Source organism: Methylobacterium sp. ME121, from assembly GCF_000974725.1.
Taxonomy (GTDB): domain Bacteria; phylum Pseudomonadota; class Alphaproteobacteria; order Rhizobiales; family Beijerinckiaceae; genus Methylobacterium; species Methylobacterium radiotolerans.
Genome location: NZ_BBUX01000001.1, coordinates 110,481 through 223,897 on the forward strand (window position 1 = coordinate 110,481; position 113,417 = coordinate 223,897).

The 113,417-nt window shown below is 70.5% G+C and carries 100 protein-coding genes and 5 pseudogenes (1 of these 105 only partly in view); 49 read left to right on the top strand and 56 right to left on the bottom strand.

What is annotated here, in order from left to right; translation table 11 throughout:
- The 4 genes in view from ME121_RS00555 to ME121_RS00570 are tightly spaced (at most 8 nt apart) and all read left to right on the top strand, a layout consistent with a single transcriptional unit that may run on beyond the window.
- A protein-coding gene (locus ME121_RS00555; protein WP_059408274.1) for an ABC transporter substrate-binding protein crosses the window boundary here: on the top strand, positions 1-258 show its final stretch. The gene continues 516 nt to the left of window position 1, outside the view; 258 of the gene's 774 nt are visible here — the last part of the coding sequence; the start codon falls outside the window, past its left edge; it ends in the stop codon at positions 256-258.
- 5 nt (positions 259-263) lie between these two features.
- On the top strand, positions 264-917 hold the full coding sequence (locus tag ME121_RS00560) for an amino acid ABC transporter permease (protein ID WP_059408275.1): 654 nt from the start codon (positions 264-266) through the stop codon (positions 915-917).
- Positions 914-1,645, top strand: a complete 732-nt coding sequence (locus ME121_RS00565; protein WP_059407904.1) for an amino acid ABC transporter ATP-binding protein — start codon at positions 914-916, stop codon at positions 1,643-1,645. Before ME121_RS00560 ends, ME121_RS00565 begins: the two co-directional genes overlap by 4 nt.
- An 8-nt stretch (positions 1,646-1,653) precedes the next feature.
- Positions 1,654-2,943 carry an NAD(P)/FAD-dependent oxidoreductase gene (locus ME121_RS00570; RefSeq protein ID WP_059407905.1) on the top strand — a complete coding sequence of 430 codons (1,290 nt, stop codon included), beginning with the start codon at positions 1,654-1,656 and terminating at the stop codon, positions 2,941-2,943.
- 110 nt (positions 2,944-3,053) lie between these two features.
- Here the strand turns inward: ME121_RS00570 and ME121_RS00575 are convergent, their stop codons facing one another.
- Both ME121_RS00575 and ME121_RS32995 read right to left on the bottom strand, forming a co-directional pair.
- Positions 3,054-3,374 (bottom strand): hypothetical protein, encoded by a 321-nt coding sequence (locus tag ME121_RS00575; RefSeq protein WP_012317377.1) that lies wholly within the window; start codon positions 3,372-3,374, stop codon positions 3,054-3,056.
- 137 nt (positions 3,375-3,511) lie between these two features.
- Complete coding sequence (locus ME121_RS32995) at positions 3,512-3,688, bottom strand: hypothetical protein (RefSeq protein ID WP_012317376.1); 177 nt, start codon at positions 3,686-3,688, stop codon at positions 3,512-3,514.
- Between the two features lie 382 nt (positions 3,689-4,070).
- On the opposite strand from ME121_RS32995, the gene ME121_RS00580 reads away from it, so the two are divergent.
- Positions 4,071-6,053 carry an acyl CoA:acetate/3-ketoacid CoA transferase gene (locus ME121_RS00580; protein WP_024827629.1) on the top strand — a complete coding sequence of 661 codons (1,983 nt, stop codon included), beginning with the start codon at positions 4,071-4,073 and terminating at the stop codon, positions 6,051-6,053.
- 77 nt (positions 6,054-6,130) lie between these two features.
- On the opposite strand, the gene ME121_RS00585 is transcribed toward ME121_RS00580, so the two are convergent.
- Positions 6,131-7,543 carry a methyltransferase domain-containing protein gene (locus tag ME121_RS00585; protein WP_024827630.1) on the bottom strand — a complete coding sequence of 471 codons (1,413 nt, stop codon included), beginning with the start codon at positions 7,541-7,543 and terminating at the stop codon, positions 6,131-6,133.
- 110 nt (positions 7,544-7,653) lie between these two features.
- Here ME121_RS00585 and ME121_RS00590 point away from each other — a divergent pair, with 110 nt between their 5' ends.
- From ME121_RS00590 to ME121_RS00600, 3 genes are all read left to right on the top strand, one after another.
- Positions 7,654-8,466: a glycosyltransferase family 2 protein gene (locus ME121_RS00590; protein WP_244632916.1), complete on the top strand. Its 813-nt coding sequence runs from the start codon at positions 7,654-7,656 to the stop codon at positions 8,464-8,466.
- Between the two features lie 138 nt (positions 8,467-8,604).
- Positions 8,605-9,471: a triphosphoribosyl-dephospho-CoA synthase MdcB gene (mdcB, locus tag ME121_RS00595; RefSeq protein ID WP_041372475.1), complete on the top strand. Its 867-nt coding sequence runs from the start codon at positions 8,605-8,607 to the stop codon at positions 9,469-9,471.
- Positions 9,472-9,566: 95 nt separating this feature from the next.
- Positions 9,567-10,301: a DUF3750 domain-containing protein gene (locus ME121_RS00600; protein ID WP_053620298.1), complete on the top strand. Its 735-nt coding sequence runs from the start codon at positions 9,567-9,569 to the stop codon at positions 10,299-10,301.
- 93 nt (positions 10,302-10,394) lie between these two features.
- Here the strand turns inward: ME121_RS00600 and mqo are convergent, their stop codons facing one another.
- From mqo to ME121_RS00620, 4 genes are all read right to left on the bottom strand, one after another.
- Positions 10,395-12,125: a malate dehydrogenase (quinone) gene (mqo, locus tag ME121_RS00605; protein WP_059407908.1), complete on the bottom strand. Its 1,731-nt coding sequence runs from the start codon at positions 12,123-12,125 to the stop codon at positions 10,395-10,397.
- Positions 12,126-12,663: 538 nt separating this feature from the next.
- The gene (locus tag ME121_RS00610; RefSeq protein WP_081437737.1) at positions 12,664-13,212 is read right to left on the bottom strand and encodes a lipocalin-like domain-containing protein; all 549 of its coding nucleotides are present in this window, start codon (positions 13,210-13,212) and stop codon (positions 12,664-12,666) included.
- A gap of 144 nt (positions 13,213-13,356) precedes the next feature.
- The gene (locus ME121_RS00615) at positions 13,357-14,478 is read right to left on the bottom strand and encodes a DUF2778 domain-containing protein (RefSeq protein WP_059407911.1); all 1,122 of its coding nucleotides are present in this window, start codon (positions 14,476-14,478) and stop codon (positions 13,357-13,359) included.
- A gap of 229 nt (positions 14,479-14,707) precedes the next feature.
- On the bottom strand, positions 14,708-15,502 hold the full coding sequence (locus ME121_RS00620; RefSeq protein WP_012317367.1) for a lytic murein transglycosylase: 795 nt from the start codon (positions 15,500-15,502) through the stop codon (positions 14,708-14,710).
- Positions 15,503-16,180: 678 nt separating this feature from the next.
- Between ME121_RS00620 and ME121_RS00625 the strand changes: the two genes are divergently transcribed.
- Both ME121_RS00625 and ME121_RS00630 read left to right on the top strand, forming a co-directional pair.
- Positions 16,181-16,867 carry a class I SAM-dependent methyltransferase gene (locus tag ME121_RS00625; RefSeq protein ID WP_043073067.1) on the top strand — a complete coding sequence of 229 codons (687 nt, stop codon included), beginning with the start codon at positions 16,181-16,183 and terminating at the stop codon, positions 16,865-16,867.
- 53 nt (positions 16,868-16,920) lie between these two features.
- Entirely contained in the window at positions 16,921-17,532 is a 612-nt protein-coding gene (locus tag ME121_RS00630) for a membrane protein (RefSeq protein WP_024827637.1), read from the top strand.
- 42 nt (positions 17,533-17,574) lie between these two features.
- Here ME121_RS00630 and ME121_RS00635 read toward each other — a convergent pair whose 3' ends face one another.
- Positions 17,575-19,266 carry an aminotransferase class III-fold pyridoxal phosphate-dependent enzyme gene (locus ME121_RS00635; protein WP_059407912.1) on the bottom strand — a complete coding sequence of 564 codons (1,692 nt, stop codon included), beginning with the start codon at positions 19,264-19,266 and terminating at the stop codon, positions 17,575-17,577.
- Positions 19,267-19,298: 32 nt separating this feature from the next.
- Between ME121_RS00635 and asd the strand changes: the two genes are divergently transcribed.
- Positions 19,299-20,210, top strand: coding sequence for an archaetidylserine decarboxylase (asd, locus tag ME121_RS00640; protein WP_029358463.1), 912 nt, complete (start codon positions 19,299-19,301; stop codon positions 20,208-20,210).
- A gap of 10 nt (positions 20,211-20,220) precedes the next feature.
- On the opposite strand, the gene ME121_RS00645 is transcribed toward asd, so the two are convergent.
- The 3 genes from ME121_RS00645 to ME121_RS00660 all read right to left on the bottom strand — a co-directional run bounded on the left by ME121_RS00645 (position 20,221) and on the right by ME121_RS00660 (position 23,772).
- The gene (locus tag ME121_RS00645; RefSeq protein WP_246753099.1) at positions 20,221-22,083 is read right to left on the bottom strand and encodes a methyl-accepting chemotaxis protein; all 1,863 of its coding nucleotides are present in this window, start codon (positions 22,081-22,083) and stop codon (positions 20,221-20,223) included.
- A 508-nt stretch (positions 22,084-22,591) separates the two neighbouring features.
- The gene (locus ME121_RS00655) at positions 22,592-22,894 is read right to left on the bottom strand and encodes a hypothetical protein (RefSeq protein ID WP_059407918.1); all 303 of its coding nucleotides are present in this window, start codon (positions 22,892-22,894) and stop codon (positions 22,592-22,594) included.
- 167 nt (positions 22,895-23,061) lie between these two features.
- Positions 23,062-23,772 (bottom strand): GntR family transcriptional regulator, encoded by a 711-nt coding sequence (locus tag ME121_RS00660; RefSeq protein WP_012317360.1) that lies wholly within the window; start codon positions 23,770-23,772, stop codon positions 23,062-23,064.
- Between the two features lie 112 nt (positions 23,773-23,884).
- Here ME121_RS00660 and ME121_RS00665 point away from each other — a divergent pair, with 112 nt between their 5' ends.
- From ME121_RS00665 to ME121_RS00715, 11 genes and pseudogenes are all read left to right on the top strand, one after another.
- Complete coding sequence (locus ME121_RS00665) at positions 23,885-24,943, top strand: zinc-dependent alcohol dehydrogenase (RefSeq protein ID WP_059407925.1); 1,059 nt, start codon at positions 23,885-23,887, stop codon at positions 24,941-24,943.
- Positions 24,940-25,956 carry an NAD(P)H-quinone oxidoreductase gene (locus ME121_RS00670; RefSeq protein WP_059407929.1) on the top strand — a complete coding sequence of 339 codons (1,017 nt, stop codon included), beginning with the start codon at positions 24,940-24,942 and terminating at the stop codon, positions 25,954-25,956. Before ME121_RS00665 ends, ME121_RS00670 begins: the two co-directional genes overlap by 4 nt.
- Complete coding sequence (locus ME121_RS00675; RefSeq protein WP_059407931.1) at positions 25,956-27,683, top strand: acetolactate synthase catalytic subunit; 1,728 nt, start codon at positions 25,956-25,958, stop codon at positions 27,681-27,683. The genes ME121_RS00670 and ME121_RS00675 overlap by 1 nt, the downstream gene beginning before the upstream one ends.
- Positions 27,684-27,822: 139 nt before the next feature.
- Positions 27,823-29,402 (top strand): annotated as a pseudogene (locus tag ME121_RS00680) (branched-chain amino acid ABC transporter ATP-binding protein/permease); the annotation flags it as partial.
- Positions 29,389-30,093 (top strand): ABC transporter ATP-binding protein, encoded by a 705-nt coding sequence (locus ME121_RS00685; protein WP_043073061.1) that lies wholly within the window; start codon positions 29,389-29,391, stop codon positions 30,091-30,093. The pseudogene ME121_RS00680 and the gene ME121_RS00685, both read left to right, overlap by 14 nt.
- Before the next feature lies 1 nt (position 30,094).
- Positions 30,095-30,901 carry a 3-oxoacyl-ACP reductase FabG gene (gene fabG, locus ME121_RS00690; protein WP_059407933.1) on the top strand — a complete coding sequence of 269 codons (807 nt, stop codon included), beginning with the start codon at positions 30,095-30,097 and terminating at the stop codon, positions 30,899-30,901.
- Between the two features lie 38 nt (positions 30,902-30,939).
- The gene (locus ME121_RS00695; RefSeq protein ID WP_059407934.1) at positions 30,940-31,749 is read left to right on the top strand and encodes a shikimate dehydrogenase family protein; all 810 of its coding nucleotides are present in this window, start codon (positions 30,940-30,942) and stop codon (positions 31,747-31,749) included.
- A 21-nt stretch (positions 31,750-31,770) separates the two neighbouring features.
- On the top strand, positions 31,771-33,405 hold the full coding sequence (locus tag ME121_RS00700; RefSeq protein WP_059407935.1) for a GMC family oxidoreductase: 1,635 nt from the start codon (positions 31,771-31,773) through the stop codon (positions 33,403-33,405).
- A gap of 163 nt (positions 33,406-33,568) precedes the next feature.
- On the top strand, positions 33,569-33,853 hold the full coding sequence (catC, locus tag ME121_RS00705; protein WP_029358481.1) for a muconolactone Delta-isomerase: 285 nt from the start codon (positions 33,569-33,571) through the stop codon (positions 33,851-33,853).
- A 13-nt stretch (positions 33,854-33,866) separates the two neighbouring features.
- Positions 33,867-34,163 carry a YciI family protein gene (locus tag ME121_RS00710; protein WP_029358483.1) on the top strand — a complete coding sequence of 99 codons (297 nt, stop codon included), beginning with the start codon at positions 33,867-33,869 and terminating at the stop codon, positions 34,161-34,163.
- A gap of 82 nt (positions 34,164-34,245) precedes the next feature.
- Positions 34,246-35,463 carry an ABC transporter substrate-binding protein gene (locus ME121_RS00715; RefSeq protein WP_059407937.1) on the top strand — a complete coding sequence of 406 codons (1,218 nt, stop codon included), beginning with the start codon at positions 34,246-34,248 and terminating at the stop codon, positions 35,461-35,463.
- 161 nt (positions 35,464-35,624) lie between these two features.
- Here ME121_RS00715 and ME121_RS00720 read toward each other — a convergent pair whose 3' ends face one another.
- From ME121_RS00720 to ME121_RS00750, 7 genes are all read right to left on the bottom strand, one after another.
- Positions 35,625-36,353 carry a response regulator transcription factor gene (locus ME121_RS00720; protein WP_059407939.1) on the bottom strand — a complete coding sequence of 243 codons (729 nt, stop codon included), beginning with the start codon at positions 36,351-36,353 and terminating at the stop codon, positions 35,625-35,627.
- A gap of 151 nt (positions 36,354-36,504) precedes the next feature.
- Positions 36,505-36,795 carry a hypothetical protein gene (locus tag ME121_RS00725; protein ID WP_059407941.1) on the bottom strand — a complete coding sequence of 97 codons (291 nt, stop codon included), beginning with the start codon at positions 36,793-36,795 and terminating at the stop codon, positions 36,505-36,507.
- Between the two features lie 116 nt (positions 36,796-36,911).
- Complete coding sequence (locus ME121_RS00730; RefSeq protein WP_059407946.1) at positions 36,912-38,798, bottom strand: CHASE2 domain-containing protein; 1,887 nt, start codon at positions 38,796-38,798, stop codon at positions 36,912-36,914.
- Positions 38,795-39,316 carry a FecR domain-containing protein gene (locus ME121_RS00735; RefSeq protein ID WP_059407947.1) on the bottom strand — a complete coding sequence of 174 codons (522 nt, stop codon included), beginning with the start codon at positions 39,314-39,316 and terminating at the stop codon, positions 38,795-38,797. Before ME121_RS00735 ends, ME121_RS00730 begins: the two co-directional genes overlap by 4 nt.
- 23 nt (positions 39,317-39,339) lie before the next feature.
- Positions 39,340-40,020, bottom strand: a complete 681-nt coding sequence (locus ME121_RS00740; RefSeq protein ID WP_058606473.1) for a Crp/Fnr family transcriptional regulator — start codon at positions 40,018-40,020, stop codon at positions 39,340-39,342.
- Between the two features lie 130 nt (positions 40,021-40,150).
- On the bottom strand, positions 40,151-41,767 hold the full coding sequence (locus ME121_RS00745; RefSeq protein ID WP_059408276.1) for a GMC family oxidoreductase N-terminal domain-containing protein: 1,617 nt from the start codon (positions 41,765-41,767) through the stop codon (positions 40,151-40,153).
- 187 nt (positions 41,768-41,954) lie between these two features.
- Positions 41,955-42,434, bottom strand: a complete 480-nt coding sequence (locus ME121_RS00750; protein ID WP_012317344.1) for a cupin domain-containing protein — start codon at positions 42,432-42,434, stop codon at positions 41,955-41,957.
- A 265-nt stretch (positions 42,435-42,699) separates the two neighbouring features.
- Between ME121_RS00750 and ME121_RS00755 the strand changes: the two genes are divergently transcribed.
- From ME121_RS00755 to ME121_RS33000, 3 genes are all read left to right on the top strand, one after another.
- On the top strand, positions 42,700-44,130 hold the full coding sequence (locus ME121_RS00755; protein ID WP_059407949.1) for a HAMP domain-containing sensor histidine kinase: 1,431 nt from the start codon (positions 42,700-42,702) through the stop codon (positions 44,128-44,130).
- A complete protein-coding gene (locus ME121_RS00760; RefSeq protein WP_012317342.1) occupies positions 44,127-44,792 on the top strand; it encodes a response regulator in 666 nt (221 codons plus the stop codon). The genes ME121_RS00755 and ME121_RS00760 overlap by 4 nt, the downstream gene beginning before the upstream one ends.
- Positions 44,793-46,480: 1,688 nt before the next feature.
- A complete protein-coding gene (locus ME121_RS33000) occupies positions 46,481-46,792 on the top strand; it encodes a hypothetical protein (RefSeq protein WP_143739254.1) in 312 nt (103 codons plus the stop codon).
- Between the two features lie 129 nt (positions 46,793-46,921).
- Here the strand turns inward: ME121_RS33000 and ME121_RS00765 are convergent, their stop codons facing one another.
- Positions 46,922-47,194, bottom strand: a complete 273-nt coding sequence (locus ME121_RS00765) for a DUF6894 family protein (RefSeq protein WP_059407951.1) — start codon at positions 47,192-47,194, stop codon at positions 46,922-46,924.
- 217 nt (positions 47,195-47,411) lie between these two features.
- On the opposite strand from ME121_RS00765, the gene ME121_RS00770 reads away from it, so the two are divergent.
- From ME121_RS00770 to ME121_RS00790, 5 genes are all read left to right on the top strand, one after another.
- A complete protein-coding gene (locus ME121_RS00770) occupies positions 47,412-48,203 on the top strand; it encodes a Crp/Fnr family transcriptional regulator (RefSeq protein ID WP_059407953.1) in 792 nt (263 codons plus the stop codon).
- A gap of 40 nt (positions 48,204-48,243) precedes the next feature.
- Positions 48,244-50,481, top strand: coding sequence for a PAS domain S-box protein (locus ME121_RS00775; RefSeq protein WP_059407955.1), 2,238 nt, complete (start codon positions 48,244-48,246; stop codon positions 50,479-50,481).
- Positions 50,482-50,555: 74 nt separating this feature from the next.
- Positions 50,556-50,933, top strand: a complete 378-nt coding sequence (locus tag ME121_RS00780; protein ID WP_059407958.1) for a response regulator — start codon at positions 50,556-50,558, stop codon at positions 50,931-50,933.
- Between the two features lie 144 nt (positions 50,934-51,077).
- Entirely contained in the window at positions 51,078-51,623 is a 546-nt protein-coding gene (locus ME121_RS00785) for a YciE/YciF ferroxidase family protein (protein WP_059407960.1), read from the top strand.
- 220 nt (positions 51,624-51,843) lie between these two features.
- The gene (locus ME121_RS00790; protein ID WP_491892812.1) at positions 51,844-52,065 is read left to right on the top strand and encodes a hypothetical protein; all 222 of its coding nucleotides are present in this window, start codon (positions 51,844-51,846) and stop codon (positions 52,063-52,065) included.
- Between the two features lie 223 nt (positions 52,066-52,288).
- On the opposite strand, the gene ME121_RS00795 is transcribed toward ME121_RS00790, so the two are convergent.
- The 3 genes from ME121_RS00795 to ME121_RS00805 form a co-directional block, all read right to left on the bottom strand.
- A complete protein-coding gene (locus tag ME121_RS00795; RefSeq protein ID WP_245337787.1) occupies positions 52,289-53,056 on the bottom strand; it encodes an alpha/beta hydrolase in 768 nt (255 codons plus the stop codon).
- Between the two features lie 360 nt (positions 53,057-53,416).
- A complete protein-coding gene (locus ME121_RS00800; protein WP_059407964.1) occupies positions 53,417-53,833 on the bottom strand; it encodes a hypothetical protein in 417 nt (138 codons plus the stop codon).
- Positions 53,830-54,309, bottom strand: a complete 480-nt coding sequence (locus tag ME121_RS00805) for a hypothetical protein (RefSeq protein ID WP_491892813.1) — start codon at positions 54,307-54,309, stop codon at positions 53,830-53,832. Before ME121_RS00805 ends, ME121_RS00800 begins: the two co-directional genes overlap by 4 nt.
- Positions 54,310-54,498: 189 nt before the next feature.
- Here ME121_RS00805 and ME121_RS00810 point away from each other — a divergent pair, with 189 nt between their 5' ends.
- Entirely contained in the window at positions 54,499-54,903 is a 405-nt protein-coding gene (locus ME121_RS00810) for a CsbD family protein (RefSeq protein ID WP_059408278.1), read from the top strand.
- A 283-nt stretch (positions 54,904-55,186) separates the two neighbouring features.
- On the opposite strand, the gene ME121_RS33005 is transcribed toward ME121_RS00810, so the two are convergent.
- Positions 55,187-55,336, bottom strand: a complete 150-nt coding sequence (locus ME121_RS33005) for a hypothetical protein (protein WP_179239955.1) — start codon at positions 55,334-55,336, stop codon at positions 55,187-55,189.
- A 20-nt stretch (positions 55,337-55,356) separates the two neighbouring features.
- Positions 55,357-55,602: a hypothetical protein gene (locus ME121_RS00815; RefSeq protein ID WP_059407968.1), complete on the bottom strand. Its 246-nt coding sequence runs from the start codon at positions 55,600-55,602 to the stop codon at positions 55,357-55,359.
- 231 nt (positions 55,603-55,833) lie between these two features.
- On the opposite strand from ME121_RS00815, the gene ME121_RS00820 reads away from it, so the two are divergent.
- Together ME121_RS00820 and ME121_RS00825 are read left to right on the top strand one after the other, a co-directional pair.
- The gene (locus ME121_RS00820) at positions 55,834-57,366 is read left to right on the top strand and encodes a sensor domain-containing diguanylate cyclase (protein WP_059407971.1); all 1,533 of its coding nucleotides are present in this window, start codon (positions 55,834-55,836) and stop codon (positions 57,364-57,366) included.
- Positions 57,367-57,552: 186 nt separating this feature from the next.
- The gene (locus ME121_RS00825) at positions 57,553-58,002 is read left to right on the top strand and encodes a low affinity iron permease family protein (RefSeq protein WP_059407973.1); all 450 of its coding nucleotides are present in this window, start codon (positions 57,553-57,555) and stop codon (positions 58,000-58,002) included.
- A 153-nt stretch (positions 58,003-58,155) separates the two neighbouring features.
- On the opposite strand, the gene ME121_RS00830 is transcribed toward ME121_RS00825, so the two are convergent.
- A complete protein-coding gene (locus ME121_RS00830) occupies positions 58,156-58,995 on the bottom strand; it encodes a PAS domain-containing protein (protein ID WP_408902549.1) in 840 nt (279 codons plus the stop codon).
- A gap of 248 nt (positions 58,996-59,243) precedes the next feature.
- Between ME121_RS00830 and ME121_RS00835 the strand changes: the two genes are divergently transcribed.
- From ME121_RS00835 to ME121_RS00850, 4 genes are all read left to right on the top strand, one after another.
- On the top strand, positions 59,244-59,711 hold the full coding sequence (locus tag ME121_RS00835; protein ID WP_059407975.1) for a DUF3597 domain-containing protein: 468 nt from the start codon (positions 59,244-59,246) through the stop codon (positions 59,709-59,711).
- 484 nt (positions 59,712-60,195) lie between these two features.
- Positions 60,196-62,031 carry a cation:proton antiporter gene (locus tag ME121_RS00840; RefSeq protein WP_059407977.1) on the top strand — a complete coding sequence of 612 codons (1,836 nt, stop codon included), beginning with the start codon at positions 60,196-60,198 and terminating at the stop codon, positions 62,029-62,031.
- A gap of 152 nt (positions 62,032-62,183) precedes the next feature.
- Entirely contained in the window at positions 62,184-64,409 is a 2,226-nt protein-coding gene (locus ME121_RS00845; RefSeq protein WP_059407979.1) for a CHASE3 domain-containing protein, read from the top strand.
- Positions 64,410-64,470: 61 nt separating this feature from the next.
- A complete protein-coding gene (locus tag ME121_RS00850; protein ID WP_059407981.1) occupies positions 64,471-64,680 on the top strand; it encodes a hypothetical protein in 210 nt (69 codons plus the stop codon).
- A 32-nt stretch (positions 64,681-64,712) separates the two neighbouring features.
- On the opposite strand, the pseudogene ME121_RS33010 reads toward ME121_RS00850, so the two are convergent.
- From ME121_RS33010 to ME121_RS00870, 5 genes and pseudogenes are all read right to left on the bottom strand, one after another.
- A pseudogene (locus tag ME121_RS33010) lies at positions 64,713-65,020 on the bottom strand (response regulator).
- A gap of 166 nt (positions 65,021-65,186) precedes the next feature.
- On the bottom strand, positions 65,187-67,685 hold the full coding sequence (locus ME121_RS00860) for a GAF domain-containing protein (RefSeq protein WP_089231186.1): 2,499 nt from the start codon (positions 67,683-67,685) through the stop codon (positions 65,187-65,189).
- Positions 67,686-67,888: 203 nt separating this feature from the next.
- Positions 67,889-71,602: a PAS domain S-box protein gene (locus ME121_RS00865; protein ID WP_491892814.1), complete on the bottom strand. Its 3,714-nt coding sequence runs from the start codon at positions 71,600-71,602 to the stop codon at positions 67,889-67,891.
- 55 nt (positions 71,603-71,657) lie between these two features.
- Positions 71,658-71,843 (bottom strand): annotated as a pseudogene (locus ME121_RS33015) (PAS domain S-box protein); the annotation flags it as partial.
- Between the two features lie 169 nt (positions 71,844-72,012).
- Positions 72,013-73,185 (bottom strand): YihY/virulence factor BrkB family protein, encoded by a 1,173-nt coding sequence (locus ME121_RS00870; protein ID WP_059407987.1) that lies wholly within the window; start codon positions 73,183-73,185, stop codon positions 72,013-72,015.
- Positions 73,186-73,558: 373 nt separating this feature from the next.
- Here ME121_RS00870 and ME121_RS00875 point away from each other — a divergent pair, with 373 nt between their 5' ends.
- From ME121_RS00875 to ME121_RS00890, 5 genes and pseudogenes are all read left to right on the top strand, one after another.
- Positions 73,559-74,323, top strand: coding sequence for a histidine phosphatase family protein (locus tag ME121_RS00875; protein WP_059407989.1), 765 nt, complete (start codon positions 73,559-73,561; stop codon positions 74,321-74,323).
- On the top strand, positions 74,320-75,204 hold the full coding sequence (locus tag ME121_RS00880; protein ID WP_059407991.1) for an NAD(P)H-hydrate dehydratase: 885 nt from the start codon (positions 74,320-74,322) through the stop codon (positions 75,202-75,204). The genes ME121_RS00875 and ME121_RS00880 overlap by 4 nt, the downstream gene beginning before the upstream one ends.
- Before the next feature lie 125 nt (positions 75,205-75,329).
- Positions 75,330-77,645 (top strand): PAS domain-containing sensor histidine kinase, encoded by a 2,316-nt coding sequence (locus tag ME121_RS33020; RefSeq protein ID WP_179239956.1) that lies wholly within the window; start codon positions 75,330-75,332, stop codon positions 77,643-77,645.
- A 255-nt stretch (positions 77,646-77,900) separates the two neighbouring features.
- Positions 77,901-78,143 (top strand): annotated as a pseudogene (locus ME121_RS33025) (acyl-CoA dehydrogenase family protein); the annotation flags it as partial.
- A 185-nt stretch (positions 78,144-78,328) separates the two neighbouring features.
- Positions 78,329-78,907 (top strand): class I SAM-dependent DNA methyltransferase, encoded by a 579-nt coding sequence (locus tag ME121_RS00890; protein WP_059407992.1) that lies wholly within the window; start codon positions 78,329-78,331, stop codon positions 78,905-78,907.
- A 49-nt stretch (positions 78,908-78,956) separates the two neighbouring features.
- Here the strand turns inward: ME121_RS00890 and ME121_RS00895 are convergent, their stop codons facing one another.
- Both ME121_RS00895 and ME121_RS33030 read right to left on the bottom strand, forming a co-directional pair.
- On the bottom strand, positions 78,957-79,271 hold the full coding sequence (locus tag ME121_RS00895; RefSeq protein WP_059407994.1) for a hypothetical protein: 315 nt from the start codon (positions 79,269-79,271) through the stop codon (positions 78,957-78,959).
- Between the two features lie 16 nt (positions 79,272-79,287).
- A pseudogene (locus ME121_RS33030) lies at positions 79,288-79,503 on the bottom strand (PAS domain-containing protein); the annotation flags it as partial.
- A 140-nt stretch (positions 79,504-79,643) separates the two neighbouring features.
- Between ME121_RS33030 and ME121_RS00900 the strand changes: the two are divergent.
- Entirely contained in the window at positions 79,644-79,886 is a 243-nt protein-coding gene (locus ME121_RS00900) for a hypothetical protein (RefSeq protein WP_143739255.1), read from the top strand.
- A gap of 112 nt (positions 79,887-79,998) precedes the next feature.
- Positions 79,999-80,283 carry a hypothetical protein gene (locus ME121_RS33035; RefSeq protein WP_089231216.1) on the top strand — a complete coding sequence of 95 codons (285 nt, stop codon included), beginning with the start codon at positions 79,999-80,001 and terminating at the stop codon, positions 80,281-80,283.
- A gap of 354 nt (positions 80,284-80,637) precedes the next feature.
- On the opposite strand, the gene ME121_RS00905 is transcribed toward ME121_RS33035, so the two are convergent.
- The 3 genes from ME121_RS00905 to ME121_RS00915 all read right to left on the bottom strand — a co-directional run bounded on the left by ME121_RS00905 (position 80,638) and on the right by ME121_RS00915 (position 84,223).
- Positions 80,638-81,507: a hypothetical protein gene (locus ME121_RS00905; protein WP_059407997.1), complete on the bottom strand. Its 870-nt coding sequence runs from the start codon at positions 81,505-81,507 to the stop codon at positions 80,638-80,640.
- Positions 81,508-82,406: 899 nt separating this feature from the next.
- A complete protein-coding gene (locus tag ME121_RS00910; protein WP_059408000.1) occupies positions 82,407-83,075 on the bottom strand; it encodes a uracil-DNA glycosylase in 669 nt (222 codons plus the stop codon).
- On the bottom strand, positions 83,072-84,223 hold the full coding sequence (locus tag ME121_RS00915) for a nucleoside triphosphate pyrophosphohydrolase family protein (RefSeq protein ID WP_059408002.1): 1,152 nt from the start codon (positions 84,221-84,223) through the stop codon (positions 83,072-83,074). Before ME121_RS00915 ends, ME121_RS00910 begins: the two co-directional genes overlap by 4 nt.
- A gap of 206 nt (positions 84,224-84,429) precedes the next feature.
- On the opposite strand from ME121_RS00915, the gene ME121_RS00920 reads away from it, so the two are divergent.
- Together ME121_RS00920 and ME121_RS00925 are read left to right on the top strand one after the other, a co-directional pair.
- Entirely contained in the window at positions 84,430-84,957 is a 528-nt protein-coding gene (locus ME121_RS00920) for a hypothetical protein (protein WP_059408003.1), read from the top strand.
- Between the two features lie 7 nt (positions 84,958-84,964).
- A complete protein-coding gene (locus tag ME121_RS00925) occupies positions 84,965-85,558 on the top strand; it encodes an Nmad2 family putative nucleotide modification protein (protein WP_059408004.1) in 594 nt (197 codons plus the stop codon).
- 618 nt (positions 85,559-86,176) lie between these two features.
- Here the strand turns inward: ME121_RS00925 and ME121_RS00930 are convergent.
- From ME121_RS00930 to ME121_RS00940, 3 genes are all read right to left on the bottom strand, one after another.
- Positions 86,177-89,470 carry an efflux RND transporter permease subunit gene (locus tag ME121_RS00930; protein ID WP_059408006.1) on the bottom strand — a complete coding sequence of 1,098 codons (3,294 nt, stop codon included), beginning with the start codon at positions 89,468-89,470 and terminating at the stop codon, positions 86,177-86,179.
- 3 nt (positions 89,471-89,473) lie between these two features.
- A complete protein-coding gene (locus tag ME121_RS00935) occupies positions 89,474-90,703 on the bottom strand; it encodes an efflux RND transporter periplasmic adaptor subunit (protein WP_059408279.1) in 1,230 nt (409 codons plus the stop codon).
- Positions 90,704-90,773: 70 nt separating this feature from the next.
- On the bottom strand, positions 90,774-91,085 hold the full coding sequence (locus tag ME121_RS00940) for a hypothetical protein (protein WP_059408008.1): 312 nt from the start codon (positions 91,083-91,085) through the stop codon (positions 90,774-90,776).
- Positions 91,086-91,192: 107 nt separating this feature from the next.
- Here ME121_RS00940 and ME121_RS00945 point away from each other — a divergent pair, with 107 nt between their 5' ends.
- Together ME121_RS00945 and ME121_RS00950 are read left to right on the top strand one after the other, a co-directional pair.
- Positions 91,193-91,465: a metal-sensing transcriptional repressor gene (locus ME121_RS00945; RefSeq protein ID WP_059408010.1), complete on the top strand. Its 273-nt coding sequence runs from the start codon at positions 91,193-91,195 to the stop codon at positions 91,463-91,465.
- 7 nt (positions 91,466-91,472) lie between these two features.
- On the top strand, positions 91,473-92,807 hold the full coding sequence (locus tag ME121_RS00950; RefSeq protein ID WP_059408012.1) for an MFS transporter: 1,335 nt from the start codon (positions 91,473-91,475) through the stop codon (positions 92,805-92,807).
- Positions 92,808-93,105: 298 nt separating this feature from the next.
- Here the strand turns inward: ME121_RS00950 and ME121_RS00955 are convergent, their stop codons facing one another.
- Complete coding sequence (locus tag ME121_RS00955; RefSeq protein ID WP_059408014.1) at positions 93,106-94,230, bottom strand: nickel/cobalt efflux transporter; 1,125 nt, start codon at positions 94,228-94,230, stop codon at positions 93,106-93,108.
- 13 nt (positions 94,231-94,243) lie between these two features.
- A complete protein-coding gene (locus tag ME121_RS00960) occupies positions 94,244-94,522 on the bottom strand; it encodes a metal/formaldehyde-sensitive transcriptional repressor (RefSeq protein WP_050735140.1) in 279 nt (92 codons plus the stop codon).
- Positions 94,523-94,609: 87 nt separating this feature from the next.
- Between ME121_RS00960 and ME121_RS33040 the strand changes: the two genes are divergently transcribed.
- Positions 94,610-94,825: a DUF1289 domain-containing protein gene (locus tag ME121_RS33040; protein ID WP_089231195.1), complete on the top strand. Its 216-nt coding sequence runs from the start codon at positions 94,610-94,612 to the stop codon at positions 94,823-94,825.
- Between the two features lie 486 nt (positions 94,826-95,311).
- Here the strand turns inward: ME121_RS33040 and ME121_RS00965 are convergent, their stop codons facing one another.
- The 16 genes from ME121_RS00965 to ME121_RS01035 form a co-directional block, all read right to left on the bottom strand.
- Positions 95,312-95,509, bottom strand: coding sequence for a hypothetical protein (locus ME121_RS00965; RefSeq protein WP_059408017.1), 198 nt, complete (start codon positions 95,507-95,509; stop codon positions 95,312-95,314).
- A 96-nt stretch (positions 95,510-95,605) separates the two neighbouring features.
- Positions 95,606-97,465 (bottom strand): TniQ family protein, encoded by a 1,860-nt coding sequence (locus ME121_RS00970; protein WP_059408019.1) that lies wholly within the window; start codon positions 97,463-97,465, stop codon positions 95,606-95,608.
- Between the two features lie 10 nt (positions 97,466-97,475).
- A complete protein-coding gene (locus tag ME121_RS00975; protein ID WP_007565597.1) occupies positions 97,476-98,603 on the bottom strand; it encodes an ATP-binding protein in 1,128 nt (375 codons plus the stop codon).
- A gap of 10 nt (positions 98,604-98,613) precedes the next feature.
- The gene (locus ME121_RS00980; protein ID WP_059408022.1) at positions 98,614-100,875 is read right to left on the bottom strand and encodes a TnsB C-terminal domain-containing protein; all 2,262 of its coding nucleotides are present in this window, start codon (positions 100,873-100,875) and stop codon (positions 98,614-98,616) included.
- Positions 100,857-101,078, bottom strand: a complete 222-nt coding sequence (locus tag ME121_RS00985) for a hypothetical protein (RefSeq protein ID WP_059408024.1) — start codon at positions 101,076-101,078, stop codon at positions 100,857-100,859. The genes ME121_RS00980 and ME121_RS00985 overlap by 19 nt, the downstream gene beginning before the upstream one ends.
- Entirely contained in the window at positions 101,075-101,770 is a 696-nt protein-coding gene (locus tag ME121_RS00990; protein ID WP_059408027.1) for a TnsA endonuclease N-terminal domain-containing protein, read from the bottom strand. The genes ME121_RS00985 and ME121_RS00990 overlap by 4 nt, the downstream gene beginning before the upstream one ends.
- Positions 101,770-102,969: a hypothetical protein gene (locus ME121_RS00995; protein WP_059408030.1), complete on the bottom strand. Its 1,200-nt coding sequence runs from the start codon at positions 102,967-102,969 to the stop codon at positions 101,770-101,772. Before ME121_RS00995 ends, ME121_RS00990 begins: the two co-directional genes overlap by 1 nt.
- A 92-nt stretch (positions 102,970-103,061) precedes the next feature.
- Positions 103,062-103,232 (bottom strand): hypothetical protein, encoded by a 171-nt coding sequence (locus ME121_RS33045; protein WP_179239957.1) that lies wholly within the window; start codon positions 103,230-103,232, stop codon positions 103,062-103,064.
- 464 nt (positions 103,233-103,696) lie between these two features.
- A complete protein-coding gene (locus ME121_RS01000; RefSeq protein WP_059408032.1) occupies positions 103,697-104,206 on the bottom strand; it encodes a hypothetical protein in 510 nt (169 codons plus the stop codon).
- Positions 104,207-104,739: 533 nt separating this feature from the next.
- The gene (locus ME121_RS01005; protein WP_245337788.1) at positions 104,740-106,041 is read right to left on the bottom strand and encodes a hypothetical protein; all 1,302 of its coding nucleotides are present in this window, start codon (positions 106,039-106,041) and stop codon (positions 104,740-104,742) included.
- 608 nt (positions 106,042-106,649) lie between these two features.
- Positions 106,650-107,570, bottom strand: a complete 921-nt coding sequence (locus ME121_RS01010; protein WP_059408034.1) for a 3'-5' exonuclease — start codon at positions 107,568-107,570, stop codon at positions 106,650-106,652.
- A gap of 23 nt (positions 107,571-107,593) precedes the next feature.
- Positions 107,594-108,574: a metallophosphoesterase family protein gene (locus ME121_RS01015; protein WP_059408036.1), complete on the bottom strand. Its 981-nt coding sequence runs from the start codon at positions 108,572-108,574 to the stop codon at positions 107,594-107,596.
- Positions 108,571-110,514, bottom strand: coding sequence for an AAA family ATPase (locus ME121_RS01020; RefSeq protein WP_059408039.1), 1,944 nt, complete (start codon positions 110,512-110,514; stop codon positions 108,571-108,573). The genes ME121_RS01015 and ME121_RS01020 overlap by 4 nt, the downstream gene beginning before the upstream one ends.
- An 83-nt stretch (positions 110,515-110,597) precedes the next feature.
- Positions 110,598-111,383: a metallophosphoesterase gene (locus ME121_RS01025; RefSeq protein WP_059408041.1), complete on the bottom strand. Its 786-nt coding sequence runs from the start codon at positions 111,381-111,383 to the stop codon at positions 110,598-110,600.
- A 51-nt stretch (positions 111,384-111,434) separates the two neighbouring features.
- Positions 111,435-111,866 carry a hypothetical protein gene (locus ME121_RS01030; protein ID WP_059408042.1) on the bottom strand — a complete coding sequence of 144 codons (432 nt, stop codon included), beginning with the start codon at positions 111,864-111,866 and terminating at the stop codon, positions 111,435-111,437.
- A gap of 89 nt (positions 111,867-111,955) precedes the next feature.
- A complete protein-coding gene (locus ME121_RS01035) occupies positions 111,956-112,984 on the bottom strand; it encodes a hypothetical protein (RefSeq protein ID WP_059408044.1) in 1,029 nt (342 codons plus the stop codon).
- Positions 112,985-113,417 lie beyond the last annotated feature (433 nt).

The following is a 113,417-nucleotide window of genomic DNA, read 5'->3' on the forward strand; positions in this document are numbered from 1 at the left end:
AATTCCGGGCGGCTGAAGGCCGGCTTCGCCGACGCGCCGATCCTGGCCTACTACGTGAAGCAGGGGCTGTTCCCCGGCGTCCGCCTGGTCGAGACCTTCAAGCCGACCGTGGTCGCCTCGGTGGGCCTCAGCGTCCGCAAGACCGACACCGAACTCTTGGCCAAGATCGACGCGGCGCTCGCCAAGCTGAAAGCCGATGGGACGCTCCAGGCGATCCTCACCAAGTGGGGCCTGCCGCCGTCGGCCGACCGGTCCTGACTTTCATGCGCGAGTTCCTCGCCGACGCCCAGGACTACCTGCCGATCCTGCTTCAGGGCGTGCAGCTCACCATCCTGATCACCCTTGCGTCCCTGGTGGTCTCGACCCTCCTCGGGCTGGTCTGGGCGGTGATGCGGGTCTCCGGCATCGCGGTCCTTTCGGGCTTCAGCGCGGTGATGATCAACATCCTGCGCGGCATCCCGATCATCGTGCAGTTGTTCTACATCTACTTCGTGATGCCCGATTTCGGCCTGTCGCTCACCGCCGTCCAGGCGGCGATCATCGGGCTCGGCATCGCCTACTCGGCCTATCAGGCCGAGAACTTCCGCGCCGGCATCGAGGCGGTGGATCGCGGCCAGGTCGAGGCGGCGCTGTCGATCGGCATGGGCTGGGGCATGACCATGCGGCGGGTGATCCTGCCGCAGGCGATCCGGATCGCGCTGCCGCCCTACGGCAACATCATGATCATGATGCTCAAGGACTCGTCGCAGGCCTCGACCATCACGGTCGCCGAGCTGGCGCTCCAGGGAAAGCTGATCGCCTCGTCGACCTTCAAGAACACCAGCGTCTACACGCTGGTGGCGCTGATGTACCTCGCGCTGAGCCTTCCGCTGATCCTGATGGTCCGCCACTTCGAGGCGAAGGGGCGGCACCGATGATCGTGCTGGAGGACGTCCGGAAGCATTACGGCGCGCTGGAGGTGATCAAGGGCGTCTCGGCCGAGGTCACGAAGGGCGAGGTCGTCTGCGTCATCGGGCCCTCGGGATCCGGCAAGTCGACCCTCCTGCGCTGCATCAACGGGCTCGAGGCCTACGACGGCGGCGAGATCCGCGTCGACGGGCAACGGGTGGACCGGGACAAGCGCGGCATCAAGGCGATCCGCACGCGGGTCTCCATGGTCTTCCAGCGCTTCAACCTGTTCGCCAACCGGACGGCGCTCGAGAACGTCGTCGAGGGGCCGATCCACGTGAAGGGTGAGCCTCGGGGCGAGGCCGAGGAGCGGGCGCGCGCCCTGCTCGCCCGGGTCGGGCTCTCGGGCAAGGAGCACGCCCGGCCGAACGAGCTCTCCGGCGGGCAGCAGCAGCGCGTGGCGATCGCCCGGGCGCTCGCCATGCGGCCGGAGGCGATCCTGTTCGACGAGCCGACGTCGGCCCTCGATCCCGAGCTGGTCGGCGACGTGCTGAAGGTCATGCGCGCCCTGGCCGACGAGGGCATGACGATGATCGTGGTCACCCACGAGATCGGCTTCGCCCGCGAGGTCGCCGACCGCGTCCTGTTCCTCGACGGCGGTCGCCTCGTCGAGCAGGGGCCGGCCGCCGAAGTCCTCAACCGGCCGCAGAACCCGCGCACCCGGGACTTCCTGCAGCGCGTGCTGCACCCGCTTTAGGACAAGCCGTGGCCGAACCGTTCCCGCTCGCACCCTCGCTCTGGGCCACCACGGCGGCGCCCGCTCCGGACACGCCGCCCCTCGCCAGATCAGGCTTGGCCGAGGTGGTGATCGTCGGCGGCGGCTTCTGCGGCCTGTCGACGGCCCTGCACCTCGCCGAGCGCGGCATCCGACCCGTCGTGCTCGAGGCGCAGGAGGTCGGCTACGGCGGGTCTGGTCGCAACGGTGGCCAGGTCATCCCCGGCCTCAAATACGATCCCGCCGACCTCGTCGCGCGGTTCGGTCGGGAGCGCGGCGAGCGGCTCGCGCGCTTCGCCGGCGGGACCGCCGACGTCGTGTTCGACCTCATCGCCCGGCACGGGATGGACGTGCCGCACTCCCGCGCCGGCTGGATCCAGGGCGCCCACACCGAGGCCGGGCTCGCCGAGGTCGCCAAGCGGGCGGCCCAGTGGGCGGATCTCGGTGCGCCCACCCGCGTCCTCGACAGGGCCGAGACCGAGCAGCTGCTGGGGACCGACCGCTATCTCGGCGGCTGGCTCGACGGCCGCGGCGGGGCGATCCAGCCCCTGAGCTACGCCCGCGGCCTCGCCCGGGCTGCCCAGAAGGCCGGCGCCATAATCCACGGCGCGTCGCCTGTCACCGCCCTCGAACGGACCGGGTCGGGCTGGACGGTCACGACGGCCCAGGGCGAGCGGGTGACGACCGGCCGGGTCGTTCTGTGCACCAACGGCTACACGGGCGGGCTCTGGCCGAACCTCGCGCGGACGGTGATCGCGGCGAATTCGTTCCAGGTCGCGACGGTGCCGCTGACGGACAACCTGCGGCGCTCGATCCTGCCCGAAGGTCACGTCTCCTCGGACACGCGGAAGCTCCTGCTCTACTTCCGCCTCGACCATACCGGCCGCCTGCTGATGGGCGGACGCGGGCCGTTCCGGGAGCCGCGCAGCCCCGCCGACTGGGCGCATCTCGAGCGGATCGTGGCCAAGCTCTTCCCGCAGCTGGACGGGATCGCCTTCGACCATCGCTGGTGCGGCCGGGTCGCGATCACCCGGGACTACCTGCCCCATCTCCACGAGCCGGCGCCCGGGCTGCTCATCGATATCGGCTGCCAGGGTCGGGGCGTCGGCCTGCAGTCGGCGATGGGCCGGGCGATGGCCACCTACATCGCCACCGGGGATGCCGGCAGCCTGCCTTTGCCGCTCACGCCGATCGAGCCGCTTCCGCTTCACGGTCTCAACCGGCTGTACGTCTCGGCGATCATCGCATGGTACCGCCTGCGTGACGGGGGCATTCGCTGATCGGTCCGGCGCGCCGTCGAACGCGCCGTCACCGCGGGTGCCACAGCGCCGCACTGAGGCCCAGAGCGACGGCGCCAGGGCGAGGACCGCGCTCCGATGCGGGCCGGTGCCTACTGGAAGCGCCGCATCTCCGGTGCCAGCGAGCGCCCCGCGTCGAGCAGGGCGCGGACCTTGCGGGTGGCGTGCTGGAGAATGTCCGGCCGCGCGTCCTCGTAGGACGTCTCCTCGACGAAGCTCCGCAGCGCCTCCGTGATCCGGTCCTCGATCTCGTCCATGAGAGCCAGTCCCTCCGGACCTTCCCGCCGGAGATGCGCGTCCGCGAGCGTCAGGTAGGCCGCGCTCGCCAGCAGGAAAGCGATCCCGTTCGCTTCCTGCGCCGCCGCGGAACTCGCGTCGCCGCCGTCCATGCCGTCTGCGACGTCGTCGTCCATCGGCTCACATACTCCCCGTTCGTTGCCCACGCTGTGCCGCCCCCGCCGCGGCGCGCCAAGTAGAGAAAAAGGGTCGGTCCCCGTCACCATTCGGGCGACGTCGGGGGCCGATCCGACCTTCCGGTCCCGCTCCGGTCTCAACGGCCCGGATCGGCGCGGTCCTGGGCCGCGCGCCGCTCGCGCATCCGGTGAAGCGCCCGGCGCCAGGCATCCACCACCGCCTCGCGTGCGCGGGATTCGGTCTCGCGGTTGGACTCCGCCGGTCGGGCCTTGCCGTCGGGCTGCCTGCTGCGGGCTCTCGGATCTCGATTCATGATCGCCTCCTGTCGTGTCGGGACCGAGAGACACCGGATCGGGCGACGCCGCGGTGAGCCGGCACACGCGGACCGTGAAAACCGCGTGCGGCGGAGCACAGGCGGCCGACAGCCCCGAGGAGCGCGCAATTTTTCTGATCGTGGACCGAAGAGTTTTTCAGGAGCGCCGAACTCCATACTCGGAGTACTGTCACGAGGCCGGCATGTGCCCTCGTGCAGTGCCGCAAATATTGATGCGGTGCAATAACGATCGTATTCAAAACTCAGCCGACTCCCGGGGCCGAGACGTCCCGGCACCACGGGGGCGGCGCATGGCACAGTCGGAGGCGGCGGGCATCACGGCCGGCCGCTCCCGGAGGTGCCGGGGAGGATCACGGGCTCCATGAGGAAGAACAAGGTCATCTCGGCGGAAGAGGCGATCGCGCTGATCCGCGAGAACGACGTCGTGACCACCACGGGGTTTGTCCAGAGCTGCATCCCGGAGGCCCTGCACGCCGCCCTCGAGAAGCGGTTCGTCGAGACCGGATCGCCGCGCGGCCTCACCCTGATCATGACGGCGGGCGCCGGCGACAGCAAAGGGCTCGGCACCGGCCGCCTGCACCATGACGGCCTCCTCTCGCGGGTCATCGCGGCCAATTTCGGCCGCATGCCGAAGGTGGCCAAGGCCGCCCAGGACAACCTGATCCGCGGCTACAACCTGCCCCAGGGAGTGATCTCCCAGCTCTATCGGGCCTGCGCGGCGGGGCAGCCGGGCCTGTTCTCGAAGGTCGGCCTGAAGACCTATGTCGACCCGCGACACGGGGGCGCCAAGGTCAACGAGCTGACCACCGAGGATATTGTCAAACTCGTCGAGGTCGATGGCGAGGAGTGGCTGTTCTACACGGCGACCAAGATCGACGTCGCCTTCATCCGCGCCACCTCGGCCGACCCGTCGGGCAATCTCTCCTACGAGAAGGAGGCGCTGACCCTGGACTGCCTCGCCCAGGCCATGGCGGCCCGAAACAACGGCGGCATCGTCATCGCCCAGGTCGAGCGCATCGTCGACGACGGCTACCTCCTGCCGAAGGACGTGCGTGTCCCCGGCATTCTCGTCGACTGCGTTGTGGTGGCCGAGCCCGAGATGCACCGGATGAACTACGGCGTGATGCACGACGCCGCGCTGGCCGGCGAGATCCGGGTCCCGGTCACCGGCATCAAGCGGATGGCGCTCAACGAGCGCAAGATCATCGCGCGCCGCGCCGCCTTCGAGCTGCCGCCGAACGGCGTAGTCAATCTCGGCGTCGGCGCGCCCGAGGGGATCTCATCGGTCGCCAACGAGGAGAAGATCACCCCCTACATCACGCTCACCACCGAGGCGGGCGCGGTGGGCGGAGTGCTGGCCTCCGGTTCGAGCTTCGGCGCCGCCACCAACGCCGATTGCATCATCGACCAGAACCAGATGTTCGACTTCTACGACGGCGGCGGCCTCGACATGACCTGCCTGGGCATGGCCGAGTGCGATGCGGCCGGCAACGTCAACACCTCGCGGTTCGGCGGCAAGCTGAACGGCTGCGGCGGCTTCATCAACATCTCGCAGAACGCCCGCACCGTCGTGTTCGCCGGGACGTTCACGGCCGGCGGCCTGGAGATCGCGGTGAGCGACGGTCAGGTGCGCATCGTGCAGGAGGGCAAGGCCCGCAAGTTCGTGACCCAGGTCCAGCAGAACACGTTCTCCGGTCCCTACGCGGTCGAGCGCTCGCAGCCGGTCCTCTACGTGACCGAGCGCTGCGTCTTCCAGCTGACGCCGGAGGGGCTGGAACTGGTCGAGGTCGCGCCCGGGATCGATATCGAGCGCGACATCCTCGCCCACATGGACTTCGCCCCCGTGGTGCGCAATCCGGTGCCGATGGACCCGCGGATCTTCCGCGACGAGCCGATGGAGCTGATCTCGGACCTGCTCAACCTCGATCTCAAGTCCCGCGTCAGCTACGACGGCGAGCGCAACATCCTCTTCGTCAACCTGGAGGGCTGGTACTGCCGTGTGAAGGGCGACATGGACGAGCTGCGCATGACCATCGTCGAGGCCTGCCGGAAGGCGGGTCAGCGGGTCAACGCCGTGATCAACCACGACGGCTTCCGGCTCAACGAGAACTTGGTCGACGACTACGCCGGCATGGTCCAGTACCTGCAGGCGAACTACTACGCGACCACCACCCGGTACGCGACGAGCGCCTTCCTGCGCCTCAAGATGGAGGAAGCCCTGAACAAGCGCGGGGTCGCGCCGCACGTCTTCGAGCGCAAGGAGGAGGCGCAGGCGTTCGTGAGCAGCACCGCGGACAAGAAGGCCCGCAAGCGCATCTCCCCGGCGGTCGCGTCTGCGGCCTGACGACCGGCCGGTCTCACACACTCCGGGAGCGCGGGATGCCGGTCGCGCCTGCCGCGTGGCCGGTGCCGTAGTCGGATTCAGGCGATCGGCAAGCCGAGGACCCTCCGCGATTCCTCGGACAGCACCGCGTGGCGGGCGGATTCGGGTCCGTCATTCGGCGTCTGCGCGGCCGCCTGCGTGACCAGGTCCCGGAACCGCTTCTTGTCGAGGGCGCGGCCGCGCAGACTTCCGAGCACGGCGTCCAGCACCATGCGGACGGCCTTGGCACGCTGGCGCTCGCGATCGAGTTCGGCGGCGAGGAGCGGATCCCCGAACTGGGCCGCGCCGAGCGGCGCGACCAGCACGGCGCTGTCGATGACGGCGGGGTCCCGATCGTCCACCTCGACGGCGGTATCCGCGATTCCGTCGAGGATCTTGGTCGCCTCGGTCAGCAGGATCCTGTGCTGGACCGCTGCCGAGTGATTCCCCGGCACTTTCTGGCTGGCCGCGCCGATCAGGCGCTTGAACTTGGCCCGATCCAGCCCGAATCGACCGATGCTGGCGCGCAGCGCTGCCAGCACCGTGCGGAGCGCGTCGGTCCGGTAGGTCGCCTTGAGGAGCTGGTCCCGCAGGGTCCCCGCCGAGGCCATCTCGACGAAGGACGTCTCGGGCAGTTGCTGCACCTGCTCCGCCAGCTCGACGATCGCGCGCTGCATCAGCGCGGTGCGCTGCTCGCGGATCTCGTCCGGCGCCAGGCGCTGGCGTCCCTTGCGGAGCCACACGAAGAATTCCGTCGCGTCCATGTCGAGGGAATCCTCGACGCGCAGATCGATGTAGCCGAGCTGCGACAGCTCCAGGATCATCAGGTTGAAGCTCGCCGGCACGAATACCCACGCATGGGCGTCGGCGTAGTGCGGCAGCTGCGCGGCGCCGAGCCACTGCGCCTCGTCGGTCAGCGGGTTGGCCGGGATGGCCGGCCGCGTGTCCCGGCCCGACCAGGCGCCGACCGTGCCGTTGTCCTTCAGCGCCATGTTCAGGGCGTAGTCGATGTGGGTCCGGACCGTGTGACGGTTCCGCTTCTCCAAGAAGGCCGCGATCGCGTCCGCCGTCCCGGTCAGGGAGCGGTAGAAATCGAAGCATTTGCGCTTGTCGGGCACGGCCAGGATCACGACGCCGTCCGGCCGGAGCAGCGTCTCGGCGGCGCGCAGGAAGGTCACCACGTCGGTGGTGTGCTCGATGACGTGGCTGGCGATGAACGCGTCGAACGTCCCGTGCTGCTCCACCGGGACCGCGTCAGCGATCGAGCCCCCCGTCCAGACGAAATCGACCTCCTCGATCCGGTCGACGGTCTGGTCGTGATACTTCTCGATGAGCTCGGCGCGCGGCGCGTGATCGATGACGAACGTGTTCCAGCCGTCGCGCTTCGGCGCGAGCGGGCTGAAGCTCGGGCCAACCTCGACGATGCGGGCATCCTTGGTCAGCGACCTCAGGAGTTGCTGCGCACGATCCATTGCATCTAAGCTCCGAACAAACGCTTCGCGAATGCGCTGTGGAAGCGCGGTGAATGCCGCATTGGCGGGAAGGGATGCCGTTGCACAAGAGGCCGCTCGCCGCCGTGACCATGACCTACAATGAAACGACCATGCTTCCGCTCTGGCTGAAGCACTACGAGCGGCAGGTCGGGGCTGAAAACTGTTATATCCTCGACCACGGCTCCGACGACGGCTCGACAACCGGGCTGCGCGCGAACGTCATCCGATTGCCGCGACTGCCCCTGAACGAGTGGGAGCGCGCCCACACAGTCAGGGATTTCTGCGCATCTTTGTTCATCGGCTTCAAATATGTTCTCTATGCGGACAGCGACGAGCTGATCCTTCCAGATCCCGACGTGTCGCCGAACCTCTCAGACTATATCGCCGCGCGATCGCTGCCCCCAATCCTCGATCTGTTCGGAGCCGATGTCATGCACGTGCAGGACGAGGCTCCCATCAACGTCGCGGCGCCCATCTCTGGCCAGCGGGGATTCATCCGTCCGATATCGACCCTGTGCAAGTCCACCATCGTGTCGGAGCGGGTCGACTGGCATGTCGGCTTCCATTGCCTGATCCAGGATCACCGCCCCGATTTTCGCGACCTGTTCCTGTTCCATCTGGCGTATTTGGATCACGACATACTCTTCAGGCGCCAGCAGAAGCGGAATGCGGCCGCGCCGATCGGCATCCCGAATTCGCACCACGCCATCGACCCGACGGAGTTCCTGACCTTCGTGAAGGCGGATGTCGGCCGGATCCCGCGCCGTCGCGTTCAGATGCGGCCGGGTGAGGCCCATTTCGAGACGACGAAGCGGATCTTCGCCGACGCGATCGAGCGTAAGAGTGTGGTCCAGGCGCCCGACCTCTGGCAGCTGCCCGAACGCTTCGTCGGATCCTTCTGAGTCCGGACAGGCGACCATGCGCGGAGACCGTCGCGGGTGCGCGGGCGCCGCCATCCGGTATACGTCGGACCGCCCGACGCCGCTTCGGCTGCGCTGGCGAATCCGGGAGGAGGCCCGACCCTGCGCGACGAACAGAGCCTGACTGCGCCGGATGCCGACGCGTGCCGCGCCGACGCGCCCAGCGCCGGTCGCGTCGCGGATCTTGCGCACGCGGCGCTCATCGGCGAATTGGAGACATGGCCCAAGCCCGGCCTCGTGAGCCCGGTCGATTCCGGCAGCCACGACGACATGGATGCGGAGACTCTCCGCCGCAGCGCGGCGGCGATCCGGCCGTTCTTCGCGGAGCTGGTCGCGGCGGGTGCCCGCGCGGCGGAGATGGCGGATTTGCGGGCCATCGGTCTGAAAGCCGAGATCGCGATGATGCGGGCGACGGGCGGCGTCAACGCGCATCGGGGCGCGATCTTCTCGCTCGGCCTGATCTGCGCCGCGGCGGGAGCGAAAGGTGAAGGGCACGGTGTCGGGCGGGCCGGGGCCGAGGCCCTGGCCGAGGCGGTTGGGCATCTCTGGGGGCCGGCGATCAGCCGGGCACCGGTCTCGGCTGTCAGCCACGGCGGCCGCGCGGCGCGGCGCTTCGGCGTCGGCGGCGCCAGTGCCGAGGCCGCTTCGGGCTTCCCGACCATCCGGGCCGTCGGCCTTCCCGCCCTCCGCTTCGGCCGTTCCTGCGCCCCCGGCGATCCCGAGGCGGCGCGCGTGCACTGCTTCTTCGCGCTCCTGGCGGTCGTCGATGACACGAATCTCCTGCACCGCGGCGGCGCCGACGGCCTCGTCGGCGCGCGCGCGGCCGCCGCGACCTTTCTCGACGCCGGCGGCATCGCGGCTCCGGCTTGGCGCGAGCGCGCGGCGGCGATCCACCGCTCTTTCGTGGCCGCGCGCCTGAGTCCCGGCGGCTGCGCCGATCTCCTCGCCGCGACGCTGCTGCTGGACGCCCTGGCCTCCGCGCCCTGACGCGCGAGCAGCCCCGGGTCGCGTCGGTCGCAGTTTCGCGGGTGCGGTCGATACCTACATCCGGATCCTGTTCCCCCTCCCCCACCGGACCGCCCGTGACCCTGTTCAGGATCGCCCTCCTCGCGCTCGCCGCGCTCTTCCTCGTGCCGGTGGCGGTCTCAGCCCTGCTCTACGCGACGCGCGCGAGCGGCGACTGGCGTCTGGCGGATCGGTCCAGCGCCGGACTGCTGCCGCGCGCGGACGCGCATCCCGGCGCCGTGCTGCGCATCTTCTCGGCGCGGACCGTGAGCTGGCGCGGCATCGTGGCGACGCACAGCTGGATCGTCCTCAAGGAGGCCGGCGCCCGCGCCTACAGCCGGTTCGACTACACGGCCTGGGGGCAGCCGATCTGGGTCGACCGGTTCGTGCCGGACGGGCGCTGGTTCGGGAACCCGCCGACGACCGTGTTCGCGGCCGACGGGCCCGAGGCGGAGACGATGCTCCCGCGGATCCGGCAGGCCGTGGCCGAGTACCGCTACAGCCGGCCCGGCGACTACGTCGTCTGGCCTGGTCCGAATTCGAACACCTTCGTGGCCGCCGTCATGGCGGCGGTTCCGGAGATCCGCGCGAGCCTGCCGACGACCGCGATCGGCAAGGATTTCCCCTACGACGGGCGCTGGATCGGTCCGACGCCGTCCCGAACCGGCATTCGCCTCAATCTCGGCGGCTATGCCGGCCTGACGCTCGGCTGGGTCGAGGGCCTGGAGCTGAACCTGCTCGGCGCCGTCGCCGGGATCGACCTGCGGCGGCCCGGGATCAAGTTGCCGGCCCTGGGGCGGGTCGGCCTCTGAGCGCTCTCCAGGCAACCGCGAAGCCTGCAGAGCCGGAGTTGGGCCACCGCGTTGCCCGGGGCGCACGAACGGCAGCGCCCCGGGCCACGCCGCTCACGGAGCGAGGTCGTGGACCGGCTCCTTCACCGGCGTTGCGCTGCTGTTGAGCACGGTGCTCCCGGTCGTGACCGGCTTGAGCACGGCCCGGTCGATCTGCGGCGGGGTCGGGAGCCGGAGCTGCGCGCTCGTGTCGGCCCACGCGCGGGCGACACGGTCCGGATCGTCGTTGAGCTTCGTGCCGTAGCTGGGAACGATCTCACGGATCTTCGCCTGCCATTCCGGCGTGGCGACCTTCTGGGCGAACACCTTCTCCAAGACCTGGAGCATGATCGGCGCCGCCGTGGAGGCACCGGGCGAGGCCCCGAGGAGGGCCGCGATGCTGCCGTCCTTGGCGTTCACGATCTCGGTGCCGAGCTTCAGCACGCCGCCCTTGTTCGGGTCGCGCTTGATGATCTGCACGCGCTGCCCCGCCTGCCAGAGGCGCCACTCTTCTTTCCTCGCCTTCGGGAAGTACTCGCGCAGCGCCGCGATCCGGTCGTCGTCCGACAGCATCAGCTGCCCCGCGAGGTACTCGACCAGCGGGAACTCGTCGACGCCGACCTTCATCATCGGCCAGAGATTGCTGGTGGTGGTCGAGCTGAGGAGGTCGAAGTACGAGCCCTCCTTGAGGAACTTGGTCGAGAAGGTCGCGAAGGGCCCGAACAGGATCACGCGCTTGCCGCCGAGCACGCGGGTGTCGAGATGCGGCACGGACATCGGCGGGGAGCCCACCGACGCTTTGCCGTACGCCTTGGCGAGGTGGAGCGTGGCGACGTCGGGATTGTCGTTGATCAGGAACGAGCCGCCCACCGGGAAGCCGGCGTAATCGTCCCCTTCGGGGATGCCGGATTTCTGCAGCAGGTGCAGGGCGCCCCCGCCCGCGCCGATGAAGACGAACTTCGCGTCTAGCGTCCGGCGCGTCCGGTCCTTCAGGTTCTTCGCGCTCACCCGCCACGAGCCGTCGCCGTTCTTGGTGATGCTCTCGACCTCGGTCGAGAGCCGCAGGCTGAAGCTCGGCTGCTTCTGCAAATGGGCGACGTACTGCCGGGTCACTTCGCCCCACTCGCAGTCGGTGCCGAGCGGCGACCACGTCGCGGCGACCTTCTGCTTCGGGTCACGTCCCTCCATCATCAGGGGAACCCACTTGCGGAGCTGCTCCGGATCCTCCGAATATTCCATGCCGGCGAAGAGCGGGCTCGCCTTGAGGGCCTCCCAGCGCTTCTTCAGGTAGGCGATGTTGTCGTCACCCCAGACGAAGCTCATGTGGGGCGTGTAGTTGATGAAGGCGCGCGGGTCCGTCATCACGCCGGTCTTGACCTGGTGGGCCAGGAACTGCCGGGTCACCTGGAATGCCTCGTTGATCTCCACCGCCTTGGCGATCTCGATCTGCCCGTTCTTCTTCTCGGGCGTGTAATTCAGCTCCGCCAGGGCCGAGTGTCCGGTGCCGGCGTTGTTCCAGCCGTTCGAGCTCTCGAGGGCGACCTGATCGAGACGTTCGATCATCTGGATCGACCAGTTCGGCTCCAGCTCGTTCAGCCAGACGCCGAGCGTCGCGCTCATGATCCCGCCGCCGATCAGCAGCACGTCGACCTTGCTGTCCGCGCCATCGGCCAGGGCCAGCGGGCCCGGCAGGGCCGCCAGCGCCAGGCCGGTCGCGGCCGTGCCGAGGAGTTGCCGCCGGCTGAGGGGCAGCACGTTCGCCGCCCGGCGGTCGCGCTGGTGTTGGTTATCGTCGTCGCCACGCATGGGCAGATCCCGCTTTTGCGTACCGGACCGGCCGATTGGCCGCCCCGCGTACGGAAGACACTCGATGCGACGGGCGCGAATCCCGCCCGTCCGGCCTTCCGGATCGTTTCCCCGTTCCCGTCGCGGTACGCTCGTGGCCTCGCTCGACCCGACACGACGGTCCTGCGCTGGTCCGCATCGCTTCCATCGTCCCCGGCCCGCACGGATCGCGGGACGATGGGACGCGCTCGCGCGACGCAGGCCTTCCCTCCGCAATGGCGCGCGATCACGCCGGAGAACGGATCTCCGGTTCAAGACCTCGCTCGCGCGGTAGCGCGATTGCCGGGTGGGCGGGAAGATGCTGGCTGGCTTGGCTCAGCAGATTGATGGTGGCCTCATAGAGGACGAGGCTTCAGAGGACAATCACTGCCGGGGTTGCAATCACCGCCATCCTGTCAGTCCGCCGCGACGACCGGCGGCCACGGCGGCGACCCGCCGATAGACTTGCCCCGGCCGCTGGACCGCGTGTCAGCGTCTGGCGGCGCCGCCGGACGTGTCGCTACGGGATGTGCTTGAACCGGATGATGCTGCGCGACAGCCGGCCGTCATCCCAGTTGGGCATCACGCGCCAAGGGGTCGTGACGTCGGCGTAGTCGCCGTCGATGTGGATGGTGCGACGCTGCTCGGTGCCGACCCATTCGGGTGCCCAGGCCGTCTGCACGCTCGTGACCCACTGGTCGCCCTCGATCCGGTAACGTCCGATATAGGCGACGAGGGTCTTCATCAGCGCGGCCCGCTCGGCGTCGGTGGTCGCGGGCTTGCGCGCGCTGCCCTCGAGGTTGAAGGCGACCCAGCCGTCCTTGGTGAAGATGACGCGTCCGCGCGGCGTGCCGCCCATGGCGTCGATGAGCTTGCCGGTCTCCTTGTCCTCGACCTTGTAGGAGACGAGGTCCCAGGTGCCGACGATCCGGTCCGCCAAGTGCGCGCCCACCACTGCCGCTCCGACATGGTCCGGCGCGGACGCGCTCCAGGCCCGGTCGGCGGCCAGGAGGAGGGGAAGCCACAGGAAAGCGCGGACGGCCGCGGCGGCCGTTCGTTGTGCAGGCATGGTCTCGACCGAGTTTCGCGTGCCGCGGCGCCGGTACGCGCCGCCGCCGCGTTCTGCGGGCCGGCGCGGCCGGTTCCAAGCGCCGCGCGAGCAGTGCTGGTAGACCCTCAGCGCGCTTGCGGTGGTTGCCGCGGCGAGCCGTCCTCAGCCGCCGTTGCGGGCCATGCGGGTCGTCACCGTGCCAGCGGCGAGGCTCGGCAGCGGGTCCTGCGTGCCGCTGACGACCACCAGCCGCTGCACCTCGCCGCGCAGGAAGGCTTGCAGGAACCGGTCGTAGTCGCGGAACGACACGCAGCCGTTCGAGTCGCCGCGCGGGCCCAGCATGTAGGTGTGCGCCAGCAGGCCGACGCGGCCGTAGACGGCTTCGTTGCCGCCGACCGGCGTGAGGCGGATCGCCCGCACACCGTGGAACGGCCGCTCGCGCTCGGTGAGGTCGTAGGTACCCGGCGGCGTCGGCCCGCGCATCCGCACATTGACGAGGCGCGGATCGTCCAGACCCTCGCCGAGCCCGGAATGGGCCTCCAGGCGTTCGCCGTTCGGCAGGGTCACGGTCTTGGCGGCGATGTTGTAGACCGCGATGCCGGCCGTGGGGCCCGGATCGCGGGTCGGGGCCAGCGGCGGCGAGACGCGCTGCGCCGGCGGCGCGACGTCGGCCGGCTTGCTCTCCAGGGCCGTGTAGGCCAGGGCCGGTCCGCGCTCGATGCCGAACAGCTTCTCGAGGAACGAGCGCTCCTCGGGCTGCGGCGTGGGCTGCGCCGCCGGCGGCAACTCGCGGCGCGCCATGCGCCGCTCGGACCGTCGGGCGAATCCAGGGCCCAAGGGGGCGCGGAATTCGGGCGGACGCGGGATCGGCAGCGGGACGACCACCGCGCTGAGCGGCGTCTCGGCGGCCTGCGTCCCGAGCTGGGAGCCGGCCTCGGCGCCGATCTCGGGCTCGGCTTCGGGCGTCAGCGACGGCGGGGCGATCTGATTCCACGCCCAGCGCGACTGCGGAGCGCCGATGGTCTCGCGGCCGGCATCGGGCGAGCCTGCAGCCCCTAGTTCGGCGGTGGCGGTCTCGGCCCCGTCCTCCGCAGCCGTTCCGGGCACCGGCGCTTCCGTCCGGGGGCTCTCGATTCCGGTCACCGGGACCGGGGCGCGATGCAGGACGCTGCTCCCGAGGGCGGCCATCGTCACGAGGCCGGTGAGCACCGTCAGAGGCGCGAGCCAGGTGTTGCGCGCGTTCCGGGTCTTGGCGCCGTCCAGCGGCACGGATTCGACAGCCATCGCGGTTGCCCATGCTCCTCGTCGCGAGGCGGGGCGTGCCGGCTGCCGCTCTCCGGAAAGGCGGAGACGTCGCGGCGGGCGGTCCGGCCCCGCTCAGAGTGAGACAGCGGGGTCGGGCCGGCTTTTCTGGGGCGACGCGATGATCGATCTTGGCCCGATCGGGACCATTTTCGGGCGCGCCGCCGCAGTTCTCGTAGTTCGAACCGGTCTATCCGTGACCGGAATACTGCTAATCGTTGTCGATCTGGCGCCCGAGCAGAGCGATCGCCTTCTCGTAGACCGGTGCCGCGTTCCAGCCCTGGATGGCCGCGAAGTTCGGCTCGCCGGGCTGGTAGCCCGCGCCGGCCCGCCAGCCATGGGCCTTGAGGAAGTTGGCCGTGGACGACAGGGCCGCACCGACGTTGTTCAGGTCGCCGGTGCCGTAGGCCAACACGTTCTTCGGCAGGAACTGGGTATGGCCGACCTCGCCGTGGGCCGCGCCTCGGGTGTTCGGCGTCAGGAGACCGCGATCGATCAGGGTCAGCGCGGCGTAGAGCTGGTCGGTGAAGTATTCCGAACGGCGGCAATCGTAGGCGAGCGTCGCCACCGCGGAGAGCGTGTTGACGTTGCCGCGGACGGCGCCGAAGCCGGTCTCCATGCCCCAGATCGCCAGGAGCGGGCCCGGCGGCACGCCGTAGCGCTGCTCGATCGAGTCGAAGAGGGCCGCGTTCTGCTGCTTCAGAGCCCGGCCCCGCTTGACGATGGTCGGGCCGCCGCGCTTGGCGAGGAACTGGTCCAGCGACAGCTTGAAGCTGTGCTGGCCCCGGTCCGCCGAGATGGTGGCGGTCGAGTAGGTCGTGTTCTGCAGCGCCGCGAGGCTGGCCGCGCTGGCCCGGCCGCGCGCCTCCTCGGCGAATTGCCGCTTCCACGCATCGAAACCGGCCGCGGTGTTGCCGCACTGCGCGGCCTGCACCTGCCCGGCGCTGAGAGCGATCCCGGCGATGGCCGCGACCGCGATAGTCTGACGCCGCAAATTCTCGATCACGCGAAACACTCCTTCGGCGCGTCGTCGCGCCCTGTCCTGCTGGGGATACCGGGTCACATCTCGTCGATATCAGGGCGAGAAGATGTCGAAGGCGCGACCTTGGGTCTCCTCACCCTCAAATCATCGCGCATCTCGGCATCTGCGACGAGGCCGCAACGGCGAGGTGTTCGGAGCATCGTGAACGCCGCGTGAGCGGCGGGCCAACACGCGGCTGCGCGGACCGCCGCGCGCCAAGATCAGGTTGACCGCCGGAACGATTAAGTCCCATCTAACGCGGCCGTTTTGCGTCTCAGATCAGTATGTTGCCAGCAAAACGATTGCAGATATGCGGATCTGATGGATCTGTCACAAGCTTGTCAAACGCGCGACATAGCTTTGCCGGCGGAAAGACTTGGGCGGAGATGCGGCGTGGGGTCGTTGATGGTCCGGGCGGCGATGCATGAACCGAGATCCCGCCTCCCGCGCCTCCGCCCGTCCTGACCGGTCCGCGGCATCGCGCGGCGCCGCCCTGCGACCTTCCGAACCGGGCGAAGCGGGAGAGCGTCGCCGGCGCAGCGCTGAGCGGCACGACGGCCCGTGATGTGGACCGGGCCCGGGAACGCCAGCCCCAAATCCGCGACCGGCGGTCGGTCCAAGCCACCGCCGCGTCGACCCAGCCGATAACCGAACAGGACGCCCATGGCCCTCGGAATGCACGACACCGGTTCCACGCGCGCGGGCCCGCTCGGGCCCGATCTCGACCGCGACGGCGTCGCCAAGGCCTACGGTCGCTGGGCCCCGGTCTACGACCTGGTCTTCGGGCCCGTTTTCGCGCAGGGCCGCACGCTGGCGGCCGCCGCCGCCGAACGGATCGGCGGCCGGATCCTCGAAGTCGGCGTCGGCACGGGGCTGTCCCTGCCCGCCTACCGGCGCGCCCGCAGCATCGTCGGCATCGACATCTCGGCGCCCATGCTGGAGAAGGCGCGCCAGCGCGTGGCCCGGCTGCGCCTGCGCAACGTTGAGCGCCTCGCCGTCATGGATGCCGAGCAGCTCGACTTCCCGGACGCCGCCTTCGACGTGGTGGTGGCCCAGTACGTCGTCACCGCGGTCCCCAATCCCGAGGCGGCGCTGGACGAGTTCGCCCGGGTGCTGCGCCCCGGCGGCGAGATCGTGATCACCACACGGATCGGTGCCGAGGCCGGCCTCCGGCGCACGGTGGAGCGCGCCCTCGCCCCGGTGACCAGCCGCCTCGGTTGGCGGACCGAGTTCTCCTGGGAGCGCTACGCGGCCTGGGCCGCCGCAGCGCCGGTGGAGATCGTCGAGCGCCGCGCGCTCCCGCCGCTCGGCCACTTCTCCCTCGTCCGCCTGCGCAAGCGCGCCGCCTAGGCGCGCATCAGCTTCGACCAGCCCACCACAACCTTCGATCGGGGACGCACATCATGGCGAGCTTTCTCGAGGCGCTGCGCATCCAGCGCTGGGACGACCACCGCTACTACCACCACAACCGCGTCAATCAGAGCTTGCACGTGGTGAGCGCGATCAGCTTCCTGGTGGCCTACGCCCTGGCGTTCAAGGACCCGGCCACGGCGGCCTTGATCGGCTGGCTGGTGGCGATGACGTCCCGGCAGGCCGGCCATCTGTTCTTCGAGCCCAAGGGCTACGACCACGTCAACGACGCGACGCACGAGCACAAAGAGGAGATCAAGGTCGGCTACAACCTGCAGCGCAAGATCGTGCTGCTGGCGATCTGGGCGCTGTCCCCCCTCCCGCTCTACTTCGACCCGAGCCTGTTCGGCCTGATCGCGCCCCATCAGAGCACCGCGGACCTGATCCGCAACGTCGGCTGGATCTGGCTGTGGCTGGCGCTTGCCGGCCTGCTGTTCCGGATGGTCCAGCTCTTTCTGCAGCGCGACGTCCAGACCGGCCTTGTCTGGGTGACCAAGATCCTCACGGACCCGTTCCACGACATCAAGCTCTACCACAAGGCGCCGCTCGCCCTGCTGCACGGCGAACTCGTCGAGGAGCAGGAGCCGCACGAGCGCGGCGCCTGAGATTGGATCCCGGGTGCCGGTCCCGCGCGGCCGGCACCCCAATCAGGCTTGATCCGGCGCGCGCAGACCCAGGCGGTCTCCGAGCCTGCCCAGGCGGACCGCCGCGACCTCGCGCAGGATCGACCGGCGGATCGCTCTGTCGCTCGGCACTTCACCCTCCCACCAGCCATCCGCACGCATAGCCTGCGCCGCCGCCACGAAGCGCGTCGCCACGGCCTCGAAAGCCGCGTCGTCGTAGGCGAGGCTGAAGATCATGCGGCCGGTTCCGACCCACGACAGGGCCAGCCCCTCGGCGCGCAGGTAGAATTGCAGCATCCAGTTGTAGCGCGACGGCTTGGTGTACAGGACCGTCCAAACCGTCGACATGTTGGCGACCCGGACCGGCAGGTCGGCCCCCGCCAGGAGGGTGTTGAGGTGCCGCGCGCGCGCGTCCCAGGTCGCGTCGAGATCGGCGTAGAGCGCGGCCACCGCCGGGCTGTCCAGCCGGTCGAGGAACGCGCCCATCGCGCCCATGACGTAGGGATGGGCGTTGAAGGTGCCCCGCGCGAAGCAGATGTCGACGGGGCGGTCGTCCCTGTACCGCCGCATCAGGTCGGCGCGCCCGCAGAGGACGCCGACGGGCAGGCCGCCGCCGAGAGTCTTGCCGTAGGTGACCATGTCGGCGCGCAGGCCGAAATAGGCCTGCGCGCCGCCGCGGGCGAGGCGGAAGCCCATGAAGACCTCGTCGAGGATCAGCACGATGCCCCGGGCGCTGCACACCGACCGGAGTTCGTGGAGCCACTTGGTGTAGGCAGCGCGGTCGAAGGCCGCTCTGCGGCCGCTGTCGACCAGCGCGGAATCGGCCGGCGCCCCGGCGTTCGGGTGCATGGCCTGGAGCGGGTTGACCAGGACGCAGGCGACGTCGCTGCGGGTGGCGAGCACCCGCAGCGTCCGCTCGGACATGTCGGCCAGGGTGAGCGTGTCGCGGGTCGGGACCGGGTTGCCGATGCCCGGCTGCACATCGCCCCACCAGCCGTGATAGGCGCCGCACAGGCGCACGATCCGGCGGCGGCCGGTGTGGTAGCGGGCGAGCCGCACCGCCTGCATCACCGCCTCGGTGCCGGACATGTGGAACGAGACCTCGTCGAGGCCCGAGATCGCCCTCAGCCGCGCGACGTTGCCGGTGACGACCGGGTGGAGCGGCCCGAGCACGGGGCCCAGCGCCGAGACCCGCGCGGCACCCTCGTCCAGGCAGGCCCGGTAGAAGTCGACGCCGAACAGGTTCATGCCGTAGGAGCCGGCGAGGTCGTAGAAGACGTTGCCGTCGAGATCCGTAACCGTGACGCCCGACGCGGCGGCCGCGAAGGCGCCGGTGCCGAGATGCGCGCGCACGTGCCGGGCGTACTGGAACGGTACCCGGTAGAGCCCGGTGAACTGGAGGTCCGAGAGCCCGGCGCGGACCGACTCGGTCTCGGCCCGTGTCCTGGCGAAGCGCGCCCGGAACAGATCGGAGAGCCGCGCGAAGCCGGCCTCGCGGCGGCACGCCACTGCCTCGTCCGGATCGTCCGACCGGAAGAAGGCGCGGTCCGAATAGGAATAGTGCGGGATCAGTCGGGCGACGCGCCGGGCCATGCGGGCGTGGCCGGTGAGCGAGCGGTGCTTCGCCCGCGAGAGCTGCAGGCGTTCGGCCGCTCGTGGCAGCGCGAGAACCGCGGCGGCGGTGGTGGCGGACAGGGTGATGAGGAGCGCGGACATCGCCCCGCGCCCTACCGGAGACGGTTCACGGCATGATGACGGTTGCGGGATCCCGGCTGCGGACACTCCTGGCGCGGATCGGTGCGCAGGAGGATCTCAATTTTCTGCTGACGAACCGTCTGCCGCGCCGCCTGGCGACCCGCTTCATGGGCTGGTTCAGCCGGATCGAGCAGCCGCTGATCCGGGACCTCTCGATCGCGACGTGGCGGCTGTTCTGCGACGTCGATCTCCGCGACGCGCGGGAGACGCGCTTCCCCAGCCTTCACGCCGCCTTCGTGCGGGCCCTGCGCTCAGGCGCCCGGCCGATCGCGGCCGACCCGACTCTGCTGACGAGCCCCAGCGACGCGATCCTGGGGGCCCACGGCCGCATCGAGGCCGGCCGCCTGTACCAGATCAAGGGCCTGTCCTACCGACTCGCCGACCTGCTGGGCGGGGACACAGCGCTGGCGCGGGCCCACGAGGGGGGCTGCTACGCCACCCTGCGCCTGACGGCCGGGATGTACCATCGCTTCCACGCCCCGCACGACCTGCGCGTCGAGTCGGTGCGCCACATCTGGGGCGATACCTGGAACGTGAACCCGATTGCCCTGAAGCGCGTCGAGGCGCTGTTCTGCAGGAACGAGCGCGCCGTCCTGCGCCTGCGCCTCGCTCCGGGCGGGCACGCGGTGACGCTGGTGCCGGTGGCGGCCATCCTCGTTGCCGGTCTGCGCCTCGGCTTCCTGCCCGAGGGGCTCAATCTGCGCGAGACCGGGGGACGGCGCATTCCCACCGCGGCCCGGCTCGCGAAGGGCGCCGAGATGGGCTGGTTCGAGCACGGTTCCACCATCGTGGTGCTGGCGCCCGCCGGCTTCGAGCTCTGCCCGGGGCTCGCCGTCGGATCGATCCTCCGGGTCGGCGCGCCCCTGATGCGCCTGCCGCAGCCTCCCGGATCGCCCGGCGGCTGAGCGCGCCGCCTCAGGCTGCCTGAACCGCCGCGAGGAATCCCGCGACCGCGGCGTTCAGGGTCTCCGATTGCCGCGACAGGGCGGTGGCCGCGTCCAGCGCCGCGGCCGCGGTCCGGCCGGTCTCGCCGGCGGCCTGCGTGATGGTTCCGATCGTGACCGTGACCGCCCGCGTGCCGTCGGCGGCTTGGCTGACGTTCCGCACGATCTCCTGCGTCACCGCCTCCTGCTCTTCCATCGAGGCCGCCACGCTCGTCGCGATGGTCCGAAGGTCCAGGACGGACGCGGTGATCGCCTGGATGACGTCGACGGCGCGGTGCGTCTCCTTCTGGATCGTCGCGACCTGATCGGAGATCGTCTCGGTCGCCCGGACGGTCTGGGCCGCCAGCTCCTTCACCTCGGTGGCGACGACCGCGAAGCCGCGACCCGCGTCTCCGGCGCGGGCCGCCTCGATGGTGGCATTGAGCGCGAGCAGGTTCGTCTGCGCGGCGATCCCGGCGATCAGGCTGATCACGGTGCCGATCCGCTCGGCGCCGTCGGCGAGGCTCATCACGAGGGTGTTGGTCTCCGTCGCCTCGGCCGCCGCGCGCTGGGCCATGTCCGAGGAGCGCGTGATCTGGCCGTTGATGACCCCGATCGACGTCGCCAGTTCTTCGCTGGCCGCCGCGACGGTCTGGACGTGGACCGAGGTCTGCTCGGCCGCCGACGAGACCTGGAGCAACTGCGTCGCGGTCTGTCCGGCGTTCCGGTCCATGGTCGCGGCGGCACTCTCCATGGCCCCGGCGCTGGTCGCTAACGCCGCGGTCAGGCCCTCCATCTGCTGGCGGAACGTCCGCGTGGCGCGGTCCATGGTCTCGGCGCGGCGCGCTTTCGCGGCCGCCTCGGTGGCGGCGGCCACATCCGCCGCGCGCTTCGCGACGAGCGCATCCTTGAAGACCTGGACAGCCTTGACCATCGCGCCGATCTCGTCGCCACGGTCCGCGCCGTCGATCCGCGCATCGAGGTCGCCCGCGGCGAGACGGGTCATCGTCGCCGTCGTCCGGCCGATCGGGCGGGTGACTTGGGTGAGGATCACGCGGACGCCGTACCCGACCGCTAGGGCGGCGCCGGCCAGTGTCGCCAAGAGCAGCATCCGCAGGCGCTGCGCCATCGCGTCCGCGCGTTCGAACTCGGCGCGGGCCTCGCGGACCTGCAGGTCGGACAGCTCGCCGATGGTCGCCGTTGTCGGGCTCATCGCCCGGAGGAGATCGATCCGGGACGCGGTCACAGCGTCAAGGTCCCCGTTCGTCAAGGCGCGGACGAGGTCGGCCACGATCGCCGCGTCGCGGTCGAATCGCGGCGTCAGCTTCGCGACGAGCTGTGTCTCCTCGGGCGTGAGATACGTGGTCAGGTAGGCGGCCCAGGCTTCCTTCGCCCGTGCCAGCTGGTGATCGAGGATCGTCACGGCTTCGGCCGCCTGTATCGCGTGGACCTCGAAATCTCGCGTCGCGGTCAGGATGGCATCGAAAGCGTCGCGCATCGTGCCGAACTGGCTGAGCGGCATGACTCTGTCGGCGTAGATCGATTCGAGACCCCTGAAATTATTATAGAGCGCGTAATTACTGAGCGCTGCTGATCCTATGAGGAGTGTACCCAGTACGGCGAGAAGTGCGAATAGCCTGCCCTTGATCGTGTTAATCATCGATGGCGACCGTATCGTTGTCGGAGCTCTGAGCGACGATGGCGGTCTAACACTCTGCCTGTGCAGTTCAAGATGTTTCTGGTGTCTTGGAATAGAAAATAAGTACCGTATCTGCGAATTTAGCTCCGGTATTATCTGAAGAACTACGTTTTTGTTGCAGTAGTGATCCGTGCAATAAATCGAACGTGCGTGCAATGCTAGTTCTGTTCCTCGGGTCGACGCTGGAGCCCGGGGGGGTCAGGTGATGCATCTCGTTCGATGCCGGGGGTGGCGCGAATGCCGCGCAGCCGCGCCGATCTGCGCTCGCGAACATCTGTTCAGGACGCTGTCCTGATGGACTTTTCTGGATCGCGTGATTGGAGCATGCCGGCCTCGACCGGCGCGCGGGAGCGCCGTCGGGATCAGCGCACGCGCGCGGCGTGCAGGATGCTGGGCCGGATCGAGGCGTCGATGGCTGCAGCTGGCGGTGAGCGCACGCGCGGCGGCTGGGAGCGCCGCGTAGTGCCCGAAGAGCCGCTGGCGTGGAGCGTCTTCAGCCGGACTGGGCGGTAGCCCGACCGCGAGCAGGTTCTTCAGCCAGGAGCATGCCGGCACCGCGTCGAGCCGCGGAGATCGCCCCGCCATCTACGGAGCGAAGTCCCGCTGTAGCCCGGCGTACAGTCCTTCGAGTGACGAGGCCGCGTTCGACGACGGGGCCAGCCGCTCAGCGCTGTACCGCCTCGATATCATCCTCGTAGATCGAATCCGGCTGGCAGGCGTGCCATTCCTTCTTCTCGTCCGCCTGTCCTTTGCGGCCCCAGCAATAGCCCGCCTGAGCCAAGCGCCCACTCAGCCGATCGCGCAGCCGACACTGCTCCCGGATGATGGCCGGATCCCCGGTGCCTTCACAGGCTCGCGCGGCGTTCGCCTCGGCCGTCAGCAACTCGGGGATGGTCGGAAGCTGCTGCTGGGCGCGCGCGCCCGTGGCAGCGAAGACCAGAGCGAGGACGGCGAGATCAGCGCGCATGGGGCGCAGGATAGTCGTGCGTCGGCATTCGGCAACTGCCGGACGCTCCGCGCTCCGGCGTTTTCTGGGTGGGGGCTCGCCGAGCCCAGGGCCGCCGCCTCGGCCGCGACGCCGATCCGACCGCACCCGGCAGCGATCGACTTCCTTGTCCGCCCCGCGATCGGTCATCACCCCTTGGCGGCCGCGCGGACATGCGCGAACAGACCGCTCCCGCCGCGCTCGATATCCTCGCGCACCGCATCACGGGCCGCGACCGGGTCGCGGTCGCGCAAGGCGTCGATGATGCGCCGATGAGGGTGCGGTTCCCAGTCGGGGACGCCGTCGTCGTAGAGGTGCGAGAGGATCGGGCCGCAGCGCACCCACAGGAGCTCGACGATCTCGTACAGGATCGGCATCTGCCCGATCTTGCACAGCGTCAGGTGAAACTCGGTGTTGAGGTTCACCGCGCGCGCGAAGTCGCGGCTCGCGTGGCATTGCGAGATCTGCGCGTGGATCGCCTCCAGCGCGTCGACCTCGGCCGAGTCTCTGGCAGCCCCAGCGGCGGCGGCACGTCCCTCGAGATCGGTGCGGATCGCGCGGATCTCCAGCAGCTGATCCAGGGTCAGCCGAGGCACGACGACGCTGCCGCGCGCGTCGAGCGCGAGGGCCTTCTCGGCGACGAGCCTGAGCAGGGCCTCGCGCATGGGCGTGGCGCTGATGCCGAACCGGGCCGACATCGGGCGGAGGCGCAGGCGCGTATCGGGTCGCAGCTGTCCGCGCATCAGCGCGAGGCGCAGCTCGCGGTAGGCCCGCTCGCTCAGGCTCTCCTTGACGATCGGACGAACCCAATCCGGCATGATTTCGCCGGTTTCCAGTTCGGACGCCGAAGCGCTTGACATATTCCTCCCCTTGGTCCGATGTTTGTTATAACAAATTACGAAGTGCGTCGACGGCACGCGTCGTTGGGCATGCCGCCGGGCCGAGAGGCTCGGCGGGAGACAGGGGACGGAAATGCTCGCGTTGCGCAAGGCGACGGCCGACTTCGGGGCTGACCTCGTCCACGTCGATGCGCCCACCGCTCCGGGGGCTGGCCGCGTGACCGTCACGGTCGCCGCGGCCGGCATCTGCGGCAGCGACATCCACGCCTACGAGTGGACCCCCGGCTACGGGTTCATGATCCCCTTCATGCCGGTCACCCTCGGCCACGAGTTCGCCGGGACGGTCCGCGCCGTGGGAGACGGCGTGACCGGGCTCGCCGTCGGCGACCGGGTCACCTGCTGGCCGACAGTGCCGTGCGGCGGCTGCGCGGCCTGCGCGGCCGAGCGGCCGCAGGATTGCCAGGGAAGGCGAGTCGTCGGCCTGCACGCGGACGGGGCCTTCGCCGAGCAGGTCGTCGTTCCGGCCGATAATTGCCGCCGCCTGCCCGAAGGGATGCCGCTGGCCGTCGCGACGCTGGCCGAGCCGCTGGCGGTCGCGGTCAACGCGGTGGACGTGGCGGAGGTCGGGACGGGCGACCGCGTGGCGGTGCTCGGCCCGGGCCCGATCGGCCTCTGCATCGCCTTCGTGGCGCAGCATCGGGGCGCGGACGTGCTGCTCGCCGGTCTCGACGACACCGCGCGCCTCGACCTCGCTCGCCGGATCGGCATCCGCGCGACGGCCGATCTCGCCGGCGTCGGCCTGGACGACGCCGTTCGGCGCACCTTCGACGGGGAGGCTGACCGGGTGATCGAGGCGACGGGATCCGCCCGATCGGTGGTCGACGGGATGGGCGTGCTGCGTTCCGGCGGCGTGATGGTGGTGGCCGGCATCCACTCCGGATCCCTCGACCTCGACCTGACGGGTTTCGTGCGCAGCAAGAAGCAGCTGCGCGCGGCCCACGACACGACGGCGCGCGCCTTCGACGCCGCGATCGCGCTCCTCGCGGACCATGCCGGGACGCTGGAGGCGCTGATCACGCACCGTCGTCCCCTCGCGGAAGCCTGGGCGGCGTTCGATCTGGCGCGGAGCCGGCAGGCCATGAAGGTGCTGCTTCTTCCCGAAGCGGCGGGGAGCCAGGGGGCCGAGCGATGAGCACCACGATGCGAGCCGTGATCGCCGCCGGGCAGGGCGGGCCCGAGGTCCTCCGGATCGCCGAGCGACCGCGCCCCGAGCCGGGCGAGGGGCAACTGCTCGTGCGGGTCGAGGCCGCGGGCATCAACCGGCCGGACGTGATGCAGCGCGAGGGCCGCTACCCGCCGCCGCCCGGCGCCTCCGACGTGCTGGGGCTCGAACTCGCCGGCATCGTGGAGGCGCTCGGACCCGGTGCCGGGCGCTTCCGACCCGGTGATCGGGTGATGGCGCTGGTCCATAGCGGCGCCTATGCCGAATGGGCCGTCGTCGACGAGGGGGTCGCGCTGAAGGTGCCGGACGGCCTGCCGGCGATCGAGGCGGGGGCGATACCCGAGACCTACTTCACCGTCTGGAGCAACGTGTTCGAGCGTGCCCGGCTAAGGGCGGGCGAGAGCCTGCTGATCCACGGCGGCGCCTCGGGGATCGGCACCACCGCGATCCTGCTGGCGAAGGCCTGGGGCGCCCGCGTGATCGTGACCGCGGGCTCGTCCGAGAAATGCGCGGCCTGCCTCAAACTCGGCGCGGACGCCGCGATCGACTATCGGCGGGAGGATTTCGTCGCCGCGGCCCGGGCCGCCACCGACGGGGGCGGGCCCGACGTGATCCTCGACATGGTCGGCGGCCCCTACATCAGCCGCAACCTCGAGGCCGTGGCGATCGACGGGCGCATCGCCCAGATCGCCTTCCAGCAGGGCTCGCGGGTGACGGAGATCGATCTCCAGCCGCTCCTGACGAAGCGGGTGACGCTGACGGGCTCGACGCTGCGGGCTCGCCCGGTCGCCCTGAAGGCCCGCCTGGCCGAGGCCCTCGCGGAGCACGTCCTGCCGCTGCTCGCGGCCGGGCGCGCGCGGCCGCCGATCGATTCCGTGTTCCCGTTCGACCGGGTGGCTGAAGCCCATGCCCGCATGGATGGGGGCCAGCATATCGGGAAGATCGTCCTGTCGATGGGTGACGCCGCGCGGGGGAGCCGCTGATGTCCGAGATGTCCGACCGCGCCAACATGACCGGCGCCCACGCCCTGGCCGCGGCGCTCCACCGGCACGGGGTCCGCGACGTGTTCGGCCAGAGCATCCCGTCGGCGCTGTTCCTGGCCGCCCCGCATCACGGCATCCGCCAGATCGGCTACCGCACCGAGAATGCCGGCGCCGCGATGGCCGACGCCTACGCGCGGATCTCGGGCCGGGTGGCGGTGGTCGCCGCCCAGAACGGTCCCGCCGCCACCCTGCTGGTGCCGGGCCTCGCGGAAGCGCTGAAGGCATCCGTACCGGTGTTGGCCATCGTCCAAGACGTTCACCGGCAATTCACGGACCGGAACGCCTTCCAGGAACTCGATCACCTCGCCCTGTTCGCGGGCGTCGCCAAGTGGGTCCGCCGGGTCGCGGTCGCCGAGCGCATCGACGACTACGTCGACATGGCCTTCGCGGCCGCGGCCTCCGGGCGGCCCGGTCCGGCGGTGCTGCTGGTGCCCCTGGACCTGCTCGACGAGCGGCCGGATTTCGAGGCCTCGGCACCGCGCCGAGCGGCCAGCCTCGGCACCTTCCCCCTCGACCGCACGGTCGCCGACCCGGCCGGGATCGCGGAGGCCGCGGACCTGATCGCCGGGGCGCGGCGCCCCCTCGTGATCGCGGGCGGCGGTGTCCATTCCTCCGGCGCCTATTCGGAACTCGGCGCGCTGCAGAGCCTCGGACTGCCGGTCGCCACCACGGTGATGGGCAAGGGCGCCGTCGCCGAGACCGACCCGCTCTCCGTCGGCGTCGTCGGCTACTTCATGGCGCCGCGGGCGCGCTCGTCCCACCTGCGCGCGCTCGTCACGGAGGCCGACGTCGTCCTCCTCGTGGGCAACCGCACCAATCAGAACGGCACCGACAGCTGGTCGCTCTACCCGGCAGGCGCCCGATTCATCCATCTCGACGTGGACGGGGGCGAGGTCGGCCGCAATTACGAGTCCCTCCGCCTCGTTGGCGATGCCAAGCTGACCCTCGCTTCCCTCGCCGAGGTCCTTCGGCAACGCGACCTGTCCGGTCTGAAAGGCCGCCGCGCGGCGCTCGCCGACACCATCGCCCGCGCCCGCGAGGCCCAGGCCGGCGACATGGCCCGCCTCGTCGACATGGAGGCCACCCCGATCCGACCCGAGCGGATCATGGCCGAGATCGACGCGGTGACGACGCCCGAGACCGTCGTCGTCGCCGACGCGAGCTACGCCTCGATCTGGATCGCCAACTTCCTCACGGCGCGGAGGGCCGGCCAGCGCTTCCTCACCCCGCGCGGCATCGCCGGACTCGGATGGGGCCTGCCCTTCGCCCTCGGCGCCAAGGTCGCTCGCCCGGACGCGCCCGTGATCTGCGTGACCGGCGACGGCGGCTTCGGCCACGTCTGGTCGGAGCTGGAGACGGCGCGGCGCATGCGGCTGCCGGTCATCGTCGTCGTCCTGAACAACCAGATCCTCGGCTACCAGAAGCACGCGGAGCTGAGCCTGTTCGGCGACTTCACCGACGTCTGCGACTTTGAGGCGGTGGACCATGCCGCGATCGCCCGCGCCTGCGGCTGCGCCGGGACCCGCGTCGAGCGCCCCGGAGATCTCGCGCCGGCGCTGCGCGACGCACTCGCGAACAACGCCGTCACGGTGATCGACGTGATCACCGACCAGCGCGCCTACCCGCCGATCACCAGCTTCGAGGGCAAGGACGCCCTCGCCTACTGACGCCGCCGACTGGCCCCAACGAGAAGGCGCACGAAGCGCCGGGCCGACGACTGACACGGGAGGAAACGATGAGAGTTCTGGCGCGTGCACTCGCCGCCGCCCTCGAGCTGGGCGCCGCGGCCCAGGCGACGGCCGAGACGCCTGGAACATCGTCGGCGGCTACGCCGGCCAGCTCTCCCTCGGCCAAGGCATCTTCTACGGCCTCGGCGCCTATTGCGGCATGCTGCTCGTCGGTGCCGGGATCAGCCCGTGGATCGGCATCGTGGCCGGCGCCGCACTCGCCGTGCTAGTGGCGCTGGCGATCAGCTTCCCGTGCTTCCGGCTGCACGGACCGTCCTTCTCGCTGGCGACGATCGCCTTCCTCGAAGTTTTCCGCGTGCTGGCCCTCCATCTCCGGGACCTGTCTGGGGGTGCCACGGGGCTGATGATCCCGCTGAAGTTCGGCTGGGCCTGGATGATGTTCCGCGATCGCTGGCCACCGCTGGCCATCGCCTTCGGGCTCCTGCTGCTGACACTCGCGGTCGCGTGGTGGATGCGGGCGCACCGGATCGGCTTCTACCTCGTCGCGACCCGCGAGCGGGAATCGGCCGCCCGCGCGGCGGGCGTGCGCACGGTGCGCGTGCGGCTCATCGCCGTGACCGTGTCGGGGGCGCTCACCGCCATGGTCGGCACCTTCCACGCCATGTACCTGACCTTCATCGAGCCGGCGGCGATGTTCTCGCTGACCCTGTCGATCCAGATTGCGATGTTCGCGCTGATCGGCGGCCTCGGCACGGTGTTCGGGCCGCTGCTCGGCGCGAAGGCCCTGGGGCTGCACGGCCTCGTCTACGGCCTTGTGCTGGTGCTCGTCGTCCTGTTCCTGCCCAACGGCCTGATGGGGCTCGTCACCCGCTTCGCGCGGTCCGGCGCCGGCGGTCGCGGCGTGAAGGCCGGTGCTGTTCCGGCCGCGCCGCGCGCCGCGGAACGGCCGCCGGTCGACGAGGCCGTCCTCCGGGTCGAGGGCCTTCAGAAGCGCTTCGGCGGCCTGCACGTCACCAACGACGTCGGCTTCACCCTCCGGGAGGGCGAGATCCTGAATCTGATCGGCCCGAACGGGGCCGGCAAGACCACCCTCTTCAACATGATCTCGGGCTTCCTCAAGCCCGACGCCGGAACGGTGAGCGTGCGCGCGCCGGACGGGACGTGGCAGCATCCGGGCCAACCGGCGGATTTCGCGACGCTCGGCGTCGGCCGCACCTTCCAGATCGTGCAGCCCTTCGCCGCCATGACGGTCGAGGAGAACATCATGGTCGGCGCCTTCCACGCCACCGCGACGTCCGCGAAGCGCGGGCGGTCGCGCGCGAGACCGCCGAGCGAATGGGGCTCGCGCCGTGGCTCGGAAGCGAGGCGCGCGGTCTCACCATCGGCGGCCTCAAGCGGCTCGAGGTCGCCCGCGTGATGGCGATGCGCCCGCGCGTGCTGCTCCTCGACGAGGTGATGGCCGGCATCAATCAGATCGACGTGCGCCGCGCCATCGATCTGATGCTGTCGATCCGCGATACCGGCGTCAGCATCTTCGCGATCGAGCACGTCATGCAGGCGGTGATGGCGCTCTCCGACCGGGTGATCGTCCTGTGTTCCGGGCAGATCATCGCCCAGGGAAGCCCGCAGGACGTGGTCCGCGACCCGGCCGTGATCGAGGCTTATCGCGGCAAGGAGTTCGCCCATGCTCACGCTTGAGCGCGTGGATGCCGGCTACGGCGCGACCAGCATCCTGCACGCCGCCTCGCTGGAGGTGCGCGCCGGCGAGGTGGTGACGATCGTCGGCGCCAACGGTGCCGGCAAGACGACGACGCTGCGGACCATCGCGGGCTTCGTGACGCCGACGCGCGGCCGGATCCTGTTCGAGGATGAGGACGTCACCCGGCTCTCAGGCCACGAGATGGTGGCGCGGGGCGTCACCCTGATCCCGGAGGGGCGCCAGCTCTTCCCCGAGATGACGGTGCGGGAGAACCTGCTGATGGGCGCCTACCGCCGCGCCGCGCGCGAGCGCCAGTCGGAGACGCTCGCGGACGTCCTGGACCTGTTCCCGCAGGTGCGCGAGCGCCTCGACCAGAACGCCGGCTCCCTGTCCGGGGGCGAGCAGCAGATGGTGGCCATCGCCCGCGGGATGATGGCGCGGCCCAAGCTCCTGATGTTCGACGAGCCCTCCCTCGGCCTCGCGCCGATCGTGGTGGCGCAGGTCTTCGCGGTGGTCGACCGGATCGCGAGGACCGGCGCCACCGTGCTGATCGTCGAGCAGAACGTGTTCCACACGCTGCAGGTCGCCGACCGGGGCTACGTGCTGGAGAACGGCGAGATCGTCCTCGCCGACGCGTCCGCGGCCCTGCTCGACAACGACCACGTCCGCCGCGCCTATCTGGGGATCTGAGATGACCGAGCGGCAGACCAATCCCGAGGCGATCGCGCGGCGCCCGAGCCACGCCGGCCGGCGCGTCCTCGTCACGGGGGCTGGCCGCGGGATCGGCCGGGCGATCGCGGAGGGATTCGGTTCGCGCGGAGCCCTGGTGGGCGTCGCCGACGTGAACTCGGACGACGTTGCCTCGACGGTCGCGGCCATCGAGGCGGCGGGTGGCCGCGCCCTGCCGCTGCAGCTCGACGTCGCCGACTATGCGGCAGTCGAGACGGCCGTGTCGGAGGCCGCCGCCGCGATGGGCGGCGCCTTCGATACGGTCATCAACAATGCCGGCATCTCGCTGAAGCACGACGGGGCGGCCCACCGGGTTTGGGAGATGGATCCGGCGGAGTGGAACCGCGTCGTCGCGGTCAACCTGACGGGGGCGTTCAACACCGTCCGCGCGCTGACGCCGGCGATGTGCGCGGCCGGGCGCGGCTGGATCGTCAACATGTCGTCGGTGGCGGGCAAGACTCACTCGCCGATCGTCGCCTGCCACTACGCGGCGTCGAAGGCCGGGCTGATCGGTCTCACCAAGCACCTCGCGGCGGAGCTCGGCCCGTTCGGCATCCGCGTCAACGCGATCGCGCCGGGTCGGATCGAGACCCCGATGGTCCGAGCGGTGGGCCGCGCCGTCAACGACGAGCAGGTTCGCCTGACCCCGATGGGCCGCCTCGGCGCCCCCGAGGAGGTCGCGGATCTCGCCCTCTATCTGACCTCCGCCGAGGCCAGCTTCGTCACCGGACAGACCGTCGATGTCGCCGGCGGCCTCTACATGACGTGAGCCGGAGCCGGTCAGGACAGATGGACGGGAGGACGGCCATGAACAGCGCGCTCACGGCGGCCGGGATCACGGGACGGACGCGGGTCTACGGGATCCTGGCGGATCCGATCTACCACGTGAAGGCGCCCGAGGTGATGGGGGCACTCTTCGCCCGTCACGGCGTGGACGGCGTCCTCGTCCCGCTGCACGTGACGGCGGACGGCCTGGCCGCGGTGGTGGACGGGCTCAGGCACCTGCGCAATTTCGGCGGCTTCATCGCCACGGTCCCGCACAAGACGGCGACGACCGGCCTGTGCGACGCGCTCACCCGCGAGGCCGAGCAGATCGGGGCCGTCAACTGCGTCCGACGGGATGCGGACGGGCGCATGATCGGCACGATGCTGGACGGGATCGGATTCGTCGAGGCGCTGCGCGTCTCCGGCCTGGAACCGCGCGGCCGAAATGTTGCCCTCGCGGGGGCCGGCGGCGCGGCGAGCGCCATCGCCTTCGCGCTTGCGGCGGTGGGCGTGGCGCGCCTGACCATCCTTAACCGCACCGCCGACCGCGCCGAGGCGCTGGCGGCGCGCCTGCGCGCCGCCTACCCTAGCCTCGCGATCGCCGCGGAGGGCACCCAGGCGGAGCACGACCTCCTCGTCAACGGCACGTCGCTCGGCATGCGCCCGCAGGACGCCGCCCCCTTCGATCTGACCGCCCTCCAAGCCGGCCAGTTCGTCGCCGAGGCGATCATGGATCCGGAGACCACGCCGCTCCTCGCCGCGGCGCTGGCGGCCGGCTGCCGCATTCAGAGGGGGCTACCGATGCTGGAGTGCCAGATCGCCCTCATGGCCCGCCACATGGGCGCCCTCTGAGGCTGGATCCGAGGACTGAGCATGGCGCGCACCGTGGGATCGACCGACATCGACGTCGTCGCGGCGGGCGTCTTCGACTACGTGATCGTGGGCGGCGGCACCGCGGGCTGCGTCCTGGCCAACCGGCTGACCGAGTCCGGGACACGCCGGGTGCTGCTCCTCGAGGCTGGGGGGCGGGCGCGCAGCCCCTGGGTCTCGATCCCGGCCGGGTTCAGCCGCCTGCTCCAGCACCCCTCCTACAACTGGCGCTTCCGGACCGAGCCCGAGGAGGCGACCGGCGGCCGGGTGATCGCGGTTCCGCGGGGCAAGGGCCTCGGCGGGTCGACCCTCATCAACGGCATGATCTACGTGCGCGGGCAGCCGCAGGACTACGACGCCTGGGCGAAGGCCGGCTGCCGCGGATGGGGCTTCGCGGACGTGCTGCCCTACTTCCGCAGGCTCGAGGATTACGACGGGGCGCCCGACCCCCTGCGGGCCCGCGGCGGACCGCTGCCGATCACGGAAGTCGCCGAGCGGCCGGCGATCGCCGAGGCCTTCATCGCCGCCGCGCGGGCGGCTGGGCATCCGCGCAACCCCGACTACAACGCGGCGAGTCAGGACGGCTTCGGCTACTACCAAGTGAACCAGCGTCGCGGGCGGCGGGTCAGCGCCGCCGACGCCTATCTGCGGCCGGCCCTCGCCTGTCCGAACCTCGCCGTCGTGACGGACGCGCACGTCCTGCGACTCACCTTCGACAGGGATCGGGCGAGCGGCGTCGCCGCTCTGGTCGGCGGCCGCGAGCGGCTGTTCCGCTGCCGCGGGGAGGTGATCCTCGCCGCAGGGGCGGCGCAGACCCCGCAGATCCTGGAACTGTCCGGCCTCGGCGACCCGTCGATCCTCGCCGGCCTCGGCGTGGCGGTGCGGCGCGCGCTCCCCGCCGTCGGCGCCAACTACATGGACCATTACTGCACGCGCATGAACTGGCGCGTGCGCCTGCCGGTGACGCTGAACGAGCAAACCCGCGGCCTGCGCCTCGGCGTCGCCGCGGCGCGCTACCTCGCGACGCGGCAGGGTATCCTGGCGCTGGGGACCGGCCTCGCCCACGGGTTCGTGCGCACCCGGCCGGGGCTCGACGGGCCCGACGTGCAGTACTTCTTCATGCACGCGAGCTACGCCAACGCCGCCGAGCGCAAGCTCGACCGCCTGCCCGGCATGACCATCGGCGTCACGCAGCTGCGACCGGAATCGCGCGGGACGATCCACGCGGCGTCGCCCGACCCGCTCGAGCCGCCCGCCATCCGCCCGAACTTCCTCGCCACCGAGGAGGATCGCCGGGCGATGGTCGAGGGCATGAAGATCGCGCGCACCGTCGTCGCGCAGGCGCCGATGGAGCGCTTTCGCGGGGCCGAGCTCAATCCGGGGCCGGACTGCCGGACCGACGCGGACTGGCTCGATTTCGCCCGCCGCGACGGCCAGACGATCTACCACATCTGCGGCACGTGCCGCATGGGCGGCGATCCGGGTTCCGTGACGGATCCTAACCTGCGCGTGCGCGGCGTGGCCGGCCTCCGGGTGGCGGACGCCTCGATCATGCCGCGGATCGTCTCCGGCAACACGCAGGCCGCGGTGTTCATGATCGCCGAGAAGGCCGCCGACCTGATTCGGGCCGATGCCTGATGCGGTCTGGCCATCGGGCGCCGCGGCGCGTACGGCAGGTTCGCGCCAACCTCGGCCGTACTGCGCCGGTCCCGGCCGTGTCTCGGCCTCGACCGGCACTGTACGGCGCACGAGGTCTCACCGCGGGCGTGCTCGCCAAGACCGGCGGCAAAGGATCGACGTCATGCTCTACATGGTCCACATGCAGGTCAACATTCCGGCGTCCCTGCCGAAATCGGAGGCGGATCGCCTGAAGGCCGAGGAGAAGGCCTACGCCCAGAAGCTCCAGCAAGATGGCAGATGGCGGCATCTCTGGCGCATCGCCGGGCAGTACGCCAATTACAGTGTCTTCGACGTTGCGGGAAACGACGAGCTCCACCAGATCCTGAGCTCGCTGCCGCTCTACCCGTACATGGCGATCAGCGTGACGCCGCTGGCGCAGCATCCCTCCGCCATCGCGACCAACTGACGGGACGATCGTCATGCCCTACATGATCGAGACCTTCGACAGGCCCGGGAGCCTGGACGTCCGCAGGGCGAACCGCGCGGAGCATCTTGTCTACCTCGACCGGATCAAGGCCCGGCTTCTGGCCTGCGGCGCGAAGCTGAACGACGATGGCAGCGACGCCGGCGGCGGCCTGTACGTCGTCGATGTCGAGACCCGCGCGGAGGCCGAGGCGCTCATCCAGGCAGACCCGTTCTACAGGATCGGTCTCTTCGAGCGCGTCGAGATCCGGCGCTGGCGCAAGGCCTACCTCGACGGCCGCAGCTATCTCTGAGATCGGCGGAGCGCGTTTCCGGAGAGAAGAAGCGCTGCGGCGCGGAGCGGCCGCACGAGAACCAAAGAGTGGGGAGGATACAATGATCCGTCGCAGCTGGGTCGCGGCCGCCGCGTTCGGCGCCGCTGCTTTGACCACCCTGCCCGCCTCCGCGCAATACGCGGATGGCGGAATCAAGATCGGCATCCTGACCGACATGTCCGGCGGCTACTCGGACCTGGCCGGCCGCGGCTCCGTGACGGCCGCGCAGCTCGCGGTTGAGGATTTCGGCCGCCCGATCAATGGTCGAAAGGTCGAGCTGATCTTCGCCGATCATCAGAACAAGGCCGACATCGCCTCGTCGATCGCGCGCCGGTGGTTCGATACCGAGGGTGTTGACGCGATCTTCGACACCAATTCCTCGGTCGCGGGGCTGGCGGTGCGCGAGGTCGCGCGCAGCAAGGGCAAGATCGACATCAACTCCGGCGCCGGCTCCATGGCGCTGACCAACGCCGCGTGCTCGCCGACCGGCGCCCACTGGTCCTGGGATACCCACTCGCTCGCGGCCGGCACCGCCGCGGCGCTGGCGGATGATACGAAGAACACGTGGTTCTTCATCACGGCCGACTACACCTTCGGCCACGACCTGGAGGCGCAGGTCACCCGCGTCGTGAAGGCCAAGGGCGGTACGGTACTCGGGTCGGTCAAGCACCCGTTCCCCAATCCGGATTTCTCGTCCTACCTGCTCCAGGCGCAGGCCTCGGGCGCGAAGATCATCGGCATGGCCAATGCGGGCGCCGACACGATCAACACCATCAAGCAGGCGAGCGAATTCGGGATCCTGCAGGGCGGCCAGAGGCTGGGCGGCCTCAACATCTTCCTGACCGACATCTACTCCGTCGGGTTGTCGGCAGCGCAGGGCATGATCCTGACGACGGGCTTCTACTGGGACATGGACGAGCAGACGCGCGCCTTCGCCCGGCGCTTCGGCGAGCGCATGGGCGGCCGGATGCCGACCATGGTCCAGGCCGGCGACTATTCGGCGGTGCTCCACTTCCTGAAGGCGGCCGAAGCCGCCGGCACGGATGACGGGCTGAAGGTGATGGCCGAGATGCGCGCGCTGCCCATCCAGGACTTCTTCGCCCGGAACGCCACGCTGCGGCCGGACGGCCGCCTCGTGCACGACATGTACCTCGCCCAGGTGAAATCCCCGGCGGAATCGACGGGGCCGTGGGACTTCTACAAGATCCTGAAGACGATCCCGGGCGACCAAGCGTTCCAGCCGCTCTCGGAGAGCACGTGCAAGCTCGTGAAGGGCTGACGCGCCTCCGGCGGCCTCCCGGACCGTGACGACGGTCGACGCCGATGATCGCGGCGCCGGCAGTGCCGGTCCCCTCGCTCCCACGGGAGAGCCGACAGGGCGCGGCTGTCTCGACCGGTGTGCCCGTTCCGTGAGAGCGGCGCATCGCGATCGGGACGACGCTAGTGGGACGTGCTCTCGACCGCGGCGGCGAAGACGTAGCCGACCCCGCGCTCGGTCAGGATTAGCTTCGGGTCGCTGGGCCTGCGCTCGATCTTCCGGCGCAACCGCAGGATCTGCACGTCGATGCAGCGATCGAACACGTCGTCGTGGACGCGCGTGACCTGCAGCAGGTACTCGCGGCTGAGCGGCCGCTGGGGCGCGTCGAGGAACGCCGCCAGGAGCGCGTACTCGCGCTTGCCCAGGACGACTTCGACGCCATCCGGATTGATCAGGCGTCGGCGCCGGCGATTGAGGACCCAGCCGTCGAAGCGCCGGTACGGCGCCTCCGCCGGGCGGGACACGGCCTGCGCCGCGACGCGGCGGAGGACGGCGCGGACGCGCGCCAAGAGTTCGCGCAGGCCGTAAGGCTTGACGATGTAGTCGTCCGCGCCGAGTTCGAGGCCGAGCACGCGATCGAACTCCTCGCAGCGGTGCGCCGTGGTCAGGATGACGGGAAGGTTGCTCCCCGCCCGCAGATCCCGCAGAAGGTCGAGCCCGTTCTCCGCGCCCGGGCGGAGGTTGAGCACGGCCAAATCGAACTGCGACGGATCCGCGAGCTGCGCGCGCGCCTCGGCCCGGGTCGTCACCGGAACCACGCCGACCCCGTGCTCGCCGAGGTAGCCGCATACGACGCGCTGCACGTCCGCGTCGTCGTCGACGAGCAGAACGCGTAGGCCATGGTGCTGCACGGGCGATGCTCCTCCGGGGTTTGGTCGTCGAATCTGCGGAGTAGCGCCCCGAGGCCGCCCGAGGCCGTACGGCCTCCCAGGGGCTGCCGGATGCGCGTGGTCTGCTTTCGCCGGCCGATCGATCTGTCCTGTCCTCCGACGACGGCGCGGCTCAGCGGCAGAGCCGCCCGAAGCGACGCCGGACGAGGTTGACGGTCAGGCGGCAGTCGCCGAGGTCGCTGTTCGCCGCGTAGCCGCCCGCCGGACTCCACCAGCCGCGGCCGCCGAAACGGTCTCGGAAGCCGTGGTGGAACCCGCCGTGGTGGAAGCCGTGATGGAAGCCGCCATGGTGACCGAAGCGTCCGCGTCCGAACCCGCGCGCTTCGGCAGGTCCGGGGACGGTCGCCGAGGCGGCGAGGGCGAGACCGGCCAGGATCGCGGTCTTAAACGAGGTGGTCGCCATGCTGAGTCTCCCGTTGCGATAGGGAGACGATGAACCGGCCAAGCAGGGTCGACTGTGATCCGGGTCACAGAGTCGGCGCGGGCCTGCGCGCTGGCGGCGGTCGCTCGGGGATGCGGCTAGGGCTCTGCCGCGCGCGGGTGGCTCAGCCAGACCTCGAGGGGCCGGCTGCGGCCGCGGATGGCCGCGGTCCGGCCCTCGAATGTCCCCGCCGACAGGTCGAGCCCGGCCGCAAGCGCCAGTTCGGCGCTGAGCGCCAGGCGGGCGTTGGCGTCCGCCGCGACCGCGAGCAGGCGGCTTGCGACGTTGACCGTGTCGCCCGTGGCGGTGACGTGCTGGTTGGTGTCGCTGCCGAGGCGCGAGAGGATCACCGGCCCGTAATGCGCGCCGATGCGCAGATCGAGGGCCGGCCCGGCCTCGGACAGGACCGGGCTGCGCGCGATCCAGGCGCGCGTGCGGGCGATGAGCTCCTCCGCGGCCTGGACGGCGTGCACGGCTTGCTCCGGGTCCGGATCGAGCGCGCCGAACAGGACCATGGCGCCGTCGCCCATGAAGTTCACGACGACGCCCCCGCGCAGCGTCACCGCCGCGTCCACGAGATCGTGGAACGTCTTGAGCATCGCCCGGGTGCGCACGGGGCCCAGTTGCTCGCTCCGGCGCGTGAAGCCGGTGAGATCGACGAACAGCACGGGAATGTCCCGCGCGACGGGCTCGGCGAGGTAGCCCGGGTCGCGGGCCAGCCGCTCGGCCAGAGCGGCGGGCTGCAGCCGCCGCAGCACCTCCTCGGAGCGCGCCACCCGGGCGCTCTGGCGGCGCTCGAGCGTCTGGCGGCCCACCGCGCAGGCGAGTGCCGGCACTCCTACCGCCGCGAGCGGCAGGGCGGCGCTGAACCAGATGCCGTGCGCGAAGGCTGCGGCGCCCGCGGTGAGCCAACCGGCCGTCGCGAGGAGTACCAGGATCAGGCCGGGTCCCGGCGGCAGCAGCGCGATGGCGAGCGCCGCCCCGACCGCCAGGAGGACGGCGGCCGCGGCGTCGCGCCGCCGCACGCCGGCATCGCGGACGAGGCCATCCCCCGTGGCGAGGTGGGCGATGCCAGTCGCGAGGAGCTCGACGCCGGGCATGACGGGATCGAACGCGGTGGCGAAGGTATCGCCGCCACCGAGCGCGGTGACGCCGATCACCACGATACCGTCCGAGAGCGCCGCGGCCGGCGCCGTGCCGTCGAGAAGGGCGCTCGCGCTCACGGTGGCGATCGCGCGCCGCGCACCGTAGGGGCGCAGCGGGAGATGGTAGCCCAGGTCCAGGGGCAGCGCGCGGCCACCGAGCTCGACCCGGCCCTTGCTGAGCACGGGGTCGCTCCGCGCCGCCAGGGCCGCAACCCGCAGCACGAAGGACGCGGCGACGCCGTCGGCGGTCCGCACCACCAGCGGGAGATGGCGGGGCACGCCGGACGCGTCCTCGGCGACGTTTACGACGCCCGACGCGACGTCCTCGCCGAGTTTCGGCGTCGGCCGATGGAGCGCGGTGGCGACCGGGATGCCGTCCTCGCTGACGTTCCCGTCGAAGACGGCCGCCGAGGCCAGGATCGCCGTCGTCTTCGCGAGGGCAGCGGCGAGCGCGTTGTCCGCGTCCGGCTGCCGTCCCGCGTCGAGGAAGAGCACGTCGACGGCGATCACGCGCGGGCGCGCCTCCGCCACCCGCTCGATGATCCGCGCCATCGTGGTGCGGGAGACCGGGAAGCCGCCCTCGCGCCGCACCGTCGCGTCGTCGATCGCCACGACCGTGAGGTCGGCCGGCGGCGTGCGCGGGCCCGCGAGCCGCAGGCGCAGGTCCGTGAGGGCGGATTCCAGACGGTCGAGGGGCGTCGCGCGACCGGCGATATGCAGCTGGCCGAGCCAGGCGCCCCAGGCGAGCGCGCCGAGCGAGGCGGCGAGCACGAGGGCGAGGCGCGCCCGGCGGAAGGCGCGGTCGTGCGTGGTATTCGCCGATCGACCGGCGTCGCTCAACGTCCGAACCGCTCGAGCAGGCTCCTGACGCGCTCCTGCGGCCAGCGCCGGACCTCCAGGGCGTCGCGACCGTCATCGACGTCGACCCCCTCGCCCGGCCCGAGCGTGACGGCGATCTGGGGGGCGTCGCGCCTGGCGACGTCGACCCGTCCCTGCGCCACGAAGACGGAGGTGCGCGCCCGGGTCACGTCGACGGCGTAGACCGTGCCCCGCACCGAGGCGACCGCGTGCGGCGTGAGGATCTGGAAGCCGTCCCGGCGGACGCGGCGGCTCGCCGGGATCGTCACGAAGACCGCGTTGCCGCCGATTTCCGCACCCTTGAGATGTCCGTCGTTGTCCGGATCCACAGGCCGCAGGCTGCCCGCGCGCTCGACTTCGAGCGTCAGGCCGTCGGCGCAGTGCAGGATCCGCAGGGGCGGATCGAAGCGCGTCGTCTCCGTGCAGCGCGTCTGCGCGGCGGCGCTCGACGCCGCGAGGGTGACGGCGGCGACGGCCGCCAAGCGCGCTGCGATGCTCATGCGATGAAGCCCTGTCGACCCGATCATGTCTGCGCCCGCGCCCCGAGCGCGACGAGGCGGTGCGAGGCCCGAACGGTGACGCGCGCGCGCCCGAGATCGATCAGGCCCGATCGCCGCCAGTCCTGCAGGACGCGGTTGACGCTCTCCCGGGCCGCGCCGACGAACGCCGCGAGTTCCTCCTGCGTCACCTGGATCTCGGCGCCGAAATCCTCCGACAGCATGATCAGGCGCCGGGCCAAGCGGATGTCGAGCGGGAGCAGCGTCGCCTCCTCCATGCGGGCGCTCATCCAGCGCAGGCGCTGGCACAGCAGATTGATGATCTGGACCGCCAGAGCGGGATCCCCGGCGAGGAGCTTGAGAAAGGCCCGCCCCTCCACGACGAAGAGGTCGGCCGGCTCGAGGGCCACGGCCTCGGCGGTCCGCGGATGGCCGTCGAGGAAGGCGATCTCGCCGAAGACGTCGCCCGGCCCGAGCAGGTTGAGGGTGACCGCGCGCCCGTCGTCGGAGCCGGCCCCGATGCGGATCTGCCCGCGCCGCACCGCGTAGAGGGCGTCGCCCGGATCGCCCTTCTGGAAGAGGATCTCGTGGCGCGCGAGGCTGCGCGTCGTGCACAGGCCGGCGATGGTCTCGATCGCTTCCGGACCAAGCTCAGCGAAGAACGCGTTGGCCTTCAGGAACCGAATGAGCGTGTGCGGCGTGCTCACGACTGCATCTCTCCGGCCGTCGAGCCGGAGCTTATGCGCGTTTCGGGGCGCGATTAGCAAGGCTTGCACCGCGGGAGCGGAGGATGATCATGGATAGAGCCCGCAAGCGGGCTCGTCGCAGCGACGATTGTTACAGGCCGTGCGCCCGCTTCAGGATCTCCGCGGCCCGTTCGCCGATCACCGCGCACGGCGCCTGCGTGTTGCCGGTGGTCACGCGGGGCAGGATCGAGGCGTCGGCGACCCGGAGTCCGTCGATGCCGTAGACCTTGAGCGCGCCGTCCACGACCGCCATCGCGTCGCGGCCCATCCTGGCGGTGCAGCTCTGGTGCCAGTAAGTGACGGCGGCATCGCGGATGTAATCCGCCATCGCCGCGCCCGACAGCGGGCCCGGCATCGACTCGGCGCGCACGTAGGGCCGGAACGCCCGCGCGTTGCCGAGGGCGCGGCAGAGGTCGACGCAGGCCGCGGCCGCGGTCACGTCGGCCGGGTGGGACAGGAAGTTTGCCTCGATGACCGGCGGCGTCGCCATATCGGCGCTCCGGAGCCGCAGGCGACCGCGGCTGGCGGGCTGCGCGAGGCCGGCGAACATGGTCCACCCATGGGCCGGCACGCCGCGCGCCGCGGTCTGCTCGCTCGGAACCGGGAACTCGACCTGGCAGAACAGCAGATCGGGTGCGTCGAGGTCGGGCCGGCTCGTCCAGTACAGGGTGGCCTCGCTGCCGCTGTTGCGCGGCGCGATCGGCGCGGCGTACTCCCAGGTGCAACCGAAGGATACGTGATCCTGAAGGTTCTGCCCGACGCCGGGCAGATGCTGCACCGACGGGATGCCGAGCGCTCCGAGTTCGTCACTGTCGCCGATCCCCGAGAGCATCAGGACCTTGGGCGTGTGGATCGCGCCCATCGACAGCACGACCTCGCCCCGCGCATCGACCGTCCTGACCGCGCCCGCGTGGACGAACTCGACCCCCGTCGCGCGGCGACCGTCGAAGGTGACGCGGCGGACGAGGGCGTCCGTGAGCACCGTCAGGTTCGGCCGGTCAAGCCAGGGATGGACGTAGGCGCGGTAGAGCGAGACGCGCCGGCCGCCGCGGACCAGCATGTCGGTCAGCGCCGCGCCGCCGGGCCCCTCCATCATGCGGCCGTTGGGGTTGTCGAAGGTCGGGATGCCCAACTCCCGCGCGGCGTCGAGCATGGCGTGGGCCACGGGGCTGGGATCGGGCGCCGGCTGCACCCAGACCGGACCGTCGCTTCCGCGATGCGCCGGGTCAGGGGCACCGCGCCAGTTCTCGATGCGTCGATAGATGGCGCGGACATTCTCGTAGCCCCAGGCCGCGTCGTCCGCTTCGGTCGCGAAGGCATCCCAGTCAGACCGGTGGCCGCGTGCCCACACCATCACGTTGACGCTGGAGCCGCCGCCCAGCCCCTTGCCCATCGCCATGGAGAGCGCGCGGCCGTTCAGGTGCGCGTTCGGCTCCGCGCGGAAGCCCCAGTCCCGCGGACCGCCCAGGTTGGTGGGCCAGAGCGCCGGATCGAGTACGGACTCGGCCTCGTCCGAGCCGCCCGCCTCCAGCAAGAGCACCTGCACTTCGGGGTTTTCCGCCAGTCGCCGCGCGACGACCGAACCCGAGGCGCCGGCGCCGCACACGACGAAGTCGTAGACCGGCTTCACGTCAGCGGTCAGCCGGGCCTGATTCTCCGCCGCGCGCCGCGCGAGATCATCCCGGACTCGGGCGTCAGAGGAGCTCATGATCTGGAGGGTCCCTGTCGGAGGCGGATTGGAATCGGCCCGGCACTCGGCCGGCGCCGGTGGCCCGAGCATCGGCCGCTCCCGAGCGTCGAGGCGGGCGCCCGTCCGGGGGCTGCGGCGGCAGCAGGGTTCGCAACGGCGATGGTGTGTGGCGCCTGTCACGTGAGGATGGCAGCGTCGCGGACGATCATCTGTCCGGGCGCGTCTTCCTCGGATCGTCCGAAGGATTGACGTAGTCGAGGCCGAAAGGCCCTGTTCCGGAGACTTGGATCACGGCCGGTTCGTGCGTCGTCCAGAGGGCGTGGGGCATACGGGCGGGCAGATGCAGGAAGGCGCCCTGCTGAAGCCGCTGGCCGCGGCTCGCGTCGATGGTCTCCCCCATGTCGTGGACGAGATTGCCAGATAGCAAGGTCACGCTCTCGTCGGTCGCGTGCGTGTGCGGCGCGATGACGTAATCCGGCGGGAACCGGAGTCTGAGCGTGAAGGGGCCGGGTCTGTCGGGATCGCCCGCGATGATGCTGATCTCGCTGCCCTTCGGCAGGGACGGCGGCGCGGCGCGCCACCGAACGGCGTCGTCACCGGTGACCATGATCATCTCGCCCGCGCGTGCGTGCGGCGCGAGGCCCGCGAGAAGGAAGACGAGACAGCAGCTTCGGCGCAGACGCATCGACGGTCTCCAGATCGGCGCGTGGGTGGAGCCGCCTGCAGGGCAGCCGGCGGGAGGGTGTGGTCCGGGATGAACCTGTTCGCTGACGCCGAGCTGGTGCCCGTTCCGGCGACGCTCTCGTCAGGTCGAGTTCTGTAGGCCGCGCGCCATCGGACCCGCTACGGCAGAACGCCCGCGTTGACCTGGGCAAATCGCACGACTTCAGCGCGGACCCTTCCAAGACGGTCGCAAGCTCGATAACCCTCGGCCTCTCGGGAGGACACGGGTGACGACCTTCAGCCTCAAGCACGTCCTGGCCGCCTGGGACGCGCGCGAGCTGGATCTCAAATGGGCTCTCGTCGGCCGGATCGCGCTGATCGCCATCCTCTGCGCCGCCGGAGCGGCCGCGTACGCCATGCACGACGTCGCGGCGAAGACCAGGCAGCGAAACGCCGAGACGGCCGGCGAAGTGCACAAGCAACTTCGCCTGCAGCTCCTGCGCATCGAGCGGGCCGCCGACATTCCCGTACGCTTTCCGGACTGGGAGATCGTCACCCGGTACGCCCTGCAACCCGGTCAGTGCGTGCAGCTGATCCCGGCGGAGACCGGCCCGACACGGTCGAGCTGCGTCGGCGTCGAGCCGCACGCGCTCGCGGCACCCGACTGGTTCGCGACGCTCTACAGGTCCCTCTTCTTCGCCGGATCCACCGTCCGTCTGCCGCTCGAGCATCAGGGCTCGCGGAGAGGGATCGTGGAGGCGGACATCGATCCGCACGCCGTCGTCGGTTCGGCCTGGATCGTGCTGAAGCAGGTCTCCGGCGCGCTCGCGGCCATGACGGTCGTCCTGTGCGTGCTGGTCTACGGCGCGGTCGCGCACGCCCTGCGTCCCGCCAATGAGATCCTTGTCGGTATCGACCGCGTCGCGCAGGGCGACCTCGCGTGGCGTCTGCCGAGCTTCCGCCTGCGCGAGCTCCGGCGCATTGCGACGGTGTTCAACGCGCTTGCCGGCCATCTCCAGCTGGCCACACGGGAGCGCGCCGAGCTCGCCCGCCGGCTGATCGATGCCCAGGAGCAAGAGCGCCGGTGGCTGTCGCTCGAACTGCACGACGACGTGGCGCAGAGGCTGACGGCCCTGAGTCTCCTCGCCCGCTCGATCCAGGACGGCGCGCGCTCCGCGGCGCCTTCGGTCTCGACCGAGAGCGCCGAACTCGCGAGCATGGCATCGGACGCGGTGCGGGCGCTCCGGATCACCCTGGCCTCGCTGCGGCCGCCGGAGATCGACGATCTCGGGCTGCGGATCGCGCTCCGCAGCCTGATCGCCGCGCAGGCGCAGCGGGCCGGCGGCCGGATCCAAGTCGCGCTGCGGGCCGACGCGCAGGTCGACCGCCTGCCCTCAGAGGCGGCGGCCCATGTCTACCGGATCGTCCAGGAAGGCCTCACCAACGCCGTCCGCCACGCGGCGGCGCGCAACGTGGCGATCGCGCTGAACGTCGTGGAGACCGACGGCGGTGCGGACGTCCGGCTGGACTTCGCCGACGACGGGAGCGGCGCGCCCGCGGAGGTGCTGGAGCGCCCGCGTCCCGGTCTCGGCCTGCTCGGCATGCGCGACCGCGTCCACGCGCTCGGCGGGCAGATCGTGACGGAAACGTCCCCGGGCGGCGGGTTTCGCCTGCGGGTCCGCTTTCGCGCCGCGCTCGCGGCCAGGGAGGTGTCATGACCGGACGGCGCATACGGGTGATGCTCGTCGACGATCACGCCGTCGTACGGGAGGGATACCGGCGGCTCCTGGAACGACAGCCCGATATGGAGGTCGCCGCCGAAGCCCGGGACGGCGCGGAGGCCTACCGTACCTACCGGGCCGCGGAGCCGGACGTCGTCATCATGGACATCAGCATGCCCGGCCGCGGCGGGATCGACGCCATCCGTCAGATTCGGCAGGTGGATCCGGACGCGCGCATCCTCGTGTTCAGCGTGCATGCCGCCGTCAGCTACGCGCTCCAGGCCATACGCGCCGGCGCCCGCGGCTACATCACGAAGAGCAGCGCTTCGGAGCTCCTGATCGACGCCGTGCGCAGCGTGTTCAACAACAAGCTGACCCTGTGCGCCGAGATCTCACACCTGCTGGCCGCGAGTCGGCTGGAGGAGCAGCCGTCCCCGATCGACCTCCTGTCGCCGCGGGAGTTCGAGATCCTGCGGATGATCCTCGATGCGCGGCACACGGATGCGATCGCTGTCGATCTCAGCCTCTCGCCGAAGACCGTCGCGAACTACCACTACGCCATCAAATCGAAGCTCGGCGTCAGCTCGGACGTGGAACTCGTCTACTACTGCATCCGGTGCGGCCTGATCGATCCGTTCTCGGTCGTCGGAGCGATCTAGGTCTCGCGACCGCGCCGCTCCGGAGCTCCACGCGGACGGCGCGCGGTGCCCTGCGGCGCAGAAGTCAGCACGGGCTGATCGACTGCTCGCCGGCGGCGGCACACTTCCCTGACATAGACGCGTGACGCGAACACGCGGCCCGTCGCCGAAGTGTCCGTCGCCAAAGTGTCCGTCGCCGGCCCTCGGCGCCGTCCCCGGTTCGGCGACGGCGTTAACGGATCGTCAGACCCGGTTCGCGCCGATCCCGGCTCCGATTTCGCGCAGCGACGGAGGTGTGCTCCCGGTTCGCGCCGCAGTTCGGACCGAAGCCGGACGCGGAGGCTGCGGCCTCATGCATGTCATTTCTCGGCAAAGCTTGTCCTAATTTGAGGGACCCCACAGGGAGTGCTCTCAAACGAGTTTGACCTAAAGCACACGGAACTCTGTCCTTACAGATCCGTGCTTACAGAGAAGTTTGACCCTGTTCGCAAACTGCATCTCACGTCCGCTCAGCTTTGCGTTTCCGCGTTCTCGACCGACTGCGGCTTCCTCGATGGCTCGGAGGATAACAGATTGCCCTCGTCTCACCGTCACGCCGGCACAGTTTTTCGAATTGAGGCGGCTGCACCACAGCCTGGTTCGGGAAAAGAGTCTGCGCAGCACAGTCCGCAGCAGATCCGACAACCCGCCTTGGCGCAAGCTAACGTGAGAATTTGTCTCGATTTCTGTTACTCCCGGAGGGGCGGTCTCATTAAAGTTTATCTCGATCTGCAGGGAACGTATTCCGCCTCGCTCCCTAGACCCGTCATGCCCAGGCGTGAATGCCTGTTCTAACCCTTGGAAAAAGAGGTCGGCATCAAACCCGATGCCGGCCCGATCATTGGGTCGATGGGTCCAGACCGCATCCTTATCGTGATCTGCGGACCGGGCCATGCCCTTCGGGTTGCCGTACTTTCTTTTCGGATCAGCCGCGAGGACTTTACCGGCCCCCAACGCCGGGGGCGGCCATACGGTCGAGCGCCCTGATCGGTCAGTCCCGCGAAGGCGCCTTGGCGGTCGGCTCGGCTGGCTTCGCCGAACCGTCGCTGCGGTCCTCACGTGGTCGGATCGTCCGCTCCACGATGATCTGGACGGCGGCCCGGCACGCACGAGGAAGCCGCCTCGGGACGAGGCGAGCCGGACGGCTGGGACAGCCGAGGCAGACTATCAGGAAAGCCTGTCCCGATTAGAGGCCCTGCCAATGGTACGCACTCAAGAGAGCTTGTCCCGATTGTCAGGGAAGCCTGTTCTCACGCCCCGGGATGTGCTTGAAGCCGGTGGCCTCCGCAGAGGGGCGCCCGTGACCGCGCGCCCCTCTGCGAACATGATGATCCCCGTGGCGGGCGTGAGCCAGGACCGTTGGCTGGGACGAAACCTTTTCGGTTTCGCGGCCTGATCGGGCATCCACTCACGGGAATTGCCGCGCGCAGGAATGCTCTCCGCTTTCGACGGGCAGGGCGCCGCCCACGTCGGACGGGGTCTGCGGAGAGCTGGGAGCGTTTGCGAGGCGGTCGTCGAGCTCCCTGCCTTCTTCCTTCATCGAGATCATGAAATCAGGGACCGCGGGTCGAAACACTGGTCCGGGGCGGGTCCAGCCCCGACGCCGTCGGTCGTCGAGGCCGTTTCAGCTCGCCGCGCTCAGGTCTGCGGCGGTGATCGCATGGCGGCGCGTGACGATCAAGCCACAGGCGATCCGGTCCGGCCTCATCTGGAGGTCGTTCGTGAACAAGAAAAGGGAAGTCCCGCTCACGCGGGCGGAGATTATCGCCATCATCCGTGCCGGGCAGGCGAGCTTTGCGGAGATACCGCATGCTTGCACGGAGGCAGTGCTAGGAGAGAGGGTGGCGAGCCTAACGATGAAGTCCGTCAGGCACCGTCTTCTTGAAGCGAGCTCGGTACAAGAGACGACGCGGCCGCGCGAGCTGCCGCTGTTCGACTGGGTAGACGACCCGCTCGCAGTCTATCGAGGGCGGGCGGAGTGAAGCCCTGAACACCTCGGAGCGAGGGGCATCGGAAGGCCGGCGTCCTTAGCCACGGTTGGCCGCCCGCAAGCTGCCGCGACTATCGAAAACGCGCGAGGCGACCATGGCTGCGTCCGGCCGACGGCGCCCTCAGCCATTGCGGCCGTCGACGGCTCGTAGATCGGGCTCGGGGTGGCACTCCGCGTCCAGGTTCAGGCGCACGGTGCATCGCTCGCTGCCCATCTCGTCGCGGACGAAGGCCACGAAGGTGCGCTTGCCGTCGCTCGGCGGTCCTTCGCGGCCGATGTCGGGCAAGGCGGCGATGGCAGCGTCACGCGCTTCACGCAGGCTATCGTATTCCTGGCCTTCCTCATCCTCCAGCCAAACCGGGCCGTCCTGGAAGTCTAGGAAATAGCGGGGCATCGGACTGCGCGGGCTCTGTGACGCAAGCGGTTTCGTACCTAGAAACCCCTCGCTCGCCCAAAGTTGCATATGTTGGATTTCGCGCACGCGCCGGTCGGGCAAGCCTACGGAATGCGCCGCCCTTGCCCGGATATGAGCACTTGTGACCAGACAGCGGGGCAAGCGTTGCGATAACGCTTGCACGCAAGCCGATCTGGACCGAACTGCCGCTACCCACATGCTACCCGACGTCGACGCACTGCTCAGCGGCAACCTGCTCCTCAGCGCACTGCGCCTGCCCGATCAGGCACTCTTGAAACCGCATCTGGAACTGAAAGCGTACGGACGCGGCGAGGCGCTGTTCGAGGCCGGTGAGGACGTCGGCCACATCGCGTTCCCGCTCGGGCAGTGCGTGGCCGCCCTCGTCATCGGCCTGCAGGACGGACGCGCGGTCGAGACCGCCACGGTCGGCCACGAGGGCGCAATCGGCGGCGTGGTCAGCCAAGGCTCTCTACCGGCGTTCAGCCGTGCCGTCGTGCAGATCCCCGGTTCGGTCCTACGCATCGAGGCGGCGGTGCTGCAGAAGATCAAGCAGGCCTCGCCCGGCCTGCGCAACCTGATCACCCGCTACTCCGACTGCCTGCTCGCCCAGGTGCTGCAATCCGTGGCCTGTAACGCCAGCCACACCATCGAGGCGCGTTGCGCGCGCTGGCTGCTCGGCCTTCAGGACCGGCTCGGCGGCAACGTCCTCCCGATCACCCACGAGGTGCTGGCCGAACTCCTGGGCGTGCAGCGCTCCTATCTGTCGCGCGCGCTGAGGACGCTGCAGCAGCAGGGCCTGATCCAGGTCCGGCGCGGGCGCATCATCATCGTCAGTCGGCAAGCCGTGGAGGCGTCGGCATGCGAGTGCCACGGGGCGGTCAAACGGCACTTCGAGGCCGTGCTGGGCGCCGTCTACAACGCCGGCGGCACGCTGGTATCGCTCCGCCCGCTGCCGGCCTCCGGGAAACCGCTGTGCCAGGCCGTCTGAACACTGAACAAGAGGGATTTCGCTTGAAGGTCCGGTAGCCGTGCCCTGGTCCGACGATCCGCTCAACAACGTCCCGAAGCAAAGCTTCGAAGATGCCGCGCGCCTGGCCGCCGAACTGTGCCGGACGGCGCAGGCGGCAATCTGCCTGCACGATGCCGGAATCCCTCAGGTGCACGCCTCCTACACCGTCGCGGAGGCGAGTCGACGGCTCCCGCCGGTCGCGTGTGCCGAGGTGCCTGTGCCGGAACGGCTGCTCGTCGTGCCCGACCTGCGGCTGGACCGGGCGTATCGCGACGGCCCGCTGGCTCGCGCCGAAGCCGGTGCGCGATTTTACGCGGCCGTTCCGTTGAAGACTGCGCAGGGCGAAGTCCTGGGCACCCTCTGCCTGCTCGACCCAGCGCCGCGGCCGGAAGGCCTGACCGAGGCGCAGGGAGAGTGCCTTTGTGGCTTGGGCCGCCAGGTCGTGACGCTCCTTGAGCTCCGGCGAGCCGGGCAGCGGTACCGCGACCAGAAATTGCTGCAGGAACGCATCCTCGGCAGCGCGACCGACTACGCCATCATCGCGATGGACCGGAACGGCCATGTGACGCGCTGGAACGCCGGAGCCGAACGCGTCCTCGGCTGGCGGGAGGACGAGATCCTGGGCGACCCAGCCCATGTGATCTTCACGCCGGAAGACCGCATGGCAGGGCGGCCCGAGACGGAGATGGCGCTGGCCCTTCGTGACGGCAGCGCCCCCGACGAGCGCTGGCACCTGCGCAAGGGCGGGGAGCGGTTCTGGGCCAACGGCGAGATGATGCCGCTGAGGGACGAGCGCGGCACGACGCAGGGCTTCCTCAAGATCCTGCGCGACCGTACCAAGCAGCGGGCGGACGACGCGACGCTGCACAAGGTTCAGGACCAACTGCACCTGGCGGTCGCGGCCACCGACATCGGCATCTTCGACTACGACCTGGTTACGGGCGACCTAGGCTGGGACGCCCGCGTGTGCGCCCTGTTCGGGCTGCCGCCAGACTCGGAGGTCGGCTACGAGGTGTTCCTGGCCGGCCTGCATCCCGGCGACCGGGACTGGGTCGACCAAGCGGTCAAGGCCACCCTCGATCCCGCAGGTGACGGCACCTACGATATTGCGTACCGCACCATCGGCTTGACCGACGGCGTGGAGCGCTGGATCTCGGCCAAGGGACAGGCCTTCTTCGAGCAGGGACGGCCCGTACGCTTCATCGGCACGGTCCGCGACATCACCGAGAGCCGGCAGGCCGAGCAGACGCTGCGGGAGACCGAGGAGCGCTACCGTCTGGCGGCTCGCGCGACCAACGACGCGATCTGGGACTGGAACCTGCACACCGACCACATCCGCTGGAACGATGCGGTGCGGACGCTGTTCGGCTACGCGCCCGAGGAGGTCGGCCCGAGCGGCAAATGGTGGACTTCGCGCATCCATCCGGACGACCGTGAACGCATCAAGACCAGCATCCACGCGGCCATCGACGGGGCGACCGAGAACTGGACCGAGGAGTATCGCTTCCTGCGGGCCGACGGCTCCCATGCGGACATCCTCGACCGCGGCTACGTCCTGCGTGACGAGGGTGGCAAGGCGGTGCGGATGATCGGCGCCATGCTCGACATCACGGAGCGCAAGAAGGCCGAGGAGCACCAGCGCCTGCTCACCGCCGAGTTGCAGCACCGGGTCAAGAACACGCTGGCGATGGTCCAGGCGATTGCCAGCCAGACCTTGCGCGGCGCCACGGACATCGACGAGGCGCGCGAGGCGTTCTCCGCGCGCCTGATCTCGCTCGGGAGGGCGCACGACATCCTGACCCAGGCGAGCTGGACCGCCGCGCCGATAGTCGACGTGGTTGAGGGCGCCCTCAGCGTCCACCGGCAGGCGGACGCGTCCCGGATCCGGGTGAACGGACCCAACGTGCTGCTGGGTGCCAAGCCGGCCTTGTCCCTGGCGCTGGCGCTGCACGAGCTCGCCACCAACGCCGCCAAGTATGGGGCGCTCTCGACCGCAAATGGCGCGGTCGACCTGCGCTGGCACGTCGTGCACGAGGGCGAGCAGCCGCGGTTCTGCCTGACCTGGACCGAGCAGGGCGGGCCGCCGATCCTGAGCCAACCCACCGGTCGGGGGTTCGGCTCGCGGCTGATCGAGCGCAGCTTCGCGTCCGAGGTCGGCGGCGAGGTAAGGCTGACATACGCGCCGACGGGTCTCGTATGCCGTTTGGAGGCGCCACTCGCCTCGATGCAGGAGCCGCGCGAGGCCGTCGCGGCCTAGTGGCGGCATCCTGCGCCGGCAGGTCGTGCCCACCAGCGCTGAAACCATCCGCCCGCCTCCACGATTGGACTAACATGGATCAGACCACCCCGCCGCCCGCCGTCGCCCTGGTCGCCGAGGATGAGTTCCTCCTTCGCATGGAGGCCGCGGACACGCTGAGCGATGCTGGGTTCACGGTGCTGGAGGTGGCGAGCGCCGACGACGCGCTGCGCTTCCTGGAAGACAAGGATGGCGTCGACTTGCTGTTCACCGACGTGAACATGCCTGGTCGCCTCGATGGCTTTGGCTTGGCCCGCGAGGTTGCCCTACGCTGGCCAGGGATCACCATCATCGTCTGCTCAGGCGCGGCCAAGCCGTTACCCGGCGACCTGCCCGCCAAGGCTCGGTTCATAGACAAGCCGTACTCGCCCGCCCTGGTTCACGAGGTCGTTCGCGAGCTGCGCGCGGGCTGAGCGGTGCGTACGGTTCCCGAAACTTTGCAGCTTCCCCCACGATAAAGCTTGGACCCAGCCATACGGAACAACGTTCCTCTGAGGCTGGCCCCGGTGAGACCACTCCCGCGGCCGGGATATTCGACAACAGGGAGATGGGATTAGATGGCCACCAAGCAGAAAACCTTGCAGGACGCGTTCTACGAGACCCTCAAGGACGTGTACTACGCGGAGAAGCAATCCGTACGCGCGCTGAAGAAGTCTGCCAAGGCCGCCGAGCACGAGGAGCTGCGCCAAGCGTTCGAAACCCACGCTGAGGAGAGTGCCAACCAAGTTGAGCGCCTGCAGCAGGTGTTCGAGATCATCGGCAAGCCGGCCCGTGCTAAAACCTGTGAGGCGATGCAGGGCCTGACCTCCGAGATGGAGGAGGACCTGGAGGACTTCGGCGGCACGCCGGCCGCGGATGCCGTGCTGGCAGGCTGCGCGCAGGCGGTCGAGCACTACGAGATCGCCCGCTACGGCACGCTGAAGACCTGGGCGTACCAACTCGGCTACGAGGATGCCGCCAAGCTGCTCGACGAGACCCTGCAAGAGGAGAAGAAGACCGATCAGCTCCTCTCGCAGATTGCCGAGCGCATCAACGTCGAGGGCTCAGGGGAAGAGGCCGAGGAGGGCCCCGCCAAGGGCAAAAGCGGCCGCAAGACCGCCTGAATCAAACCAAATCGTCTGCCGAACTTGGGTGGGCGCCTCTCGGCGTCCTCTCCCCTGCGGGTGGCGTTGCTCAATGCGGTGCGCACGTAGCACAATCCCCTCCCGAGCAAGGGGCATTCGTCTCCGTCTTGTCCAGAGACATGGCATTGCCATCTGCTACACTTCACTCAAACGCGGATGACGGATGCGGCGCCAGCTCCGACGGCTGATGTACCAGACGATGAACGACATCCTCGAACTTGAGGATTACGCGCGTGACATGGCCGGGGCGGCCTACTGGTGCGAACGGGATGGCCAGCACGTCCTCGCCGACGAGATGCGGTGCGTGGGCCGGGAGTACCGCGTCCGCGGCTTGGAGATGCGCGCTACGCTCGCTCTTCTCGAACACATGTTAGCTCAGCCCGATAATACGGAGGCCTCAGGACCCAGCGCTGACGGCTGAGCGGAATCGATCTGCTGGCGTGGCGCGTTCCTAACCCAAATCCCTTGAGATCGAAGTTGCCGCCCCCGTGATACGGCTTGAGGGTGTTGTCCGTACGATGCCTGTGCCGGTTGATGCTCCTTTACGAATGAAGGTCACCGGTTGAGCCGGTTTGCAGGCTCGATGAGTAGCGCCACGTCCGAGCATCCACCCTAGCCATTCTTCGGCAACCCCGCCTGGCAGTTCAGCGCACGAAACCCTGCCTGGCCAGCCATGCGCGGCATAGGTTCGGCCAATCCGTCGTCGGGGTCCCCTGTCGGCCCATGCCGAAGCCGTGACCGCCGGTCCCGAACCGATGCACCTCAACCGGCACACCTTGAGCCCGGCAGCGCGCTTCGAGCAGGCTCGCGTTCTCGGGGCTTACGGTCGCGTCGTCCCCGGCCTGCACGACGAACATCGGCGGGTCGCCCGTGCGCACTTGGCTATCCACCGACAAAGCATCGCGCGTCTCACGGGTCGCGTGATCGCCCAATTCGGCACGGGCGGTCGCAGTCCGATCCGAGGGCGCGTCCAGGGTCGCGACAGGGTAAGCCAGCACGACGCAATCCGGGCGGGCCGACTGGTCGTCGATGGCGTCGACAGGGGCGTACGAGCGGGTCTCGCCGCGAACCGCGACCATCCCGAGGACGTAGCCCCCCGCCGAGAAGCCGAGCACGCCGACGCGCCTTGGATCGAGGCGGTAGCGGGCCGCCGCGGCGCGCACCGTCCGCATGGCCCGCTGACCGTCTTGCAACGGCGCCGGGGTGGGATCGCGCCATCCCTCCCGCGGGAGGCGGTAGGTCAGCACGAATGCCGTGACGCCCAGATCCGTCAGCCAGCGCGCCGCCGGGTAGGCCTCCGAAGCTTGGCTGATGCCCGACAGGCCACCGCCCACCGCGACCAGCATCGTGGTGCCGTTCGGCCGGGCCGGTACGAACGTTTCCATGAAGGGTTCGGCGACGTTCGTGATCACCCCGTCCCTCTCGTGGAGCGGTCCCGTCGGGCCACCGCCGCCGGGCGGGGTTCCTGGCCAGAGCCGGAGGCGTTCGGGCACGGGCTCGGCGCGGGAGGTACCGGCGATGGTAGTCGCGGCGGCGGCGAGGAGCGTACGGCGGTCAAGCGGCATGACACTTCCTGACAGAAGTCCCTGCCAAGCAAATCCCATGTCGGAGCGGACGCTGGGCGCCGGGCACCTCGCCATCGATCCCACGTCAGATTCGGTCCATTCCGCTCAGCCGGGAATGACGCCTACACCGTCGTTCGGCCGCACGGGCGCGCGCGAGGCCTGCAGCGCGCGGCCGCGACGCTGGGGTCGGTTGGAGGATCCGAACGACTACTTCGTGATCTTCACCGAGACGGGGTCGCTGCCCGGGAAAGTCTCTTCGAGCGCCTCGTCGAGTTTTTCCTCAAGACGGTCCGGATGGTCGCCGGGCGACGCCCCGTCCACGGACCTGTGCATCGCCTCGTCGGAGAGGATGCGGAGCCGCCGTCGCTCACCGGCCTGCCGCACGACCTCGTAGGCGAGGAAGGCGAAACCCGCACCGATGAGGAGCACGGGAAGCGGGTTCGTTCGCACCGTCGCGGCCAGGTGCTCGGTCGTCGGGGTGATGCCGCCCGGGTCGCGGATCCCGATCAGGTCCTCGGCCAGGCTCGACCGATTGAAGCGGGCCGAGAGGTCGGCGAGCGTGGTCTCCAGCCTGCCCCGGGCCGCCTCGACATCGTACTCCAACGCGTCTGCCGACTTGCTCATCCGTTCACGCGCTCCGTGATGACTGCTTCGCCAGCCAGCCTCGCAACGCTTCGCCGGGCGGGTTCGCTCACGGACGGCCCCCGATGTCCGGGACGGGCAGGACGTCGACAGGGACCACCGCGTGCGACCGCGGAACCGGCCGAAGCGCGGAAGCGGAGGAGCGCGAAGCCGGCCAACGCCGCGGCGGCCAGGGCGACACCGGGCCTGCGTCGGACGGCGGCCTCGACCCCGTCGTAGAGCTCGCCGACCGTGCGACGTCCGATATCCCCGGAGAGCTCCTCGACGCCCTCCGCCGCGTTGTCGAAGAACGCCTTCAGGCGCGGCGCATCGGTGAAGGCCGCGCCCGCCTCGTGGATGCCCGCAGCGACGTCCGACACAGCCCTAACCGCGTCCTGCTTCCGGTTCGCGGCGTAGCGCTGGACCTGCTCTCGGATGGCCCCGGCGAGGCCGACGCCCGGCGCCGGGTCGTGCTCCAAGGCAGCGGCCGCAGGGTCCCCAGAGTGGTCCGGCATGAGTGAGGCTCCTCCACGCGAGCGGACGGCAGGCCCGTCGGAAACGGCAAGCCGCCGAGTGGGTTCCGCAATCCGCCGCCCGAGCCGCGGTGGTCCGAACGGGCCCCTGCCGCGTTGAGCCGCCGATGGCGCATCGCGCCGATGGAGGAAGCCATGGACGAGAAGCGTGTGACCGGCGAGGTCAGGAAAGTGGCGGGCCGGGTCGAGGGCGCCGTAGGCGACTTGACCGGCGACAGGCAGACCAAGGCGGAGGGGCAGGCGACCGAGCTGCGCGGCACCGTCGAGAACCTGGTCGGGCAGGCGAAGGACGTGGCCAGCGACCTCGCGGGCCAGGCGAGCCAAGCCGCCGGGCAGGCGGGCGACATCGCGCGCGAGGCCCTGCGGGCCGGCCGCGAGAGGCTGCCGGACAGTGACGAGGTCTATCGGCGCGGCAGCGAAGCCTACCGACGCGGCAACGAGGCCGTCCGGGGCCACGTGGGCGAGACACCGCTGGTCGCGCTTCTGGCAGCGCTCGGCGTGGGATACCTGCTCAGCCTGCTCATCCACGGGCGGGACTGAGACTTAGGGGCGGCCATCGCTCGCCAGGCTCATGCTTCGGGCGTGCCGCCGACGGAGCCCGGAGTGCCCGACGCTTCGGGCACCCGTAGCCGCGCGAACCGCCGAGCCGGGCTGAAGCATGCGGATATGGCGTAACGGCTGCCGTGCATCGCCGATGGGTGGCTCTTCCACCCATCGGCGCGTCAGTGCAAAGAGCGCACGGCCGCCGATTGTCGCGACCGGTCGGCAAGTGACCCGAAGCCGGCGCCCCTCGCGACCGTGACCCGGGTCCCGCACGCGGCCATCAGATCGCGAAGGATGGCCACGCTCTCCTCGACCTCGGCCAGGGTCCCAAGCCCACGCGTTGGAAGACCTTGCCGGAGGCGAGCACCGCGATGACCGCGAATAGTCCGTCGGGCATGTAGACGATGCGGCACTCGACCGGCTTGACCATGATCCCGTGCGTCCGACGGCTCAGGCCATGAGGCGGCGGGTGTTGGCGGCGACCAACTCCCGGTAGCGCGCGACAACCTGATCGTGGGATCCACCCGTCATCAAGGTATTGGCGGCCTCCATCGCGGCGACGACCTTCTCGCCGACCATGGATACTATCTCGGCCTGCGCGTCAGCGCCGCCCCAGGCGATGCGCACCAGCCGCAACTCGATGACTCTCTGCGCCTCCACGGCAAGCAGGAACGCGGCACAGAAGGGGTTCAGCATGGGGTCTCCGAAGGGGGCGACGCAACCGACAACGCGAGGGGAGTCGCCGCGTTGCCGGCGGACGCCTACGTAGACGGCGCCGCCCCTGGCGCCCGGGGGCGCTCCCGGCCACATCAACGGGGCATTAAGGATGATCTCTCGAACCGTTCAGGGACAACCTCCGACGAAAACGCCGCGTAAGGCATCCGACAGCCATAAAACAGGCAACGACAACGCTTGGGGGACGCCCCGATGGCCTTTCCGCTCCGTCATGCGCGACGGCTGCGTTCCGCCCGCACCTGGATCGCGACGGGCGTGCTCGCCCCCATCGGGATGCTCACGGTTTCGGGGCTGATGCTGCTCGACCTGCGGCGGGACGCCTGGGACAAGGCCGAGCAAACGTCGAGGAACCTGCTTCAGGTCATCGAGCGCGACATCGCCAGGAACGTCGAGATCGTCGACCTGACGCTGCACGCCGTCGTAGACAACCTGAAGGCACCCGGCGTGGCCGAGGCCACGCCCGAGATGCGCCAGCTCATCCTGTTCGACAGGGCCGCGACGGCCCGCGATCTAGGCGCCATGTTCGTGCTCGACGCGGACGGCGACAGCGTCGTAGAGGCTGCCCAGGTCCCCGCCCGCAAGGTGAACTACAAGGACCGGGACTACTTCCAGGCGCACCGGGCGAGCGCCGGCCTCGGGCTCTACATCAGCCGGCCGCTCGTCTCCCGGCTGACCGGGGACCGCATGATCGTGCTCAGCCGCCGCATCGACAAGGCGGACGGCTCCTTCGGCGGCATCGTTCTGGCCACCCTGAGGCTCAGCTACTTCAGCCGCCTGTTCGACCAGATCGGCCTCGGGCCGGAGGGTGCGATCAACCTCTATCTGCGCGACGGCAGCCGCGTGATGCGCCACCCCTACGCCGAGGCCGACATCGGCGCGAGCATCGCCGGGACGCCGAACTTCGAGCGGTTTGTCCGCGAGCGCAGCGGCACCTTCGTGGGCACCTCGGCGCGCGACGGCGTCGAGCGGCACTACGCCTTCTCCCAGGTCGGCGACCTGCCGCTCGTGCTCAACGTCGCCCTCGCGACTGCCGACATCGAGGCCGGCTGGCGCGCCAAGGCCGCCGTCCTCGGCGCGACGGTCCTGGTCCTGTGCGGCGTGACCGTATTCCTGTCGCTCCTGTACGGGCGAGACCTGCGCCGGCGGGACGCGCTGCAGGCGGAACTCGCCCGGCTCTCCCTGACCGACGTCCTCACCGGGCTGCCGAACCGGCGCCGCTTCGAGCAGGTGTTCGAGCGCGCCTGGAGGGAGGCCGGGCGAACGGGCAAGCCGCTGTCGCTGCTCGTCGTCGATGCCGACCACTTCAAGCGCTGCAACGACCGCTACGGCCATGCGGTCGGGGACGAGGTGCTCAAGGGGCTCGCCCGCTGCCTCTCGAAGAGCGTGCACAGGCCTGAGGACCTTGTGGCGCGGGTCGGCGGCGAGGAGTTCGTCATCCTCCTGCCCGAGACGGACGGGGCCGGGGCGCTGCGCGTCGCGGACAAGGTGCATGAAGGCGTCGCGACCCTCTCAGTTGCTTCGGCCGGTATCGGCGCCGGGGCCGTCACGGTGAGCATCGGCTTGGCGAGCGGCTTCGGCGACGACGTTGACGGCGGCGGTCTCTACCGCGATGCCGACGCGGCGCTCTACGCCGCCAAGGAAAGCGGCCGCAACCGAACCTGCCGCGCCGGAGGTGCCCGTCGAACCGCGGCGCCGGTCGAAGCGCTTCGTCTGGTCGGCTCCTGACCCGAGATCGGCGGAAGAGGCTTTCCGAGGGCGGCGACCCGGGACGCCTTCGCGACAGAAGCGGGAGGAGAGGCTGAGATTCGCGATCCGGGCAGGCTTGCCCTGGCCGCGCGGCGAGGATCCCGGATCGAACCTTCGGCGTTCCGGATGCCGAGCTCGGCCGAAAGCCGGCGCAGGGTTCCGGTTATGTCGGCCTCACGCGTCTTCACGACCTTCGCAGGCAAGGTGGCCAAGTGGGCCGGGCACCCGCTCGCCTTCGCGCTCGGGGCGGCCTCAATCGTCGTGTGGGCGGCGAGCGGGCCGTACTTCCACTTCTCCGACACCTGGGAGCTCGTCATCAACACGGGCACCACCATCGTGACCTTTCTGATGGTGTTCCTGATCCAGAACTCGCAGAACCGGGACGGGGCGGCCATCCAGGCCAAGCTCGACGAGCTCATCCGGTCGAGCGCGGCCCAGAACCGCTACATCGGCATCGAGAACCTCACCGAGGAGGAACTCGACGAGCTTCGGCGGCGCTGCGAGACGCGCGCCCGGGCCGAGCGCCTGGACGACGCCCGGGAGGCCGCCGACGCCGCCGAGGCCCGCGCCCATGAGAAGGCTGCTCGTGCCGCGGCCGAGGCGGGAGGCGGCTAGACCCTAGGCCCGGGCAGAGGGATGGCAACGGCGACCCTCAAACCGTCCGGGTCGAAGGCGATATCGACCTTGGCGCCGACCTGGAGGTTCAACACGCGTTTGAGGAGCCGCGAGCCGAAGCCCTCGCGGGTCGGCAACGCGACGGGTGGCCCGTCATGCTCGTTCCAGGTCCAGTGGAGCAACCGGCCGTCGGGACCGTCCTCGACCGACCATCTCACCTCCAGGCGCCCATCCGGGTCGCCGAGCGCACCGTGGCGGATGGCGTTCGTGGCCATCTCGTGCAGAGCCATGCCGACCGGGACCGCCAGCTCCGACGCGAGCACGACCGGTGGCCCGCTCAGGAAGACGCGCGTCCGTCCGGGCTCGTCGTAGGCGCGGAGCTCCGTCGACAGGAGCCCCTCGAACGAGATCCGCCTGGGCGCGGTCGTCCGTGATCAGCGCGTGCGTCTGGGCGAGCGAGGCGATGCGTCCCGTGAACGCTTGCCGGAATTCGGCCAGACCGAGCGACGAGCGCAGGCTGGCATTGAGCACGGCCTGCACGGTGGCGAGCGTATTCTTTACCCGATGGTGGAGCTCGCGCACCAATAGGTTCTGGCGGTCCTCGGCCGCGCGCCGCTCGGTTATGTCTCGCGGCGCCGAGACCCAGCGCGTGATGCGGCCGTCCGTGTCTCGCATAGGCGTGATCAGCCACTCGACCATGTAGGTCGTGCCGTCCTTGCGGTAGTTGAGCGCCTCGCCCTGGGCGCACTCGCCGGCTTCGAGAGAGGCGCGCAGCCGGTTCAGCACGGCCCGCTCCGTGCGGGGCCCTTGGAGGAGGCGCGGCGGACGGCCCAGAACCTCATGCGCCTCGTAGCCGGTCATGCGGGTGAAGGCGGGGTTGGCGTGTTCGATGTGAGGGCCCGGCTCGTCGAGTTCGGCCGAGGTGATGAGGATGGCCTCGCCAGCCACCTCGACCCCGGCCTTGAACACTTCCATCTCGGGCAACGCCACCATCGCATCCTCACGCACCTCCAAGGCCGCGCCCCGAGTTGGCGCCGGTGCCGCGAGGCTGCACATTAACTTGTGGGGTTCCGCCGGTTGCCGACCGGGCGTTCGGCGACAGACGCTCATCCCGCGCCCCGTCGCCGCAACCCCTGCGCCCAGGGCCGCGTGACGCCGGCAACCTCGATCCGGAACGCCCTGCTCCCATCCCGTTGTCGAGCGCTCGCCGCGGGCAAGGGCCCAGGACTACGGAGGAACCCATGAGCATCTTCGGATCGATCATATCAAAGATCTTCGGCGGCGCGAGCGCCCAGGCGGCGACCCCGCACGCCTCAGAGGCGCCGAGCGTGTCGGCAGCGGCGCAGGGCTCGGACGGGCCGACCGGCTCGGCCAGCAGCGCCGCTGCGCCTTCGATGAGCGGCGCCCCGTCCCCGGTCGCGGCCGGTCCTTCAGGCGCCGGTCAGGCAAGCGTCGACGTGGGCCGGGTCCTCGCCGACCTCGCCTCCGAGAAGGGCCAGACCCTCGACTACAAGCGCTCCATCGTCGACCTCCTGAAGCTGCTCGACCTCGACAGCATCCTGCAGGCGCGCAAGCAGCTCGCCGACGAGTTGCACTACACAGGCGACAAGGAGGACTCGGCCACGATGAACGTCTGGCTGCACAAGCAGGTGGTGCAGAAACTCGCCGAGAACGGCGGCAAGGTGCCGGACGACCTCAGGCACGCATGACCGGCTCGGAAGCCGACATAGGGAACCGTGGGGTGGCCGGGGACTTCCCGGTCACCGACCGACGAAGTCGAGCATGACCGAGAAGAAGGGCCACAGCGGCGCGACGGCCAAGAAGGCGAACGCGAAGGCAGTCACGAGGGCAAATCCAACCCGCGGACCTCGTCGTCGGCCCAGGCCGAGCTCGGCAAGACAGGCGACAAGAGCAAGTAGGAGTCCCGCGCGGCGTCGAGGCGCTGCCGGCTCGCCACCACGAGGACGCCAACGGAGCGCGCACGTCGCCGCCTTAGGTCGTCGTCCGCGGCGTCTCACCGCGATTTCCGAGCGATTGCCGCATGGGCCTCGCGATTTTGCACCGCCAATTCCCGATGCCACGCGGGCACCGAGCCGGCCGGCGTGGCCCGAGTCGTAAGAAGCACGGGACCCTTACCGTCCGGGAGCGTTGTACCGGGTCGGTCGCGACCGGCGCATTCCCGGAGCGTTGCGTATGGAACAAGGTGTGGCGACGGCGGTGCTGTGCATCGTCGCCGGCGGGGTCACTGCGCAGGTCCTTGCCGCCCGGTTCCGCGTCCCGGCCATCGTCCTCCTGCTGGGACTGGGATTCCTCGTCGGCCCCGTGCTTGGGCTGCTTCATCCCTCCGAGGCTTTCGGTGCAAACCTTCGCCCCTTGATCGGCCTCGCCGTGGCCGTCGTCGTGTTCGAAGGCGGCCTCGCCCTCGACTTCCGCGAGCTCAGGGCCGCCGGCGCGGGCGTGCTCCGGCTCACGGCTATCGCTTTGCCCATCAACTTCGTGTTGGGCACGCTCGCCGCCCACCTCATCGGCGGCATGCTCTGGGGACCGGCGGCCGTGTTCGGCGCGATTCTGGTGGTGACCGGTCCGACCGTCATCCTGCCGCTGCTGCGCCATGCTCGCCTGGAGCGGCGCTCGGCCGCGTTCCTGAAGTGGGAGGCCATCGTCAACGATCCGGTCGGAGCCATTCTGACCGCCATCGTCATCGAGATCCTGGTCGGCTCGGGTCACCGGTCGGGCGAACAAGCCGCGACCGACCTAGCGCTGCACCTTGCCGAGGGAGCGGCGGCAGCAGCCATCCTGGGTGTCGGCTTTGCATTTCTGGTCGCCTGGGCCTTCAGACGGGATCTCGTCTCCGAGACCCTGAAGACGCCCGTGCTCCTGGCGCTCGCCCTCGTCGCCCATGCCGTGCCGAACCTCCTGATGCACGAGGCCGGGCTGATCGGCGCGACCGTGTTCGGCATCGCGCTGGCCAACCTCCACGTCCCCGGCATCGGGGAGCTGCGGCGGTTCAAGGAAGCCCTCGTCGTCCTCCTGGTCTCCTGCCTGTTCGTCGTCCTCACGGCCGACCTGAACCTCGCGGTCCTCGGCAAGTTGTCCTTGCCGATCCTGGCGTTGACGGCCGCGACGCTGTTCGTGGTGCGACCGGCGTCGATCTGGCTGGCGACCTGGCGCAGCGACCTGACGTGGCGCGAGCGCCTGTTCGTCGGCTGGATCGGCCCGCGCGGCATCGTGGCGGCGGCGGTCGCCGGACTGGCCGGCCCGAGGCTGAGCGAGGCGGGCTACGCCGGCGGCGACCTGATCCAGCCGACGGTGTTCGCCGTCATCGTCGCGACGGTGTTCGCCCACGGCTTCTCGCTTGCGCCGCTCGCGCGTCGGCTTGGGCTCTCGGTCGCGGCCGACGCGGAGCGCCTAGCCATCGTGGGCGCCTCGCCCTGGTCGAGCGACCTCGCCGTGACGCTCCACCAGGCCGGCGTTCCGGTGCTTCTTGTCGACACCTATCCCGGAGCCCTGCGCGCGGCCCGGTCCGCGGGCGTGCCGACGCTGCAGGCCGAGCTCCTCTCGCGCCACGCGGAGGAGGGCTTGGCCGATCAGCCGCCGGATTACCTGCTCGCGGCGACCCGGGACGAGCTCTACAACGCCCTGGTCTGCACCCGGCTCGGCCCCGAGCTCGGGCGGGAGCGGGTGTACCAGCTGGCGCCCTCGGCCGACCACCTCCTGCACGCCGAGACCGGCGTGAGCCGGGACCTGCGCGGCAAGGTGCTCTCGGACGGGGGTCTGGACTTCGAAACCCTAGCCGAACGGCATGGCGCCGGCTGGCGCTTCTCGGTCGCGCCCGCCGGCGCAGGGGATGTTCTGGCCAACCCGTGTCTACTGGTCATCCGGTCCGGCGGCCGCCTCGACTTCCTGTCGCCTGAGCACGAGCTCGGCGAACCGGAGCAGGGTGACAGGCTGGTCCTGCTGTCGGCGCCCTGCAGGGACACCCGGCCGGCGTCCGATGCTCGGTCCCGCGCCGATGCACTCACCGGCTAGCCGGTCCAACGCGCCCGACGTCCGCAATTCACCCGCAATCGTGCCGCATCGCCCGGGCCTGCCCACTTGGCCGCCGCGACCGAATCCCTGAAGCCACGTGCATCGGCGACGTCACCGCGGCCGTCGGTGGGCACGGCACGGACACGGTGAGCATGAGCCAATATCTCGTCAGGCGCGCCAACGTCCTCGTCCTCGTCGTCCCACTCGTCTTCCTCAGCGTGATCGGGGTTTTCAGTTGGGAGCGGCTCAACGCCTCGCGCGACGCCCGCGAATGGTCGCAGCACAGCTACGCCGTGCTCTCCACGATGAAGGACCTCGCCATCGCGCTGCGCGACGCGGAGCGCGGACAGCGCGGCTATCTCCTCACCGGCCGCGACGAGTACCTGGGCCCCTACCACGCCGCCCGCGACCGTCTCGGCCTGCTCCAAGGCGAGCTCCAGAAGCTGACCGCCGACAACCCCGCCCAGCAGGGGCGCCTGCGCGCCCTCTCGCCGGCTGTCCAGCACAAGCTGGAGGAACTCGCGCAGACCGTGCAGGCCCGCCGCGACGGCGGCCTTGAGGCCGCCTTGCGCATCGTCAACACCGACGAGGGTCGGGGCCACATGCGCGCGGCGGAAACCGTGCTCGCCGCCATGCTCACCGACGAGCAGCGATTGCTCGATGTGCGCCTCGCCCAGAATGACGCCCGCGCCGCTTGGGTCCGCTGGTTGGTCGTCGCCGGCTCGGCGCTCGCCGTCCTGACCCTGCTCTGGGCCGCCCGCCTCCTCAATCAGGCCTGGTCCCGCTCCTACGAGACCGAGGCCGAGCAGCGGGCGCTGGCGCTGCGCCTGCGCACCACCCTCGACAGCCTGAGCCAGGGCGTCGCGGTGTTCGGGCCCGACCGCACGCTCGCGAGCTGGAACGAGTGCTTCGTGGTCCTGCTTGACCTGCCCAAGGCCATGCTGCGCCCGGGCACGACCTACTCCGCCTTCGTCGAGCACACGAGCGAGCCCGACCGACCCTCCCTTGAGACCGAGGACCAGATCCGGCACGGGAGACGAAACCCGCGCGAGGCGGTCACCTACGAGCGGGAGCGCGCCGACGGGCACCACCTGGAGATCCGCCGCACGCCGATGCCGGATGGCGGCTTCGTGCTCACCATCTCGGACATGACCAAGCGCGCCCAGGCCGAGGGCGTGCTCCGGGAAGCCCAGAAGATGCAGGCCATCGGGCAGCTGACCGGGGGCATCGCGCACGACTTCAACAACCTGCTCCAGGTCATCCTCGGGAACCTGGAGTTCGTCCGCGCCAAGCTGACGGACGACGCCAGGCTGCAACAGCGGATCGAGCGCGCGGCGTGGGCGGCGCAACGCGGCGCGACCCTGACCGGGCAACTTCTCGCCTTCGCGCGCAAGCAGCCGCTGGCGCCGGCCGCCATCGACCTCGCCGCGACCATGCCGGACCTGATCCCGCTGCTCCGACGGACGCTCGGCGAGCACATCGAGGTGCGCTACGTCGAGACCGCGGGCCTGTGGCCCGCGATGGCCGACCCGGCGCAGCTGGAAGCCGCGGTCCTGAACCTGGCGCTGAACGCGCGCGACGCCATGCCGGGCGGCGGCAGGCTCACCATCGAGCTCGGCAACAAGGTGCTGGACGAGGAGTATGCGCGCGACCACGCCGAAGTCGTTCCCGGCGACTACGCCCTGGTGGCTGTCTCCGACACCGGCCACGGCATGACGCCGGAGGTCGTCGCGCGCGTCTTCGAGCCGTTCTTCACGACCAAGCCCGACGGCAAGGGCACCGGGCTCGGCCTCGCCATGGTGTTCGGCTTCGTCAAGCAATCCGGCGGGCACGTGAAGGTCTACTCGGAGCCCGGCGAGGGCACGACGGTGAAGATCTACCTGCCGCGCGCTGTCGGGGCGGTCGCCGCGGCCCCGCGCATCGGCGCGCCCGTCGAACTGCCGCGTGGCACGGGCACGGTCCTGGTCGTCGAGGACGAGGCGGCGGTGCGCGAGATCGCCTGCGCGATCCTCACCGACCTCGGCTACCGCGTGCTGGAGGCGGCCGACGGCGAGGAGGCCCTGCTGGTGTTCGGGGCGAACACGGCCTCCGTCGACCTGCTGCTCACCGACGTGGTGCTGCCGGGAAAGGTGCGGGGACGCGAACTCTCCGAACGGGTCCGCATGGTGCGCCCCGAGGTGAAGGTGCTCTTCATGTCCGGCTACACCGAGAACTCCATCGTGCACCACGGCCGCCTCGACGACGGCGTCCAGCTCATCGGAAAGCCGTTCAAGCGCGAGCAACTCGCTCGAAAGGTCGCGGAGGTCCTCGGAGCCCCAATCACCGCTCCGGAAGGCTCCGGCAAGGTGGTGGAGCTCAGGCCGAAGCGGGATACCTGAAGCGGACCGGCGCACCTGCAAGCGCGGGACGCGTCACCGGTCCGCAGGCTATGATGGCCCGATGGTCGCCGAGAAAACCGAGCTCGCAATGGTCAGGCGACACGTCCGGGAGGGCGGCATGAACGTCGCCCGGCAGAAGGCGCTGGTCGACCGCCTGAGGGCGAAGAACCTTCCCGTCGCGGAGGCCGAGGCCCTGCTCGCCACCTTCGAGGACCTCCAGCGCCAGCACGAGGCCCATTTGGCGAGGGCAGAGGCCGAACGCGGAACGTAGGGCGCTCGCCGGGCAGGCGGGGGACACGTCCGTCACGGCAACGCCCGGACGGCGTCGAGGAGCTGGGACTGCCTGTAGGGCTTGGGCAGGAAGCGCTGTCGTCGGGCAGGTCCTCGTCCCGAAGTGCGAACCGTCCCGAGGTCACGAGGAGCCGGATGTGCGGCCAGCGCTCGGCTACGCGCCCGGCGAGCGCCAGCACGTCCAGCGTGCCCGGCATGTCGATGTCGGTAAACAGCAGGTCGACTTGCGGCTCGCGCTCAAGCATCCCCCAAGCCTCGTCGGCCGTGTGCGCCTCCATGACGTCGAAGCCGGCCTCCTCCAGCATGTCGACCGCGACCATGCGGATGATCGGTTCATCTTCCACGACGAGTACGGCAGGGCGTGCGGTGGTCGTTCGGTGTCACATCCGGAAATGGCCAGGGTGAGATGGGGCGCTCCGTGACGGGCGGGTCGGGCGGTGTGTTTCAGCTTGGCGGCAGATTGCGTAACCGCGACCGTTTACGGCTTCAGCCCTCGTCCTGGAAATTGCGCAGGGGTGCCTCGACCGCGCAGGTGACCCCTGTCGGCGCGTAATCCAGCGACAGGACGCCGCCGACCTGGCCGGTCAGGCCGCGCTCGATCAGGCGCGTCCCGAAGCCCTTGCGGACCGGCGGCTCGACTGGGGGACCGCCGCGCTCGCGCCAAGTAAACCTCAGGGCCGGGCCGGTGTCAGCCTCAGAGACGGACCAGGACAGGTCGACCTGCCCGTCCGGGACGGAAAGTGCGCCGTACTTCACGGCGTTGGTGGTCATCTCGTGCAGCATCAGCGCGAGCGAGAGCGCCGCCTTCGCGCCGACCTCGATTTCGGGGCCGTCGACCCGCACACGCTGCGACGCCCCCTCCAGAACGCCGATGCCCTCCCGGACGACCGCCGCGAGCGAGGCGCGTTCGGCCACGCCGCCGAGCAGGATGTCGTGCGCCTTGCCGAGCGCGATCAGGCGTCGGGAGAGCACCTCGCGCGCGTCGTCCACGTCGGTGGCGCCCCGTAGGGTCTGGGTCACGACGGCCTGCACCATGGAGAACAGGTTTTTCATGCGGTGCGAGAGCTCGTGGTTAAGCAGGCGCTGCCGCTCCTCGGCCCGCAGCCGGGCGACGCCGACCTCGACGCGGTCCGCCACCGCTCGCATGAATTCCAGCTCCTGCGCGGTCCATGTCCGGGGCACGCGGTCGTGCACGAAGAACAGCGCCACGGTCCTCCCGCGCTCGCGCAGCGGGGTATCGACGAAGGCCGCTAGGTCGATTTCCTGCAGCGCTGGCACGAACGAGGCGGTGCGCGGATCGGTTGCCACGTCGTGCACCACCAGGGGCTCGCCCCGCATGAGGTCATGGTGGAAATCGCCGTAATCGGCGAAGCGGTGGAGGCCGGCGATGCTCGCCTGACCCGGCGCCGTCCAGTCCGGCTCGATGGTGACGTGCTCGCCCGTCGGGTCGAGGCCGCCAAAGCCGGCGCGACTTGCGCCCAACGCGGTGCCGGCGACCTCGGCCGCCAACCGCGTCACCTCGGCAACCCCGGTCAGGTCGCGCAGTCGGTCCCCGAGCTCCAGCAGAACGCCCTTGTACCGCTCGCTTTCGGCCAACGCGTCCCGGTCTGCCCTCTGCCCGGTGATGTCGCGGGCCACGCCGACGAAGCGGATCGGTCGGCCGGCCTCATCGTATTCGAGCTCGCCCTTGCGGGCGATCCAGCGCAGTTCCCCCGTGTCGGGCCGGCGGATGCGGTACTCCACATCGCACGGCGCCTGCCCGCTCCGCCGCGTTTCCGCCGTCGAGATGAGGTGCGCATCCTCGGGGATGATGAGGTGCTCGAAGGCCGTGGAGGGGTAGCTGTCGCGCGGAGGCAGGCCGTAGAGGCGGCAGAACTCGGGCGTGGCGTGCAGGATGCCGTCCAGCCCGATGGCGAACACGCCGACGCCGCCAGCCTCTTGCGCCCGGCGCAGCCGGGTCTCGGCCTCGCGCCGGGCAGCGGCCTCGCCGATCTCGGCGAGGCCGGCCGACACGGTGCCGGCGAGAACCTGGGCCAGCTTGAGGTCCATGGCGGTGAAGGCGCTGCGCCGGCTTGATTGTAGCTTCAGCACCCCGACTGCCTCACCGGCTCGCCTGACCGGCACCAGCGCGCAGGAGCGCAGGCGAAGGGAGGCGACGAGATCCCGCTTGACCCGGGGGTCCTCCAGCACGTCGGGCACCAAAATGGGCTCGCCGGAGAGCAGGCATGCCCCTGCGAGGCTGTTTCGCAGCGGAAGCCGCAGGCCGGCGTGGCCCACGAGCACGCCCTTGGTGGCACGGTAGACCAGCTCCTCGCCGTCCAGCGTCTCGATGACGGCACCCTCGGCATGCGGCACGGCCTCCATCGCGCCCTCGACCAAGGCGTCCAGCATGGCCCCGATGTCGCCCTTGGCCACGGACATGGCGGCCTGGGTGCGGATCAACTCCTCGCTCCGTTGGAGCAGACGCCGCTGCTCGGCCAACGCGCGGCGTAGCTCCATCTGCGCCATGACCTGATCGGCCAGCGCCCGCAGGGACTCGGCCTGCCCCGCCGTCAGCCCGGACGGGCGCGAAGCGACGTCGATGACGCAGAGGCTCCCCAGCGCCTTGCCGCCCGGCGTGCGAAGGGGCGCGCCTGCGTAGAACCGGATGCGGGGCCCACCGGTGACCAGGGGGTTAGCTCGGGTGCGCGGGTCGCGGCTCAGGTCGGGGATGACGAGCAGGTCCGGCTCGACGAGTGCGTGGGCGCAGACGGACGCGTTCAGGTCCGTCCCGCACTCCGGGAAGCCGAGGCGTGCCTTGAACCACTGGCGGTCGCCGGCGACGAGGCTGACCAGGGCCACCGGAGTCTCGCAGATGTTGCGGGCGAGCAGGACGATGTCGTCGAAGCCCTTCTCCGGGGCGGTGTCGAGGATGTCGTAAGCGGCCAGGGCCGCGAGCCGGGTCGGGTCGACCAGGGTATCCAAGGCGGGTGCAGGTGCGGTCATGGAGAGGCCGGCGCTACGGGGCCCCGCGCGGAACCGACGGGCGCGGAGCGTCTGGGATATACGGCCATGCGTCGCCCATTCGCTTCGCTCAGGCAACGCTTGACCCTGTCCCGATAGCGCGAAATCGGCGCGCGGTGCAGCTTATGCGGGCGCCGGATGCCGAGAAGGCACGGGATCCCCAACCGGTCGCCCTCGCGGAGCCGTTAGGATGCCGCGATCAGGTCCTTGATGCGCGTGGCCAGCGCCTCCATCACGAATGGCTTGGTCAGCACCGCCATGCCGGGCTCAAGGTGGCCGTTGCCGACCGCCGCGTTCTCCGCGTAGCCGGTGATGAACAGCACCTTCAGGCCCGGGCGGTTCACGCGACCGGCATCGGCCATCTGCCGGCCGTTCATGCCGCCGGGGAGGCCGACATCGGTGACCAGAAGGTCGATGCGCACGTCCGACTGAAGCACCTTCAGGCCGGCGGCCGCGTCGGCCGCCTCGATGGCGGTGTAGCCGAGATCCTCCAGAACCTCGGTGACCAGCATGCGGATGCTCGGCTCGTCGTCGACGATGAGCACCGTCTCGCCCTGCTCGGCGCGCGGGGCCGAAGCGAGGTCTGGCATTCCCTCGATGTCCTCCGCGTTGCCGTAGTGGCGCGGCAGGTAGATGCACATGGTCGTGCCCTGGCCGACCTCCGAGTAGATCCGCACCTGCCCGCCCGACTGCCGGGCGAACCCGTAGATCATGGACAGGCCCAGGCCGGTGCCCTCTCCGATAGGCTTGGTCGTGAAGAAGGGGTCGAAGGCGCGCGCGACGACCTCCGGGGTCATGCCGGTGCCGGTGTCGGTGACGCACAGGGACAGGTACTGGCCCGGCGGCAGGTCGCGCTCTCGCGCCGCACGGTCGTCGAGCCACTTGTTGGCGGTCTCAATAGTGACGCGACCCCCCTCCGGCATGGCGTCGCGCGCGTTGATGCACAGGTTCAGCAGCGCGTTCTCAAGCTGCGGTGGGTCAACGAGCGCCGGCCAGAGGCCCGCCGCCCCAACCACCTCAATGTGGATGGCGGGCCCGACGGTCCGGCGGATCAGCTCCTCCATGCCGTGGACGAGGGCGTTCACGCTGGTCGGCTTAGGGTCGAGCGTCTGCCGCCGCGAGAACGCCAGCAGCCGGTGGGTGAGTGCGGCCGCGCGCTTGGCCGCACCTTGGGCCGCCGTCATGTAGCGGTCGAGGTCGGTCAGGCGGCCCTGGCTCATGCGGGTCTGCATCAGCTCCAGTGAGCCGGAGATGCCGGTAAGCAGGTTGTTGAAGTCGTGGGCGATGCCGCCTGTGAGCTGGCCCACCGCCTCCATCTTCTGCGATTGCCGCAGAGCCTCCTCGGTCCTGGCGAGCGCCTCGGCGGCCTCCTTCTCGGCCTGCACGTCGCGACCGACCGCGTGGATGAAGCTCTCGTCCGGCACCGCCGTCCAGGACAGCCAGCGGTAGCTGCCGTCCTTATGCCGGTAGCGGTTCTCGAAGCGCGGGATGACAGAGCCGACGGAGAGGTCGCCGGCCGCAGCCGCGGTGGCGGCCGCATCGTCTGGATGGACCAAATCCATGAAGGAGCGCCCGATGAGTTCGGCTTCGCTCCAGCCGAACAGCACGGTCCAAGCCGGGTTCACCGCGACGATGGTCCCGTCGAAGCGGGCCACCAGCATGACGTCGGTCGAGAGGCGCCACATCCGGTCGCGGTCGCGCGTGCGTTCCTCGACCTGCTCCTCCAGCGTGGCCGCCAAGTGCTCCAACTCGGCGGTGGCCCGCTTCCGGTCGTCGATGTCGGTGTTGGTGCCGACCCAGCGCAGGATCCGGCCGGCATCGTCGCGCACCGGCTCACCCCGGACCAGGAACCAGCGGTAGGCGCCGTCGGCGCGGCGCACCCGGTACTCGGCCTCGTAGACGGTCTCGTTCGCACGGGCTTTGTCCCAGGCGACCGTGACCGGTCCCACGTCGTCCGGGTGGACGATGCCGGCCCAGGCATCGGGGCCGAGCAGGCTGCCCTTCGGCTCGCCGCAATAGGCGTAGAACTGGTCGTTGAACCAGTACAGCGACCCGTCCGGGTATGCGGCCCAGACCTGATTCGGAATAGCCTGGGCGAAGACCCGGAACTGCTCCTCGCTCTCGCGCCGGCGCGCCTCGGCGCGGAAGCGCTCGATGGCGGCGCGGGTGCGCTCGGCGACGTCGCGGACGAAGGCGAGCTTGTCGGTGCGCCAGTCGCGGACCTGCCGGTCGTGCAGGAAGAACACCGCCACGATGCGCCCACGCTCCATCACGGGCACGTTGATCAGGGCCCGGGCGCCGATGGCGAGAAGGGGACCCGGGTTGCCGGCGGTCCGCGGGTCGGCGGTGACGTCCCGGATTACGACCTCCTGTCCTAGTTCCAGGCCCGCGCGGACATCGCCGTAATCGGCGAAACGGTGGCGACCGGCGACGCTCGGAACGCCCGGCGCCGTCCAGTCGCGCTCGATCTCGACGTGCTCCAGCGTCTCGTCGACCGTGCCGTATCCGGCGCGGTCGAGACCCAGCGTGCGCGCCATGATCTCGGCCCCGGCCGCTGCCATCTCGGCGGTGTCCCGGCATCCCTGGAGGCGGTCGCCTATGGCGATGAGGGCCGTACGGAAGGATTCCTGCCTGCGGCGCTCCGTCAGGTCGCGCGTGACGGTGCCGTAGCCGGTGACGGTGCCCGCCGCGTCACGGACAGGAAAGATGGTGTAGTGGACCGGGACGGCGGCGCCGGTCGAGAAGTTGCGGAACGAAAGGTCGCCTTCCCAGAAGCCGGCCTCGCGCACGGCGGGCAGGACCTCGTCCGCCACCGTCGGCCTGTCCCCGGGCTCGAAGTAGTCCTCTATGGCATAGCGGCGCACCTCCTCCAGGCTCGCCAACCCCACGAGCCTGCGACCGGCCTCGTTCAGGAACTCGGCCTTCCCTCCGAGGTCCGCTATGCCGATGAAGTCGCTCGATTGCTCGACGAGGGCGGCAAGCTGGCGTGCCTGCGCCTCGGCAGCCCGGGCCTCGGTGATGTCGAGCACGGTTCCGACGAAGCGAACGGGCGCGCCATCCCGGAAGACGGTGTTGCCCCGTGCGGCCAGGGTGCGTTCCACGCCGCCGCGCCGGCCGACGACGCGGTACTCGATGTCGAAACCCTCGGGCGAGCCGATGGCGGCCTGGACGGCTCGATCGGTCCTCTTTCGGTCGTCCGGATGAACCCCGGGCAGGAAGGCGCTCTCGTAGGAGACCGGGTCGTCGTCCGAGAGCCCGAACAGGGCGCGGGTACGCGCGTCCCAGGTCAGCGTGCCGGTGACGAGGTCGTAATCGTAGATGCCGGTGCCAGACGCCTCCAGGGCGAGCCGGAGCCGGTCCTCCGCCACCTGCAGGTCGGCCCTTGCGCGGTGGCGCTCGGCGATGTCGGTGACCATGACGAATATGCCGTCGAGGACCCCATCCGCGGTCCGGCGCGGGATGTAGCGGATCTCCGATTGGCGGGTGGCGCCGTCCCGGTACGGCATCAGCGCGTCGAAGGTGACCTCCTCCCCGGCCAGAGCCCGTGCCATGAAGGGCAGCCGCGCCCGGTAGATCTCCTCACCGACGACGTCGCGCAAGTGCCGGTCGAGGATCTCGCCGGCCGGGAGACCGAACCAAGTCTCATAGTGACGGTTCACGAAACGGTAGACGTGGTCCTTGTCGATGAAGGAGATCAGCACCGGCAGCGCGTCGGTCACGACCTGAAGTTCGTCGCGGCTCCGCCGCGTCGCCCCCTCCGTGTCTGTGGCCTCGGTGCGGTCGCGCAGGATCTTGAGGAAGCCCAGGTCGCCCCCGGCCGGCGAACGCAGGGGCATCATCTCGCCGTTGGCCCAAACGTGCGAGCCGTCCTTGCGCACGTGCCAGCGCTCGTCGGCCACGCGCCCCCTCTGCAAGGCGCATCGGCATCTCGGTAGCGGGCCGATCCGCTGCCTGGTCCTCGGGGGTGAAGAAGCTCGCCGCCGGCTGCCCGACCATCTCTTCGGACGACCAGCCCAGGATGCGCTCGGCGCCCGGGTTCCAGGCGGTGACGCGCCCTTCGTGGTCGGTGGTGATGATGGCGAGGTCGACGGCGCTGTCGAAGATCGCCTGGCATATGGCCGGGGTCGGCTCGCCGCGCATGGGTCGAGAGGAAGTGTTCAAGGCAAGGTTACGCGGAGTGTTCGAGGAGAAGGCGGGCGACCGGCGAAGGTGGAAGCCGCTTGCCTGTCATTTGAGGCGAGGCGTAGGCCAACCCATCCGGCTACGCAGTTGCCATGGGCCGGACCGCCTCCCGGGCTGACGTCCGCAGTCATGCCGACGCAGCGACGGTATCCGCCATGCGGGCCTGCCGCGCACCGAGAGGCTTCCCGCCGCCGACCGTGGTGTCGTGGGCTGTCTGATGCTCCATCTCGGCGTTGAGTTCGGCCCCGAGCAGCACCACCGTCGTGGACAGCCAGATCCAGGTCATGAAGCCAATGGCGGCGCCCAGCGAGCCGTAGGTCTCATTGTAGCTGCCGAAGTTCGCCACATACCAGGAGAACAGCCCCGACGCGACCAGCCACAGCGTGCCCGCCACTGCGCTGCCCCAGGTCACCCAGCGCCACTTCGGCTTCCGGCGGCTCGGACCGAAGCGGTACAGAACGGCCAGGCTGCCGACCACGAGGAGCAGCAAGGCCGGGAAGCGCAGCAGCGCGATGTACCACGCCTTCTCGTCGAGCCCGAGCACCTGCAACGCGGCCGGCACGACCACGATGCCGGTCAAAGCCAGCACGACGAACAGCAGGGCGCCGACGGTGAAGGCGAGCGACTGCAGGTTCAGCATGACGAACGAGCGCTTCTCCTCCTCCTCGTAGGCGATGTTGAGCGCGTCGAAGACCGCCTTCATCCCGCCGTTGGCACTCCACAGCGAGATCAGGATGCTGACGATGGCGGTCAGGCCCAGCGCCGTGTCGCCCTTGTCGACCAACCGCTTCACCTGCCCCCCGACGATGTCGATCGCCCCGTCCGGCAGGATGCCGCGCAACTCGTTCAGGTGCGCGTTGATCGTGCTGGGGTCTGACACCGCGCCGTAGATGGAGACGAGCGCCGCGATGGCCGGGAACAGGGCCAGGATGGCGTAGAAGGTCACCCCGGCCGCGACCAGCAGGATGCGGTCGTTGGAGAACTCCCGGTAGAGGCGCAGGGCGATGTCCTTCCAGCCCTTGGCCGGGATCTCGGACGGCGTGTCCGCCTTGCGGCCGCGTTCCGGCTCACGCTCGGCCACGTGGTCGGCCGCCGCGCCCTCGTGCGAGACGGGTTCGTCCTTAAAGCCAAGTTTGCGGTCGCCCTTTCCGGATCCGCTCGCGATGCGAGAGGAGCTTCCGCGTCGCCTCGGGAGGGCGACCAGGCCGACAAGCGCAACGCCCAGGAAGGCAGTCCACAAGGTCGGGGAGGTCGGCGTTGTGGCTGCAGGGGAAGGAGGTGGAGCGGGCTGGTCCGTCATGGCTCATCGAGACGCAGGGCACGCGGGCGGCCCTGGGGCATCGTCACAACGGGAATGGACACGCTTTGGTGCCAGACGGTCGCCGAAATTCCGCTTCCCGATGCGGCCTCCGGGGAAGCGGTCGTTCGCAGGGGGCCGCAATATACAGGGCCCGGACCGTTCAGCCGCGGCAGGCCAGGGGCCCGGCCGCCCCGACGGCTGCGCCTGCGCGATGGACGACCTGACCTCACGCATCCGGCACATGATGGAGGCATGACGCAGGCAGGCCCGTGCACGGGGCGTTGCGATGACCGGGCGGGAACGCGGCCGCCACCACCCGTGAACTTGGCCGCGCGACGGACGTTGCCGAACACCGAGGGAGGACGGTCGACACATGCAGCAGCGATGGCCGAGCCGGTTGTGGATCGTGCGCCATGGCGAGAGCGCCGGCAACGTCGCCGCTGACGCAGCGCACGGCGCCGGCTTGGACCGCATCGACATCGCGGAACGGGACGTGGACGTACCGCTCAGCGCCCGCGGCGAACTGCAGGCCGACGCCGTCGGACGCTGGTTCGCGCGCATGCCGGTTGAGGAACGCCCCGAGACGGCGCTGACCTCGCCCTACCTTCGGGCCAGGCAGACCTCCGAGCGCATCCGCGCCGCGGGCGGCCTGACGGAAGGCGCGCCGGACTCGCTCGTCGACGAGCGGTTGCGCGAGAAGGAACTCGGCATCCTCGACAGGCTGACCCGAATGGGCGTCGAACAACTGTATCCCGAGCAGGCCGAGATGCGCCGGCGCCTGGGCAAGTTCTACCACCGCCCCCCGTCCGGGGAGAGCTGGTGCGACGTGATCCTGCGCCTGCGGAGCGCGCTGGACACGGTCTCGCTGCACCAGGAAGGGCGGCGGGTCCTCATCGTCGCGCACCAGGTGGTGGTGCTGTGCCTGCGCTACCTGATCGAGGAGATGGCCGAGGCGGAGATCCTGGCCATCGACGCCGCGGGCGACGTCGCGAATTGCTCGGTGACGGAGTACGTCTTCCAGCCGCGCGAGGGCAGCACCGGCAAGCTGGCGCTGGTGCGCTACAACTTCGTGGCGCCCGTCGCCGAGGCCGGGGCACCGGTCACCTCAGAACCCGACGCGAACGTGGCTGCCCGATGACGCACGAGATCCTCACCGCGGAGAGCCTCAAGGCGTTCCCGCTTCCCCTGCCGCACGAGGGCAGCAAGGACGAGCGCGGCAGCGCGCTGGTGCTTGGGGGCTCCCGGTCGGTCCCGGGTGCGGCCTTGCTGGCCGGCACCGCTGCCCTGCGGGCGGGCGCGGGCAAGCTGAAGATCGCCACGGTCGACAGTGCGGCTTCGAGCATGGGACTGGCCGTACCTGAGGCGATGGTCATCGGCCTTCCCGAGACACCGGAGGGCGGCGTCGACGGCGCGCGCGCCTCGGAGTGCCTGCTCAAGATGACGAAGGGCTGTGACGCGCTCTTGGTCGGCCCCGGGCTGGTCGAGGACGAACCGACCACGAAGCTGGCCTTGGACCTGCTGGAGGCGCTGCCGGATGCGTCCTTCATCCTCGACGCCGCCGCGGTCTGTGGCCTGGGCGCTTATGCTGAAGCCGTCCGCCGGCACGAGGGCCGTGTGGTGATCACGCCGCATGCCGGCGAGATGGCGCAACTGCTGGGCCGCGGTCGGGAGGAGGTCGAGGCGGACCCACTCGACGCTGCGTTGAAGGCGGCCGACCTGCTGGGAGCCGTGGTGGTGATGAAGGGCGCCAAGACCTGGATCGTGGACCCGCAGGGCGCGCGTTGGCTCTATGAGGGCGGCGGCGTCGGCCTCGCGACGTCCGGTTCGGGAGACGCCCTGGCCGGCATCGTCGTCGGGATGCTCGCGCGCGGTCTGGAGCCGTTGGCCGCGGCGCTGTGGGGCGTGTTCCTCCACGGGGAGGCTGGCAGGCGCCTGGCAGCCTCCGTCGGCCCGGTCGGGTTCCTCGCCCGGGAGCTCCCCGGCGAGGTGCCGCACCTGCTCCGCGAGACGGCGGCCTAGCGGCCCGAATCCGATCCCTGGTACCCACTCGTGGAGGCCGTTCAGGGTGGCAAGCGGTTTTGGGGCTGTCGCCCCAAAGCCGACCTCGGGTTGCGCATCGGCGCAGCGCCATGCTCACTCGACGGATGGATGAGCGTACGACCATCGCCGATCTCGAACGTCGTCTCACGGAGAGCGAGACGCGGCACCGCCTCCTGATCGAGAGCTGGGTGCAGGCAGTGTGGGAGACGGATGCCCAGGGCGTCGTCGTCGCCGACAGCCCGAGCTGGCGGGCCTATACAGGGCAGGCTCTGGAGGAGTGGCTCGGCTACGGCTGGTTGGACGCGATCCATCCGGACGACCGCGCCTACGCCGAGCGGCAATGGCGGACGGCGGTCGCCGCGCATGGCCTAGTCAACGCCGAGTTCCGCCTTCGCGCGCCCGACGGAGGGTGGCGCTGGACCAATGTCCGCGCCGCTCCCGTGTTCGACGCGGGAGGAAACATCGACAAGTGGGCCGGCATAAACATCGACATCGACGCCAGTAAGGGCGCCGAGGCGCGGTTGCGCGAGAGCGAGGAGCGCTACCGAACGGTATTCGAAGTGATCGACGAGGGCTTCTGCGTCGTCGAGCCGATCCATGACGCGGACGGAAACGCGACGGACTACCGCATCATCGAGGTGAACCCGGCGTTCGAGCGGCAGACGGGCCTCACGGACGTGACGGGCCGGCTCGACTCGGAAATCGCAGGAACCGAGCCGCGGTGGATCGAACTCTATGCTGAGGTCGCCCGAACTGGCGAGAGCAGGCGGCTTCAGGATTATCACGAGCCTACGGGCCGTTGGTACGACGTCCACGTCGGTCGACTGGGCGACACGACCAAACCGCGCGTCTCGATTGTCTTCACCGACATCACCGCACGCAAGAAGGCCGAGACGGCGCTGCGCGAGAGTGAGGAGCGGCAGGCGTTCCTGCTCAAGCTGAGCGACGCCATCCGGCCGCTCGCGGATGCGGTCGAGATCCAGTCCACCACGACCCGGCTGCTCGGCACGCAGCTTAACCTCGACCGGGCGATGTACGCCGAGGTCGATGGCGAACCCGGCAACGAGTCCGGAACGATCCGCGGTCAGTACGTGCGGCCTGCGAATGGCGGCCTGCCGTCGGTCACCCCGTTCCCGGAGCGGTTCGCCTATCGCCCCTACGGCGAGCGCACGATGCCGGGGCGCTATCGCGGTGACCTCCTGGTGGTTGCCGACATCGACGCCGTCCCTGGCTTTGACGTGTGCGAGCGGGCTGCTTGGGCTGCGGCCAACGTGCGGGCCGCCATCGTTGCGCCGCTCGTCAAGGGCGGGCGACTGGTGGCCGAGTTCGGCGTGCACAGCGCGATGCCGCGTGCGTGGACCGACCATGAGCTATCGCTTGTTCGAGAGGTGGCCGAACGCACCTGGGCAGCGGCGGAGCGTGCCCGCGCCGAAGCGGCGATGCGTGCGGGCGAGGAGCGGCTGCGAATATTCGGTGATGCCTCGTCCGACGTCCTCTGGATCCGCGATGCCGAGACCCTGCGGTGGATCTACCTGACGCCAGCCTTCGAGACGATCTACGGCCTCGACCGAGAAACGGCGCTGCGCGGCGACAACATAACGGGCTGGCTCGACCTGATCGTACCCGAGGACCGTCAGACCGCTCTCGATGCCATCGAAAGCGTGCGCATGGGGCAGCGCGTTGCCTTCGAGTACCGCATCCGCCGCCCAGGCGACGGCGCAGTCCGCTGGGTGCGCAACACCGACTTCCCGATGCGCGATGCGGCCGGGCGGGTGTGCTGGCTCGGCGGCGTCGGGCGCGACATCACTGAGGAGAAAGGGTCCGCCCAGCGTCAGGAAGTGCTGGTCAACGAGCTGCAGCACCGTGCTCGCAACCTGCTCGGCGTGGTCAGTGCCGTGGCGAGCCGCACGATGAAGCAGGGCGGCGCAGTCGAGGCGTTCGAGGAGCGTCTGCAGGCGCTCAGCCGGGCTCAAGGCCTGCTCAGCCAGCAGGGCAGCGACACCGTCGATGTCGGAGCCCTCGTCCGCGCCGAGCTCGCCGCGCATGCACAGGAAGGATCGGTGCGGGTACGCGTCGGTGGTCCGGAGGTGAAGCTCACGGCGCGGCAGGTGCAGAACTTCGCCCTGGCCCTGCATGAGCTGACCACCAACGCCGTGAAGTACGGGGCGCTCAAGGACGACCACGGCTGGCTCTCGGTCACTTGGGATGAGGTGCAGGACAGGCGTGGGCGGCCGCGCCTGACGCTGAGCTGGACTGAGAGCGGGGTGGCCGTGGGGCCGCAGGCGGTGACGCGGCGCGGCTACGGCACCGAGCTGATCCAGGAGGCGCTCGCTTACGCGCTAGAGGCTGATGTCGAGTACGAACTGAGCTCAGACGGCGTGCGCTGCCGGATCGAGATGCCGGTCGGCCAACCTGAGTGAACGCGGATCTGTGCAGCTCGGTTGGCCTCAGGGAGATGCCTGCGCGAGGAGTGTTTACGCCCGACCCTCCCCTGCCGCTCGATGGCCGTCGCGTCCTAATCGTCGAGGACGAATACCTCATCGCCATGGAGGTGAAGCGCTGGCTGCAACGAGCAGGCGCCAATCCTGGGCGCTTGGGACGACTACCACCGCCAGCCGACGTTCTCGGGCGGTGCTTGGCGCTTCGCGGCGGTGCAGCTCGGCGGCATCGAGGCGGTGTTCGACGCATGGCGGGGGCATCTCGCCGAGACCGGCCGAGGCAGTGACCCGCACCAGCTCGCACGCCTCGGCGAGGGTGCCATCGCGGTCGAGAGCGCGCGAGGCTGGGTCGAGCGTGCGGCCCGGACCGTTACCGAGGACGAACTCACCCCCGAGCGCATTGTCGCCTTGGTCAACTTGGCCAGGTTGGCCATCGATCGAGCTGGCATCGAAGTTCTGCGACTCGCCCACCGCTCCGTCGGCTTGCAGGGCTTCCTGCGCGAGCACCCCCTGGAGCGGCTCTCGCGCGACCTCGCCACCTACCTGCGCCAGCCCGCGCCGGACCGGGCGCTCACGACGGCGGCCGCCGAGATCCTGGAAGCCCGCGGCGCTGCGGGAGATCTGTTCGAGGCGGGAGCCGCGCGACGACCCGGTACGTCCATTCCCTGCCGGCGAGCTACTTCGACGAGCGGTACGCCAAAAACCCGGACCCCTGGGAGTTCGAGACCAGCGACTACGAGCGGGCGAAGTACGTGGCCACTCTCGCCGCGCTGCCACAGGCCCGGTACGCTTCCGCGCTGGAGGTCGGCTGCTCCATCGGCGTACTGACCGAGGCGTCTGGCGAGCGGTGCGATGCCCTCGTGAGCCTCGACCTGGCCGAGCGCGCCCTGTCGCGGGCGCGCGAGCGGTGCCGGGACTTGCCCCACGTCCGTTTCGAGCTCGCGCAGGTGCCCGGACAATGGCCGGGGAACTCGTTCGACCTGATCCTGCTGTCGGAGGTCGTCTACTACCTCGATGCAGGGGACCTAACGCGCTTGGTGGACCGTGTCCAAGGCTGTCTTCGGCCAGGCGGTGACGTGGTGTTGGTTCATCGGACGGGTGAAACGCATTATCCGCTCACCGGAGACGAGGCCGCTGAACGCGCCATCGATGGCACGCGAGCGTTCCTGCGTGTCTTCGGCCAGTCCAGGACGGACAAGTACCGGCTCGATGTGCTGGCTCGCCACGAAGACGCGCGGCCCTAGGCTTCAGCTTGACGGCGGGACGCTCGGAACAGGTCTTGAGTGCGACCGGTCAATGTAGGAGGCCAGATGCATCCCTCTGGGCTTCCTGACGCGCAATCTCGCGCCCGACGTCGAACAGGGCATCATCGATCTGGGGCAGGAGCCATTCGGCGGCATCGACGGCCGACGAGCGGGCTATCAACAGGTGGTCCGCGAGCAGGTCGAGCTTCGACATGGGCGCGAACTCGCCTGTCGGTTGCACCGCCCGGTAATGGCGCAGCTCCGCGCCCGCTGTGAGGTCCTGCCCGCTCTCCAGCCTGCTGACGATGCCGAGAAAGCCGATGAACGCCGCGCCTTTCGGGGCGAACGAAGGGGGCGGCCGCACCTGTCTCCCACATGTGGTCGCCGGTGTATCGCCGCAGCCGGTAGCGCAGCGTGAAGGTGCATCGGTGCTCGAAGGCTTGCAGGAACGCGCCACATATCATGTCCCGCTCTTCGGGACGCACCGCCTTCGACCATCCGAGGTCTAAGCTTTCCGATGGCGGCTGGCCCGTGACGGCGGACCATTCCTCGCAAATGTAAGTGACGTATCTATCGAGTTCCGCGGCCCAGATCATGGCGACGTCTCCCTTACGGAGGCAGAATTAGCCTGTCCGAGGAGGCTGTCCATCCCCGAAGCCACTCGTGCGGTGTGCCTCAGATTGCCCGCATTCAGAGAATTTTCTTTTACAAATGGACCCTCGGCAGGTTTGGGCTGATGACTTCGCGTCCGCTATCCGGCACCGAAACCGGTCGCCTTCTACTGGAGCGGATCGCGGCTGCGCTCGATCTCCCGGTGGGCATGTTCCTCGACGTCAAGCCCGAGGGGGAGCCGACGGAGCAAGCCGGCAGCACGCTCGCCGAGCAGCTCCTGGTCTTGGCCGACCTCTTCAAAAGGATCGACGACCCGAAGGTACGAGGCGAATGCCTCGATTTCGTGCGGAAACGAGTGGAGCGATGATGAGACTCCAGTGACGGGAATCATTGCGGCGCAAACCATGAATGCCGATGAACGATTCCAGGTGTCCCGGCGTTGATCGATTTAGAACGCTTTATATCCTGGAGAAATGCCCATGTTGACGCGGACACTCAGCCTCGCAACGCTGTTTTCGCTTGCTCTTTCAGGGTCTGTCCTTGCGCAGACGCCCGCCGGCGGCGGTCGTACGGAAGGCAATATGAACAATCCCGGCAGCGTGAAGAGCAATTCGGAGAAGGCCGCGGAACGGACGGGCTCGACGGGTTCGGGAATGGCTCCGGGCACCAGCGGCGGCCCTCGCGTCAGCACGCCCGGCGCCCCGGCCGGCAGCAGCATGGGGAACGGGGCGACCGGCAGTGGCGCGGCGCCGAGCGGCAAGTAGCCTAAAGCGCCCTGCATTATGACGATGGCGGGGCGTCCGCCTTTGACGTCGCCCGTCCAAGGCGGCACTCTGAACCGTCCTCACGAGGGACACCCGCCGGCCCGGTCCGAGCAGACCCCCGGCCTAATGGGTCGGGCCGGTGGGCCTTGTTGACGCCTGGCTGTTCTGGACCTCCCCGGCCCACGCAAGGCGGTTCGGATTGGCGGCTTCGCCGGGGAGTGCAGGGGACAACCGGGAGTTGGTTGAGTAAGATTTCGAGGGTAGCGGGTGCCGCGTAGCGTTCCCCGGAACGCGTTACGTGTCCGTAGCAGGACGCAGAGGCCTCGGCGCCGCCGGGCGGCGCTGCGTGGCGGGCTACGGGCGGTCTTTCCGTGATCCGCCGGCATGCGGGCCCATGCGGCGTCGGTCGTGCTCGATGGCGAACACGTGGGCGTATAGGTTGGCCAACCAGCCGCGCCCCTCGACCGTCAGGTCTAAGAAGCAGGCCGCGTCCCTGATGACCGGCTCGACCTTCGCCCAGAAGAACGCCGGGTAACGCTCTGCCAGGTCGGCCGGGCTGCCGTATCGCAGCTGGCGGTCGAGGCCGACTTCGGCGAACTCGTGGAACGAGGCGTTCAGCTTGCGCGGGTAGAGCGGGTCGCCGAGTTGCCCGATCAGGTCCGCGGCTCGCAGCCGGCCCGCTTCCGTGCTTGTTTCGCGGTGCTCGTCGTCCTCCGGCACGGGAAAGCGGGTCAGCTCGATGGCCCGGATCACCCGTCCCGCGTCGACGAGGTCGTGCGTGCCGAAGCGTTCCCGCACCGCCAGCTTCGAACGTTCGATGTGGTAGGGCGCCAACGCCGCGTCCGAGGCGCCGCGCGGCAGGCTCACGGTCGTGCCCTGGGCGTCGATGACGAACGCGTCGGCCCGGTCGCCCGAGCAGACCCCGCGCACGTAGCCGATGTCGTGGTAGAGGGCGGCCACGATCATGTGCAGCCAGTCCTCCGGCGTGACGCCCTGCTGCAGGAAGCGCCCGCGCAGTATATCCTGGGCGACGAGGGTGACGAGGGTCGTATGGTCGCCGTCGTGGTAGAGCGCGTCGCTGCCGACGATGCGTTCGATCATGAGGCGCGCGGAAGCCTCGATGATTTCGGCGTAGCGCGGGTCACGGCTGCCGAAGGTGTGCCGGTAGGTGAGCGCGAGGTGCTCGCCCAGGGCGTTGGCCACGACCTTCGTCATATCGGACATGACCGGCACTTGGCGTCGGGGCGGGACGCCGGCGTGCGGTGGTGCACCTGCCGGCTCGGAGTGACTTATGTGGGCCTGTGAGTAAACCGCACCCTCGCCGCCGGTATGCGCCACCCTCCCGCAGGAAACAGGGGCAACGCTCCTGATGAAGGTACCGATTCGTTCGTCAGGAGGCCACCGGGCGAGTCGACCGGGTTTCCCCCTGAGTTTGGCAAGCCTAGCCCCGATGCGGGTCCTGCCAAGCCTGCAAATCCAACGGCCGGTAAGCCCCCCTTGCTAGGGAGCGCCCGATCCGCGGCGGAGCAGTCGAGCGCTAAACCGTTCCCTTGGCCAAGTGAGGAAGGGTCCCCACTCGCAACATATGGGGGCAATCTGCCTCCGATTATGGGGGTCATGCGCAAGTTATGGGTATTTGCACATCCGCCAGGGACTCCAGGTCGCCGCGCAATTCCTGCGGGCACGCCGGATCGATGCTCATGACATAGCGGTCGTAGAACCTGGCGGCCACGGTTCAGGCCGACGGCAGGGAACTCGGCGGCGCCATCGATAGGCCGGCGCCGCAGAGGAGGACGAGGCGCCCGGCTTTCATGGAGGCGAGCAATCGCGCACGAACCGCCGCGTCCAAACCGCCCCCCCGTCTGCCGGACCTTCGCCAAGGCGATAGACCGGAGGCACGCCTAAGATAAAGCAAAGTGATCCGGCTTCCCGTTGCCCGCCCCTAGGGTTCACCGGTGCGTCGCACCCTGGAAGTCTCGCCGGCATAGGTGCGCGTGACCGCCGGGGCGATGGGAAGGTTCGAGGCGTCTCTTCCAGGGCCAGCATACGAACACGTGCTGGTGCATCCTGCCTGACCTGGAGGCCCGCTAGACCAACGTCGGGAAGATCCGGCTGCGGTTTCCTTACGGCAGCGTGAGTTGCACCGCGTGCGGAGCTTTGGCGGGTAGACCGTATAACTCGCCCATCCGAGCGACGAACTCGGTTTGTCCTCCGTAGCTGGGGTGCCGGACCCGCTCGGCCGCCATACCCAAGTCCGCCAACGCTGCCTCGGCATCCCTGCCGATGGCGACCAGGACCCGGGGCCGCAGTTCCGAGACCAGCCATTCGAGGAGATGTCGGGACGCCTGCCGCTCCCGACGGGTGTGGCAGCGATTGGACAGCGGGTCGCCCGACGCGTGCGGATGGAGCGGGAAGACGTTCCAGAGGAAGATCGGACGCCGCAGGTCCCGGAGAACCTGCCAGATCACCGTCGCCGTGCGCTCGGTCATCGCGGGGCCGCGGGTGGCGCGCGCGAGCGGCAGCTGTCCGTAGAGACCGGCATGGGCGGAGAGGTGTGCCTCGTCCGTGAGCGCCAGGCCCGTGCGCCGCCCGCCACGGTACCCGAGGTCGCGCGCGATCCAGATCGAGTCGACACCTCCGGCGAGTGCCGCCTCCAGGACGAGGCGCAGGTTCTCACGCCGGACCTGAGGCGCATCGACGCCGTCGTGGTCCGGGCAGGCCTCGGCGTAAGGGTTGAAGGTGTCGCTGAAGCGAAGCGCCGCGAGGGCCTCGATGAAGGCGCCAGGTGTCATGTCGGCAGGTCCTCGACCAGCATCTTCCGCCCGACCAGATCGAGCCGAAGGCGCCCGCGGCGCTTCTCCCGCAAGAAACGAAACGCTTCGTTACCGGCGAGGATGGCCTCTTCCCAAAGCCAGAGCGGGCAGGCCTCGACCTCGTAGCCGCGCACGAATTGTCTCACCGATTTCAGGAAGGCGAAGCCCAGGTCGCCCGGGCGCTGCCCTTCGAAGAAGCCGAGCTGCTTCGCCTCACCGAAGACGAAGGTCGCCACGCCCTCCTCGATCAGGATCGCGCGCGCTCCATCCTGCCCCTCGTCGACGCGGGCCTCGCTTTTCCTCTTCAGGCGGAACAGCGCGCGCGTCACCGGCGACCAGCCGAGGACGGCGGCGTAGGCATAGTGGAAGGCGTCGTGGAACCGGTAATCGTCCGGCTTCATGATGTTGTCGGTCAGGCGGTCGCCGATGAAGATGCCGTTGCATCGCTGCACGACGTACCGCCTGTCGTTGCCGCCGGTGCGCTCGAAGATGTCGATGGTCAACGCGCGGGGCAGGCGCTCCTCGTCCGGGAACGCCTCGTCGAACAGCGGCGGGGCCGCGCGCGTCGCCGGCCAACGGTCCTCGGCCTTCGCGAGGTTGCGCATGGCGGCCTGCTCAAGGGTGACGCCGGCCTCGTTCGCGGCCGCGACGAGAAGGCCGAACACTGCGGAGAGACGCTCCGGCAGGTCCGGGCTTCCCGCGAGGTCGCCCCGCGCCCCCAGCGCGGCAAGCCGGCCGACGGCCCCGGCCAGCTGTAGCAGGGTGTGCTCGAAGGCGACGGTCGGGACGTGCAAAGGCAAGGCACGCTGCGGCTGCACGTCCGCGAAGGTCGGCTCGGATCCCCCGGCGAGGTCCCGGCCGGCGAGATCCCCCAAGCGCAGCCCGGCGTGATCGGCGATCACCGCCAGGTACCAGAGCGCGTCTCCCATCTCCTCGACGACGCTCGCCTCGTAGCCGAGATAGGACCGCGCGTCGCGCTGCTTCTTCTTGGTCTCGCTCAGCAGGCTGCCCGTCTCGCCGAAGAGGCCGAGCACGGCCAGGTCGAGGCCGGTGCCCTTCCCGCGCGTCCGGTCCGTCCGGATCGCCCCGGCTTGATAACCGTTCAGGCTAAGCGGCGCCGTATCCATGTCCCCTCCCCGCTCCGGGTTGGCATATCCTCAGGTTGCCATCGTCGGACCTTTTCGGCGCTCAGTCCAGGGTGCCGGTGCCGACACACGCCGCGGCGGAACCACCCTTGCCATACCGACCGCGGCTGACCACCTAAGCTTTACTGAGCCAGGCTCCCGGGCGGAATGCGCGACGGAAGGACCTGGGCACCGGGGAGAAGCCGCACATGCCGAAGGTTCGCGTGCTCGGTCCTGTCGATGACGAGGAACGCACGGCCCTGCTCAAGCTCTTGGCCGAGGCGGGCTGCGAGGTCGTGGACGACGAGGTCGCCGTCGTCGAGCCGGACGAAGGGGAGGACGACGAAGGGGAAGACGGCGAGCACGTCGAGGATCCCGTTGCGCCGGAAGACGGCGAGCCCGCGCCCGCGGATGACGAGGCCCCGGCCGGTCGCGCCGAGACGCCGGACGAGGACTTGGGGGTGATCGTGCTGTCTCCCGATTGCCTCGCGGACGAGGAGCTGGGGCGCGTGATGCAGCGGGCCGCCGCCCAGGGTCGTCGCGTCATCGGGATCTGGCCTCCTAGAACCCAGGACGAGACGCTGCCGCGCGCGTTCGAGGATTACGGCGGGGATACCGTCCCCTGGGATGCGGGCAGCCTGCGGGGCGCCCTACCGCCGAGGAACGCGAAGCCCGAGTGGTTGAAGCCCGACGCCCAGCCGCGGGCGGAGCGCCAGACCAAGCGGAACAAGTGCTGAGGCCGGCGTGCGCGTCCACTCCTACGTGATCGACCACGACCTCGGGTTCGCGCCCAATCCGTTTCACCGGGTTTGCACGCTGAGCGCGTGCAAACCGCTGATCCGGCAGCACGCGAGCGTGGGGGACTTCGTGGTCGGGACCGGTTCGATCCCGAACGGGATCAAGGACCGTGTCGTCTACTGGATGCGGGTCGACGAGATCCTCACCTTCGACCGGTACTGGGACGACGCGCGCTTCGGCGCCAAGCGACCCGTGATGTCCGGCAGCCGCATGCAGATCTACGGCGACAACATCTATCGCCGCTCGGCCGACGGCACCTTCGTCCAGGCCGATTCCTTCCATAGCGAGCCCGGGGGCGTCACCAGCCTGCCGAACCTGGTGCGCGACACCGGGCGGACCGACAGGGTGCTTCTCGGGCGCGAATACGCCTACTGGGGCGGGTCGGGCCCGCTGGTCCCCCAGGAACTGCGCGACCTCGTGCACAGCACGCAGGGCCATCGAAACCAGTTCCCGCCCGAGCGGGTGAGCGCCTTCGTGACATGGCTCCGCGGCATGCCGGGCCGCGGCTTCCTGGGTCGCCCGGCGAACTGGCCAGCCTGAGAGCCGAGCGCCCCGGCGGCCCCACCGCCGGCGAGGACGGCTGGCGGACCCGGCCACGAAGCCATGGGCGTGACCCGCGGCGAGGTGACCTCGCCCCGGTCCTACGGCGACATCGACGCCGCGCGCCGGCTGCCCCCGGGCGGGCGGCTCGGAAGGCGCGGCGCCTGCCGGAATGAGCCTGGCTCAGAACCCTCTACCGCCGGCGTGTCCCGTGCGATGCCCAGGGGCTTTCGAGTGAGGGCGGCGGGCGGCGACCTTTCATCCGGGCCGGTCGGAAGTCCGGGCGGACAGCCGCTCGTGGCCCTCGATCTGGCCTCGATCCGTCGAGACGCGGTGGCGGTACGCGATCGAAGACAGGGCGTTCCCAAATGCGTTGAACACGGCGGCACGCATCGGGTTACGCCGTCCCGCCGCGTGGGCGCCGTCTCACTCGGTCCGGGGCAGCCTCGGTGATGCCGATCCATGCGCGCGGCTGCGCAGGACACGCTCTCATGAAAGCTTGTCCCGTTTTCGGCTCAGCGACAGCGACGCTCTCAACACAGCTTGTCCCGATTTGCCCGGAACCTTGTCCCGCCGTGATGCGGTCGGCCTGATCCGACCGCTCGCGAGGCCGTCCGGCTAAGGTGTTCGTGGGTCGGTCCACGCCACGACATGGCCTCGTGGAGCGGACGGGAAGGACGCCTTGGCCTTGCCGAACCGGACGTAAAGCGCCGGAAGGACCAGCAGCGTCAGGACGGTCGCGCTGGCCAAGCCGCCGATGACGACGGTCGCCAGCGGCCGCTGCACCTCCGCACCCGTGCCCGTCGCCAGGGCCATCGGGACGAAGCCAAGGGCGGCGACCAAGGCCGTCATCGCCACCGGCCGCAGCCGGGTCAGGGCGCCCTCGCGGACGGCATCCGGAATCGCCGTTCCCTCCGCCACGAGCGCGCGGATGTGGTTCAGCAGCACCAAGCCGTTCAGGACCGCGACGCCCGAGAGCGCGATGAACCCGACCGCCGCCGAGACCGAGAAGGGCATGTCGCGCAGCCACAGGGCCGCCACGCCGCCGGTCAGGGCCATCGGCACGGCGCTGAACACGATCAGCGCGTCGCGCCCGGACCCGAGCGCCCCGAGGAGCAGGAGGAAGATCAGCGCGAAGCAGGCCGGCACGACCACCGCCAAGCGCTGGCGAGCGGCCGTCAGGTTCTCGAACTGCCCGCCCCACTTCACCTCGTAACCGGGCGGCAGCCGCACCTCGGCGGCGATGCGCGCCTGCGCCTCGGCCACCAGCGAGCCGATGTCGCGCCCGCGCACGTTCGCGGTGACCACGACGCGGCGGCGGCCGTTCTCGCGGCTCACCTGGTTCGGCCCCTCGCCGAAGGCGAACGAGGCGAGCTGCCGCAGCGGCACGCTCGTCCCGCCGGCCGGACCGGGAGCGGCCGGGACCCCGGTGCCCGCCCGCGCGGGCGCGGCCTGCGCGGGCGGTAGCGGCACCGGCAGGTTCCTCAGTGCCTCGACATCGCCCCGGACGTCGTCGGCCAACCGGACCACGATGGCGAAGCGACGGTCGCCCTCGAACACCAGCCCGGCGTCCTTGCCGCCGACCGCCGTGCCGATGACGTCCTGCACGTCCGCCATGCTCAAGCCGCGCCGGGCGATCTCGCGCCGGTCGACCTTGATCTCCAGGAACGGCAGCCCGACCGCCTCCTCGACCTTCACGTCTGCGGCGCCCTCCAGGCCGCGCAGGATGCCGGCGATCTTGCGGGCGCCGTCGACCATCGGGCCGAACTCCTCGCCGAACACCTTCACCGCGAGGTCGTCGCGAACGCCCGCGATCAGCTCGTTGAAGCGCATCTGGATGGGCTGCGAGAACCCGAGCAGCGTGCCCGGGATCAGCTTCGCCTCGGCGTCCATGCGGGCGATCAACGATTCCTTCGTCTCGGACGGGTCCGGCCACTCCGCTTGGGGCCTCAGGATCAGGTAGGTGTCACAGGCGTTCGGCGGCATCGGGTCGGCGGCGATGTCGGGCGTGCCGCAGCGCGAGTAGACGAAGGCCACCTCCGGGAACTTGCTCATGGCGTCCTCGACGCCGAGCTGCATGGCCTGCGACTGCGAGATGGCCGTCGAGGGGATGCGCCGCGCCTCCATGACGATGTTCTTCTCGTCGAGCGTCGGGGTGAACTCCTGGCCGAGCCGCGTCGCCAGGGCCCCGGCCAGCCCGAGGACGACAACCGCGCCGCCTATGAAAACCAAGGGCGTCCGGACCGCCCCGCCCAGCACCGGTCGATAGGCCGCCTTCAGTCCTCGGATCAGCAGGTTGTCGCCCTCGCCGACCCGCCCGGTGATGAAGGCCGCGACCATCGCCGGGACGAAGGTCAGGGACAGCACGAAGGCCGCCACGAGCGCGATCAGCACCGTCAGCGCCATGGGTGCGAAGGTCTTGCCCTCCACGCCGGTGAAGGTCAGCAGCGGCACGTAGACCAGGATGATGATGGCCTGCCCGTAGACGCTCGGCTTGATCATCTCCTCGGCCGAGACGCGCACGGTCTCCAGCCGCTCGTCCAGGCTCAGCTTCCGTCCCAGCGCGTGCTGCCGCTCCGCCAGGTGCCGCAGGCTGTTCTCGGCGATGATCACCGCGCCGTCGACGATGAGCCCGAAGTCGAGCGCGCCGAGGCTCATCAGGTTGGCGCTGATGCGGCCCGCCAGCATGCCGGTCGCCGTCAGCATCATGGCGACGGGGATGACCAGGGCCGTGATGATGGCCGCGCGGATGTTGCCGAGCGCCAGGAACAGCACCGCGACGACCAGCAGCGCGCCCTCGGCCAGGTTCCTGGACACCGTCCGGACCGTGGCGTCGACGAGGTCGGTCCGGCTCAGCAGCGTCCGGGCCTGGATACCCGGCGGGAGGAGCTTGTTGATCTCCTTGATCTTGGCGTCCGCGGCCGCCGAGACCGTTCGGCTGTTCTCGCCGATGAGCATGAGGGCGGTGCCCAGCACGACCTCGCGGCCGTTCTCGCTGGCCGAGCCGGTCCGGAGCTCGCGACCGATCCCGACCTCGGCGACGTCCCTCACCAGGATCGGTATCCCGGCCCGGGTCGCCACGACGACGTCGCGGATCTGGTCGACGGTCTCGATCAGCCCTCCGGCCCGGACGACATAGCCCTCGCCGTTGCGCTCGACGTAGTTGGCGCCCCGGGTCACGTTGTTGGCGCCGATGGCCCGGGTCAGGTCGGCGAAGCCCAGGCCGTAGCCGACGAGCTTCATCGGGTCGGGCTTGACCTGGTACTCCTTGACGAAGCCGCCGATGGCGTCGGCGCCCGCCACGCCCAGTACGCTCTTCATCTGTGGCCGGATGATCCAATCCTGGACCGTGCGCAGGTAGACCGTGCGCTCGAAGTCGGATCTCAGCCGCTCGCCCTCGGGCGTCAGGTAGCTGCCGTCCGACTGCCAGCCCGGCAGGCCGTCGCGGACGGGGGCGCCGTCGCCGGCGGCCTGGTACTCGACCGCCCACCAGTAGATCTCGCCGAGGCCGGTCGAGATCGGCCCGAGCCTGACCTCGACCCCGGGTGGCAGGGTGTTGCGCACCTCCCCCAGGCGCTCGTTCACCTGTTGCCTGGCGAAGTAGACGTCGACCTTGTCGCTGAACACGGCCGTGAGCTGGGCGAAGCCGTTGCGGGAGAAGGAGCGCAAGCTCTCCAGGCCCGGGGTGCCGGCGAGCGCCCGCTCGACCAGGACCGTGACCTGCTTCTCGATCTCGACCGGCGTCAGCGCCGGCGCGATGGCGTTGACCTGGACCTGGTTGTTGGTGACGTCCGGCACCGCGTCGATGGGCAGCCGCGCGAGCGACCAGGCCCCGAAGGCGGTGGCGATGAGCGTCACCAGGATGACCGCGTAGCGATTGGCGACGGAGAAGGCGAGGATCGAACGGATCACGGTTCAGTCCTCCGCCGCGGCCTTGCCGAGCTCGGACTTCAGCGTGAAGGTGTTGGCCACCGCCACGGCCTCGCCGGGCTCCAGCCCCTCCGTCACTTCCACGGCGGCGTCGTCCGACCGCCCGAGCGTCACCGGCCGCGCCTCGAAGCCCGCGGCCACCCGCACGAAGACGTTCGGTCTGCCCTCCAAGGTCTGGATGGCCGAGGCCGGGATGAGCACCCGCACCGGCTTGTCGGAGATCACGATCTCGGCACCCACGAAAGACCCGGGCCGCCAGGTCTCGTCCGGGTTGGCCAGTTCCGCGACGACCCGCGCCGCGCGCGTGGCCTGGTCGAGGACGGGCACGATGATGACGATGCGACCGCGCGCGGCCTCGCCGGTCGCCTCGGCCCTCAAGGCCACCGTCTGGCCCTCGCGGACCAGCGGCAGGTCGCCGGGGCTCACTGCGAGATCGACCCAGACCGTCGATAGGTCGACGACGCTGTAGAGCTCGGTCTCCAGGTTGTCCCGGCCGACGGCCGCCCCGAGGTCGACGCGCCGCTCCACGACCTTGCCACCGAGCGGCGAGCGGATCTCCTGGCGCTCGAACTGCGCCTCCGGCTGGTTCGGCAACGCCTGGATCTCGGCTTGGCTGAGGCCGAGGAAGGTCAGCTTGCGGCGCGCCGCGTCCTCCTTGACCTTCAGATCCTGGTAGCTCGCCTGCGAGCGCAGGTACTGCTGCTCGGACGAGATGCGCTTGTCCCAGAGTTCCTTGTCGCGCTCGTACAGGGTCTTCTGGAGCGCGGCCGTCACCCGAGCCGCCAAGTATTCTCCCTTGGCGTCGGCGATCTCGCGGCTGTCGAGAAGCGCCACGACCTCGCCCTTGGCGACCTTGTCGCCGAGCCCCTTGCGCAGCTCCACCACCGTGCCGGTGGTCTTCACCGCGATCCGGGCGGTCAGGTTGGCGTTCGGGACGATGGTGCCCGGCACGTGCAGGTGGCGCGAGAGGTTCCCGCCACCGACCTCGTCCGCGCGGATGCCGGCCTTGCCGACTTGGTCGTCCGTCAGCTTGACGAGGCCGGATCTCTCCGGCTCCGAACCGGCCGCCGCGTGCGGTTCGGGCTTGGCGGGCGCGGCGGCCCCTCTGGCGCCCGCCAGCATGGCGCGGACCGCATCGGGAGCGCCAGGCCACCAGGTCGCGATCAAGACGCCGGCGGCGAGGGCCAGCAGAACGGGGATGAGACGTCTGGACATGTCGGTGCCATGGACGGGCGGCCGCACGCGCACGGCGCCGTCGTTCGAGGATGGGGAGAGGCGGAAAGCCTCAGGCCCTCGGAGGCTCGAACGGTCCCTGCGCCCCGCCCCCGGCTCGGAAGACGTCGTCCAGGCGGGCGAACGACCGCGCCGCTGACGGGACCATGCTCGCGGGAGCCTTGGCGGCGACGGGCATCACGCCCTGCGCGTGCGATTGCGCGTGGTGGACCAGGTCATCGGCATCCTGGTGGGCGTCGGCATGGTCCTGCCCCGCAACCGACGGCATGGCGAGCGCGACGGGACCGGAGGCCGCGTGCCGGGCCTCGGCGAGCAACGGCATCACCGTCACGGCCGCCAGGAGCAACGCGACGGCCACCGTCATGAGACGCCGTCCGAATGACACCCGACACCCTCTTCCCGGCAAGCGCCGTCCATCCCGGCGCGACGAACACCCTTCCCTTATCCCCTCCGGGGGGATAGCATGTCAATATGGATCACGTGCACGCCTCCCATCCGGAGATCATCAAGCGGCTGAAGCGCGCCCACGGCCATCTCGCCGGCGTCATCGCGATGATCGAGGAGGGCCGCTCCTGCGTGGACCTCGCCCAGCAGTTGCAGGCGGTCGAGAGCGCCATCGCCAACGCGAAGCGCACGCTGATCGAGGATCACATGGAGCACTGCATCGGCGACGGGGTCGCGGACGGCGGGAAGTCCGCCAAGGCGGCGCTGGCCGAGTTCAAGGCGCTCGCCAGGTACCTATGAGGCCCCGATGCTGAGCGTCCTCGCGAACCGCACCTACCGGCACCTGTTCGCCGCGCAGGTCATCGCCCTGATCGGCACCGGCTTGCTGACGGTGGCCCTCGGCCTGCTCGCCTACCGGTTGGCCGGGGCCGAGGCCGGGGCGGTGCTGGGCACGGCGCTCGCCATCAAGATGGTCGCCTACGTGCTGGTGGCGCCCATCGCGAACGCCTTCACGGGGCAGTTGCCCCGCCGCGCCTTCCTGGTGGCGACCGACCTCGTCCGAGCCGGCGTCGCCCTGATACTGCCCTTCGTCGACCAGGTCTGGCAGGTCTACCTGCTGGTCTTCGTGCTGCAAGCGTGCTCGGCGGCCTTCACGCCGACCTTCCAGGCGACCATCCCCGACATCCTCCCGGAGGAGCGTGACTACACCCGGGCGCTGTCGCTCTCGCGCCTCGCCTACGACCTGGAGAACCTTCTCAGTCCGACGCTGGCCGCCCTGCTGCTGACGGTCATCGACTTCCACTGGCTGTTCGGCGGCACGGTCGTCGGATTCCTGTGTTCGGCCGCCCTGGTCGTCTCGGTGGCGCTCCCGTCCCCGACGCCGCCCGAGCGCCGCGCGGGGGTCTACGAGCGCACCACGCGGGGTCTGCGGATCTACCTCGCCACGCCGCGACTGCGCGGGCTTCTCGCCCTGAACCTTGCGGTGGCGGCGGCCGGCTCCATGGTCATCGTCAACACGGTGGTGATCGTGCAGGCCCTCCTGCACCGGCCCCAGAACGACGTCGCGGTGGCGCTCGGGCTGTTCGGGGGCGGCTCGATGCTGGCGGCCCTGCTGCTGCCGCGGGTGCTCGACCGGCTTCCCGACCGCACGGTCATGCTCCCGGCGGCGTCGTTCCTCGGCATCGTGCTGCTCGGCTTCGCCGCCTCGACCTGGGGCGGCGTCATCGGCTGGCCTATGCTGCTGGCCGCCTGGCTGGCGCTCGGGATCGGCTACTCCGCCGCGCAGACTCCCACCGGACGGCTGCTCCGGCGCTCCGCGACGCCCGGCGACCGCCCGGCCGTCTTCGCCGCCCAGTTTGCGCTCTCGCACGTAGCCTGGCTTCTGACCTACCCGCTGGCCGGCTGGCTCGGCGCGAAGGCCGGCATGCCGGTCACGCTGGCGGTGCTGGGCGCGCTGACCTTGGTCGCCATCGCCGCGGCGGCGGCGCTCTGGCCGGCCTCGGACCCGGACGTCGTCGAGCACGCGCACCCCGACCTCGAATCGGGCCATCCGCACCTGGAAGGCGTCGGGACGCGCCGGCATGCCCACGCCTTCGTCATCGACGACCTGCATCAACGCTGGCCCGCGGCCCGGCCGGGTTGAACCGAGCCGGATGTTCGTCGGGCGCTTCGGTCCGGAGGCCGTGGATGCCACGCGCCGCGGCTTGGACCGAATGGCGAAGGGCGGGGCGATGCGCCGCCGGAACCCCGCCATGCGGGTCTTCGCGGTTGCAGCCCGGTAAGTCCGTCGGCTTGCCCCACGCGTCAGGAGGCTCGACCGGTTCGCTCCGAGCGGGCAGCCGCGTCCATCTCGCCTACCTCTGCCGGTCTACCTGCGCTTCGACGGCCGTGGGCTTTCGCGGCGAGGACCGGCGGGGCGACCAAGCCCGTCGGGACCGCGCTCACGATGGACTGACCGACGGGACGATCCCGACCGCGTGCGCCGCGGGATCGTGATGGATGCCCTGCCAGCCAAGCCAGCCGGTGTAGAGGCCGACGAGCACGATCAGGGCTGCCGAGGCGTAGGGCGCCCGACGGGCGAAGGCACCGAACCCGGACCACCGCGACGCGACGTGCTTGACGCTGAGGGCGGCCAGCACCCCGGCCGAGACCATCGTGACCGCGAGCCCGATGCTGAAGCAGACGACCAGCGCGAAGCCGAGGCTGAACTGCTTGAGCTGAATGCACAGGAGCAGGACGGTGATGGCGGCCGGGCACGGGATCAGGCCGCCGGTCAGCCCGAACAGCACGATCTGTCCGGTCTTCACCTGCCGCCCGGCGAAGCGCCGCCGGATGTCCTCCGCATGCGCCCTGGCATGGGCGTCGTCCTCGTCGCCCAGGTTCATGTGACCGTGGTCGTGATCGTGCTCCTCGAACGCGACCTCGTGGGTTTCCGCACCCGCGGGCCCATCAAGGCGCAGTCGCGCCGTGAAGGCGTGCGGCTCGGGGATCTCCTCCAGGCTCTCCAGGAAGTCGCCCCCATCGGCGAAGGCGAACGTCTGCCGCCCGCCGTCCGGACGGACCGTCTCGACGGTGACCGCACCCGGCGCGGGCAGCGGACCCGTCCCGGCCCGGAGGCGCCAGCGCGGCGGCACGCCGTCCTCGAACACCTCCAGCGTCAGCAGGCCGTCGCCGGTCACGACGTGCCGGTGCTCGCCATGGTGATGATGGTGACCGTGGTGCTGTTCGCGCCAGGTCCGCCAAGCCATCCAGAGCGCGATGCCGACAATGACGACCGCGGAGGCGAGCTGGAAGTACGGCTCGCTCGCCTCGCCGCCCCATTCCTGGCCGAGGTACTGACCGCCCAGCGCGATCACCCAGACGACCGCGGTGTGCGAGAGCGTCGCCGCCAGCCCGAGCAGGGCCGCCTGCGTGACCGTGCCCCGGACCGCGATGATGAAGGCGGCCATCATCGTCTTCGAATGGCCGGGCTCCAGGCCGTGCAGGGCGCCGAGCAGGATGGCGCTAGGCACGAACAGCCAGGCATGCGCGGTCCCCTGCTGCAGCAGGTCGGCGAACGGGGTCATGGGCCGGCTCTCGTCATTTGAGGTAGGTCCGCACCACCTCGATCAGCTCGGCGGCACCCCGGGCGCGCTCGGCGTCCGGCTCGGCGTCCGGGTTCACGACGTGGTGGCGGATGTGGTCTTCCATCAGCTCGGCGGTCAGCCCGTTGATGGCCCCGCGCATCGAGGCGACCAGCATCAGCACGTCGGCGCAGCCGTGCTCGGCCTCCAGGGCCCGCTCGACCGCCTCCGCCTGTCCCTTGATCCGGCGCACCCGCGCCAGCAGCTTAGTCCTGTCCTTGATCGTGTGGGCCATGAATGGCGTCCTCATCCTCGCAATACATAGGGGGGTACCCTATTTAAGTCCAGCGACCGATGCGTCGCGTGGCGGGGAGGCCTTAGCATGAGGAAGGACGACCCCTGCATCGGGGTTTGCCAGTGGGACGGGCGGACCGGCTGGTGCCTCGGTTGCGGCCGCACGGTCCCGGAAATACGTGCGTGGCGGAAGATGACGCCTTACAGGAAGGCCGCCCTCGCTCGCGAACTGCCACGGCGCGTTCGGCAGGTCGCCGTCGCGCAGGTCGAAGCCGAGCCCGGCGGGACCCCGAGCCGCTCCTAGATCGCAGGATCCGCAGGGCGGAACGGCGGCCCCGGTCAGGTCGTCCCCGACATGAGTTTCGTCCAGCCGGCGCGGACGCCCCGTCAAGCCACGCCGGTGTAGCCGAGCCGGTATCGAGAGGCGTCGTGACCGGTGACCGTCACCGCCGCGATTGCGTCCGGCACCTCAAGCGGCATGCTTCGGAGGATGCGCCCCATCCCGCAGCAGCAAGCCCGGCGGACGAGGACGGCGAGCCCCGATCCGCTTCCGGCGGTCGCGGTCGCCGCCCCCTCGCGCCGGGACACGCCGGGCCAGACCACGAGGCTCACCAGCCCCGCCGCTGCCGATGCCCGAGGCGCGAACCGAGCCCGCCGGCGTCGATGGGCAGGTGCAAGCCTGACCGCGAGGGTGGACGTCGGCGCCGTGTCGGCCTCGCAGGCCGGAGGCGACCTCATAAGCGCGTCGGAGGCCGAACCCGAGCAGCGGCAGGACGGAGATCCGATCCAGCTAATGCCGGGCGATCCGGCAGGTCGCCGCCCGCAGCGCCGCCAGCACGGCGACGCCGGTCGCACCGAGGACGGATCCGCGCGCGAGGCCGCGCCAGCCGAACCGATGGGCCGCCGCCGCGATCACGGTCGCGGCGATGATCCATTCCGTTCGCGTCCCCTGGAAGGTGACGGGTTCCCCGAACCACGACGGCGTCACATCGTTCCTCGGTCGACGCCCCTCGCAGATCCTCATCGCCCCGCTCATGGCTTTGCGCCGACGGCGCTCGCGCGGCACGGCGGTCGCGGCGTGCTCCTAGGGTCGCGGCGCGTGGGTCCTGGCGATGCGGCGCCGAAGGTCCGTCGGGACATCCATCCGGCGCCATACCGTCGTGGTCTTCCGGCCCGTAATCGCGAAGGCCGGCCCGACGCCGGCCCGATCCAAGGCTTCCCTCACCCACCGCGCGCCGGATCCAATCTCCCTGGCGAGCGCACCCGTGGTGGCGTACCCGGTCTCGAAAGCCGCGAGCGCATCGTCCCGCACGAGGATTTCCCCGCTCGGTGTCGCCGTCCCGGCCATGAGGCCTGCCCGGACGATCAGGCCGACGCTGTCCGTCGGGACCGTGAGCCGCCGGCCGACCTCTTCGAGGGTGAGGCCCCCACCCTCGCGCGAACGCCGCGCGACCCTGATGTCCTCCGGGTCGACCAGGAAGCCCGCGAGGCCGGGTACGTCCCGCAGGACCGCCCTGACCCGAAGCTGGCCGGCCAGGATCATGTCGCAGGTGCCGCGCACGCCGTCGACCTTGCCGTGCTGGCTGGCTCGCGCGAGCGGAAGGAGGCCGGCGGGCATGGCCCCGACGGTCGGCGCCGAGCCACGGATCCGGGATAGCACGGCGGCCACGGCATCCCGGTCGAAGACGTCGGCCTTGATGCCGGCGCGCGCGTGGATCTCGGCGGGCGGGACGATCCGCGCCGCGACCAACATCCGCGTCTGGCGCTTCGCCAGCCCGAGCGCCGCCGGCAGATCCTCCGCGCGGAGCGCGCGGTCGAGGATAGTCCGGATCTGGGCGGCGGTCTCGCGGGCGATGCCGATGGGCGTACCCCTCCTCGTCCGTTCCGGCCAGGCGCCCAAGGCCTTGACGTAGCCGGCGATGAGCTCCGGCCTTCGGCCGCATTCCGCGGCGATGTCGGCGAGGCTGACCAACGGGACGTCGGCATGCCGGATCACCACCGAGGTCTTGTGAACCGGGCCCCGGCCGGCGTGATGCGCGTAGAGGGCCGCCCGAACCGCATCCCCGCTCGCTCCCGCCGGCAGCCGCTTCGCCCAGAGATACAGGTAGCCGTAGACCTGTTCGGCCCCCCAGGCGCCGAGGCCGACATGGTCGGCTCGGGCCATCCCGTCGAGCAGGGCGTCGAAGGCGTGCGGCCAGTCCCGGGCGGTGGCGAGACCGGCCGAGAACACCTCCGGATGGCGCTCCGCCGGAAACTTCGAGAGGGCCCCGTCGGCGCCCCCGAGCAGGGCGACGCCGAACCGCTCCATGGCGTCGCAGGCCTCGGCGAGCGTCAGGCCGTCGAGGAGGGGCACGCTGGTCCGGGCCATGCCGCCGAGGCGGCCGACCACGTAGGCGTCCGCCAGCGTCGTCGCGGGCGGGACCCTGGCGCCTTCGCAGGCGAGAAGGGAATGGCCGTTCCTGCAACGGGTCAGCGAGCCGGCTTCCCAGGTGACGCCCGTCCGGCAAATCGGGCATGACGCCTCCAGGCGGACTTGATGGAGGGGACAGGTGCCGACGGCGGCCACGTCCCACCAGAAGCGCCGGTGGATGTTCCAGTGCGCGTGTCGTCCCGACGGCGTCCTGCGAAGGTCGTCCCGCCAACAGCAGGGGCACCACCGCCGAACGTTCGTCGTCCAGTCGTCCCGGTGGATCACCTCGTCCGCGATCACGACCTTTTTCTTGGTGATCTCGGTGGGCGTCCGACCCCGGAACGCGTCCTCGCCACGGCCGAGCCGATCCGCGAGGGGGCCGGCGGCGCGGCCCTGCAGGATGTCGCTCATGGAATAACCCGCGGTCCTGAGGCGTTCGCGGCTCCACGGCTCGCCGTTGACGTCGAAGGCGCGCAGCAGGTGCGCCGCGGCGGATTCCCCGTCGATGACGGGCGGGATGATGGTCAGCCGCATCGGTTTCCCCCTACGCGTCGTCGGCTTGCGTCTCGACCCCGGCCTCGGCGGTCCCCGTCAGGCGCGTGAGCCTCTCGAACTCGATCTCCTTCATCTTCGGCAGGGTCGAGATATCGACCACTAGGAACGGGTTCCTGCGCGGACCGAGCTCGAAGATCTCCTCGAAGACGAAGCCGAGGTGGTCGACCTGCCCGATGCTCGGCTTGCCCGACTGGATGGCGCGGAAGGCCGCCTTCTTGACGAGGTGCATCATGCGACCGGTGTAGCCGTTCGAAGCCTTGAGCATGCGCTGCACCATGTCGTGCTCCGATAGGCCGCACGCGGCCGGGAAGCCGAGCCTTGCCTCGACCAGCGACAGGAATTTCGTGGCCTTCTTCACGCAGGCTTCCGAATGACCCAGCGGCTTGATCGGCTTGAAGACGCAGCGCCGTAGGAGCTGGAAATCCTCCTTCAGCACCTTCTTGAGCCAGGGCATGCCCGAGAGCACGAGGGAGACGGGGCGCAACTCCGCGCCGGGCGGCCGAAGCGGATCGTCCGGATCCGGGATGACGAGGTTCTTCAGCGTCTCGACCAGGGTGCGCCGCTCGTCACCGGTGCGTCCGCGGAAGGCATGGTGGAATTCGTCGATCATGATGATGGAGACGAGTTGGGCGTGCATCTGGTGGCGCACCCGGGTCCAGATGTCGTGCTCCTTCAGGTTGGCGCTAAGCTCCTTCTCCGTCATGGCGAGGTACAGCGCGAGACCCAGCGTCTTCAGCGTGCAGGGGCTCGGCGCCTTGATGTAGACCAGCGGCCGCACGGGGCCGAACTCGTCGCGGAACGGCACGAGCGCCGGGCGGAGCTGCAACCGGGCGAGCAGATGCGACTTCCCGGCCCCGGAAGCGGCCGGGATGACGAGGCACTGCCCCTCGACATCGTCGCCGAGGTCCTTGAGCATCTCGTCGAAGCGCGCGACGGTCTTGATCACGACGTCGGTGTTGACGTGGATGGTGTCGACGCGTCGCTTCCAGGCCCGCCGTTCGAGGTCCTGCGGGCTCAAGCGGATCGCGAACCGCTCACGGCGGACCGGCGCGGCCTGGGGGCCGGGAAGGATGGTGACGTCGGGGCGGAAGATCTCCCCGTCCTGGCTTTGCGGCATGCGATGGCCCTCACTCGGCAGTCCAGTTGTCGGGATCGTCGGGGTCGAACTCGGCGCCGACGTCCGCCGTCACGCTCCGCGGATCGGCCCCGGCGGCGACGGGCCTCGGACCGGCCGGCCGGGCCGCCGGCGGGGCGTCCTGCGGGGTGTCCTGCGGGGCGCTGGCCGGGCGCGGGGCGGACTTGCGGCCACCCTGCCCGACCCGGGGCGCGGGTGCCGCGTCGGCCGCGGACGGCGGCGCGGCCTTCCGCGGGCGTCGGGTCCGCAGCCGCTCTTCCTCGTGGGCGCCCTCGTCCGCGACGTCCCAGGCGACCTCGAACATCGGGTCGTCGGCGTGGTCGCGGAACCAGTCGACGTCGGCGCTGGCCAGGCGCTTCGGCTTGACGCCGGCCTTGCGGCATTCGGCGCGCAGCAGCTCCATCGCGCGGACGAGCGTCGCGCGAGCGACGCGCTGGCCTTCCTGCGTCATCCGACGCGCCGTGCGGACCACGTCTCGCCAGTCCGCCAGGGACGTCCCGTCGGCCAACCCGTCCTCGCAGGGAACCTTGATCCAACCGGCCTCCTCGTCCACCAGGACGAGGAGGTGGCCGAGATCGGACGCCTCGGCCTTGACGAGGAATTCGTCGCCGAAGTGGAAGCCCTTCCTGCGCCGGACGCCCTTCAGTTCGTCGGACTGGTAGGTGAGGCCGAGGAAGGTGATCCCGTTCCGCTGGATGGTCCGCGGGACCACCAGGGCGATGAGCGGATCGAGGTCGTCGGCCGACGGCGGCAGGCGCGTGCCGTAGCCCGCCAGGTCCTGCCAGCGCAGCAGGGGCGTTCGCCCGAGCAGCCCGCCGTGCTTGCGGTTGTGGTAGATGTCGACGACCCAGATCGTGAAGAACTCGACGAGTTGGGCCAGGGTCAGGGCGGCCTGCCCGACGCTGTCGTAGTCGCCGCGCTCGCGCACGTCGCGGAAGGTCCGGCCGGGAAGGTAGGCGCAGAAGTCGCGCGCGATGGTGCCGAGGGCGCGCTCGACCTTCCCCTTCAGGTGGGGCTTGCGCCGGGGCATGTAGCGGAGCTCGAACCGCAGTTGCCCGGCGGCGGCCTTCATCGACCGGGAGTGGAATTCCTTCCCGTTATCGAGCTTGACCACCTCCGGCACGCCGAACACGGGCCAGGCCGTGTCGACCCGGATGCCGGTCAGGTCCTTCGGCAGCACCGCCATGCGCAGGCAGTGCATCACCGAAGTCCAGGAGGGACGCTCGTCGCTGAGGTGGAATCCCACGATCATGCGGGTCGCGGCGCAGATCGCGACCGTGAGCCAGACCCGCCTCGTGCGCTTGTCCTTGCGGCGCCGGTCGCGCGCCGGCGTGCCGTCGCCCTCCAGGACCAAGACGTCGAGGGGCGTGTGGTCGACCTCGACGATTTCGAGCGGCCGCGTCGCCTGCGGGGCCTTCTTGACGTGCCGGAAGGCCTGCTCCGCCGCCGCGGGGCCCTCGCGATGGAAGATCACGTCGAACTGGCTGACGTTCGCCTTCACCCACCGCCGGATCGTCATCCCGTCGGGCACGTCGAAGGGCACGGTGCGCGTCTTGTTCTCGCGCTCGATCCTGCCCTGGATGAAGACGATGACATGGCTCAGCGGCGGTCCGTTCCGGGTGAGCCAGTCCTCGCGCACGCGCTCCGCGATGACCATCTCGACCTCGGGATCGAGGCGGAAACCCGCCCGTCCCTTCAGGTCGTCCAGCGGGATCAGCGCCACGATGGACTTGCCGCCCTTGCGCCAGCGCCCGTACCAGCCCTTCAGCGAGGAGCCGCTCACCCGTTCGAGCGGCACGTCGTCGGGATGGGAGCCCTCGTTCTCGATGGCCCGCTGCCGGCGCTCGACCGCTACGAGCCTCGCGATGTCGGCGTAACCCTTCGGGACCTTCCTGTGGGTCCGCTCGGCGAAGCACCGGTCGCAGGCCTGCACGTAGTCGAGGCGCATCAGCGCCGCGTCCTGCTGGCGAACGTCGAAGGTGTCGATGTTGCGCAGGAGGTTGTCCCTGACGCCTTGGGGGAGCCCGGCGGCGGTGTCCTCCACCAGTTGGAGCCGCCTGGGCTCGCCGAAGTAGAGGTCGGCCAACTCGGCATGGGTCTTCGTGACCGTGACCGGCCTCGCCCCGAGGGTGCGCAGCGTGACGCCGGCCTCGTCGCGCGAGAGCACCTTGTGGTAGACGCCCTCGACGATGACGAGCGCGTCCGCTTGGAGACGGATCTGGCACGCGCCCATGGTCAGCGCCGCCCCCCGCATGCGCCGGGTCTTGCCATGCGCACCCTCCCGCCGTGGTGGAGGTCCACCAGGACGGCGTCGCTCAGGACGACGGTCTCGGAACCGCCCGCGAGCCTGCGCAGGGCGAGGCCCGCCCGCCCACGGGCGACGGACGCGTAGGGGACGCCGTCGACGACGACGACCGCGCCGATGGTAAGGCGGAACTGCTGGTCGAGCCTGTTCAAGGTGCACTCCTGGGGTTCGCGGGACGGCGGATCACTGCGTGGTCGTCGAAGGGCCGGCCGGGGTCGGCCAGCTCGGCCTCGCCCCGCGCGACCAGGGCCACGACGGCCCGGAAGGCGCGGTCCTGGAGCCCCGACGCCGCCCGGAGTTCCCGGACGAGACCCCGGCCGCCGAAGCGGTCGAGGACGACGCGCATGGTGTGCTGCTCCGCCTCGTCGGCCACGAAGGTGCGCTCGCTCGCGACGAGCGCGGCGTTCGCGACGCGGAGCGCGCCGATCTCGACCTCGGTCCAGAGCTCGAAGCCGTCGTAGCCGGCGGCCCTGGCGCCGGCCTCGATGCGGGGCCGGATCCCGTCCCAGCCAAGCCTGATCACCCGCTTCCGCGGCTTGACCTCGACGGCGACGCGCCGCCCGTCGTCGATCTCCACGGCGAAGTCGGCCGTGTAGCTGCGCCACCGGACGCCGTCGTGCCACCGGAAGGGAGCGGGCTCCTCCTGATAGCGCAGGACGGCATCGTCCTGCTCCAGGATCAGGATGAAGTCCCGTGCGAGGAGGCCCTCGTAGGCCACCATGCGGTAGCCCATCCCCGCCTTGCCGGAGGGGACCTCGCCCGTGATGCAGTCCCGTCGGCCGGTGACGACCGGGCGCGACGGGCTCGGCTTGCCGACATGGCGGCTTCGCAGGGTCGCCGGCATCAGGACCTCCGCCGGGCGTCAGGGCCGTCGGGCCCCTCGGCCGCGTCGGCGCCACCCGATTCCTCGCCGGTCGGGATTGCGGGAGCGGCCCCGGGCGACAGCCGGATCGGATAGCGCGCGACCCCCTCCTGCCAGCGGTCCAGCGGGGTCGACCGGTCCGGTCCGGAGCGGCCGACGTCGAGATCGGCGAGCCAGGCGTGCGCGGCCGCCATCAAGCCTCCTGTGTCCTCGACCACCTCGCCCCGGGCCGTCAGCCAGCGCTGCAGTCCCGCCACCCGGCAGGGAGCGCCCGGATGATCGACCGCGGCGAAGTGCAGCCGGATGCCGAGCGCCGCCGCGGAATGCCGGAACGTGGCGCAGTGGAAGGCGGGATCCCGGTCCAGCACGAGCACCTCCGGCAGCCCCATGCACAGGCGGGCGGCGCCGAGCGGCTCCGGGGCCGCCGTCGCGGTCCGCACCCCGAACAGGCCGATCAGGTCCTCCCCGTTCGGCGGCGCGGTGCCCAGCGCCGCCGCCACGATCACGCCGCTGTAGATGTCGCGTGCGGTGACCAGGTGAACGCGGTCGGCGCCGAGTTCCGGGATGGCGAGCCGCAGGGCTTCCCGGGCGACGACGACCTCGGCGAGGGGACGCCCGCACGAGAGGTGCCGGACCCGGTACGCCTGCTGCAGGGGACGCAGACGGTCGCCGACCATCCGCACGAGGGTGCGGAAAGCGGGAACGTCGGCGGCCGCGCCTTCCCGCGCATGCGACGCTTCCAGGCACCTCGCCTGTGCGAGGCGGGCCATGGCAGTCAGCGTGACGCCCCGGCGCGGGTCGGCCTCGGCCACGACCTGGTCGACAAGCTCGCCGATCCACGGGGCCCAGTGGGTCTGCTGCCGGGGCGACCGCGCCATCCGCCGGTCGGCGAGGCCGGCCGGGTTGCCGTCGGCCTCCTGGAGCCGCGCTTCCCATGCCCTGACCTGGCGCGGCGTGGGCGGATCGACGTCGTCGATCAGCTCGCAGACGGCGCGGATCGCGGCCCGCAGGTGGCGGTCGCCCCGCCGTCCCGGCGGGAGGTCCTCGACCGCCCGCACGTAACGGTAACGGCGCAGCGCGGCGGCGCGCTCGCGCTCCGTCATCTCGTTGAGGGCCTGGATCTCGGCCCGGAGCCGGTCGGTGTCGGCGGTCGTCGCGGGAAAGAGTTCGAGCTGCTTCATGATCGCGCGGGTCCTCGAAAGGCGGACGGAGCCAGCCTTGGTGGTGGGATGGGCGGTGACCCCGGCCCGGAGGCCGGGGCTTCGGCGGCGGCTCAGAACTCGGTGGGCTCGACGGCCTCGGTCTCCGGCTCGAACGTCCCCCGCGGGACGCCGAGCAGCGCGGCGACGTCCCCGTCCCAGGCATCGAAGGCCCGGTCGATCAGGGGGGCGAGGGGCGGCTGGAAGTCGGCCGTGAGGGGCTCGACGCGGTACGGCTCGTTCATGGTGCTCTCCTCGGATGGGGTCGCGCGGGGCCGGTCCGGATCCGTCGCGGGGACGGTCCGGGCGCGGCCGGCTTGGGCCGGCGGATCCCGAGGAGGCGGAGCGCAGCCCGCTTGCTTTCGCAGGCGAGAGCTGGCATACGTCATCGGTCTCGAATGTCGGCCTTGATCCCGGTGGTTGGCCGGTCTGGTATGCGGCGGTCGTGATCACGAGGTCCGGCGGTGACATGGTCGAGAGGGCTCAAGCTCTCGTCCGACGGGCCGGACCTTACCCGCTACAGCCTTCCGGCTGCGTAGCGGGCAAGCTCAAAGCGTGCGGCCCGGATCGGGCCGTGCGCTTTTATTTTGCCTCGACGATCACTCCCTGGCCCGGTGGGTCGCGGGAGCGCGCGCGGAGGGCTGCGCGATATCGGTTGCGCATCGGCATTCTCCTCGATGATTGATGAGTTGTTGGATCTAGACTGATCTTATGACGCTGAGGCCTTCGTTGGATCTTTCAGATACCAATGTTGTGCCTTCCGATCATGGTAGACGAGGTTTTTATTCTTAAGACGGGTCTTATTTTTCTCCGAGGCATCGAGCGTGTAGCCGGCGTCCCGGACCGCGTCGTTGACTTCAGTCCCCGACAATCCCTTGGCGCCGGCCTTCGCGAGAGCGTCGACGATGACCTGGGCGACCAGGCCGGAGACTTTCGGCGCCGGCATCCGTTCGGCCTCGTCCGGTACCGGCTCGTCGTCCGGCGCCGGCCGGGCCTCCGCTTCCGTCTCGGCCTGGTCGGCCGCCTGGGCCGGTTCCGGGGCGTATGCCGCCCCTTGCTGCAGGGTCGCTATCATTTGGTCGAGGCGGGCCGCCTTGGCGGTCTCCGCCGCGATGGCGCTCACGTGTTCCAACATGAGCTCCTGAAGCTGCCGCGTCCTGTCCGCGGCGGCTTGCCGGGCCCGGTCGCGCTCCTGGCACATCTGGGTGATCACATCCATTCGGCACCCCCGACCAGGTCCAGGTCCGCATCCAGGTCCGGAGGAGCTCCGCGACCTGATGATCGGACCATAGACCGGGTGACCGCCAAGCCGCAAGTTCTTTCGCCCAGGTCCACCGGACGTGGTAAACGGAAGGTGACCCGGTCGACCCGGTTGAATGGGTGGGTGAAACCGGGTCGCGCACCCGGCCAACCTTGTCCGTCCGGTCCCCGGGTCATCCTCCGGCCGCGTGTCGCGTGTATCCAACGGCGGGCGGCCGTCGACGTACCCTAGGACACCCGCAAACGCGACGTCCGCGTTCGTGGATCTTCAAATCAATGAAGCATTCATTCGAGCACAGGCCGCCGTACCAAATGTCGGTCTCCATATTCTGATCAGCATCGGCGCCGAGACGAAGGCGTATGCCGCATTTCATCGAGCTGGCCCTCGCGGGTCGGCGGGTAGCGCGACCCTCGTATTGGCCGAGCGGCATTGCCGTCGACAGGGCCCCCGATCCGGTCGGCGACCCGGCCGAGACGTCCCGGACCTGGTCGTCACGGGCCTGGCCGACCGGTGGGTTGAACCGGGGCGCGGATCAGGCATCGACCGGCCGGCCCGTCGTGCCACTCGAAGCCGATCTCGACCAGGCCGGACGCCAGCACGAGGTCGCGGACCGGGTCGAACCTGACGGCGCTTCCCTCCTCGTCGGCGGTGCGGACAAGCTCCTCCAGCAGCCCGGCATCCAACGCGTGAACGGCCTCCGGAGCGACCTGGAGCTCGCCGGTCCCGTTGACGTGCATGTGAAGGACGGGCGCGCCGTCCAGCCGCGAGAGGCGGCGCATCGCGCGATGTGCGGGCGTGTCGAGCGCGTCGGGGATGGACGCATCGAGGAGCGCATCGGCGTCTTCGGGCGCGAGCGTCGTCGGCGCGCCGTCCGACGAGACGACCGCGGAGGATTGCTCGAACCGCCCGGTGGCGACGTCGAAGCGGACCGTCAGGAGCAGCCTGACGCTGGCGCGGGCCAGGGCGAGGTCCAGCCGGCCTCCGTGTCCCCCGTCGCGGGCATAGCGGGCGTCCCCGATCTCCAGGCCGGCATGCCGGCGCAGCAGTCGACCTGCGGCCGGCGCGAGCGCCTCGTCGATCAGGTCGCGCGAGAGCGCGCCGGCGAGGCTCCGGCGCCATTGCGGACCGCCCCGGTCCGATGTCCGGGCGCCGCGCGCGGGCGGCGCGAGGAGCGCGGCGGCCGTCCAGCGCAGCGCGGGGACGTCGGCCGCGGCCGGGGGGCCGCGGTGAACCAGGTCGGCCAGGTCGCCGATCAAGGATGGAAGGCCCGGCGACAGCGCCGCCTTGAGCCGGCGCTGGACCAGCGCGGTGGCGTCGGCGAGGGCCGCGGAACCGGGTCCGGATGCGGGGCGGCCCGTTCGTGCGGCGCCCGGCGCGAGGCCTTCGAGATCGGCGAGGGCCTGCAGGATGAGCGGCAGCATCCGCAGGTACTCGAAGGCCCGCCCGAGGTGCGCCCGCGTGCCGTCGGCATCCTCGGGCACCCGACGGGCGATCCGTTCCAGGGCGGCCAGCACCTCGGCGTGGGCCCTCAGGGCGAAATCCTTCGGGATCGCGTCGAGGACGGCGCGGTCGGCCGGATGGCGCGACCGGGCGAGGGGGGCGACGATGCCGTCCATCCAGGCCTGCCTGACGTGTTTGCGGATGGCGCTCTGCAGCCCGGGGATCTTGGAGACCTGGAGACCGCCCCCGGAGAGCGCCGCATGCAGGGTGCCCATGGCCGTGTCGACGATGGGCCGCGTGTCGGGATGGGCCAGGGCGGAGATGGCCTGCCGCGCCCGTGCGAGCTCGCGCACGTCCGCCCGCACCGGGGGGACGCCGGCGGGGAAAACCGGGAATTCTGGGTCGGGATGCATGGCCGGACGGTGCCCCAGGCGCGCGGGCGTCCGGTCGAGGCGCACGGCCGGGCCTCGCACCGGGACTGTGCGCGGAAGCCGGGCCGGGGCGGTCCTGTCCTTGGACGGCGCCCGGGAATCGGGCGCACAGCCCATTGTGCGAGGCGCGCGGCAAGGCACAAACGCCCTCCCCGACCCTACCGGGACGTGCCGCCGCGCCGCCGTCGGCCGCGACGTTCCCGACGGCGAGCCCGATGAAGTTCCGCTCGCGCGTTCCGCCATGTCCCGCCTCGACATCCAGGGGTTCTCGGGGACCGGGCCGCCTCAGGCGGCACGGCGCGAACGCAGGGGGCGCCGGTCCGCGGCGCGCCGTTTCGGCATCCGTCGCACGACGGCGCTCGCCGTGGGTGTCACCGGTCCGGGCGCGGGCGCCGCCGGCCGGTCCGGTGTGCCGGCGACGCCGCGCGGCCCGGGCCCGAGACGCGGCGATCCGGACCGGGGCCCCGAGCCCGATCCGGGTGCCGCGCCCCGCAACCGTGGGAGACGGGGCCGGAACCCGAGGGCGAGGGTCATCCGCCCCGGCGGTCCCTGTCGACGACGAACGCCGGCCGCGTGTCGGACAGGCGTCGCCAGGCGTCGAGGTAGGCGCCGAGATGCGGTCTGCGGGTCCGCTCCAGCTCCAGGTAATCCTGGAGGCCCGCGATCGCCCTGTCGTGGGCCGCGGCGTCGGTCCGGCCGGCGAGATACGCATGGCGGACGTAGATGCCGAAGGTGGTCATCGTGTCGGTCTCGCAATACGCCCGGACGCGCTCGATCTGGCCGGCGGCGACCATGTCGGCCACCAGCGACCCGTGCTCGCCGAGTTTGCCCGGCATGCCGATCAGCGCGGCGGCCTCCTCCAGGGTGAGCCGGCTGGCGCACCCGAACCCGGACATCTCGTCCATGACGTCGACGTGGGCGCCGCCGTACCGGTTGCCGTAGCCCGACCAGCGCGTGCCGCGCCGGAACCAGGCTTCCGCCGAGATGCCGTGGAGCATCGTGCGGTGAAGCAGCGTCGGCATGTCGAAGCCGCGGCCGTTCCAGGTGACGAGCCGGAACCTGCCGGAGGCGAAGTGCCGCCAGAAGCCGCGCAGGATGCGGGCCTCGTCCCAGCCCGCCTCGCCGCCGCTCCTGCAGGCGGTGACCCGATATTCCTCCAGTCCCGTGTCGCCGTCGCGCAGGATCTCCGCCTGCACGAAGCTGACGGCGACCACGGCGTGCCACGCGCATTTCGGAAATTTGTCCCGGGCCCACACCTCGGGCGGCGGCATCAGCGTTTCGTCCGGCACGGTCTCGATATCGACGACGAGGAGCGCGTCCGCATCGGCGCCGGGTTCCGCCGCCGGCCGACGGACTTGGCGGACGGCGGGGCGCGCGCCGTCCGCGGGTGCGCTCGCGTCGGACAGGGAGGGGAGCCGAAGCCGGGGCGTCGGGGAGCGGGTCTCGTGCATGGGGCGGTTCTCCGGGGCGGCTGTCAGACCAGGATCGTGCGGCTGGCGTCGTACCCGTTCGTCGGATCGTCCGGGTCGTAGGGGTTGCTCACGACGCGCGTGCGCCCGAGCCGCAGGTCGCAGGCCTGCGGCACGTTCCCGTGGATCCAGACGGCCGGGGCGCCCCAACCCTCCATCACGGGGTCCAGGGCCGAGGCGTGCCAGCAGACCCGCCACGGGTCGAGCACGGGCCTGGCCAGGGTGGGCGGCAGGCAGGACCGGGACGGGGCGAAGCCGGTGACGACCGCGGCCCGGTCGCCCGGGCCGATGTCGCGCAGGACCGGATTCGGCATATGGCCGTACGGGCCCGCACCGACGGCGACGGCGTTTAGGGCGTCCTCGATGAAGGCCCGCGAGCGGGCGTGCGCGCCGGCCGCGTCGTGCGGGAAGAAGGGCACCCCGGGCGCGCTCGCCGCCCTGTCCGTCACCGTCCAGCGGCTCCGGGCGTGGGCGCGGGCGGTCCGGGCGTTCTCGACGCCGTCGAGGGCGAAGTCCGTCCAGAGCGTCGCCCCCAGGATGACCAACCCGGGCCGCCGCGGATCGCCGAGGCGAACGGCGCCGTCGTGGAGCACGGTGATGCCCAGCGCCGCCCCGAGCGGCACGGCCTCGGCGAGCGCCGCGCCCACGGGTTCGCCGTCGAGGTACTCCGCCGGTCCCGGGACGAGGACGACCGGCCGCCGACCCTGGCGGCCGCCGAGCGCGTCCGCAAGCCAGCGCACCGACCGGCACAGGCCGGGCGCGATCCCGCCCGGGACGAGCAAGGCGTCGAAGTCCGGCAGCGGGTCCGGCAGCACGTGCGGCGCTCGGTCAATCCTCAGGTCGGACAGGGTCCACAGACGGAACGGGACGGGCTCCGACGGGGCGGTCCGCGCCCCGGGGGCGGCCGGCACGGCGGACGGGCCTTTCGTCGGTGCCGGTGCATGCACCTCGGCCCGGGCCACCGGATCGGGAACGTGGAGCGTCACGGCTGTCCTCCGTCCTGCGCGGCGCGGTGTCGGTCCGCCTCGGCGATCAGCGCCCGGAGCGCGTCGCCCGAGACCAGGCGCCGCGCGATCAGCAGCTCGGCGACGGCCGCCACGGCGGTGCGGTTCGCCTCCATGACGGCCAAGGCCTCGCCGCTCAGCCGGTCGAGGTCTCGCTCGACCGCCCCGAGAAGGGCGGGGTCGAGCGACAGCGCGACCGCGACCTCGTGGGGGGCGCCGCGATACGCCAACCGGTCGCCGAGGCCGAGCGAGGCGTGGTTGCCGGCGAGCAGGGTCGTCACGCGCGCGAGGTCCGACCGGCTATCGCCGCCCGCCCCGGCGCTCGGCTCCCCGAGGAACAGGATCTCGGCGGCCCGTCCGCACAGGAGCGCGACCGCGAGGCCCTCGATCTCCGCGCGGGTCGGCGACTGGCCGAGGCGGGTCGCCACGGAGGTCGCGCCGAGCGAATCCCGGCGCGGGACCAGGTCGACCTGGGCGACGCGGGCGCCGATTCGCTCGAACGCCACGGCGTGCCCCGCCTCGTGGTACGCGCTCCGACGTCGGTCCGCCGGGCTCCCTTGATCCGGCGGCGCGACGCGGCCGAGCAGGTCCTCCGGGCGCATCGGCCGCCCGGCGGCGCGCGCGGCGGCACGGGCCTCGGACACCCACCCGGCGACCTGGGCGCCGCTGGCGCCGAGCGCGAGCGCGCCGAGCGGCGCGAGGTCCATGTCGGGCACCTCGCCGTCGTCGAGGTGGTGCCGGAAGATGACCGCCAGGTCGGCGGCCGAGGGCGGCTTGATCTCGATCACCCGACCGAGCCGTCCGGGCCTGACCAGGGCGGGATCGAGCCTGTCGCCGTGGTTCGTCGCCGCGATGATGCACACCTCGGGGGCGCCGGGCGCGTTGAGCGCATCGAAACCGAGCAAAATGCTCGTGCACAAGGGGGTCCACCACTCGCGCGCGTGGTTGTCCATCGTGGCTCTGTTAGGAATGCTGTCCGCTTCGTCTAGGAACAAAATACTAGGTGCGAGCGCGCACGCCTGCGTGTACGCGGCATCCCAGGCGCGGAGCACGCCACCCAGGTGTCCGTCGGATCCGGTGAACCAGGCGCCGACCGAGGTCGCGACCAGCGGCAGGCCAGCGGCCTTCGCGAGGGAGCGGACGAAAGATGATTTTCCTAGTCCCGGGGCGGAGCTGAGGGCGACGTGCCTGTCGAGCCGCTGGAACGCGGGCGCGCCGCCGGAGGCGCGCCAGGTCGCGATCTCGTCGATGAGGCGCGTACCCCAGGCATGGGCATCGCCGAAGCCGACCAGGGTCGCGAAATCGGGCGCCGACCCGACGGCGGGATCCGCGGTGGCCTTCGAGCGCGCCGCCGCGGCGAGGCGCGCGACGCAGGCCCGCGCCGTCGTCCCGCGCACCGCGGCGGCGATCTCGAAGAAGTCCAGCCCGCGCGCGATCCCGGGCGGCAGGGTCGGACGCCGCCCCGTGGCGGCCCGGACGACCCGCGCGATCACGGCGTCGGTCGCGCCCGGGAGCCGCACGTGCAGGTCCGCCGCGGCGACGAGCGCCGAAGGCAGGTAGCGCGCGGGCGATTGCGAGACGCCGAGCACCCGGTCGCCGCGGGCGAGCCGGTCCGCCACCCGATCATTGCCGCGGTCCGCACGGTCCTCGCTTCTCGAAGCGCCGGTGCGCGCCGCCACGTAACCCCACGCCGCCAGGCGCCCGCACGCCTCGCGGACCGGCTCGACCCAGTCGGCGGCCGGCACCTGGACGACGAGGGCGAAGGCGGGGTCGGCGGCGATGCGGCGGCGCTGGGCGGGCGAGAGCGCCGCTTCGAGCGCGAAGGCCGCGAGCGTCTCGGTCGCGGGACGGCGCTCGTCGGCGGCGACGTCCCCGGTCTCCGCCTCGTTCAGGTCGTCGCGCAGGAATGTCAGGTGGGGCATGGTCGCCTTGCTCCGAGGGTGGTCGAGGTCCGGGGCCGGGTCACGGCGGGCCCGGGTCGCGGCACGCATCCGCCGGCGACGGCCTACGACGGCACCTCGACGACGCAGGCCGGGTCGAAGGCGGGGTTCTCGCCGTCGTAGCCGAGGGGGTTGCACAGGATCCGGGTCGGACCGATCCGGTGGTCGCGGCGGGCGTGGACGTGGCCGTGAAGCCAGAGGTCCGGGCGGCCGGCGGCGATGAGGCCGCCGAGGTCGCTCGCGAAGGCCGGGTTCAGCACGCTGCCGGCGAAGCCCGGGTCTAGCGAGGCGCGGGCGGGGGCGTGGTGCGTGACCACGACGTGCGGTCGCGCCCGCGCGCCCGGCGGGTCGACCTCCAGCAGCGCGCGTTCCAGGAAGGCGCGGCCGGCGGCGTGCAGGGCCGCCGCATCCCCCGGCCGGAAGGTGCGCCAGCCCGGGTTGCGGGTCGTCGCGATGCAACGGTGATCGTTGAGGCCGGCCTGCGCGGCCGCCATGGCCCGCCGGCGGTCGCCGTCGAGGCCGTAGTCGGTCCAGAGCGTGCCGCCGGAGAAGGCGACGCCGCCGATCTCGACGGTGTCGTCGTCGAGCAGGGTCACGCCGTGCCGTTCCGCGGCCCGGCGTCCGAGCGCGCGCTCCTCGTCCACGGCCGAGCCGTAGAACTCATGGTTTCCCGGCACGACCACGACCGGCATGATCGGTCGGATGGCCTGGCCCAGCCAGAGGATGGTGTCCGCCAGGCCCTGCCCGACGTCGCCCGCGACGACGGCGACGTCGGCGTCGGGGATGTGCCCGGGCGTCCACGGCACCCGCGACAGGTCGCGGTGCAAGTCGCTGAAGGTCCAGATCCGCACGTGATCGACTCCTGGGTTCTCGGGATCGTCCCGCTGGTCGGGATGCGGCGTTCACCGCCGCGGCGGGGGGCGGCGCCCGGGCCGCCGCCTTCCGGGTCGGCCCGGATGGCCGCCGCGCAGGTCCGGCGGCAGGCCGGCGAGGACGTGGGCGAGGACGGTGCGAGCCGCCGCATCGCCCCGCCAGGCGGCGACGAGCACCGTCGAGAGCGCGAGGTCCACGACGGCGGGGTCCGGTTCGGCGCGCCGCGCGAGGTCGAGCGCGACGGCGATGGCGGCCGCGGCCTCGCCCCTCCGGGCCGCGGGCCAGGCCCGATGATGCAGGCAGACGCCGCCGGCGAGGGCTCGGCGGACCTCCCGGATCGCGGAGAGCTCGATGTCCGGAAGCCGTTCCGTGCGCCAGAGCGCGAGCGGATGGCTTCCCGCGGGCGGCTCACGGCGCGGGAGGGTCCGGTCGCGGGGATGGGAATCGTCGCTCGCGCGCATGCGTCCTCCGGGCTCGTGGCGGGCAAGACGGACCCGCTCCCGCGCGCCGAGGCGCGCGGGCGGGATTCGTTCGGACGGGATGGCGGTGGCTAGTGCCGGTCGAGGCGCTCGGCGCCCGTGTCGGGCTGGCCCAGGACGAAGTACCTCGACAGGGTGCGCGCCCAGCGCCGGCCATCGGACGCGTACAGATCGCTCGTGGTGATGCGGCGGCCGTCGGGGAAGTTCGGATGCCCGTGGACCTCGCCGGTGAGCACCCTCACGGACCGGGTGGAGGCCCGCCACCGCTCAAGGCGCGGGGCGCCGTGCAGGTCCTCCCGCGTCGGCTTGACCTGGTCGCGGATCCCCTGGAGCTCGTCGGCGAGGTCGCGCAGCCGGTCGCCGGCCTCGCGCTCGTCCGGCGCCCGAGCCTGTTCGACGTCGACACCGAGGTTCGCGGCGAACGCGGCGGGGTCGACCTCGGCGGCGTGCGGGTTCGCGGCGGCGGCGCGCAGGGCGGCGAGCAGCGTGACGGAGGCCCCGAGGCTGCGGCTCGTGCGATCCCCTTCGGCGATGCGCTGTGCCTCCCCGCGGCCGAACGCCGGCACGACCGTCGGCAGGGTCCGGACACGGCCTCGACCCGGCACGAGCGCCTCGTGCCCGCGCATGACGCGGCCGAACGCGTCGGCGGCGGCGGCGCCGCCGCTGCGCCCGCACCCGAGGAGCCAGGGCGGCGAGACCACGTCCAGACCGAAATCCTCCGACGGGTTCATGCCCGCGAGCGCCGACGCCGCGGCATGCTCCTCGAAGGGGGTCGGGCCCACCGGCAGCACCGGCGCGTCGATGCGCGCCCTCAGCCCGAGGTTGCCCAGGCACGCCGCGGGCAGGTCGAGGACGAGATCATCGTCCCGCCCCACGGCCTCGGCCGCGATCTCGCCCGCCTCCCGTGCGTCGCGCGCCTCGCGTTCGCTGACGGTGAGGCCCTCCTCCGTGACCGTCCGGCCCGGCAACGGGGCGTCCTCGGGGAACTTGACGCGCAGGAACGTGACGGGGCGGCCGAGAACGCCATAGGCGTCGGCGAGGAGGAGCGCGGCGTAGGCGGCATGGGTCCGGCCAGCGGAACCGAAGAAGGCAGAGATCAAGGGCAATCTCCATGACGGAATCCGGACGCCGGCGCGCCCGGTGGAATGGCCACCAGGCACGCGACGTCGGACACGTTGTGATTGATCCGTGAATCTTAAGGCAAAAGAGCGGAAATGAACAGCATATTCTGCCTGTCATCAAGAGCCATATTTTCGGGATGGTTAACGGCGTCGTGGCGTACAGTCTTGGGCGCCTCGGATTACTTACGCATACGCGCGAGGTGGACCGGCGTGACGGTGCCGGAGGTCCGCTCTCCGCGACCGGCACGGGGCCCCGTGTGACACGTCCGGACCGCGCCCGGCGACCCGAGCGGCGACCTGCGGTCGAAGCCGGCCGGTGCTTGGATCCCCACGCCCCATGCCGTCGTCGCGCAGATGACCCGCTGCGCCCCTGAGAGCCGGCCTTGACCGACCGCCGTGACCGCCGGTTCGG

What these genes read in the sequence shown, in the direction of transcription:
- ME121_RS00560 (WP_059408275.1), top strand. Translation starts at nt 264, where the DNA reads ATGCGCGAGTTCCTCGCCGACGCCCAGGACTACCTGCCGATCCTGCTT.
- ME121_RS00565 (WP_059407904.1), top strand. Translation starts at nt 914, where the DNA reads ATGATCGTGCTGGAGGACGTCCGGAAGCATTACGGCGCGCTGGAGGTG.
- ME121_RS00575 (WP_012317377.1), bottom strand. Translation starts at nt 3,374, where the DNA reads ATGGACGACGACGTCGCAGACGGCATGGACGGCGGCGACGCGAGTTCC.
- ME121_RS32995 (WP_012317376.1), bottom strand. Translation starts at nt 3,688, where the DNA reads ATGAATCGAGATCCGAGAGCCCGCAGCAGGCAGCCCGACGGCAAGGCC.
- ME121_RS00580 (WP_024827629.1), top strand. Translation starts at nt 4,071, where the DNA reads ATGAGGAAGAACAAGGTCATCTCGGCGGAAGAGGCGATCGCGCTGATC.
- ME121_RS00585 (WP_024827630.1), bottom strand. Translation starts at nt 7,543, where the DNA reads ATGGATCGTGCGCAGCAACTCCTGAGGTCGCTGACCAAGGATGCCCGC.
- ME121_RS00590 (WP_244632916.1), top strand. Translation starts at nt 7,654, where the DNA reads ATGACCTACAATGAAACGACCATGCTTCCGCTCTGGCTGAAGCACTAC.
- mqo (WP_059407908.1), bottom strand. Translation starts at nt 12,125, where the DNA reads ATGCGTGGCGACGACGATAACCAACACCAGCGCGACCGCCGGGCGGCG.
- ME121_RS00610 (WP_081437737.1), bottom strand. Translation starts at nt 13,212, where the DNA reads ATGCCTGCACAACGAACGGCCGCCGCGGCCGTCCGCGCTTTCCTGTGG.
- ME121_RS00615 (WP_059407911.1), bottom strand. Translation starts at nt 14,478, where the DNA reads ATGGCTGTCGAATCCGTGCCGCTGGACGGCGCCAAGACCCGGAACGCG.
- ME121_RS00625 (WP_043073067.1), top strand. Translation starts at nt 16,181, where the DNA reads ATGGCCCTCGGAATGCACGACACCGGTTCCACGCGCGCGGGCCCGCTC.
- ME121_RS00630 (WP_024827637.1), top strand. Translation starts at nt 16,921, where the DNA reads ATGGCGAGCTTTCTCGAGGCGCTGCGCATCCAGCGCTGGGACGACCAC.
- ME121_RS00635 (WP_059407912.1), bottom strand. Translation starts at nt 19,266, where the DNA reads ATGTCCGCGCTCCTCATCACCCTGTCCGCCACCACCGCCGCCGCGGTT.
- asd (WP_029358463.1), top strand. Translation starts at nt 19,299, where the DNA reads ATGATGACGGTTGCGGGATCCCGGCTGCGGACACTCCTGGCGCGGATC.
- ME121_RS00655 (WP_059407918.1), bottom strand. Translation starts at nt 22,894, where the DNA reads ATGCGCGCTGATCTCGCCGTCCTCGCTCTGGTCTTCGCTGCCACGGGC.
- ME121_RS00660 (WP_012317360.1), bottom strand. Translation starts at nt 23,772, where the DNA reads ATGTCAAGCGCTTCGGCGTCCGAACTGGAAACCGGCGAAATCATGCCG.
- ME121_RS00665 (WP_059407925.1), top strand. Translation starts at nt 23,885, where the DNA reads ATGCTCGCGTTGCGCAAGGCGACGGCCGACTTCGGGGCTGACCTCGTC.
- ME121_RS00670 (WP_059407929.1), top strand. Translation starts at nt 24,940, where the DNA reads ATGAGCACCACGATGCGAGCCGTGATCGCCGCCGGGCAGGGCGGGCCC.
- ME121_RS00675 (WP_059407931.1), top strand. Translation starts at nt 25,956, where the DNA reads ATGTCCGAGATGTCCGACCGCGCCAACATGACCGGCGCCCACGCCCTG.
- ME121_RS00685 (WP_043073061.1), top strand. Translation starts at nt 29,389, where the DNA reads ATGCTCACGCTTGAGCGCGTGGATGCCGGCTACGGCGCGACCAGCATC.
- fabG (WP_059407933.1), top strand. Translation starts at nt 30,095, where the DNA reads ATGACCGAGCGGCAGACCAATCCCGAGGCGATCGCGCGGCGCCCGAGC.
- ME121_RS00695 (WP_059407934.1), top strand. Translation starts at nt 30,940, where the DNA reads ATGAACAGCGCGCTCACGGCGGCCGGGATCACGGGACGGACGCGGGTC.
- ME121_RS00700 (WP_059407935.1), top strand. Translation starts at nt 31,771, where the DNA reads ATGGCGCGCACCGTGGGATCGACCGACATCGACGTCGTCGCGGCGGGC.
- catC (WP_029358481.1), top strand. Translation starts at nt 33,569, where the DNA reads ATGCTCTACATGGTCCACATGCAGGTCAACATTCCGGCGTCCCTGCCG.
- ME121_RS00710 (WP_029358483.1), top strand. Translation starts at nt 33,867, where the DNA reads ATGCCCTACATGATCGAGACCTTCGACAGGCCCGGGAGCCTGGACGTC.
- ME121_RS00715 (WP_059407937.1), top strand. Translation starts at nt 34,246, where the DNA reads ATGATCCGTCGCAGCTGGGTCGCGGCCGCCGCGTTCGGCGCCGCTGCT.
- ME121_RS00725 (WP_059407941.1), bottom strand. Translation starts at nt 36,795, where the DNA reads ATGGCGACCACCTCGTTTAAGACCGCGATCCTGGCCGGTCTCGCCCTC.
- ME121_RS00735 (WP_059407947.1), bottom strand. Translation starts at nt 39,316, where the DNA reads ATGAGCATCGCAGCGCGCTTGGCGGCCGTCGCCGCCGTCACCCTCGCG.
- ME121_RS00745 (WP_059408276.1), bottom strand. Translation starts at nt 41,767, where the DNA reads ATGAGCTCCTCTGACGCCCGAGTCCGGGATGATCTCGCGCGGCGCGCG.
- ME121_RS00750 (WP_012317344.1), bottom strand. Translation starts at nt 42,434, where the DNA reads ATGCGTCTGCGCCGAAGCTGCTGTCTCGTCTTCCTTCTCGCGGGCCTC.
- ME121_RS00760 (WP_012317342.1), top strand. Translation starts at nt 44,127, where the DNA reads ATGACCGGACGGCGCATACGGGTGATGCTCGTCGACGATCACGCCGTC.
- ME121_RS00765 (WP_059407951.1), bottom strand. Translation starts at nt 47,194, where the DNA reads ATGCCCCGCTATTTCCTAGACTTCCAGGACGGCCCGGTTTGGCTGGAG.
- ME121_RS00770 (WP_059407953.1), top strand. Translation starts at nt 47,412, where the DNA reads ATGCTACCCGACGTCGACGCACTGCTCAGCGGCAACCTGCTCCTCAGC.
- ME121_RS00780 (WP_059407958.1), top strand. Translation starts at nt 50,556, where the DNA reads ATGGATCAGACCACCCCGCCGCCCGCCGTCGCCCTGGTCGCCGAGGAT.
- ME121_RS00785 (WP_059407960.1), top strand. Translation starts at nt 51,078, where the DNA reads ATGGCCACCAAGCAGAAAACCTTGCAGGACGCGTTCTACGAGACCCTC.
- ME121_RS00790 (WP_491892812.1), top strand. Translation starts at nt 51,844, where the DNA reads ATGAACGACATCCTCGAACTTGAGGATTACGCGCGTGACATGGCCGGG.
- ME121_RS00800 (WP_059407964.1), bottom strand. Translation starts at nt 53,833, where the DNA reads ATGAGCAAGTCGGCAGACGCGTTGGAGTACGATGTCGAGGCGGCCCGG.
- ME121_RS00810 (WP_059408278.1), top strand. Translation starts at nt 54,499, where the DNA reads ATGGACGAGAAGCGTGTGACCGGCGAGGTCAGGAAAGTGGCGGGCCGG.
- ME121_RS33005 (WP_179239955.1), bottom strand. Translation starts at nt 55,336, where the DNA reads ATGGTCAAGCCGGTCGAGTGCCGCATCGTCTACATGCCCGACGGACTA.
- ME121_RS00815 (WP_059407968.1), bottom strand. Translation starts at nt 55,602, where the DNA reads ATGCTGAACCCCTTCTGTGCCGCGTTCCTGCTTGCCGTGGAGGCGCAG.
- ME121_RS00820 (WP_059407971.1), top strand. Translation starts at nt 55,834, where the DNA reads ATGGCCTTTCCGCTCCGTCATGCGCGACGGCTGCGTTCCGCCCGCACC.
- ME121_RS00825 (WP_059407973.1), top strand. Translation starts at nt 57,553, where the DNA reads ATGTCGGCCTCACGCGTCTTCACGACCTTCGCAGGCAAGGTGGCCAAG.
- ME121_RS00830 (WP_408902549.1), bottom strand. Translation starts at nt 58,995, where the DNA reads ATGGTGGCGTTGCCCGAGATGGAAGTGTTCAAGGCCGGGGTCGAGGTG.
- ME121_RS00835 (WP_059407975.1), top strand. Translation starts at nt 59,244, where the DNA reads ATGAGCATCTTCGGATCGATCATATCAAAGATCTTCGGCGGCGCGAGC.
- ME121_RS00840 (WP_059407977.1), top strand. Translation starts at nt 60,196, where the DNA reads ATGGAACAAGGTGTGGCGACGGCGGTGCTGTGCATCGTCGCCGGCGGG.
- ME121_RS00845 (WP_059407979.1), top strand. Translation starts at nt 62,184, where the DNA reads ATGAGCCAATATCTCGTCAGGCGCGCCAACGTCCTCGTCCTCGTCGTC.
- ME121_RS00850 (WP_059407981.1), top strand. Translation starts at nt 64,471, where the DNA reads ATGGTCGCCGAGAAAACCGAGCTCGCAATGGTCAGGCGACACGTCCGG.
- ME121_RS00860 (WP_089231186.1), bottom strand. Translation starts at nt 67,685, where the DNA reads ATGACCGCACCTGCACCCGCCTTGGATACCCTGGTCGACCCGACCCGG.
- ME121_RS00870 (WP_059407987.1), bottom strand. Translation starts at nt 73,185, where the DNA reads ATGACGGACCAGCCCGCTCCACCTCCTTCCCCTGCAGCCACAACGCCG.
- ME121_RS00875 (WP_059407989.1), top strand. Translation starts at nt 73,559, where the DNA reads ATGCAGCAGCGATGGCCGAGCCGGTTGTGGATCGTGCGCCATGGCGAG.
- ME121_RS00880 (WP_059407991.1), top strand. Translation starts at nt 74,320, where the DNA reads ATGACGCACGAGATCCTCACCGCGGAGAGCCTCAAGGCGTTCCCGCTT.
- ME121_RS33020 (WP_179239956.1), top strand. Translation starts at nt 75,330, where the DNA reads ATGGATGAGCGTACGACCATCGCCGATCTCGAACGTCGTCTCACGGAG.
- ME121_RS00900 (WP_143739255.1), top strand. Translation starts at nt 79,644, where the DNA reads ATGACTTCGCGTCCGCTATCCGGCACCGAAACCGGTCGCCTTCTACTG.
- ME121_RS33035 (WP_089231216.1), top strand. Translation starts at nt 79,999, where the DNA reads ATGTTGACGCGGACACTCAGCCTCGCAACGCTGTTTTCGCTTGCTCTT.
- ME121_RS00905 (WP_059407997.1), bottom strand. Translation starts at nt 81,507, where the DNA reads ATGTCCGATATGACGAAGGTCGTGGCCAACGCCCTGGGCGAGCACCTC.
- ME121_RS00910 (WP_059408000.1), bottom strand. Translation starts at nt 83,075, where the DNA reads ATGACACCTGGCGCCTTCATCGAGGCCCTCGCGGCGCTTCGCTTCAGC.
- ME121_RS00915 (WP_059408002.1), bottom strand. Translation starts at nt 84,223, where the DNA reads ATGGATACGGCGCCGCTTAGCCTGAACGGTTATCAAGCCGGGGCGATC.
- ME121_RS00920 (WP_059408003.1), top strand. Translation starts at nt 84,430, where the DNA reads ATGCCGAAGGTTCGCGTGCTCGGTCCTGTCGATGACGAGGAACGCACG.
- ME121_RS00935 (WP_059408279.1), bottom strand. Translation starts at nt 90,703, where the DNA reads ATGTCCAGACGTCTCATCCCCGTTCTGCTGGCCCTCGCCGCCGGCGTC.
- ME121_RS00940 (WP_059408008.1), bottom strand. Translation starts at nt 91,085, where the DNA reads ATGACGGTGGCCGTCGCGTTGCTCCTGGCGGCCGTGACGGTGATGCCG.
- ME121_RS00945 (WP_059408010.1), top strand. Translation starts at nt 91,193, where the DNA reads ATGGATCACGTGCACGCCTCCCATCCGGAGATCATCAAGCGGCTGAAG.
- ME121_RS00950 (WP_059408012.1), top strand. Translation starts at nt 91,473, where the DNA reads ATGCTGAGCGTCCTCGCGAACCGCACCTACCGGCACCTGTTCGCCGCG.
- ME121_RS00955 (WP_059408014.1), bottom strand. Translation starts at nt 94,230, where the DNA reads ATGACCCCGTTCGCCGACCTGCTGCAGCAGGGGACCGCGCATGCCTGG.
- ME121_RS00960 (WP_050735140.1), bottom strand. Translation starts at nt 94,522, where the DNA reads ATGGCCCACACGATCAAGGACAGGACTAAGCTGCTGGCGCGGGTGCGC.
- ME121_RS33040 (WP_089231195.1), top strand. Translation starts at nt 94,610, where the DNA reads ATGAGGAAGGACGACCCCTGCATCGGGGTTTGCCAGTGGGACGGGCGG.
- ME121_RS00970 (WP_059408019.1), bottom strand. Translation starts at nt 97,465, where the DNA reads ATGCGGCTGACCATCATCCCGCCCGTCATCGACGGGGAATCCGCCGCG.
- ME121_RS00975 (WP_007565597.1), bottom strand. Translation starts at nt 98,603, where the DNA reads ATGCCGCAAAGCCAGGACGGGGAGATCTTCCGCCCCGACGTCACCATC.
- ME121_RS00980 (WP_059408022.1), bottom strand. Translation starts at nt 100,875, where the DNA reads ATGCGGGGGGCGGCGCTGACCATGGGCGCGTGCCAGATCCGTCTCCAA.
- ME121_RS00990 (WP_059408027.1), bottom strand. Translation starts at nt 101,770, where the DNA reads ATGCCGGCGACCCTGCGAAGCCGCCATGTCGGCAAGCCGAGCCCGTCG.
- ME121_RS00995 (WP_059408030.1), bottom strand. Translation starts at nt 102,969, where the DNA reads ATGAAGCAGCTCGAACTCTTTCCCGCGACGACCGCCGACACCGACCGG.
- ME121_RS33045 (WP_179239957.1), bottom strand. Translation starts at nt 103,232, where the DNA reads ATGAACGAGCCGTACCGCGTCGAGCCCCTCACGGCCGACTTCCAGCCG.
- ME121_RS01000 (WP_059408032.1), bottom strand. Translation starts at nt 104,206, where the DNA reads ATGGATGTGATCACCCAGATGTGCCAGGAGCGCGACCGGGCCCGGCAA.
- ME121_RS01010 (WP_059408034.1), bottom strand. Translation starts at nt 107,570, where the DNA reads ATGCACGAGACCCGCTCCCCGACGCCCCGGCTTCGGCTCCCCTCCCTG.
- ME121_RS01020 (WP_059408039.1), bottom strand. Translation starts at nt 110,514, where the DNA reads ATGCCCCACCTGACATTCCTGCGCGACGACCTGAACGAGGCGGAGACC.
- ME121_RS01030 (WP_059408042.1), bottom strand. Translation starts at nt 111,866, where the DNA reads ATGCGCGCGAGCGACGATTCCCATCCCCGCGACCGGACCCTCCCGCGC.